Genomic DNA, 115,343 nt, shown 5'->3' with positions numbered 1-115,343 from the left:
TTCTTTAAGAATGGAAAAAGTAATATTTAAAGCGCCTGGACTATGATCTATTGTAAATGGATATAGTTGACGAGGAGGAGGTTTATCGAAATTTCGGCGGATGCCTCCCGGTTGAGAAGTACAACCGCAAGTCTTTCTCTAAATCATTAGGGTAACTTAATGGACAAAAGGAAAGATTTACTTCTATTTTATAAAAATAAGAGATAAGGGGACAAGATTGTCCTCAAACAGAAAACTGGATTACGATGCCTACCAATTGTCTAACTATCGACCGATCGATACGACGATTGTTAGCCAGAGTGAAACAGGTTTTGATGTCTTCTTGTCCCCTTTACAGGGAGGAAAAGAAGTATGTGTGGTATTGTTGGTTATATTGGAAATGAAGACGCTAAAGAGATTTTATTAAAAGGGTTAGAAAAACTTGAATATCGTGGCTATGATTCAGCTGGGATTGCAGTTATGGGTCAAGACGATGTTCACGTTTTTAAAGAAAAAGGTCGAATTGCGGATTTACGCGAAATCGTAGACGTTACTCTTTCAGCAACAACTGGAATTGGTCATACTCGTTGGGCAACACATGGCGTACCAAGCAAATCAAATGCACATCCTCACCAAAGTGCATCAGGTCGCTTCACGCTTGTTCATAATGGAGTAATTGAAAATTATGAACTTCTTAAACAGCAATATCTTATGGATATTCCAATGAAAAGTGATACAGATACAGAAGTGGTTGTTCAATTGATTGAAGTGAATGTGAACAAAGGACTTTCTGTTGAGGAAGCATTTTCCCAAACACTTAAAGTACTAAAAGGTTCTTATGCGATTGGATTGCTTGATAATGAAAATCCAGATGTCATTTATGTGGCTAAAAATAAAAGTCCACTATTAGTTGGAATTGGCGAGGACTTTAATGTAATTGCAAGTGATGCCATGGCGATGCTTCAAGTAACAGACCAATTTGTTGAACTAATGGACCAAGAAATTGTACTTGTGAAAAAAGAAGGTGTAACAATCAAGAACCTTCAAGGTGATGTGATTGAACGCGCACCATATACAGCACAATTAGATGCCAGCGATATTGAAAAGGGTACGTACCCACACTTTATGTTAAAAGAAATCGATGAGCAGCCACTTGTGATTCGTAAAATTATTCAACAATATCAAAATGACAATGGAGAGCTAACCATTGATCCTGAAATTGTGGATGCTGTGAATGAATCAGATCGCATCTATATCATCGCGGCAGGTACTTCTTATCATGCAGGTCTTGTTGGAAAACAATTTATTGAGAAATTAGCGGAAGTTCCGGTTGAAGTTCATATCGCAAGTGAGTTCGGCTATAACATCCCATTACTTTCAGCAAAACCGTTATTTATTTTCATCTCTCAAAGTGGGGAAACAGCTGATAGCCGTGCGGTATTAGTTCAAATTAAAAAACTTGGCCATAAATCATTAACAATTACAAACGTCCCAGGATCAACTTTATCAAGAGAAGCGGACTATACTTTACTCTTACATGCTGGTCCAGAAATTGCGGTTGCATCAACAAAAGCTTATACAGCGCAATTAGCGGTTTTAGCGATTCTTGCTGAAGTGACTGCAAAGAGCACTGGTAAAGACGTAAGCTTAGATTTAATTCGTGAACTAGGTATTGCAGCGAATGCAATGGAAACCCTTTGTGATGAAAAAGAACAAATTGAGCAAATGGCTTCAGAATACGTTCAAACGACAAGAAATGCTTTCTTTATCGGTCGTGGCATTGACTATTACGTATGTCTAGAAGGTGCATTAAAATTAAAAGAGATTTCCTATATCCAAGCAGAAGGCTTTGCTGGTGGGGAATTAAAGCACGGTACAATTGCATTAATTGAAGAAGGAACACCAATCATTGCGCTAGCGACACAAGAAAGTGTGAACTTAAGCATTCGTGGAAATGTGAAAGAGGTTGTTGCACGTGGTGCCAATCCATTAATCATCTCGATGAAGGGCTTAGAGATGGAAGGTGACCGTTTTGTCATTCCAGAAGTGCATGAATTATTAACACCCCTTATCTCAGTAGTACCATTACAACTATTCGCTTACTATGCTGCACTACACCGTGACTGCGACGTGGATAAACCAAGAAACTTGGCTAAGTCTGTTACAGTTGAATAATGCAGTGAACATCGTATGTCGCTGTTATTTTCCTCTTCCTCATGCTAAAAAAGTCGATACCTACTGCTTAATCGTACGTATCCAAACTAAAGCAATCAGGGGAAGGTAGCGGGCAATACAATATATATTCAGTTGGTTTCAACTATCAAACAACCGTTTGTTTAACTAAAAACCAATACAAAATCGGGCTGGATCCAATACGGATTCAGTCCTTTTTGGTTTGTACAATATCCCTTTAAACCTTTGTCCAGTAGCGATTTCAATTCTTCCTCAATCTTAAAAAGGAAATGGGGGAGAGCTAAAAGCGGCAAGGGTTAGAGGGAAATTTGGTTGGGAACCTACATTTTGTAGGGATATAATTGATTACACTTATTATTATAATAGGAAATTTATACTCTTTAAATATCTGCATATTTCTTCTTATAGTGAAATATGAAAAACAATGACATTTAGTGGGAAGGTAATATATGATTAGTAGAAATAAGTACTAATAATAAATAAAATGGAAAGGGGAGCATTAAAATGACATCAAACAGTATAAATCAATTACAATCTATTAGAACTGAACTGTTGTCCCACTCTATCTATAAAGAGATCACAACTCCTGAAAGAGTAAAAGTTTTTATGAAGCATCATGTTTTTGCTGTGTGGGATTTCATGAGTTTGTTAAAGCGGTTACAAAGGTCGGTAACCAGTGTTGAAATTCCGTGGTTCCCACATGAAAAACCTTTATTTTCTCGACTCATCAATGAAATCGTCATTGCAGAAGAATCAGATATTGATGGAAGGGGTGGATATAGTAGTCATTTCTCATTATATGTAGAGGCCATGAATCAGTGTGGCGCTGATTTTGAACCATTCGATTCTTTTGCAAGAAATATAAAAGATGGACTGGATTATCAAACAGCGCTGGCCGAAAATCCGTTAATTAGAAATAGTATACGTGAATTTGTTACTTTTAATCTGGATTTAGCATTGAATGGGGAAATTTTTGAAGTAGCAGCAGCCTTTTTCTACGGGCGAGAAGGACTAATTCCTGACATGTTTAAACCACTACTAGATTCTTTAATGGAGAATGGTGAATCGAGTGATCGATTGGTTTTTTATTTAAATCGACACATTGAAGTAGATGAAGACCATCATGGTCCACTGGCAGAACAACTCTTGCTTGAATTATGTGAAAACGACCCAGAAAAATTAAATCGGGCAAATGAAATCGGAAAAATATGTTTACAAACCCGAATGAAACTCTGGGACGGTGTCTTAGAAGAAATTAAAGAAAAAGGTCTATAGTAGGATTATAGGTCGGGACAAAGGGGCATGTCCCTTGATCCAGATTTAGTAAAACTAATTCTGCTTATTAGTTAAATTGAGTATGAACGATGGGTCAGGGGACCTGTTCCGCTGACCCACCCTATACCCATTAAAAGGAAATGGTTAATGAAAAACAGTTAATGTTCTTGAAATCTATTCTTTAACTCGTAATAGCCTTAAACTGTTTAGCGTTACTAATAAGGTTGCTCCCATATCAGCAAAAATGGCAATCCATAATGTTAACCATCCTGGTATAACCAAAAGCAAAGCAAGTGCTTTAACAGCTAAAGAGAAGGTGATATTTTGCTTAATCGTTCTTAGTGCTCTTCGACTTAATTTGATCGTAAAGGGCAGTTTACTTAAATCATCAGACATTAAAGCAATATCAGCTGTTTCAAGAGCTGTGTCCGTTCCAGCACCACCCATTGCAACGCCAACAGTGGATGCTGCAAGAGCTGGAGCGTCATTTACACCATCTCCTACCATGGCTACACTATGATACTTTTCACGAAGTTTTTTAATAAAGTTTAATTTGTCCTCTGGAAGTAAATCTGCTTTAATGTCGGAAACACCAACTTCTCTTCCGATCGCCTCGGCAGTCCTTTGATTATCTCCCGTAAGCATAACCGTTTTTTCTATACCAAGTTGATGAAGTTTTTGAATCACCTCTTTGGATGTTTTTCTCATTTGGTCAGCAACAGCGATTAAACAGAGGATTGAATGTGCTGTCCCAAGTATCATAACCGTTTTCCCTTGTGTTTGAAGGGTTGATATTTGTTGTTTTATGGGTACCTCAATGCCATTCGGAAGAATTTCCTCAATCCATTTAGGGCTTCCGACATAATACTGTTCATTATTTATCTTTGCCTTTATTCCTTTACCTGTAATGGATTGGAATTCTTCGACAGCTACTGTATTAAAATCTAAGCCAGTTGCCTCCGCCTTTTTCATGATTGCTGAGGCGAGAGGGTGTTGTGAACCTTTCTCTAATGCTGCTGTTATAGTTAACCATTCATTTTCATTTCCACCATAGGTTATAACATCTGTTACCGCCGGAATTCCTTTTGTTAATGTTCCTGTTTTGTCAAAAGCCATGACTTTCAAAGAACCAGCTTCTTCTAAATGAATTCCACCTTTAATTAACACACCATTTTTTGCAGCGTTTCCTATTGCAGTTACAACAGAAACAGGAGTAGAAATGACTAAGGCACAAGGACAACCAACCACTAATACAGATAATCCTTGGTAAATCCAGACGCTCCAATCCCCGCCAAATAATGGTGGGAGAACCGCGATCAATAAGGCTAAAATAACGATTGCTGGCGTATAGTATTTAGCAAATTTATCAACAAAAGCCTGGGAAGGAGCACGTTCTGCTTGGGCTTCTTCAACCAAATGGATAATCTTAGACAGTGTAGAATCTTCCACTAATTTTGTTACTTTAATTTCGAGTAGACCTTCTTCGTTTAAGGTTCCAGCAAACACTTCATCATCTTTGGTTTTTGTTACTGGCACAGACTCTCCCGTTATGGCAGCTTGGTTTAAAGTCGAAGTCCCTTTAACCACGATCCCATCCATCGCTATTTTTTGACCAGGCTTTACAATCATAATGTCTCCTACTTGGATATCATCGACACTAATCATGATCTCTTGATTGTTACGCCTAATTAAAGCTTCTTTTGGCGCTATATCCATTAGAGACTCGATGGATTTACGGGCTTTATCCATTGAATAGCGCTCTAATGCTTCGCTTATGGCAAAGAGAATCACAACCGTTGCCCCTTCTCCCCATTCACCAATTAATGCTGCTCCTATTATTGCAATGGTCATAAGGGTACTCATATCGAAGTTAAAACGGCTTAAATTTTTAAACCCTTTGATAAATAATGAATAACCGCCGATCAGAATGGATGATGCATAACCAATCGTTGGAATCATATGTCCTTCTTCGTATTGCTCACCTAAAAACCAACTAACCATTAGTAATAGTGCGGAAATGTATACTTTATAGTTTTCCTTTTGTTTCCAAAATGGTTCGTGTTCAATCCTTTGTTCCTTCTCATCCCGTACTTTTAAGTTTTCAAAAGCCCCTGCCTTTTCAAGTGCTTCAATGGTTGTATGACCATAAATCGTAATCTTTGAGGCACCAAAATTTACTTGCGCATCTGATACACCATCCAGGTGTTTTACATTCTTTTCGAATGTTTTGGCACAGCCTGCTCAGGAAAAACCTTGAACACGGTATGTTTTTGCTTCTTGGTTCTCTAATTTAGTAGCTTCAGACATGTTTTCAACTCCTTTTTATGGGTTAATGCAATGATAATGAGGGACAGATTCATTGTTCTAGTTTTTTTAATATGAACAAAATGAAATACTAGGAATTTGGGACAGTGTACGATCCCTCCGTCTCATCACCATGGACCTCGTCTCCTAAACGATGTGGTTTTCACAACACGCTACATCATTTTGAACATCCTCAAGAACGGTATCAAACATGGTGAAAAGATCACGAATATGCTGATTTCGTAAGCTATAATAGATGTATTTTCCTTCATTTCTTCCTACAATAATCCCGCAACCTTTTAAACAAGCAAGGTGTTGAGAGATATTAGATTGATTTCCATTAATCTCTTCTACAATTTGAGATACTGTTTTTTCTTTATCTTTTATGCTTTCGAGAATCTGAATTCTTGTTTTATTAGAAAACCCATGAATTAATTTAACTTTCATATCTAAATCGATATTTTTCAAATACACTCCTCCTAACATATTAGAAAAAATGAATGTGTTTTGTTGTTATCATATTAGCAATCTCTAATATGAGTGTCAATTTTTAGAATATATTTTTCCAAAAATAAAATTTGTTTGAATTGGGTGAAAATCTTTCAAATGATGTAAGGTTTGATGCTATTATTGGTTGGATAAGAGTTTACTCTATGAAGGAGTTGTATATGTGATAAAAAAAATTCTAGTTATTGCTGTCATTATATTATCTTTAATGTGTGATCAAGTATTTGCTCATACTGCTTTGAAAGAATCCTCACCAGAAGACGGTGAAGTATTGACTGAGACGATCCAGCAAATGACATTACGTTTTACTACTAAAATTGAACAGACAAGCACGATTGAGGTCACAGATACGAACGGACAAAGAGTGGGTCTAGGAAATCTGATTATTGAAGGGAATGAAATAGGGGCAACACTTCTTCAACCTTTAGGAAATGGGGTTTATAACGTTACTTGGAAAATAATCGGGGCAGATGGGCATCCAATTGAAGGTGAATTTACATTTACTGTAGATGCATCAGTTGCCGAAACTCCTACTGAAGATAAAGTGGAGGAACCTGTTAAAGACAAAGAGGAAGTTGTCGAAACAGAAAATAAAACAAAACAAGTTGATCAATGGAATGGTTTACCATCCCATATCATGCCTTCCATTACAGGTGTTTTACTCTTAATTCTTATCGGTAGCTTGGTATGGCTAATGAGGAGGGAAAAATAAAATATGATACTTGTAGGTGCGATCAGTGAATCATTGCTGTATTTCTGTTTTTCTATTCTCGTAGGAAGTTTTCTCTTATATCTTGTACCAAGTCCCTACCGTCCGGATATCCATGTACCAAAAGGCGCTTTAATGCTGGCGACTGGTGGGATTGCCATTCTATCATTTTTCCCAGTTTTGCAATTGATTCTATATCTCTATCAAGATATTGGATTTTCACAAACCTTTCAATCTGTCCTTTTTACCTTTGAAGTGGGAAAGGCATGGATTTTAACGTATCTGATTTCCAATTTTTTATTTATTTTTATCGTATGGTTTGATGTTCGAAAGAAACGGATAAACGCTTTAGTTGGAATGGGGCTCACGTTTATATTAATCCTAGCCCTAGGTTGGGCAAGCCATGCCAGTTCACTCTACCCATGGAAAGGATTCTTGACCCACACTATCCATTTTGTTGCTGTAACCGTATGGGTAGGAATTTTATTTGCAATTAGTTGGTTTTCTAAGAGTCATTCCAATTGGCTTCCATTTTTAAAATGGTTTACACCAGTAGCCATCGCATGTTTTCTAGTAACGGCTCTATCAGGACTTGTCTTAATGAATTTTGTGATTGACTTTACTGATTATGCAAAAGCTTGGATGCTGCCTTATGGACAAGCGTTGCTCATTAAACATTTGTTTATCATTCCTTTACTAGCTTACGCATTTATAAATAGTATTTTAATCAGAAAGAAAATAAAGAACGATAAAAGCTTTAACCCGATCCCATGGACGAAAGCTGAGAGTATCATCGTTTATTTGATTTTTTCTGCAACGGCTGTTTTAGGTCAACAATCACCACCGCACGAGATTGAAATATCGTTAGCGACCGGTCCTTCTAAATTGTTTGATCTGTTCTATCAAGGAGTCATAACCCGTGATATGGATGTTGTTATCCATTTTGGTTTCAATAGCTTAATATTATTGGTATTTGGGCTATTGTTCATAGGTTTAATCCTTTTGTCATTCGTAAAAAAGGCACCCCCTTTATTTTCTTTTATCATGGGTGTGTTGTGTGTTCTATCGTTATATTTATCACTGATGGTAAGCGTTCAATAAGATAAGTATTTTCAATGTCCTCCTTGAAGAGGTGGGGGAGGAGACTGTTTTGGGTTAATCTCAAAATAAGATGTGAAAACAAGAGAATCCGCACTCATGCAAGGTGTTGGAGCGGATGCGGAGTATTTGGTTCAAGACATTTTGAAGCGAAATGATAGAGATAAATGAGTTTATGAAGGCATCATACATCTAAGGGCGAGATACGTTTATGGTTGGGGTATTTCTTTTACGATCTTTTCTTAGATACGATATTCAGTCATTACCCGTTCTGAATTAAAAATGTGAGGCTGGGTCCAATAGACGATCCAGTCATTTTCTTTTGTTCATCTCCTAATAGAAGACATGCTCATAAAAAGGTAACGAACGTATATTGTTAATAATAACTTCTATAGGAGAGATGCGTTTTGTACTACTACCGTAATCCGTATTTGAGCCACAACTATGGTACGCAATATCAATATCCAACCATTGAGAATCAAAACAGGTATAGAAATAATCGTTCTGCAACTAGGGCTAAATCTTTTTCCAAAGAAGAAGCAGCAGCAATCGCTTTATTGTTAGGAGTTGATTTTCATAAAAGTAAGTTTGATTTAGAGGAGTTTTGGATGGGAGTCAATACAGAGCTCGAACATGGAAAAATATCCAGCCAAACGAATGTGACAGGAGATGATCCTATTCTTACGGGAAAGATTGCACTGGCTCATCTTAATGAATTTCCTGACTACTACAAAAGATTAAAGGTACTTGAGAAAGAGGCAAAGGATTATTGGAACAAATGAAATTATAGCTAATTGGTTACAATTCTTGAAAAAACCATTCATTAAAGGCTTCTTATAGATTTTGATTTCGTTAATAACGAAATCAAAATCTATTTATCTCATCCATAAAGCAGAAACGCATTGTCTCTAGGTAAATGAAAGAAAACAGTGCTATAATCATGGGGGAAATAGATTATAAATAAGGGGATTTTTGCGTGATTATGGGTACTTTAATCATTATGATCGGTCTCATGCCGATTATGTTTGCATTACATATTAAAAGCAGCTATAAAGGAGCAGAGAGCAATAAAGCATTATTTCTTTATATTTTTATTGTTACTTCTTGGCAATTAAATGTTGGAGTTCTTTATTTTACGAACCTCGATCAAGAATGGGTTCTCTTTCTATTCCGGTTGTCGCGCATTGCCCAAACCTTTTCTTTACCCGTTGCCTTTTATATTGCTTACTATATTATTCGTAATCACCCTACTACGATCACTTGCACGAGTTGGTTGGATCGGGTATTAAGAATGATTTTTTCTCAAATCGGACTATATCTTTCAATTAGCTGGAGTGTATTCGTTTATATTCTTAATATGACTGAATTCGGAGTAAAAGGCTTAACTTTGGTAGGTTCTCAACATGCCGATCATCATTTTTATTTTCCCGAATACGGTTCTTTATCCTGGGTGATGACCTTACATATGGTTATTTTTATGTTGTTTTTACTATTGTTTTATTTTATTTCCTTCAAGGTCATCAATCGGAATATAGGAGTTTTTCTGAAAAAGTTTTCTTTATATTCGTTCATTCTTTTTCTTATTGGTTCTTTTAACTTTTTACCAGAAAGTGAATTACTTCCAAGTAGCATGGGGGTTATTGTCATTTCGACGTTTATGTTAATGGAATTCACTCGGGTGAATCAAGCGATTCAAAATAATTATTATCAATTATTAGAAAGACAGAAGAAATTGGATTATACGGGAAATTTGGTTGGAAGTTTGATACATGAAGTAAAAAACACCAATCAAATCATTGCTGGTTTTTCTAAAATACTGAGTAAAAGTGAAGCGCTAACGGAAAATGAAAAAAGTGCTTTAGATATGACCATTCGAGCATCTGAACATTTAAGAGAACTAGCAAATAGTTATAAAGAATACATGAAGTCCTCTAAAATGGAATTCAACATAGAGGACCTTGAATCCATTATTCGTGAATCGATTGATTTCTCAAAGGAAATCGTAAAAGTACATGAAGTAAGTATCGAATTTGTGAATGACTATAAGCCATTAAAAGCATATGTGAACAAAATCTACCTTCAACAGGTTTTTATCAATTTGATTAAAAATAGTGCTGAAGCAATGCCAAAAGATCGAGAAAAGAAAGAAATTATAATTGAAACAGAAATGAAGGATAATAGTATTTTGATTCATTTCAAAGATACGGGAAAAGGAATCCCTCCTGAAAATTGGGAGAGTGTGTTTGACCCATTCATTTCCTTTAAAGAAAGGGGAATGGGACTAGGACTTCCGTTTGTTAAAAAAATTATCATTGAGCATTTAGGAGACATTCACATTGTTCAAAGTACATCTGAAGGAACTCATTTTCAAATAGAAATCCCTCAACATGGAGCCATGTAATGGAGCGTGGCTAGTATGAACGTATGAATGAACATATATTGTGGTTCTTAACTTAATAAGCGTTAGGGGTATAGAAATATTCTTCTTCTCATTTTCTAATTAATTTGCCTTCCTGTATATATTCTTCTTTCTTATGGTAAATAGTCGATACCTAAAGTGAGTTAGTTACTATTGAAGATACAAGGAATGAGGGCAAATGCAAATAGCTAGTAAACGATAAGTATTTAATCGTTATTCAACTGATTTTTCTAATCAAAAATCTATTTAAATTCAAGACTGGATCTCATAGAGATCCAGTCTTTTGTGAGTTTGGCGGCATTTGGACTAACGGATAAAAGTCCCAAATACACCGTGGTGGCGGGAGTATATAGCTGACAAGTAGTGCACTGACCGTGAGGAAGGTGTGCAAAGGAGCCGAGGGCAAAATCTTCCTAGGATATGAATGTAAACAAGGTTATTGGTCAGGATTATTTAAAATTACTATTTTTTAGTAGTAGAAGACATGCTTATAAATATATGAAGATATCCGCTGGGGGATATGACAGCATATTATAGATTAATTTGATATATTGTATTTCCATTACCAAGTGCAGTTCTTTTGAATATACAGAATTTCTTGTTTTTCAATGCTGTAAATTGAACACGAAGTATTTCATCGCTGGTAAGGGAGATATATCGGAATGTCCATTTCTGTGATCTTAAAAAGATCTTAAGAAAGTTCTTACAAGGTGTTAAGATTTGCTCGTTAGAATAAAGGCAGTGATTGAAAGGAAAGAGAGAAAAGGTAGGATACATAATTTATGCATTTTTTCCATATGTTGTTCAATACAAAGTAGTGTAGTGAGGTATCTTACTTAATCAAAATGATACAAATTCAAGATCAGTTGCAATTTTCGTTGAATTTTTCTGTTTCAACTAAAGGAGAAGAGGCAAATATTATTTAGAGGTAGGAGGGAATGAAATGGAAGTCGATTTTGTTTATATATCTTCAATCATTGTGACAATCATATTTGTATCTATTGCAGCTTTTCAGGTGTTACTTTCACTAGGTTATCCATTAGGCGAATTTGCTTTGGGTGGATTTTATAAGGTTTTACCAAAAAAGTTACGTATGGTGAGTTCAATAAATTCTATTATTCTCTTACTTATGGGTTTAGTTTTTCTTCAACATACAAATGTCATAAAGGGTTTTCATTTTTTACCTACAAACATATTGGTCTGGGTTATTACCATTTTCCTGGGTTTAAATACCATAGCAAATCTATTCTCTCGGAGTAAGAAAGAAAGATATACGATGACACCCTTGTCAGGTTTTACTTTCGTATTATGTTTATTTATTGCTTTATCATAGGAATTTATCGTTAGTTTTAATCAACTAAAGGAAACGATTATCAAGAAGGATTATCGCTATTTTTGTTCATGTTATTAAGCTAACGCAGAAGAGTTCAAGAGTAAAAACTAAAAGCCAATTAAATTATGTGAAAAACTCGAAAAAGATTTAATGGAAGAAGGCTAAAAATCATGAAGAAAATGATGGTTGTTGGGGCATCGGGTGTACTTGGTAAATTGGTTTGCACTGAACTTTTAAGGATATTTGAAAATCAAATAAATTTAATCGTTACAGATTATAAGGCTGAAAGAGGAAACGAGTTAGCAAATTCTTTTGATAGAAATGTTAATTTTCAATTTTTAAATATTCATGATGAAGAAAATATAAAACAAGTTATAAAGAACGTGGATATTGTAGTGGTTGTTGTAAAACAGCGGATTCCATATATTCAAAAAGCATGTATTCAAAATAAAATATTATGTATAGATGTTACACCTTTTTATGACTTTGTGGAGAAAGTAATTGTACTAAATCAATCTGCAGAAAAAAATGAGGTAGGCTCTGTAATCATGTCAGGCTTTTTCCCTGGATTGTCAGGATTGATGATCAAAAAGGCTATTTCAGATTTTCAAGAAGTAAAAGAGATAAATGTAGCATTATTACAAAATACAAATGCCAAAGCAGGGGTTTCCGGAATTTTAGATATGTTAAATATCATTGCTCAACCAGTTAAGCTTCAGAATAAGGTTCTATCAGGCTTTACAAAAAAGAGAAAAATGTACTTTTTAAATCACCCTAAAGATGAAAATGTAAGACTCATTGATCATTCAGAGAAGATATTGTTAAAGGAAAAGTTAACAACTGCACCGATCAGCTATTGGACGTCTTGGAACTCTAATGGTTTCAATAAACTTGTATCTTTATTAAGAAAAATGGATTAGCTACGATAAACATAAAAATAATCAGGTAACGGTGGGAGATATATCATAGCGTTTATAATAAGTTATTCTTAAAAAAGAAGCAGAAAATAACTCTGCTCCTTTTGTTAGATAGCTTTCGAGGTAAAGGGGATATATTCTCTATTCATTTTTGGCAAGTATTCTTATAAGTTGTGATAAACAAAGTAGCCCTTTTTCGATTTCGTCTAATGAGGCGTAGGAGTAAGAGATACGAAGATGCTGTTGATCATGCCTATCATACACAACTCCAGGATTTATTAAGATCTTTTCTTGAAGGGCTGATTCAAATAAGGTACGAATGGAAATGTTCGCCCTAATGCATAGCCAAATGTAAAACCCTCCTTTAGGAATATTCCATGATGCTAAATCTGAAAAATGATTTTTCAAAATATGGAGGGTAAAGTCTCTTCTAACTTTTAATTCTTTTCTCACTTGTTCGATATAGTCATGATAGATCCCGGTGCTAAGCCATTTCTCCACAACATATTGAGATAATGAACTTGAACCGTAGTCTGTTTGCATTTTGATATCAGCTAAACGATCCACGACTGGCTCTGGTCCTACGATCCATCCTATGCGCAAACCAGGGCTTAACGTTTTGGAGATACTTCCGATATAAAGGACATTTCCAAGTGTATCATGAGCCTTTAATGGTTTCGGTGGTGGATCTTCAAACCATAAGTCACCGTATACATCATCCTCAATCATCGGAAGGGATTCCTTTTTAGAAACCTCAAGCAATTTCTTTCGGCGTTTTTCCGTCATTAACCCCCCAGTCGGATTATGAAAAGAAGGAATGGTATAGAGTAAGGCACCATTATGTTGTCTTTTTAATCGTCCAATGGAATCACATTGAATCCCTTCGTCATCCATTGGAATGCCAAATAAATTCATACCAGCTGACTGAAAAACATGGACGGAATGAAGGTATGAAGGACTTTCGTGAAGAATGGTGGAACCTCGTTTTAATAGCCCCATAGAAATTAATTGCAATGTCTGAAGTCCCCCAGATACGATTAAAATAGATTGGGGTGATGCTTCGATTCCTTTTGATTTTATATATTCACTAACGGCTTGTCTGAGTGATGGACTGCCTTTAGGCTCAATGTAACTTAGCGTAAAGTTTTGATCCAGTTGCTCCTGTAATAGATTTTTCATCTGTTCACTTGGCAATAAGTTTGGGGAAAGTTCCCCGGTTCCTAGCCGAATCATATTAGGGTTTGACTCGGCCTGATTAATTTTTTGAATGATTGATAGATTGGGCTCATGAATGCCCGCTTGAACATAGGAAATCCAGTCAGGAGGCGGGCTGGAAGCAAGAAGATTCCATGTATTATTAACGACTCTTGTACCACTCCCAACTTTTGACTCTATCAAACCATCCGCAATCAATTCATCGATTGCCTGGATTATGGTGCTCCGATTTACCTCAAATACTTTTGCTAATTCTCTTTGTGGTGGAACTTTTGTTCCAATCACCCATTCCCCGTTCATAATTTTCTTTTTCAAATAGTCATAAATTTGAATATGTAAAGATACTGAAGATTTTTTAGTTGGTTTCCAATCTATTTTAAGCATACAATCCTCCTTTCCTTTATTATAATCAATTGGTACGGTTCATTACCATCCAATTGGTTGGCGACAACGATCGTTTCTTTTGCTAATCTATATGAAAATAGGAGGGATTGGTATAGAAGCTTTATTTCATGGAATCATCTTAGCCTTTGGACTCATTCTACCGTTAGGTGTTCAAAATGTATTTGTCTTTAATCAAGGGGCCACACACAAAAGATTTTCCGGTGCATTACCGGCTATTATGACTGCGGGTGTTTGTGATACACTTCTCATTTATTTGGCTGTTGCGGGTGTTTCTATCCTCGTTTTTAGTTTTGAATGGATAAAAATGATCCTTTTTATGGTAGGATTTTTATTCTTGACCTACATGGGGTGGGTGATGTGGAAAAATTCAAATGACGTTGGAAATCAAGAAAGAGGAACCTCCATGTCAGCCAAACGACAGGTGATGTTCGCGGCTTCCGTATCGTTACTGAATCCGCATGCGATCATGGATACCATTGGGGTGATTGGAACTTCTTCGCTTGTATATGAGGGTTACGAAAAGTGGGTATTTACAATATCTTGTATATGTGTTTCGTGGGTGTGGTTTTTTACCTTAGCCATGATAGGGAGAAGGATTGGAAAACTTGATAGCCAAGGATCGTTCCTGAAACGATTGAATCAGGTGTCAGCCATCATTGTTTGGGCGATGGCTTTTTACATGGGTTATCAAATCTTTTCCTTAATATAAAATGGTACGAGGAAATAGTTTCGATAATGTGGGGGAAATATAAAAATCACAGCAAAAAGGTAATAGCAAAAGCAATCAAAAAACGCATGGGCAGTGAAATCCATGCGTTTCAACATTTTATGGACATTGAGTACGTTATTATTATACATAATGCTGTTATGAAGAATTTTCGGACACTGAGTACGTTATTTGCTAAAATAATGGGAAAACAACAGCCTTTCGGATAGATAACGGAATGGATGTCCGATAAAATGAGAAATCACTATTATTCTTGGGTAATAACGGAATATATGTCCTCTTGATACAACATAACATAACAGTTTCTCATACAAGATAATCAATAACATATCAATTTACGAGATTTGCAATGGTATTTTATATGCTTCTTTACAAAAACTGAACCACTTATTCTTCTAGGTCTATTTATATATCTACGTTCAAAACGATTACCCTTTAACAGGTACACAAATTTCACAAAAAGGATGACTAACTCTATCACCCATGTATTTTTCGATAATGGGTTTGTCATCCATTTGAAATCCATTGCTCTGTAGGAATGGAAAGAGGTAAGAATAGGCTTTTTGAATATCTTCTGCAGTATGTTTGACTTGGAAGATCAGGTATTTCCCACCGGAAATTTTACCTTCGAAGACAGAATCATCCTCTCCATAATCATTTGAGATCACAATGCAAGCATCAAATCTACAGTTATCAGGAAGTGTGGTTTCTGGGTTATCTTGTGGAATGGCAAGTAGAATTGCAGATTGGAGTAGATTTCTCTCCTCAGCCCATTTTTTCAGCCTCTCCATGACTTCAATATTGGCTGAACCATACGGACCTACTCGTCGCATAAAAGCAATACGATAGTCTGGTAATGTTTCGACTTTAACCTTCATGATTGATCTTCCTTTCTTCTCTTTATTTGATCGATTTCGAATGTAACACGCTATAAAAATAGATACACTTTAATTTTTAAAATTTAGATAACTGCATTGACATATACAGTTAAACTGCATATTATAAATATATAGTTTAACTGTATATAGTTTAACTTTATAATAACTTTCGGAGGATAGGATGAATAGAAATAAAGATTTACCTTTAACAGAAACAACTTACTATATCCTTTTAGCCTTATTACAACCCGCACATGGGTACCTCATTATGCAAAAGGTGGAAGAATTAAGCGGACAACAAGTGAAGATTGCAGCAGGGACCCTATATGGTGCAATTGAAAATTTAGTAAAGGGACAATTGATCCAATCTGTAAAAAGTGAAGATAAGAGAAGAAAAACATATGTGATAACGGACAAAGGAAAAGAGGTTTTACAACTAGATTTCGACCGAATGAAGCATATGATATCCATTACAGAAGAGTTATTAAACGGATAAGGAGGCGGTTAAAATGAGAAAGTTCAAGTACTTTATTGACTTTGAAAAAGAGGAAAAATGGTTGAGTGACATGGCGAAACAGGGTTATCAATTAGTGAACACCTCTTTTGGATATAAATTTCGTGCGGTCGAACCGGAAGAAACGATGATCAAGGTTGATTATCGAAAATTTAAGAAGCAGGAAGATTTTATCGATTATCTCACGTTATTCGAAGACAGCGGCTGGAAGCATGTAGCGGGGACAAAGAGCTCAGGAACTCAATATTTCAAAAAAATGAATAAGAGTCATGATGACATTTTCTCGGACACTATTTCAAAAGCAGGAAGGTATAAAAGACTGTCCAACATGTTTATTGAACTGGCAATCTTGTATTTTCCGATATTAATTGCCTTAATCACAACGGATATCATAGACATAAACGCTTTAGTAAATCCAAAACATTTATATTTAACGCCCGGCTTGTGGGAAATGAATGGGTATTCGTTTTGGTTCTCGTTCTTATTTGAAACTCCATTTGCTCTAATGAGAGGTTTCGCATGGTATTTTTTCCCTGTATTATTCCTTTTATATCTGGTCTTTGGCTATAAAGCCAATAAGCTGTATAAAGATAGTATGGTTAATGAATTATGATTCCGGGATTAGTGCTAGCGGCGACAATGAGTCAATCTCGAAATTTGTTCGAAATCGAATATCTTATAACATGGTGAAATTAATGCGCTTTGTCAATGACTATGACAGGCGTTTTCTTTTTATTTTAAAAAGATACCATCATGCTATTTTAAATGATCTTTTTGAATCACTTGTTAAAAAATATTGTTATATAACAATCGAATAAAAACTTTAGGTGTAACAGTATTTTTAGTGAATGATAGACATAATTAATAAATTTTGTTCACAACTTAGACACATATCTATTGACGAATAAAAAAATTGGGTTTATTATAAGGTCACAAAGTTATTCTATTTGATAATTATTACCATTTTAGAACTATTATAGAAAGGAAGAGGGGGATTGTATAAGTGCTAGATAAGAAAGCTTATAGATATAATACCTCGAATTCAAGAATATCTAATTAAATTATTATTTTTAACAAATATCTTTAATTCAAGAATGTAATCTTAAACGTAGTTTTGTTTATTATAAACACAATTGAATTGAAGAATGAAAATGAATTTTTTTATATCAAATATCTCGAATTCGAGAATATATAATTATATATAGTGTAAATAAAGGATCCTTAAAAGGGAATGATAGAAAGGGGAAGAAAAACATGATTGAAGTAATCGTTAATGTTGAATATAAAGGTTTGAACTATCAAACTAATGTGATTGCCTATAAAGGAATGCAAGAGGATGAAATCAACCGTTTAGCTAAAAAACAAGTGATCCAACAATGGGGAAATAAAATATTACATTGATAAAAATAGCTTTACCAAAGGAGAGAATCGATGGTGGTAAAAGAAGAAGGTCAATTCTTGAATAAAAAGAAAATCGTGGGTGAAAAAGCTGCAGAATTTATTAAAGATGGAATGATCGTGGGACTTGGTACAGGTTCAACCGTCTATTATACAATTCTTAAACTTGGTCAACTTGTCAAAGCTGGACTTTCCATTCAAGGAATTCCATCATCGATTCAAACAAGGGAATTAGCTGAAAAATTAGAGATACCATTGGTAAGTTTTAAGGAAATTGAACAAATTGATGTGGCGATTGACGGAGCAGATGAAGTTGATTCAGATCTTAATTTAATTAAAGGTGGGGGAGGGGCTCTTCTAAGGGAAAAAATCATTGCCAGAGCTGCCAAAAAGTTTATTGTAGTGGCTACTCCTTCGAAAATGTCTAAAACATTAGGGGCATTTCCCTTACCTGTGGAGGTTGTTCCTTTTGGTTACGAAATGACAGCCAAACTTATTAAAGATTTGGGCGGTGAACCTAACTTGAGGAAAATCAAAGGTACACCTTTTCGAACAGACAATGGTCATTATATTTTAGACTGTATCTTCCCCAATTTATCACAGCCAAACGAATTAGAACAAAGTCTTAACCATATTCCAGGGGTAGTCGAAAATGGCTTATTTACTAAAATGGCTGACCTTGTCATTACATTAGATCGTGAGAATCAAACTGTTTTATTAGAAAGAGGGGAATAAAAATGGACGCAATGACATTTGTCTTATTTGGATCAACTGGGGATTTAGCTAAAAGAAAAATTTACCCGGCTTTATATAATCTATATCTTGATCGAAAGCTGCCTGAAACGATTTCGATCATTGGAATGGGTAGAAATCAAATGTCCCATGAAGAATTTCAACATACGGTTAAACAATCGATAAAAACTTTTTCAAGAAGGTTGGACGATGACAAGAGCAAGATGGATACATTCCTTGAGTCCTTTCGATACCATGTTCTTGATGCAACAAAAGTGGAAGATTATCGAAAACTACTAAAACTTGTAAGTGAACGTGAAAAAGAACTAAATATACCTGAGAATCGAATGTTTTACCTATCCGTTGGACCTGAATTATTTGGCACGATCGCTTTGAATATAAAAGAAAGTGGTTTAGGATCTACAACAGGTTGGAAACGATTAATTATTGAAAAACCATTTGGACGAGATTTACAGTCGGCACGTGAACTAAATTCCAACTTAAGCAAAGCTTTTGAGGAAGAGGAAATCTATCGAATCGATCATTATTTAGGTAAATCGATGATCCAAAATTTGGAGTTACTCAAATTTTCGAATCCAATCTTGCAAACTTTATTGAACAATCAACATATTGCAAATGTACAAATTACAGCTAGTGAAACGGTTGGGGTTGAGACTCGTGCAGGGTATTATGATAAATCAGGGGCGATTCGTGATATGTTTCAAAATCATATGATGCAAGTCTTGATGATGACAGCCATGCAATTAACAAAAAGTACCAGTCCCGATGAAGTCCGTAATGAAAAGCGAAAAGTGATGGAATCTGTTCGTCCTTTAAAGAAAGAATCAATCAGTTCAGATGTCATCAGAGGTCAATATTGTGCGGGAGAAATAGGGGGTAAACCAGTAGTTGGCTATACCAATGAACCTGGAATAGAGGCTTCTTCTAAAAATGATACCTTTGTAGCAGCAAGGCTTTGGGTTGATAATCCTTATTGGCAAGGAGTGCCTTTCTATATTCGCACAGGAAAAAGAATGGCTGAAAAATCGACCCGTATTGTTGTAGAATTCAAGAACTCGCTTAAAAATGGAAAGACTAGTCATGCTGCTCCAAATCTATTAATCATTGAGATTAATCCTAATGAAAAAGTATCTTTACAAATAAATAGTAGGAATCCAATTAGTAGAGAAATTGAACCAGTAGAAATAAGTTTTTCAACCGAATATGAGGATATACCAGAAGCATATGAACGATTAATTTTTGATGCTTTTCGCGGAGAATCCACATTTTTTGCTCATTGGAAAGAAGTTGAGTTGTCATGGGAATGGGTGCAGCCTATTCTTGACGGTTTTAGCGAAAATAAAATTCCACTTTATCACTACCAGGCGGGTTCTAATGGTCCTGACGCAGCTAATCTCCTGCTTCAAAAAGATGGATTTAAATGGTGGTTGGATGAGAGTGAAACAGAAAATGAGAATTCGGATAAAGGAATCAATGACTTAGTAGCGCTATAAGAGCGGTATTTTAGTTGTTAAATTTTAGCATGAAATTCTTAGTTCGGGTTAATGAACGAACACTGGAGCTATAAAAATGAAGTATACTCGCCAGTTTCGTTTATAAACCCGATTATATATATATGTTTAATTAGTTATAATTAGAAAATAAATAGATTTATTAATACATCTTAAAGGAGATTTACACATGAATTCAACAATAGAAACATTAGCAGTAAATACAATTCGCACATTATCGATTGATGCCATTAATAGAGCAAATTCAGGTCATCCTGGTCTGCCGATGGGAGCTGCACCTATGGCTTATGCCTTATGGGCCAACCATTTAAAATATAATCCTAATAACTCCAAGTGGTTTGATCGAGATCGTTTTGTACTTTCTGCTGGTCATGGTTCCAGTATGCTATATAGTTTACTTCATCTTGCAGGATTTGATGTGACAATCGATGATTTAAAAAATTTCCGTCAACTAAATAGTAAAACCCCAGGACATCCTGAGTTTGGTCATACGGATGGTGTAGACGCGACAACTGGACCATTAGGACAGGGAATAGCCAATGCAGTAGGGATGGCGATGGCAGAGACCCATCTAGCGGCTAAGTTTAATAAAGAAGAATTTCCAATTATTAACCACTATACGTATGCCATTGTTGGAGATGGTGATTTATCTGAAGGAATCTCCTATGAAGCGATGTCAATGGCGGGTCATATGAAACTTGGAAAGCTAATTGTTTTATACGATTCTAATGATATTTCTTTAGATGGGAAATTAAACCTTTCATTCTCTGAAGATATCAAGAAAAGAGCCGAATCGGTCCATTGGCAATACCTACGTGTTGAAGATGGAAATAACGTAGATGAGATCGTAAAGGCGATTGCAGAAGCGAAAATGGACCAAGAGCATCCAACTTTAATTGAAGTTAGAACCATTATTGGTTATGGAAGTCCAAAAGTGGCGGGCACCAGTAAAGCTCATGGTGCTCCACTAGGGTTGGAAGAAGCAAAAGCAACGAAGAAGGCATATGGTTGGGATTATGAAGAAGAGTTTTATGTTCCTGGGGAAGTGAAAGTACACTTTGATGAATTAAAACAGTTTGGGATTCAAGATGAAAAGAATTGGAATGAATTGTTAGAAGCCTATGAAAAGGTCTATCCTCAATTGGGAAATGAATTAAGAGCGGCTATAAAAGGAAACGTGTTAATTGATGGAAACGATATTTTAACATTCAATCCTGAAAAAGCTGTTTCTACACGTGTAGCGAGTGGGAATGCGATCAATCATTTTGTTAAAATGGTCCCTTCGATCTTTGGCGGTAGTGCAGACCTTTCTCAATCTACGATGACAGATATTACAGGAGAAGAAGCCTTTGCTGTACAGTCTTATTCTGGTCGAAATGTATATTTCGGTATTCGCGAGCATGCAATGGGGGCAGCGGCGAACGGAATGGCCCTACATGGTGGTGTGAAACCATTTGTCAGTACTTTCTTTGTTTTTAATGATTACTTACGACCATCGATTCGTTTAGCCGCTTTACAAAAATTGCCTGTAACCTATGTGTTTACCCATGATTCGATTGCAGTTGGTGAAGATGGTCCAACCCATGAACCGGTTGAACAATTAGTTGCGCTTCGTGCAATTCCAGGTCTAACAGTCATTCGTCCATCTGATGCGAATGAAACAGCTAGTGCTTGGGCTTATGCTCTACAACATACAGAAGGTCCAGTAGCCTTAATATTAAGCCGTCAAAACTTACCGGTGTTTGAAGGAACGAAAGCCAATATCGATCAGCTCTCTAAAGGAGCTTATATTTTCACACAAACAGATGAAAATCCAGAGGTTATTCTTATTGGGACGGGTTCAGAGGTAAGCTTAGCTGTAAACGCAAAAGCTGAACTTGAAAAAGATGGGGTATCCGTTCGGGTTGTGGCGATGCCAAGTTGGGAACTATTTGATGCTCAAGAGGAAAGCTATAAGGAGTTTGTTCTACCTTCTACAGTGACGAACCGTGTTTCTCTTGAAATGGGGATTTCTCTTGGTTGGGATCGTTATGTTGGACCTCAAGGAAAGATACTGTCAGTTGATACATTTGGAGCTTCGGGTTCAGGACAGTCAGTAATGGAGTTATTTGGATTTACAGCTGAAAATGTGGTTGAAACAGTGAAAAGTCTAGTAAAAAAGTAAAACCGAAATAAGAGTAACTTGAATCACGATATAAGAGGTGGTAACCAACTTTCTTCTATCGATATAAAAGGTCAGACAAAATTAGGAGGGATCACATGAGAGTAGGATTAATTGGATTAGGAAAAATGGGATTTAATTTAGGACAAAATTTATTGGATCATGGACACCAAGTTAATGCATATGATTTGAATCCAAAAGCGGTTGAAGACATGAATGCATTAGGTGCTAAAGCTACATCTAATCTAGCAGAATTAGTACAAAGTTTAGAAACTCCTAGAGTATTGTGGATCATGGTTCCACACACAGTGGTAGATTCTGTTCTAAATGAATTGAAACCACTGTTAGAAAAAGGGGATATTGTCATTGAAGCAGGTAATTCCCATTATAAAGAATCGATTCGCCGTTACGATGAATTCAAAGAGTTGGGAATTTACTATATGGACGTAGGAACTTCTGGAGGAACATCAGGGGCGCGAAATGGCGCTTGTTATATGATTGGCGGGGATCAAAAAGCATGGAACGTAGTGGAACCTCTTTTCCGTGATACAGCAGTAGAAAACGGCTATTTCTATGCGGGAAAAAGAGGGGTCGGACATTTCCTGAAAATGATCCATAACGGTATTGAATATGGCATGATGGCGGCAATTGGTGAAGGCTTTGAAGTGTTAGAAAAAAGTGAATTTGACTTAGATTATGAGAAAGTAGCAAAGGTTTGGAACAATGGATCGGTTATCCGCTCATGGTTAATGGAATTAACTGAACATGCATTTTCGAAAGATCCTAAGCTAGATGCGATTAAAGGGGTTATGCATTCATCTGGTGAAGCAAAATGGACCCTTGAGACAGCTCTGGAACTTCAAACAGCAACACCAATTATTGCGATGTCCTTACTATCCCGTTATCGCTCTTTAGAAAATGATACCTTTAACGGAAAGGTCGTTGCTGCCTTGCGTAATGAATTTGGTGGACATGCGGTAGAAAAAGCATAATAAACATTTGATTCTAGAGTTATATTAATGTTGAAAAATTAAAAAATTATTAAAAAGAAATGGGAGGAAAATGATCATGAAATTTTTTATTGATACAGCAAATCTCGAGGAAATTAATAAAGCATACAAAATTGGAATCCTATCCGGTGTAACTACGAACCCATCTTTAGTAGCAAAAGAAGGAGTTAAATTTGAAGACAGAATCGCGGAAATTTTACAAGCCGTGCCAAAAGTAGAATCCGTATCTGCGGAAGTTACACCACATGCCATAACAGCAGAACAAATGATAGCTGAAGCAGATGAATTAATCAAAATCAATGGTGGAGATCAAAACATTACCATTAAAGTACCTATGACATTAGATGGTTTAGAAACGACTCGTTACCTGGCTGATAAAGGGGTAAAAGTAAATGTGACCCTTATTTTTACAGTGAACCAAGCACTACTAGCAGCTCGTGCAGGAGCAACCTATGTTTCTCCATTCTTAGGTCGTTTAGATGACATCTCAGAAGATGGAGTGCAATTGGTAACAAAAATCGCAGAACTCTTCCGTGTTCATAACCTTGATACTCAAATCATTGCTGCTTCTGTACGTCACCCAGACCATGTAACAAGAGTTGCAATGGCGGGTGCCCATATTGCAACCGTTCCTTACAAAGTAATTGAGCAACTTGCAAAACATCCATTAACGGATCAAGGGATTGAAAAATTTGCAGCGGATTGGGTAGAACCTAAAAAATAAGTCTTAGTTTATAGCGTTAGCAGATTAACTGCTTTGCTAACGCTCCTCTTTATAAAATGAAATATAAATGATGATTAAAGGAGTTTGTAAAAATGACATTATCTTTCGACTATAAAAATGTACGACCGTTTATGAATCAAAATGAAGTGGACAATCTGGCACCCTTTGTAGAAGTAGCACACGATATGCTCCATAACCAAAAAGGACCGGGATCTGACTACTTAGGATGGGTAACACTTCCACACGACTATGATAAAGAAGAATTTTCAAGGATCAAGCAAGCGGCCGATCGAATCCGCAAGACCTCTGATGCGTTGATTGTGATTGGGATAGGAGGATCTTATTTAGGTGCAAGAGCAGCCATTGAAGCACTTTCTCACTCCTTCCATAATCAAATGAAGGGGAATACACAAGTCTATTTTGCAGGTCAAAATATTAGTTCTACCTACGTTTCTCATTTATTACAACTGTTGGAAGGCAAAGATATTTCAATTAACGTCATTTCAAAATCAGGAACCACAACAGAACCGGCGATTGCTTTCCGCATTTTCCGTGACTATTTAGAAAAGAAATATGGAAAAGAAGAAGCGAAAAAACGAATGTATATTACAACAGACAAAGAAAAAGGGGCATTAAAACAACTTGCTACTGAAGAGGGTCTTGAAACATTTGTCATTCCTGATGATGTTGGTGGAAGATACTCGGTATTAACAGCTGTTGGATTATTGCCAATTGCTACAGCAGGACTGGATATTGATCAAATGATGGCAGGGGCTGCCGCTGCTGCTGATAAATACAATAATCCTGATCTTGCTACAAATGAAAGCTACCAATATGCAGCTGTTCGTAATGCACTATATCGTAAAGGGAAATCGATCGAACTACTCGTTAACTATGAACCTGCTCTTCATTATGTGTCTGAATGGTGGAAACAGTTATTTGGGGAAAGTGAAGGAAAAGATCATAAAGGGTTATTCCCAGCTTCAGTTGATTTTTCAACAGACTTGCATTCAATGGGACAATATGTTCAAGAAGGTCGTAGAAATTTAATTGAAACAGTGGTCCAAGTAGCAAAACCAAAAATAGAAGTAACGATTCAAGAAGACGCTGCTAACCTTGACGGATTAAACTTCTTATCTGGAAAGACAATGGATGAAGTCAATAAGAATGCGTTCCAAGGAACCGTATTAGCTCATGTTGATGGTGGAGTGCCAAACATGGTAGTCGAGCTAAATGAATTAAATGAATATACATTCGGCGAAATGGTCTATTTCTTTGAAAAGGCATGTGGAATAAGTGGCTTGTTGATGGGGGTAAATCCATTTGATCAGCCTGGTGTTGAAGCCTATAAGAAAAACATGTTTGCTCTACTAGGCAAGCCAGGATATGAAGCGGAGAAAGAGGCTTTGTTAAAACGTTTGAATAAATAATACTACATCCAAATATCAAAGGTTTTCGAAAAAAAAACTTTGATATTTGGATGATTATAAGAGTAATAGATAAATGGATACGACTTAAGGGGTTTTTATAAAAAAGGGGGAAATAGAATGTCACTAGTATCAATGAAAGATATGCTTAATAAAGCGAAAAATGAAGGGTACGCAGTAGGTCAATTTAACATTAATAATTTGGAATATACACAAGCGATTTTACAAGGTGCAGAGGAAGAAAAATCACCTGTGATTCTTGGAGTTTCCGAAGGTGCAGCAAAGTATATGGGTGGATATATAGCGGTCGTAAAAATGATTGAAGGTCTTCTCGAATCGTACAAAATAACGGTTCCAGTCGCAATTCATTTAGATCATGGATCGACTTTTGAAAATTGTAAAAGTGCGATTGACGCTGGTTTTACTTCCGTGATGATTGATGCTTCTCAACATCCATTTGAAGAAAACGTAGCGATCACTTCAAGAGTAGTCGAATATGCACATTCAAGAGGTGTATCCGTTGAAGCTGAATTAGGTACGGTAGGCGGACAAGAGGATGATGTTGTGGCAGAGGGTGTTATTTATGCAGACGCGAAAGAATGCGAGGAGCTTGTAAAATGGACGGGGATTGACTGTTTAGCGCCTGCTTTAGGATCTGTTCATGGCCCATATAAAGGGGAACCAAACTTAGGTTTTATGGAAATGAAGGAAATTAGTCATCTTACAGGAATACCGCTCGTTCTTCACGGAGGAACTGGAATTCCTACAAAAGATATCCAAAGGGCTATTTCGTTAGGAACCGCAAAAATTAACGTAAACACAGAAAACCAAATGGCTTCAGCTAAAAAAGTACGAGAAGTATTAGCTGCAAATCCAGAAATGTACGATCCACGTAAATATTTAGGACCGGCTCGAGATGCAATTAAAGAAACCGTGATAGGCAAAATACGAGAATTTGGTTCTGCAAATAAAGCATAATGGACCATTCTTTTAGATAAGAAAAGGCGTACAAAAAAGGAGACATGATAATGACAAAATTACCGTTTCATATTGATTTATCAGAAAAAGTTGTAGTTGTAACAGGAGGAACGGGTGTCCTTGCAGGTCATTTCGTAGATGCACTAGCAGCTTGTGGAGCGAAAGTGGCGATTTTGGCCAGAAGGCTTGAAAATGCTGAGGAGAAAGCATTAGAAGTACAAAAAAATGGCGGTATAGCAATTGGTGTAAAAGGGGATGTCGTAAATAAAGAAAGCTTAAAGGCAGCACATGATGTCATTCGTGAAAAGCTAGGTCCTGTTGATATTTTAATCAATGCTGCAGGGGGCAATCATCCTAAAGGTCAAACAACAAAAGAATATCTATTTGAAGAAGATTTAACAGATAAGCAGGATGACATGATTACATTTTTTGATTTGGACCCTGAAGGAGTACAATTTGTCTTTAACCTAAATTTCTTAGGGACATTACTCCCTTCCCAAGAATTTGCTACCGATATGGTCAATCGCCCAGGTGCAACCATTATTAACATCTCATCCATGAATGCTTTTACTCCTTTAACAAAAATACCGGCCTATAGCGGGGCAAAAGCCGCGGTGAGCAATTTCACTCAGTGGCTGGCTGTGCATATGTCAAAAGTAGGGATTCGTGTAAATGCAATTGCACCGGGTTTCTTCATCACAGGTCAAAATGAAAAATTATTAAAAAACGAAGATGGGTCCTATACAGAACGCTCTGAAAAAATTATTCGTGAAACTCCTATGGATCGATTTGGTGAGTCCCAGGAGCTAATCGGTACTTTGTTGTATTTAGTAAGCCCTGAAGCTTCTGGTTTTGTAAATGGAGTAGTCATACCAGTCGATGGAGCATTTAATGCTTATTCTGGGGTCTGATATCAGTTTTTTAATGTATACTAGTATTCAAGTTTCAATGTTTTACCCTGTTAATCTTGACTTCAAGAATTTTTAATAGCTAGTAAAACAATAGAGTAAGTAAATAAAACATCCTCATTTGAGAGTTAGGAAGGTGAAAAAAATGAATAATAATTTATCCATTGAATTTGTGAAAGTAACGGAAGCCGCAGCTTTAGCCGCTGGAAGATGGACCGGAAGAAAAAAGAAAGAAGAAGCGGATGAAGCCGCAACCGAAGCAATGAGGAATACATTTAATGCCATCCAGATGTCAGGAACCGTTGTGATTGGGGAGGGTGAAATGGATGAGGCACCGATGTTATATATTGGAGAACAATTAGGAACAGGTAATGGTCCTAAATTGGATATCGCGGTAGATCCTTTAGAAGGAACAAACATTGTTGCTGCTGGAACAGCAAATGCACTCACGACCATCGCAGTCGCAGAGCAAGGTACTTTATTACATGCACCGGATATGTACATGAAAAAAATAGCTGTTGGTCCTGAAGCTTCTGGAAAAATTGATATAGATGCTCCTGTTATTGAAAATCTAAAGGCTGTAGCAAAAGCAAAAAATAAAAATGTCGAAGACCTTGTTGTAGCCATCTTAGATCGTGAAAGACATGAAACAATTATTCAGGAGATACTAGCTGCAGGAGCTAGAGTTAAACTCGTTCAAGACGGTGATGTATTGGCTGCTATCCATACGGCTTTTGAACATTCTGGTATAGATATGATGCTTGGTTCTGGCGGTGCGCCAGAGGGTGTACTGGCTGCAGCCGCATTGAAAAGCTTAGGCGGAGATTTTCAATGTAAATTACTTCCACAAACAGATGAAGAAAAAAACCGCTTAAAGGAAATGGGACTGAATGATTTTACTAAAACTTTATTTATAGATGATATTGTAAAAAGTGATGATACCTATTTTGTTGCAACAGGTGTAACAGACGGTGAGCTTTTACGAGGTGTTCAGTATAAAGGTAATTTGGGCATCACCCATTCGATTGTTATTCACGGAAAGTCACGGTCTGTTCGTTTTATTGAAGGACAGCATCACTTAGTGAATTAATAAATAACATAAATTGGAAGAGGAATATCTTCATCTCTCTTTCAACATTTATTAAGAGTCTGGTGAGGGTTGATCACCTACCAGACTTTTTGATTTTATTTGACTTTAAAGGAATTGGTCACCCGATTTACTATGTTAAGAAACTTCATTATTAGTGATAGTTCAGCATGAAATAAATAGATGTACAAAAAATATCTCGAATTCAAGATATTTTCCTTGCGTTTTAATCACTTGAGGTGTAAAGTGATAGTAACGAAAGGAAATGAGTCAAATGAAAAAAAATACACTTGGTTCACTTATATGGTTGCGTATTGCTCGATTTACCCATCAAAGTAATGTATTGTCCAATGATTTCTTAAAACAGTTTGGGATTACAACGGCACAGTTTGATGTATTAAACCAGGTTTCGACTTATCAGCCGATCACACAAAGTCAACTGGCCACGAAGGTAACAGTCTCAGAGGGTGGAATTTCACGGATGCTCGCTCGACTTGAACAAGAGGGATATATACAGCGTAAGCAGGATTGGAAAACGAAATGGATTACCCTGACTTTAAAAGGGGAAGCTAAAATGCAGGAAGTGTTTGAACACCAGCTGACTTTTCAAACATCCATTCTTAATGAGTGCTTAACAGAGGAAGAGCAAAAGAGCCTATACAAGTTGATGACAAAACTACAAAAACATACAGAGAGTAAATTAGAACATTAAGGCCCGTTCAATTGTAGAAATATCATGCTTTTATTTTTTTGAACTATCACTTGATTAGTTAACTGAAATTGGAGGGATGATCAATGTATAAAATTCCAGGACATCATCACATTTCAATGATTACAAAAAATGCAAGTCAAAATAATCATTTTTATAAACAAGTGCTTGGTTTACGTCGCGTGAAAATAACAGTGAACCAAGACGACCCATCCATGTATCACTTATTTTACGGAGATAAAACAGGGAGCCCAGGTACTGAACTATCCTTTTTTGAAATGCCACTAGTGGGTCGTACACATCGTGGGACCAATGCCATCACAAAAATTGGTTTACTTGTCCCATCAGAGGCAAGTTTAACCTATTGGAAAGCGCGTTTTGAGGAATATGGTGTTGAGCATAGTGATATCACCACGTATGCTAATCATCCTGCTCTACACTTTGAGGATCCTGAAGGACTTCGTTTGGTACTGATTGTGTCAAACGGAGAGAAAGTGAAACACTGGGAAACATGGGAAAAGTCCGAGGTTCCTGTCGAGCATCAAATCCAGGGAATGGGTTCTGTGGAAATGACGGTACGAAGACTTGATAAACTAGCAAGCACCCTCACAGACATGTTTCGCTATACAGAAATAAGTCGTAGTGAGGACGAAGCGGTTTTTCAATCCATCAAAGGAGAGGTTTTTGGCGAAATCGTTGTGAAATATTTAGACGGTCCAACGGAAAGACCTGGTCGTGGAAGTATTCATCACTTAGCGATTCGTGTCAAAAACGATACAGAGCTCAGCTATTGGCTAGAACAAGTACGAGCACGAGGCTTCCAAACAACTGGTATCGTGGATCGGTTCTACTTTAAGAGCCTATATTTCCGTGAATCAAACGGGATTTTGTTTGAAATCGCAACAGATGGACCAGGATTTATGGTTGATGGTGATGATATTGAAACATTGGGAGAAAAATTAGTATTACCGCCATTTTTAGAAGACCGTAGAGCAGAAATTGAAAAAATTCTAAAACCGATTGAGGAATGAACTAAAACATTTCTAGGAGGAAAATAAAATGAACGAATTAAAAGGAATCCATCACGTAACCGCCATAACAAGTAGTGCAGAAAAGAACTATGAATTTTTTACCTATGTGTTAGGGATGCGTTTAGTGAAAAAAACAGTCAATCAAGATGATATTCAAACCTATCATTTATTCTTTGCGGATGACAAAGGGAGCGCCGGAACAGACATGACCTTCTTTGACTTCCCAGGCGTTCCAAAAGGTGTACATGGAACAAACGAGATTTCAAAGACCTCTTTCCGTGTACCGAGTGATGCCGCATTAGACTATTGGGTAAAACGTTTTGATCGTTTAGAAGTCAAGCACACGGGAATTAAAGAGCAATTTGGCAAGAAAACTCTCTCTTTCGTTGATTTTGATGATCAACACTATCAATTGATTTCAGATGAATTCAATAGAGGCGTAGAATCTGGTACACCTTGGCAAAAGGGACCCATTCCATTGGAATATGCGATTACTGGTTTAGGACCTGTATTTGTTCGTATTGCGCAATTTGATTATTTTAAAGAAGTGCTGGAGAAAGTCCTATTATTTAAAGAAACGGCTAAAGAAGGATCCTTCCATTTGTTTGAAGTAGGGGAAGGCGGCAATGGAGCCTCAGTCATTGTTGAATATAATACGATTCTTCCACAAGCCCGACAAGGTTATGGAACGGTACACCATGCGGCATTCCGTGTAGAAGATCGTTCTGTTTTAGAAGAATGGATCGAGCGTATGGGTAGTTTTGGCTTCCAGACCTCTGGTTATGTCAATCGTCACTTTTTTGAATCCTTGTACGCAAGAGTGGCGCCACAAATTTTATTTGAGTTTGCTACAGATGGTCCTGGTTTTATGGGTGACGAACCATATGAAACACTTGGAGAAAAATTATCTTTACCACCATTCTTAGAGCCTAAACGTGCAGAAATAGAGAAATTAGTACGTCCAATTGATACAGTAAGAAGCACGAAGGAATTCATTAAAGAATAAACGGAATGAATAGATTATATGCAGAAAAGACTTACGGAGGCGATAATGAATGAAACATGTATTCAATAAAGGTCAAGATCCAACTAAACCAACGTTGCTATTGCTTCATGGTACAGGCGGCAATGAATTAGATCTGCTGCCGCTTGCTGGAGTAGTCGATAATGAGGCTAATGTATTAAGTGTTCGTGGAAATGTATTAGAAAATGGGATGCCTCGATTCTTCAGAAGATTAGCGGAAGGTGTTTTTGATGAAGAAGATCTTATATTCCGAACGAAAGAATTAAATCAATTTCTAGATGAGACTGCCGAAAAATATGGCTTTGACCGACATCATATTATCGCAATTGGTTATTCAAATGGAGCCAATATAGCTGCTAGTTTATTATTTCATTATCAAAACGCATTAAAGGGTGCGATCCTTCATCATCCGATGGTGCCAAGACGTGGAGTAGAGTTGCCTGATTTGACGGGAAGATCAGTATTTATAGCAGCTGGAACGAACGATCCGATTTGTTCCTCTTCAGAGTCCATAGAACTACAATCCTTATTGGAAAAGGCTAAAGCAGAAGTAACCCTGCATTGGGAAAATAGAGGTCATCAATTAACAGCTACAGAAGTTGACGCTGCTAGAAAATGGTATGAGTCTAATTTTTGAGATTTCAATCATAAATTGACTGACTAAATTCCATAAAGTCTTGTGTTTTTTATCAAGACAATTATTTTAAAAAAAGCCAATTCATTATCCTTTCATATATTTAAAAACAAGGTTATCGAGCGAATTCGATAGCCTTGTTTTTATGAACGAGGTATTATAAAAGATCTGTGCTGGTTGAAGTTACCTATTAAATATCCCATTAGTAACGTTTTTTTCATGATATCATTAAAACATATTAAAAATGTGAAACTCAAAATCAAATAGCTCAATTATATTGAATGACAAAAGGGAGTTTGAGAGAATGGTTAATTCGACAGATGATTCATCTAGAACGAGTACAATCGTTGATTCAGATCTGTTTTATCGTTCATTATTTGAATATAACCCTGACATGGTCGTTTTTTTGGATATGAATGGAATCATTGCGAATACAAATGAGGGATTTTCTGAAAAACTTGGTTATACACGAAAGGAAATGGAATTAAAACCTTTTGAAGAATTATTGCTACCAAGTGAGATTGCGATTTATAAAGAACTTTTTAAAAAGGCTATGACCGGGGAAAGACAATATAGTTATACAACATTCTTACACAAAAGTGGAAGCAACGTGGATATTAGTCTGGATTTGATCCCTGCAATAACCGAAGACAAAGTGATTGGCATGTTTGGAATCGCAAAAGATATTACAAAAATGACGCAGTCTGTACTGGAGTTGGCTGAGTCTGAATTGAAATTCAGTAGTATTGTAGAAGAAGCGCTGATTGGCGTTTATATGGTAGAAGAAGATGGAAAAGTCTCATACGGAAATCAGAAATTCCATGAGATATTGGGAGAGGATGACTATACAACTAAAATAAATTTCTTCGATTATACTCATCCAGAAGACATGTCTCATTTGGATTCTATTGGTAAAGTGTTAATGGATGGAGAAAAAGGGATCATTCATACTTACAGAATGATCAAGAAAGACGGCACGATCTTAGATATTGAGTCCCATTCAAAGAAGGTTTTCTTGCAAAATAAACCATATATAGTTGGGACCCTTCAAGACATAACAGAACGCAAAAAGGCAGCAGAATTAAATGAATATATGGCCTATCACGACTTTTTAACTGGTCTTCCAAACCAAAGGTTATTTTACAAAAAGTTAGAACAAGAACTAATCATCAGTAAAACATTACAACAACCGTTAACAGTTATGATGTTAGACTTGGACCGTTTTAAGTATGTGAACGATACACTCGGTCATTCTATAGGCAACCAGTTACTTCAACAAGCTTCTAAAAGGTTTGAAAGGTGTATTAGGGACGATGATGTACTTTCACGGGATGGTGGAGATGAATTTGCTATTTTGTTACCAAACACATATACACATCGGGTTGCAGAATATGCAAAAAAACTAATTAAATCATTAAAGGATCCCTTTCATATTGATAAATACGAACTATTCATTACCGCAAGCATTGGGATCAGTATTTTTCCTAATGATGGAGAAGACGCTGAGACCCTCTTAAAGCATGCCGATTCGGCTCTTAATAAAGCAAAAGCGAAGGGGAAGAACACGTATCAAATTTACACTTCTTCTATTGATACCGAAGCCTATAAACGATTTGCGTTAGAGTCCGATCTTCGAAAAGCATTGGAAATGAATCAATTGGAATTATATTATCAACCCCAGATCTGTGCGACTACTTTTCAAATGATCGGTGCTGAGGCGCTTATTCGCTGGAATCATCCAGAATGGGGAATCGTTTCTCCAGGTGAATTTATTCCGATCGCAGAGGAAATAGGAATGACGATCGAAATTGGGAGATGGATTAAAGAATCAGTATGCATTCAAAATAAAGCTTGGCAGGATGCTGGTTTACCAGCCATTCCAGTATCCATCAATCTTTCAGCTCAACGTTTCTTAGAAAAAGACTTAGTTGTCAATCTTAAGAAGATCCTGTCAGAAATAAATCTAGACCCAAAATACCTTCAAGTAGAAATAGTCGAAACCTATCTTCTAGAAAATGAGACAGTGGTTATCTCGATATTGGATGAATTAAAGAAGCTAGGAATTAAGGTTTTTCTTGATGATTTTGGTACAGGCTACTCATCCCTTTCGTACCTTAAACGATTTAAAGGAAAGATCGATACTTTAAAAATTGATCGTTCATTTATTAATGATTTAAGTCGAACGGATGCGGAAAACTCTAATTTTATTACAAAGACGATAATTGATTTGGCCCATCATTTAGAAATGGATGTAGTCGCTGAAGGTGTAGAAACAGTAGAACAACTAGAACTATTAAAAGAGTACAACTGCAACATGATTCAAGGGTATTTATTTTCTAAACCAATCCCAGCGGATGAGTTTGCTATTCACTTAAAGAAGGGGAAAATAGAACTGCCCAATGACAATAATGAAAATATCGTCATAGAGGAGAGGCGAAAGTTCTTTAGGATGAATTTTGACGTTCCTTTATGTGCATCCATGACTCTTACAAGAATCCATGGTAAAGACGTAAACCTTGGAAAAACAGAGGTACTGGTCGAAGATATTGGATTAGGTGGTTTGCGTTTTTTATCGGATATTCGTTTGCCTATTCATCGTGATATCCTATTGGAATTCAAAACAGAAATACTGGGCAAAACGATTACCATGTATGGCTCCATTGTATGGATGAAGGAATTAAAATCCAACATCTATCAGTATGGGGTAGAGTTCGCGATAGACGAACAGGAACGTTCTCATTTATCTAAATTGCTTAATAAGCTAGCGATTCTTATTCGAAAAAATCCACTTGTTCCAGAATGTAGTTTTGTGAATGTGGATCGATACCAGTTCTTTCAGGATAAAGAGCGAAATAACGAATAAAGATTGGCACACAAGGATCTCCTTCATCTTGATCCAATCATAAAATCAATCGCAATCCAGGCTGGATCCAATGGGGGTCCAGTCTTTTCTTTTTGCCCAAGCCTTTACCCATCTTTAACGGTTTATAGTGTGTCTGTTGTTACTGGATAGTTCGGTAGAACAAAAAGTAACCTAACAACATCCCCTTTAAACCTTATATCGAATACATTTCCTCGAAAATTCCATAGATCGTTGCCATCTCCAATTTGGCTTGGAGTAGATTTTTTTCGTCAATGGCTGTACGTAGTCGGTTAATACTTTCATGCAGCTGTTCGTATTCATCTTCAGCGCCAATCATCTGTAATCTCCATTTGTTTGTTTTGTACATGTCGAGGAGCTCATTGGCATGTTTCTTTCCCTCATCCCAATTTCCTGCATGTAAAGGTTCTTCCACTTTGGAGAGAGATTCCCTAAACTCCTTTTCGCCAGTTAGATTCGAACAGCCTGTAAGAGTAGATATCATAATGAGTACCAATAAGAGCTTTTGGATCAATTGCCCATTCCTCCTTATAAATCGAATAGTTATATTTATGTTTCTCCATAATACTAAAGATTACCCAAATAAAAACTGGAGGTTTTGGGATGCCTGAAATTATTGTTATTATCATTCGTGCTGTCTTATCCTTTATTTTGCTGCTCTTTTTGACTCGTATTATGGGAAAAAGGCAGATATCGCATTTAACTTTTTTTGATTACTGTGTCGGGATTACAATCGGTTCAATAGCAGCCGAAATGTCAGTTGACCAAAATGTTAAAATTCTTAATGGATTAGTTTCACTAGCCATTTGGGGTCTTTTTCCCATCATTTTGGCTTGGTTGGGTTTAAAGTCGAGGAAATTTCAACAATTCACTGACGGGAGACCAACGATCATTATTAAAAACGGGGAAGTTTTTGAGGATAGTATGAAAAAAGTTCAGTTAACGATCGATGAACTCATGTTGCTTTTAAGGGAAAAAAGCATCTTTAAAATCGCGGATGTTGAAATGGCGGTACTGGAAACCAATGGAGAATTGAGTGTGATGAAAAAAACTTCTCAACAACCAATCACGCCACAAATGTTACATATGGCATTAAAACAAGAACATGCCCCAACTCTCTTAATCCTAGATGGACAAATTTTACTGAAAAATCTATCAGTATCAGGTTATTCTGAAAAATGGCTCTTAAGTGAAAGTAAAAAACAAGGGGCAAGTAATATTAGCGATGTATTTCTTGCTCAACTTGATTCGAGCGGTAATCTATTTATTGATCTGTATGATGAAAAATCAAAGAAATAGTGAGAGGAAAAGATAAGTCTGCCAGTCCTTTTTGACTAAAATACTAAGCCATCCGAAAATGGATGGATAGGAAGGATAGCCAATCATTTGTACCGCTTTTACCGCTGAAGCAATGCACATTATTGTTTGGAAAGTTTTGTGAAAGTGATAGAAAAAGAGATTATTTTTGATATCATTGAAATAGATATAGAAGGTGTTACATAAACTTTTTTTGAAAAAGGGAGAGATCGTTATGTTGAAGAAATTTGCCTCAGATGCGTTAGGATTATCGGATATTGGAAAGATTATTGAACCACATGATTATGAAAAAACACAATCGGATGACTTCGTAAGACATGAGGATGATGAAAAGATTTATTTTTTAATCATGACAAAGAGCGATGAGTATTGCTTTACCAATTTAGCTCTTATTCACATTGACGGTGAAAATGCAGTTTCTTCTAAACGGGTAATGAAACGTTATCCATACAGCCAGCACAGAATGTCAAATGTTCTTTTAGAAACAGCGGGAAAAATTGACTTAGATGTAGAAATTAAATTCCACTTAGGTGACTTACGGTTTTCGATTGATGTCGATAAAAAAGAGATTGAAAAACTAAAAGACCTATACAAGGCTCTCCTATACATTTCAGAAAAAATGCACGAGAATACTGCTTACCTGCAAATGTCACACGACAGTCTCAACAAAGCGGTAGAGGTATTGCGTGACTCCCGATTAGAAGGATATGACTTATCGAAGGAGTATACAGAACTCACTGAGTATTCATTTGATTGGTTAAAATCGAGCTATGATAAGTATCATGAAAAAGACTTCGGTTATGTTTTTGAGAAATATATTCTTAACTAGAATAATGTTACCTTTAAACAAGGCTATCGAGCAGTCGGTAGCCTTGTTTTTTGTCAAATTTTTGATCAGGAAAAAGGGGTGGAATATTATCAATATGAAAGGACTTTACACATAAAAAGGATTTTCGTGCTTTATCTCGAAAATATGTTGAGATAAGTATTATATAAAAGTGAAAACGCGATTAGTTATTTTTTCATTTTTTCTACCACTGACGGATTAGTTCTAAACAGGACGTGATATAGATGAAATATGATGTAATCATTATTGGCGCAGGTCAAGCAGGTCTTTCCATGGGGTACTATTTAAAAAAGACGAACGTATCTTTTCTAATTCTTGATCAGGCAAATGAAATTGGAGAAACATGGAGAAATAGGTATGATTCATTAACTTTATTTACCCCTCGTACGTATAGTTCTTTACCAGGGTTAAAGATGGAGGGAGATCCAAACGGCTATCCAACAAAGGATGAAGTAGCCCAATACCTAGAACAGTATGGAAATATGTTCTCTCTACCCATTCAACTTAAAACAACAGTCACAAGATTATCCCAAACAGACAATGGCTTTCATGTGATGACTGATAATGGAGAATTCATAGCGAAGAAGGTTGTTGTTGCAACGGGTCCGTTTCAACATCCATCCCTTCCGCCATTTTCAAAGGAACTTTCGAATCAGGTATATCAAGTTCATTCTTCACAATATAAGAATCCAAATCAATTAAATGAAGGCTCTGTATTAGTAGTTGGAGGAGGAAACTCTGGCGCACAAATTGCAGTAGAGGTTTCTAAAAAGAGGGACACTTATTTTTCGGTAAGTCATAAAATGAAATTCTTGCCACAAGACGTTGGTAGCAAGAGCATCTTTTGGTATTTCGATAAGTTAGGTGTGTACAGAGCCAATGTTCATTCAACGGTAGGTCAATTTCTTAAAAAACAGCATGATCCGATCTTTGGATTCCAACTAAAATCACAACTTAAGAGTGGGAGAATCACGTTAAAACCAAGAACGACATCGTTTTTGGACGATAGGTTTATTTTTGATGATGGAAGTGAAGTCAAAGTCAATAATGTAATTTGGGCTACAGGATTCCAGTCAGATTATCGTTGGATTGATATCCCTAGTTTCATGATTGAGAATGGTTTTCCTCATCATGAAAGAGGGATTACAAGGATTGATGGTTTATACTTTTTGGGGCTAGCGTGGCAATCTAGTAGAGAATCCGCACTGATTCAAGGAGTTGGAGCTGATGCGCGGTATTTGCTTCAAGACATGGTGAAAGAGAGAGTCTAAAAAGGATGAGAAAACCGTTTGAATGGATGAATTAGGGTCATACTATTGTGGGAAGTAGATCAGTATTGTTTTTATGTATAGTTAATAGGACACACATTCCGTTATTTACAGCCATAATAGTGACTTCACCTTTTTGCCGGACATATGGTTCGCTATTTATCTGAAAGGTTGTTATTTTTTCGTCATTACTAGCAAATAACGTACTTAATGTCCGAAGACGCTCGATAATAGAACAAATTACGATAATTACGTACTCAATGTCCATAAAAAATTTGGAGCGAATGGAAATCGTATGATCAGAACAACTTACTATTATCGGTGTTTTCAAACTTAATGAAAAAACGCTGTATTCTAGGTACATATCAAAATTTTAAAAAAGAGGTGCGTTTGATGATTTTAGGTGTTCATCCTTATTTAGTAACCAATGGCAACGGAAGAGAGGCTGTAAAATTTTATGAAGATGCATTAGATGCAGAGGTTCTTGGTGTTCAAACGTTTGGAGAATACCCTCATGAACCAGGATCTACTCTTCCAGAAGAAGCAAAAGATCTTATCATACATGCAAATTTAAGAATTGGAAATACCCACCTAATGATATCAGATAACTTTCCAGGTCAACCCTATCAGATAGGAGAAAATGTAACTATTGCGGTTCTTATGAATGATAGTGAAAAAACAAAAGAAGTGTACGGGAAACTAAAGGAAGGTGGCGAAGAAATCATGCCGCTCCAAGAAACTCCTTGGAGTCCATTATATGGACAAGTGAAAGATAAATATGGAGTCTTCTGGCAGGTTTCAACAGTAGTGGAATAACTTGAATATTTAACCTTCAAACAGGGCGATCGAGCGGAATCGGTAGCCTTGTTTTTTTGTCTACAAACTAGACAGAAAGATGGCATATGTGGCTTGTCCTTTTAGGGGGAAAATAAGTTTAGACTAATAGGAGATTAGTCTATTATGGTAACATGATAGATAAGATAATCAATTTTATGGGGGGAATAAATTGAAAGTATTCATTTACATTCTTTATTTTTTGTTTTTGATATCATTAATAACAATAATGTACTCGATTAATGATCATTCGTTTGATTGGAAGAGTGTAATTTATACATTTGTATTTTTATTTACTGCGATTACTTTGCAAAAACAATTGAAGAAGGAAAACAATTAAGACATTTAGCGGGGGCATTACTGGAGAAACGGTAATGCTGTTTTCTTCCTTGATTATTAGTTAAAAAAATCGGAATTGTATGTAGTGAATTTTAAAAAATAAGGTGATGATATGAAGAAGGCAATCGCTATTCTTATTTTTCTTTTCGTTAGTACCTTCCTATTCGGGCTTTCCCTTCGATGACAAGCGCTTGTTCGTGTGCGGAGTTACCAACTGTGGAGGAGGAATTCGAACGTTCGCAGGTCATATTTAGTGGAAAGGTTGTTGAAGTAAAAGAAAAACGAAGTCTCAAAGGATATGTAACGAAGTCAGTCCTCTTTGAAGTAACGAAGACATGGAAAGATGCAAGTCAATCCCAAATCATCATTACAACCGGTCAAGGGGATGGAGATTGCGGCATTGATTTTAAAGAGGGAGAAGACTATTTGGTTTACGCTAATGAATCAACGATGTATGGAGCGGAATCACTTGTGTCAAATATTTGTAGTCGGACCAATGAATTAAGTGCCTCACAGGAAGATTTAGTGATACTCGGTGAGGGAAATGAACCGGTTGAAAAGATTGATTTAACGAGTAAAGATAATCAATTTTATATTTGGGTGATTGTAGTTGCTGTCATAATAGGATTTCTTTTTTGGTACAAAAAGCATGGCACATATTAAAGAAGGTCTGTCGACTGTTAATAAAAAATTTACAAAAAAATGCTTGTGCTCACTATATAAGCGTATTATTATATAAGCGAATGGTTATATAAATACTTAAAGTGTTCAGGGGGTGTATTTGTGCAAGAATTAATGATAGAAGTAGAGAAAGCAGCAGTCATTCTAAAGCTATTAGGAGATAAAACAAGATTAACCATGGTTAAAATGTTAGACACAAATGATTATTGTGTGTGTGAATTTGTTGAGATTTTCAAAATGAGTCAACCTGCAATTAGTCAACATCTTCGCAAGTTAAAAGATGCCGGATTGGTTCAAGAAACAAAAAGAGGACAATGGGTGATCTATTCCTTAAATAGAGAGAATGAATATTATCCTCTCGTTCATAGCTTGCTGGAATATATCCCAAATCAAGACTTTAGACTAAAAGAATTAGAAGAACAGGGATTACGTATCTCTTGTGATTAATGGAGGTTAAAACAGTGACAACGGCAATATTAGCGTCGGTTATCTTTTTAGCAACACTGATCTTAGTGATCTGGCAGCCAAAGGGTTTAAATATTGGCTGGTCCGCCTGCGGTGGAGCGATTCTCGCTCTTTTAGTAGGGGTTGTTGGATTCAGTGATGTGATCGAAGTGATCGATATTACATGGAATGCAACCTTATCGTTTGTTGCGATCATCCTCATTTCCTTGATTTTGGATGAGATTGGATTATTTGAATGGGCTGCTCTGCATATGGCTCGAGCTGCTAAGGGAAATGGGATTAGAATGTTTGTTTATGTGAGTATTTTAGGGGCCATCGTTGCGGCGTTATTTGCCAATGACGGAGCAGCACTTATTTTAACACCTATCGTACTCGCCATGGTTCGCAACTTGAATTTTAAGGAAAAAATGATCTTTCCTTTTATTATGGCAAGTGGATTTATTGCAGATACGACGTCCTTACCATTCGTTGTAAGTAACTTGGTTAACATTGTTTCTGCTGATTTCTTCGGAATTGGATTTGTAGAATATGCATCTAGAATGATTATTCCTAACCTATTTTCATTAATAGCAACCATTACGGTCTTATTAATCTATTTTAATAAAAATATCCCGAGGTCGTACGATTTATCCAAATTGAAGAAACCATCAGAAGCCATCCGGGATTTAAAAATGTTCCGACTTTCATGGGTTGTGCTTGGAATCCTGTTAATTGGTTATTTTACTAGTGAGTTCATGAATCTTCCGGTTTCAATTGTTGCCGGAACAGTAGCGATTTTCTTTTTAATCATGGCACAAAGAAGTCATGCCGTTAATACAAAAGCAGTGATTAAAGGGGCACCATGGAATATCGTATTTTTCTCAATTGGAATGTACGTAATTGTATATGGATTAGGTAATGCGTGGCTGACAGGATCGTTAGCGAGTGTTATCCAAGCGGCTGCCGAACAAGGTTTATTCATTGCTACGATATCAATGGGCTTTATTGCGGCTTTCTTGTCATCTTTGATGAATAATATGCCTACGGTCATGATTGATGCATTAGCCATTGCAGAAACAAGTACTACCGGTACGATTCGAGAGGCTCTTATTTATGCCAACGTGATTGGATCCGACTTAGGTCCAAAAATCACACCAATCGGTTCATTAGCAACGTTAGTATGGCTCCATGTTTTATCTCAAAAAGGGGTTAAAATATCATGGGGAACGTATTTTAAAACAGGGATTGTCTTAACGATTCCGATTCTATTTATCACGTTAATAGGTCTATTCATAACTTTATTACTTTATTAAAAGGAGCAATTACTCATGTCTAAAAATACAATCTATTTCTTATGTACAGGAAACTCTTGCAGAAGCCAAATGGCTGAAGGGTGGGCAAAGCAATATTTAGGAGATGAATGGGAAGTCAAAAGTGCCGGTATCGAAGCACATGGTTTAAATCCAAATGCGGTAAAGGCCATGAAGGAAGCAGGAGTAGATATTTCCAATCAAACATCCGATATCATTGATCCTGAAATTTTGAACAATGCCACTTTAGTTGTTACCTTGTGTGGGGATGCTGCTGATAAATGTCCAATGACACCCCCTCATGTGAAACGTGAACACTGGGGATTTGATGATCCAGCAAAGGCCCAAGGAACTGACGAAGAAAAGTGGGCATTCTTCCAACGTGTTCGTGATGAGATTGGTGAAAGAATCCAACGTTTTGCTGAAACAGGAAAGTAATATAATAACCAGGGGAATACTCCTGGTTTTATCTAAACTAGTAAATAAGTATATGCTTATTTAATAATATATAGGAGGTTTTCATGATGAATAAAGTAGAAATTTTTGACCCTGCGATGTGTTGTTCCTCTGGTGTATGTGGTCCTAGTGTTGATCCGGAATTAGTTAGAGTCGCATCTGCTGTCTATTCTTTAGAGCAAAAGGGATTCCAGATTAAACGATATCAACTAACAAATGACCCTGATAAATTTGCTGAAAACGATGAAATTACTCGTGTTTTTCAGGAAAAGGGACCCGAAGCATTACCTGTGATTTTACTAAATGACAAAACCGTAAAAGTAGGGAGCTATCCGACGAATGAGGAATTCGCTGAATGGTTTGGCGTAAAAGAAGAGGAATTAAATGAAAAGCCAAAAGCACGGGTATCATTCAATTTAGGTGATCTTAAATAGTTTGGAAAGAAGGAAAAAACATGTATCCAACATTCAATCCAAATCATATTCATACTTCATTTTTATTTTTAACAGGAAAAGGTGGAGTGGGGAAAACATCAACGGCTTGTGCAACCGCAGTGGCATTAGCAGATCGTGGCAAAAAGGTTTTGCTGATTAGTACGGATCCAGCATCCAACCTACAGGATGTATTTGGAATGGAATTAACTAGTGAACCGAAAGCTGTTCCGACTGTCGAGCATTTATTTGTAAGTAATATTGATCCTGAAGCTTCTGCAAAGGCTTATCGTGAAAGGGTGGTAGGTCCCTATCGTGAAAAATTCCCAGAAGCCGTTTTAGCGACAATGGAAGAACAATTATCGGGTGCTTGTACGGTAGAAATAGCAGCATTCGATGAATTTACAGGGTTTCTCACGAATCGTGAAATCGTTAATCAATACGACCATATCATCTTTGATACAGCCCCAACTGGGCATACGCTAAGACTTTTACAACTTCCAACTGCTTGGAATGGATTTTTAGAAGAAAGTACGCATGGTGCATCTTGTTTAGGACCTTTATCCGGACTAGGGGATAAAAAAGAGCTTTATTCAAATGCCGTATCAGCCCTATCGGATCGGGAAAAAACGACACTGATCTTGGTTACAAGACCAGATGTTTCCTCTCTTTTGGAAGCAGATCGTGCTTCAAGGGAGTTAAAGGAAATTGGAATGGAAAATCAAAATCTCATTATTAACGGTCTTCTTCAAGATTACAATGAAGAGGATGACATTTCCTCTGCTTTTTATCGTCGGCAAATGGATGCATTAAAGAGAATGCCTAATTCTTTAAAAGAAACGGATACGTACTCATTACCGTATGTTTCTTATTCTTTAACGGGTGTGGAAAATCTTCGAAATTTATTTAAACCATATGAGGCTTCAGTGGTTTTTGATGGGGAAAATCCATCTGTAGATCTTCCAGGGTTAAAAGCAATGATTGATGATTTTTCAGCGAATGGTACAAAATTGATTTTTACCATGGGTAAAGGCGGCGTGGGAAAAACAACCGTTGCGTCAGCCATCGCTGTAGGGCTTGTTGAAAAAGGACATCGTGTCCATTTAACTACTACAGATCCTGCGGCACATTTAGATTATCAATTCCAAAGCGATCATCATAATCAGAATTTAACGATTAGCAGCATTAATCCTAAAGTAGAAGTTGAAAAATATAAAGCTGATGTGATCGCGAAATCGAGCAAAGACTTAGATGAGGCGGGTTTAGCCTACTTAAAAGAGGATTTGGAATCACCATGTACAGAGGAAATTGCCGTTTTTCAAGCTTTTGCTGAAGTAGTAGCGAAATCAGAAAATGAAATTGTCGTGATTGATACTGCACCGACAGGACATACTCTCCTATTATTAGATGCATCAGAGTCTTATAGTAAAGAAATTGAAAGGTCATCAGGAGAAGTACCGGAGAGTGCAAAAAAACTGTTGCCGCAACTTCGAAATCCAAAGGAAACCTCTGTCGTCATCGTTACACTTGCAGAAGCGACACCTGTTTTGGAAGCATCACGATTACAGGATGATTTAAGACGGGCAGGGATCCATCCAACATGGTGGGTGATTAATCAAAGTTTATCCGCTACAAATACGAACGATCCGATCTTAAAAGGAAAAGCGATGGCGGAAAAGAAATGGATTCAAGAAGTGAATGAAAACAAGGCTGAGCAATGTGCGATCATTCCTTGGTTACCAGAAGAAAAGGTAGGATATGACAAGCTGAAAGACTATATTCGTTAATGTGTAGGAGGATAAAACATGACAACAAAGAATTATCAGGAATTAGTCAATGATCGTATTTACATCGGTGGTGCAGATGATGTAGAGGATATGATGAAAAATGAAAAAGTAGATGTTATTTTTGATTTAAGAGCGGAGTCACCAACAGAAGAATCGAAATATAACCGTGTTCATAGTCCTATCGTGGATGATGCAGAACATCAAGATGAATCGATTAAGAGCTCTATTCACCATGTTGTAAATGCGTACAACGAAGGGAAAAACATTTACTTTCACTGTCAAGGGGGAAGCAATCGCACAGGAACGGTTGCGATTGGAAGCCTTTTGGCTTTAGGGAAAGCAAGTACAATGGAAGAAGCAGAAGAAATAGCTAAGACAGTACGACCAAAAATTAATGTGAAACCAGAAATGAAAGAAGCATTAAAAAGAATCTATCCTAACGCATAGGAAACAAAAATAAGGGAGAGAATCCAATGAAAATTACAGACAGCGCGAAACAACTATTAGAAAACTTTTTACAAGAAAAAGGGGCAGAGGGAATTCGCCTAACTGCAACAGAAGGATGTTGCGGACCGCAATTTGCCATCACTTTAGATGCACCCCAGGAAAATGATCAAGTTGAAACGATTAATGGAATTAAAGTAGCAATCGATTCACAAGTGACAGGAACTGAGGAATTAACATTAGACAAAGAAGAAAGTCAAAATGGCGAAGGATTAGTATTAATTGGTGCTAGTAGCTGTTGCTAATGAAACCTGTCACCCTTAATAGTAAGATTAATTATTTAGCAGTTAAAAATAAAGTTCTGAAAAGGATTATAAAAAGATTTCGGTTATTACGTCGAGAGTTATATTTAAATTTCCAGCACGGCTATCAAGATGATTTGATAGCCGTGTTTTTCTATGTTCAAACTTAAGGGGAACAAGAATATTTCCTGTTTGAAGTGACTGTCTTGTAAGTCTAAATTTATTTTCCTTGCCCCCATCTCATCACTTTTTCACGAAGCTGTGATTGTTGTTGCTGGAATTGATGGATCCGATGTCCATTTGCGCCGGATGGATGTGGAAATCCGAATAAATAGGTATGATCCAATTGTTTCTGTTCTTCCAGAAGCCTTAGTATGACCTGTTCAACGGTTTTTCCGAGAGGGATTACGAGCGCAGGAGTAGCCATTTGTGCTAACTCATTTGGAAACTCACGATAAGCGTAATGTTGTAATAAAGAGGAGCGGTTTATCGTCGGTTGATGCCCGGTGTAGTTTTTTCCTTTAATAAATACTGGATGCTTGATGATCGATGTTGTATGTAGCAAAGATCTACTTTTCCCGAACAAATCAGATGATTTCGAGATTCCGAGTATACGGGGGAGGTCACATTGATCAAGCATGTGGACGAGATTTGTTCTCATCGATCCAGCAAATCCGGCAGCCTGTTTTGTTTCTTTCAAGCATGTTTCCAAATCCTCGCCAGATACCATGCTTTTTAGGAATTGCTCATAAGCCGTTTTCATTTGCTTCCATCCAGGGGTAATTCCAACGATCATGACTTTCGCTTCAAGGTTAATGTACTCGTTATGTGGAGCATAGTATATTTCCATACTTTCTTCTTTATCCACTAAAAATTCCTCTCTTAATAAATCCTGTTTGGTTAGCGGTCTGTTGGTAGGCAATGTTTGAATTGCCGGAAAAAATGACATTAATGCTGTATGCAACATATTACTCCTTCCAATGCAAAGACAAATACCCCTTTTATGAATTAAATATAAATCGGTTTTTTAGATATGCAAATCAAGTCAGATGTTCCCGTCAAAGAGGGATACAGTTTCAGAAATCCTTTTCAAAGGATCACTTTAACATGAACAAAAATGATAAAACTTGATCTTTATCAATTAAAAATGAGAATCATTCTCATATAATGAGAGTAAGACATATCAATCAAAGATAATTTTTCGAGGTGACTTTGGGATGGGAAAAGAGTGGAAACGGTTAAACATCCAAATTCAACATTTGAAAAATGAATTAAAGCTGACGGTTTCAGCAACAGGATTAGACAGTCAGGAAACGCTGAAGTGTAGTCAAAAGTTAGATAAACTCATCATAAATTATCAAATGCATGAAAGACCTTATGTATCGAAATAAATGTAAGAAAAGGGTGAGGTAGCGATGTATCAAATTACGTTATATGTACTTGGAATATCATGTCTTGAAAACTATCAGGTAGTTGAAAAAGAAATAAAGGGATTGTGTGGAATCATTTCTTGCAAAGGATCCTTGCCTAAAGGAAAAATAGTGATCGAATTCAAACCTGGTGATGTGAATGCAAAAGAAATTATTAATAGACTTGAACGTCAAGGATTATCCGTTTGGAAAAAGGTTCAAAGAGAATTTTGCTATCAAGTGTTTAATTAGTAAAGTGAGTTTTTAAAGGAGACAAGCTTTTATTTGTGGATGAAGCCTTTTGATTATCGTTGCCATTAAGTAATTCTTATTAAAATAAAGGTAAACAAAAAACCAACCCATTTTTCTTTTGAAAATTTGGTTGGTTTCTATTTTATGAAATGGAATAGTTTATATATAGGTACGATGTTCATTCCCCCTTATGATGTAGTAGTTGCAATCAATGTGATTGGTAACTTATTTGTGTCGATTATTAAGTGAATTATAATACACTTCGTTAATGTATCTTGTATTTTCCATGATTAGACTGAAAAATTTTATAATTGGTTTCATAGTTATGACTCCTTTCACCTAATATACTCATTATATTATGCTTTGGTTCCCATATTTTAGCAAAGACTGTGAAAACGGTAACAATTAACAAGAAAACGATTACATTCCATTTTATCTTCGGAAATCTTTGTTTTTTATAAATTGTATGATTTTCCATAAATAAAACAGTAGGGAAGGTAGTAAGGCAGCATGTGGGATATTAAAAGCATTAGGTCACAAAGTAGAGAATATGGTAGGTCGCATGAATGCTTGGAATGGAAAAGTTGAATAATAAATAGTTGACTATATACCCTTTGGGGTATAAAATAAGTTTGTAAGTAAAATAAATCGATTTCAATTTGACGAAGGAGGAGGATTTTTAAATGAGTGGAAGAGTAGCAATTATTGCAAGTAATGGCGGATTATTTGATGCATATAAAGTATTTAATATCGCAACAGCAGCAGCTTCAATGGATCAGGAGGTGGCTATTTTCTTTACATTTGAAGGTCTGAACTTAATTCATAAAGAAGCCAATAAACAATTGCCTATGCCGGTAGGGAAAGAGCATTTTGCAGAAGGGTTTGCAAAAGCAAATGTACCCCCTATTCCAGAAATGGTTGCGATGGCAATCGAACTAGGCGTGAAATTAATTGGCTGCCAAATGACAATGGATGTAATGGGGCTTGAAAAAGAAGTATTTGTTGATGGTATTGAAGTTGGTGGAGCGGTAACATTCTTAGAATTTGCTAAAGATGCTGATGTAACTTTAACGTTTTAATTATATATTGAGCTTACAAAATAGGCTTTTGATATGTGGTATATTTTTTTTATGATAAAAAATACGGTACGGGGTAGGGTGTTAAAAATAATTAGGAGGACATTCCATGACACAAAAGGTAATCATCGTAGGTGGAGTTGCCGGTGGAGCTACAGCTGCAGCTAAATTAAGAAGAATAAGCGAAGACGTGGAAATTATACTTGTTGAACGAGGAGAATATATTTCTTTTGCAAACTGTGGTCTACCCTATTATATTGGCGAAACGATCACAGATAGAAGCAAATTATTGGTCCAAACCGTAGAGGGAATGTCAGAGCGATTCAACATGGATATCCGTAATTTGAGTGAAGTGGTGGGCATTGATCCCGCGAACCATACGGTAAAAATTAAAGATTTACGAGATGGCGAAGAGTATAACGAAACATATGACAAACTATTGTTATCACCAGGGGCAAGCCCGATTGTACCTCCAATCCCTGGATTAAAAGAAAATAAAGCATTGTTTACACTAAGAAATATCCCAGATACAGATCGAATCAAAGAATATGTAGACAATCAAAAGCCAAAAAGAGCAGTTGTTGTCGGGGGCGGATTTATTGGGATTGAAATGGCAGAAAACTTGGTGGACCGTGGAATCGAAGTAACGATTGTTGAAATGGCGAACCAAGTGATGGCACCGATTGACTTTGAAATGGCAAGTATTTTACACAGCCATATTCAAGAAAAAGGGGCAAAACTAATTTTAGAAAATGGCGTTCAATCTTTTGCGGATAACGGCAAAAAGATCATTCTATCTGATGGAACAGAGGTCGAAACCGATATGACCATTCTTTCCATTGGGGTAAGACCAGAAAATGAAGTAGCGAAAAGCGCTGGTCTAGAATTAGGGGCACGAGGTCACATTATTGTGAATGAATATCTACAAACATCGCAAGAGGATATTTATGCTGTTGGGGATGCGATTGAAGTCGTTGATTATGTAAATGGCAATAAAACAGCGATTCCACTTGCAGGACCAGCAAACAGACAGGGACGAATCGTAGCAAAAAATATGATGGGACTAAATGAGAAATATCAAGGAACATTAGGAACATCCGTGGCAAAAGTATTTGATTTAACGGTGGCTTCCACAGGGAATAATGAAAAAACGTTAAAACGTTTGGGAACTCCATACGAAGTTCTTCATATTCACCCAAGTTCCCATGCTGGGTATTATCCAGGAGCTGCACAAATTTCATTAAAATTGATTTTTGACAAAGAAACCGGGAAAATCTTTGGTGCCCAAGCTGTTGGAGCAGATGGTGTTGATAAACGAATGGATGTCATTGCTACAGCCATCAAAGGTAAATTAACGGTAGAAGAATTAACAAACCTTGAATTGTCTTACGCACCACCATTTTCTTCAGCCAAAGACCCAGTGAATATGGCGGGATATGTGGCTACGAACATAATGAAAGGCGAGTCCGATCATATTCAATGGCATGAAGTGGATGGAGTGGTTGCGGATGGCGGATTGTTAATTGATGTCCGTGAACCAATGGAACGTGAATTTGGTTATATTAAAGGTTCTGTGAACATCCCATTGAATGATCTGCGCAATCGATTAGACGAGATTCCAAAGGACAAAACCGTTTATGTGAGCTGTCAAGTTGGATTAAGAGGATATTTAGCAGCACGAATCTTGAAGAATAACGGATACGATGTGAAAAATGTGGACGGTGGTTGGAAAACATACTCCTCTGTCTTCGGAAGCATTATTGAAGTTGAGGTAGAAACCACAACAAACGATTTAGGGGAAACCGTTATTGAGGAAACCGACGATATCAAAGTTGATGAAGTAGTGGATGTAACAGGGTTAACATGCCCAATGCCAATTGTAAAACTGAAAAAAGGCATCGAAACGATGGATAGTAATCTAATCCTAGAACTTCACGCAACAGACAGAGGAACACTAAGTGATTTACCAGCATGGTCCAAAAACGCCGGACACACCATCCTAAAAACCGAACAAGACGGACCCGTAATTAAATTCTGGATTAAGAAGAAATGAGTCAGAGGGACAGCGTATAATGGGAGAGTCAGCGGGACAGGTACCTCGACTCACATTAGGTATATTTAAGTTAGATTGAGGATTGACGCTGAGACATGTGGCTTGTCCCTCTGTCTCATAGAAATATTAAAAATCATGGAGGGTTGCAAAATGAATGATATTACCGTTTTTACAACAAATACTTGACCTTATTGTACAATGATGAAACAATTCCTTGAGTCTCAAGGAATCTCATACAAAGAAGTAAATGTACAGACAGATCCGATCGCTGCACAAAGGCTTGTTCAGGAAACCGGACAAATGGGAGTACCACAGACTAAGGTTAATGGTCATTGGGTCCTTGGATTCGATCCGGAATCATTGATGAAGCATATTAAAGAATAGAAAATCGAGTAAAAGAGGAGCAAATCGCACAGATTTGTTCCTTTTTATGTCTGTTTTTTTTAGAAAGGAACAGGTTCATAGGATTGGAAGCGTTAAAAAAAGTAGGTGTAGGTTAGGAGTCGTAAATGTTACTATTTACTAGAGAGTGTTAGAGGAGGTGTCATATTGATAGATGTTGATTTTACTATAAATGCCGTAGCTTTCGTAACGAGCATGTTAGCATGGGTCTTTATGATTTTTTTAGCTTATCGTATATATAAGAAACAAACTGTAAAGCCAAAAATATGGAAAATTCTATTGGTCATGTTTGTTGGGTTATTCTCTTTTTCTATTAATTGGACGATGTTTGACGAGATGGTAAAGTTTCCAATTTTACCTCTTGGTGTATGGATTTTATATTTTATTTTTAATAGAAAAGAAGAACGTTGGCAGATGTATCGTCCTTTTGCTTGGTTAGGATTTTGGGCGAATTTTATTTTTTTAGCGTCTACTTTAATCGCCATACCTGTCCATCATGTCGTGTACCCTAAGGATGAACCGACCACTTATCTTTCAAGGGTTGAGAATTCATCCATGATACATATTCATCCATCAGCAAAGGATTTGTCACTGAACAAAGAAATCCTATTACAACAACTCCCTACATTGAAACAAGAAACGTTTTTTCTTGACCAATGGTATGAGGATACCTATATGGATACGGAGCCGAATGATAGAAATGAACGATTTCCCTATCAACTCATAGGAACGTCTCCTAAATGGGGAAGCGGTATTGATGCCATCATTTATATGGAAGACGATGGCAAAGGATTGTTAATCTCGACACCGCAAAAGCAACTTTATTTTCGCTCTGAAAAATCGTTTCTAGAGGGGGTGGAATAAGAGCATGACCAGGAAAAAGTTATGGATCGTGATAGGGATCTTCATTGTACTGTTATCCGCGATAATCTATTGGTCTTATTTTTCAAAACAGGCTACTTTCCCAACAAATGAGCAATTAGTAGAAGAGATGAATCGTGTTTTTCCAGAAGCGAGATCCAGTGAAATTCAAGACCGTATTTTTGTGGACGAACAACATGTAGTGGTCCCGTTCATTTCGGAAAAGAATGATTATGGTTTAAGCTACTGGGTTTGGCAAAAACGCAAATGGAGGGTTGCATCGATTGATACAAAGGGGCGTCCAATGGTGTGGAAGGTGAATCAGAGGGACCCTTCAACGTTTCATTTCGTGTGGAATATTGATCCAGATGATAAACTAGATTCTATTCAAATTTTTCTCATTCGCGACAGAGGATATGGGATCACAGAAGGAAAAGAGTACTATGATCCGAGAGTACAGATGGATACGAAGATTTCTCTTCAAGATAAAACGTATGGTGCGCTGGGGTTACCTGAAAATTGGGTAGCGTTTCTGGACGCATTCGGGAAAGTAGAAACAGCAGAACAGCCTGATTTGTTTTTTAGTTTTCCTGAACCAGCTATGACCTTTGGTTGGATTCCTTATGATCAAGAAGGTAAAGAGACTTTCCCAGAGCATTCTGTGAATGGAAGTGGATTTTCCAATGGTGATGGGGATTTAGAACATGTCATGATAATGGATAAAGGGGAACTTGAACGTCCATAAATGTTGAGGATGAGGTGAATGATTTAAAAAATCGTTTTGGTTTATTTTTCATTTATGCCATTTTTAAAGCGGTACAACGAATGTTTGACAGGACATCGATAAAAGTGATGATGTATCTGTTTAGGTTGGCGGTTTTAGTTGGAGTTGGTTATATTTCACTTTTCATATTTACCTTGATTTTTTATGGATTTGCTCCTTAATTTGTATAGCTCTAACAGTAGTGGGGGATTAATAAATCGAGTAATTTGGAAGCTATTAAATGAATCAAATATGTTTTAATAATGGTCCTATCAAAACGGGGTCATTTTTTTATGGTAAAATAATTAATTATTATAAGAAAGCGTGAAATATGAAGCAGGTGAAAACATTTGAATAGAAATGAAAAAATCAAAAGACGCTATAATCGAATCTCAAGGATATATGAAGTGATGGATAAGATGATTAAAGCAGAATGGAGATTGAATTTACTATCCAATGTCTCTGGCGATGTTCTCGAAGTGGGGATTGGAACGGGGACGAATTTGCACTTTTACCCCAATCACACGAAATCCCTAACAGGTGTTGATTTTAGTAAAGGAATGTTAAAGCAAGCTCGCCAGAAGGTAACAAAAGGGAGATATCCATTTCCAATTGAATTAATAGAAGCGGATATACAGAAGATGCCGTTTCCAGACAATACGTTTGATACAGTTGTGTCAACATGTGTATTTTGTTCAGTTCCAGACCCGCTATCAGGTTTAGAAGAATTGAAACGAGTTTGTAAACCAGGGGGTCAAATCCTAATGTTGGAGCATATGAGAAGTGAGCAAAAGTGGGTGGGTATGGTAATGGATGTGTTAAATCCTTTAACGGTTAAATTATGGGGCGCCAATATTAATCGGGAAACGATCCACACAATCGAACGATCAGGACTCAAAATAGAAAAAAATAAAAATTTAAGGGGAACTATTTTTAGAGAGTTATCCGTTAGCCCCAATAAGTGAAACAAGGGGACGGTTCTCCTGTTTCATGTGATGTAGTGCACTTGAATTAGGGATCTTTTCAGTTAAGAGAGGATAAGGTCATTAGAAACAGAGTCGGGCATTTCACCAGTTCTCCCAATCTTTCCATATTTATTGTAAAAAAAAGAAACAGGGAGAACCGTCCCCCTGTTTCTATCTAGCTTCTGCTATTTTTGTAACGTACTGATGTGCCAAATCAGTAAGCTTGTCCCATTCATTATTGGCTATTAGGTCTTTCCTTAAGAGTGAACCGCCGATACCGGCAGCGACTGCACCAGCCTTGATATAATCACCAATGTTATCAAGATTGACACCACCAGTAGGCATCATTGGGATATGACCAAGTGGACCTCTTACGTCCTTAATAAATTGGCTCCCTAATACGCTAGCAGGGAATACCTTGACAATATCTGCTCCCCATTCATAAGCCTGTAAAATTTCAGTAGGGGTGAATACGCCTGGAATGGCAATTTTACCGTAACGGTTTGCAACTTCAATGGTTTCTTGTTTATATGTAGGTGCAAAGATGAAATCTGCACCATACTGAATTGCAAGAGTTGCAGCATTTCCATCTAGAACCGTTCCTGCACCGATAGCGGCTTTGTCTCCAAATAATTGCTTTGCCTCCTTGATAACTTCAAGTGCATTAGGAGAATCCATCGTTACCTCTATACCTGTAATCCCCCCTTTAACAAGGGATGAGATGACATCTATGACTTTTTCAGCTTCGATTCGACGTACAACCGCGACGACACCGGATTTCAGTGTTTTATTAAGTAATTCCTGTTTCACCATAAACAACTCCTATCTTAGTACATCTGAACAATTCTTTTGGAAGTTTTCTAGTTCGTTTTTGTCTGGTAATCCCTCAATATCTCCTCTTATGGTAACGACCATTGCTCCAACCTTTGCTCCCATTTCAACAGATTCTCGCAATGATTTATTTTCTAATAAACCTGCTAATAAGCCCGCAGCAAAACCATCTCCTGCCCCGACGGGATCAGCAACATGCTCAACCTTAAAGCTTGGAACAGCACCGGTCTCTCCAGCTTTAGAAGCATAATACGTCTCATTTGCTCCATTTTTTATAACGATCTTCGAAACTCCCTCGTTTAAGAAATAATCAGCAATCTCTTCATAATTTCTCGAACCGATTAGATATTCTGCTTCATCCAGACCTGGCATGAAAAGATCAGATTGTTTAGCTAATTGTAATAAGATTTCTTTCGCGTTATCTTTTTTATCCATTAATTTAAAACGAAGATTCGGATCAAATGAAAGAAATATATTATTTTCTTTAGCAAAAGCTACAACAGCTTGAGTGACTTCCAGACAGCTATCACTTAAGAAAGGCGTAATTCCTGATATATGGATTATTTTAGCTTCCTTCAAATAATTCCAATCTATATCTTCCTTTGTCAGTTGGCTTGCAGCTGAATTGCTGCGATAGTAATACACTTGCGTTTTTCCTGGATTTACTCTTTCTTTAATATAAAGTCCTGTCGGATATTCTTTGTTATACAAAACACGAGAGGTGTCAACACCCTCTCCACGTATAGAGGATACTAAATACTTGCCAAACTCATCATCACCTACTTTACTAATCCATCCAGCAGAATGACCAAGTCGTGCTACACCGATAGCAACATTCGACTCTGCTCCTCCTTGTCTTTTATTAAAACTAGGAATATATCTTAATGGACCTTCGTCTGCTGCTTCTAATATAATCATTGTTTCTCCAATGGTAACGAGTTCAGGAAACACGATGAATAACCTCCAAATAAATACTAATTAACTGTTGCTTTTTTCTTTTTAATTTGACCCATGATTAATGGTAAAACTAATGAAACAATCGCTAAAATAATAAATGCTAAAGAAATAGGTCTTTGTAAGAAGATCATAAAACTTCCTTCTGACATAACAAGTGCACGTCTCATTTCACTTTCTGCCATTGGACCAAGGATTAGCGCAAGAACAATTGGTGATGCAGGGAAATCGAATTTTTTCATGAAGTAACCGATAATACCAGCACCAAGCATTGTAAATACATCAAAGTAATTGTTAGCGATTGCAAACGAACCAACAGTTGATAATACAATGATTACTGCTGCGATAATATTTTTAGGTATTTTTAAGATTGTTGTAAAAAGGCGGATACCACTTAACCCGAAAATTAGCATTAAAACATTGGCAGCTAACATACCGGCAAAAAGTGTAAATACTAAATCACCACTAGTTTGGAACAATTGTGGTCCAGGTTGAATCCCTTGTACAACTAATGCTCCTAACATAATTGCAGTAACAGCATCTCCAGGGATACCAAGTGTTAATAATGGAACAAAGGCACCACCTGTTACACCGTTACCAGCTGCTTCAGGAGCTGCAATACCCTTTGGATTACCTTTTCCAAATGTTTCTTTTTCTTCTTTTTTCGAAAAGCGTCTAGCTTCATTGTAAGCAACGAAAGCGGCTATATCAGCTCCGGCACCAGGAATAATTCCGATGAATGTTCCGATAAAACCTGAACGGAAAATGGTACCCCAAAGCCTCTTTAACTCATTCCATTTTGGAAGTGCGTAGCCAACGATTACTTTTTTGATTCCTTTTCCACCAGTTAACTCTTCTTCCATAATTACTAATGCTTCTGAGATTGCAAATAAACCAATCATAACTGGAATAAAGTTTAATCCGTTTAAAAGTGAAAGGTTTCCATAAGTAAAGCGTGGGTAGCTTGTCATTGGATCCATACCAATTGTACTAATTACAAGACCAAACACCCCAGCAATTAATCCTTTAAGTACGGAACCGCCAGAAATACTCGATATAATACTTAAACCGAATAACGCTAGTCCAAACATTTCGGGTGCACTGAAACCTAATGCAATTTGTGCAAGCTGTGGAGCTATAAAAATTAACATCAATGTACTAATTAATCCACCACTGGTTGCAGATATAACTGAAATTCCTAATGCCTTTCCAGCTTTACCTTGTTTTGTAAAAGGATAACCATCAAGTGCGGTAGCTGCTGATGCAGGTGTACCCGGTGTATTCAGCAAAATGGATGCGACTGAACCACCATACACACCACCAAAATAAACGCCAATTAAAAGTAAAATGCCAGTAATGGCATCCATACCAAATGTTATAGGTAAGAAGAGAGCTACACCCATTGTTGCCGTCAAACCTGGTAAGGCACCAATGATGATACCAGCGATAACTCCCCCTATAAGTAAGATGAAAACACTAGGTTGTAATATTTGGGTAAATCCATTTAGGAGTAATTCCATTTTCTAGCCTCCTTAATATAAAATTCCGTGTGGAATTGGTACATTCATTAGGTATTCAAAAAGAAGCACAACTCCCGCACTAACTAGTATTGATACAGAAATTAATACAGCCCATTTACGGATACCCATCAGCAGCATCCATACCAATGTTATTAATATCGTAGAAATAAGGAATCCTATAGTTGGAATTAAAATAACGTAAATAATTAATGAGATAAATCCCCCGATAAAATGAGGAATGTTTTTACGATGTAAGGTGAAAATGTTCCCAGTCGTTTCCTCTTTTTTAAATACTAATAAGACAGATAAGATACCAAGAATAAGCGCTGTTGCCTTAGGGAAAAAGTCAGCTCCAGGACCGATTGTATTGGATGTTTGAAATGCATCTGCAGAAATCCAAATAAAAATGGAAAATAGAGTTAAAACGATACCAATAATCCGATTCGCCAAAGTCATAATTGACACCTCCGATAATAAAAAGTTTGTGGTTTTGAAGACATCCCTCGTAATCTAATACTCTCTTAAAATGACATACAGTATTAACCTATCTTAAACTAGGAAAAGGCTAAACACAGTTAGCCTTTTTCCAACTCAACTTTTAATAACACTTCGCTTATTTATTATTGCGGTGCTAAACCAATTGCTGGAATTAATTCAGCAAATAATGCATCTTGTTCTTTAATTAAATTTGAGAAACCTTCACCATTTTCATAACGGTAGCCTAGGTTTAAGTTGTTAAGGACGCCCTTGAATTTTTCACTTTCAATGGTTGTAGCAAATGAATCTTCGAGTACTTTTACCACATCTTCAGGAGTATCTTTTGGTACAGCTAATCCTCTCCATGTTCCGATGGATAAATCGATTCCTCTTTCTTTAAGTGTTGGAACCTCAGGCAATTTTTCTACTTTCTCGTCTGCCATTACAGCTAGAACCTTTAATTCGCCAGCTTCTACTTGAGTAATAACTTCAGCAGGACTTACAGATACAGCATCAATATGTCCGCCTAATAGAGCTGTTACTGCAGGGGCTGCCCCCTCAAATGGTACGTGATTTAGAGTAGTGTCCGTTTCTTTTTCAAAAGCAGCTGCAGCTAAGTGCCAAATAGCACCAGTTCCTGAATTACCAACTTTTAAATTTTCGGTTTTTGCAGCTTCTACAAATTCTTCGATTGTATTCCAAGGAGCATCAGCGCGAACTGTGATTGCAGCTGGATCCTCATTTAAAAGTGCAACTGGTCTAAAGTCTTCGTATGTGAATTGCGCTAAACCGGTATGTGGTAAAGTAAGTAATTCAACTGTTATCATTGTTACCGAATATCCATCTGGCTTCGCAGAAGCACCATTTTGCATACCAACTGCACCACCACCACCTTCACGGTTAACAACACCGAAGGGTTGGCCTAAATCATTTTTTGCTAAGTCTGCAAAGGCACGAGCAACCGTATCAGTACCACCACCTGCTGAATAAGGAACAGTTAACTCAAGAGGTTTTTCAGGAAAATCAGAAGCTTTTCCATTACCTCCCTCTGTTGAAGTAGATTCATTACCTCCACCACAGGCAGCTAGTAATAAAACTAAAATAGATAAAATGGATAATAATTTTAATTTCTTCATAAAAATGCCCCTCTATTTATATAATTTTTTTTGAAAACCCATTTTCATAGAGATTTCTTCAACAGTTTCTAATAGCTTAGGAATTGTATGGTCCAATATTTCATCAGTCATTCTATGTAACTGACCTGTAACGCTGACTGCGTATCGAACCTCTCCTTTATAGTCAAAAATGGGTGCTGCAACGCAACGAATTCCTAATTCATGTTCCTCGTTATCATAGGAAAATCCATTTATTTTAACCATATGAAGTTCTTTCACTAATTCCTCAGCTCTTACGAAAGTGTGTTCAGTAAAACGTTTGAATTGAACCTGATTTAAATATCTGAGAATCTCTTCTTCATTTCTATAAGCTAAAATGCATTTTCCTACTCCTGTACAATACAATGGAGCCCTTCTGCCAACTTGGGAATAAATTCGAATGGTTGATTGGTTGTCCACTTTGTCAATATAGACAACCTCTTGATCATCTAGCATGACTAAATGAACAATTTCTTCAGTTTCTCTACCAAGTTTTTCAAGAAGTGGTCTAGCAGCCTCAATAATATTTAAATATTTGACTACAAAATAGTTCATTTCAATAAACTTTAGGCCTAAGTGATAAGTACTTTCTTTACCTACTTTTTGAACGTATCCGTGTCTTTCAAGAGATATCAGGAGCCGATGAGCAGTGCTTTTTGCCACCTGTAAAGAATTTGCAACTTCAGTAACTCCCTGGCCCCTAGGATGTTCCTTAAGTAGTTCAAGTATGCGTAAAGCACGGTCAACGGACTGAACCACTTGATTTATTCCTCCTTTCAGACTGTTCCGTAATATGGAACCGCTTTCCTTATTGTGATAATATAATCTTAAGTTCTATTGAAAACGTTGTCAACATAAATTTTTTAATTTTATGAACTTAATATTTTAATAGGTTTTAAAAAAAAGATTAATAATCCATAACTTGATTATGCAGAAGATTCATTGTTATTATGAGGCTGATAAGTAATGAATAAGAATGAACTTTTTTTGCACTATATATATTGAAAAGTTTGTAAATTATATCGGTGTAACTTAACGCTTATTCTTTGAACAAAAATACTTTACTTATTAGTAGGTAGAAGGAAGGTGTATGGGATGAATGTAAGTTTTGAAAATAAAGTGGTTGTCATTACAGGAGGAAGTACGGGAATAGGGGCAGAAGCTGCTAAAGCTTTTGCGGACGCAGGTGCTAAAGTAGTAGTTAATTATTTACATAGTGAACAGAGAGCAATGGATGTTGTCAAATCCATTGAGGAAAAGGGGGGAGAAGCGATTGCTGTTAAGGCAGATGTAACTTCTTCAACTGATGTAGAGAAACTTTTTGAAAAAACAATAGAGAATTATAATCGTGTAGATGTATTGGTAAATAACGCTGGCGGTCTATTAGTGAGATGTCCATTTGAGGAATTAACAGAAGAAGATTGGGACCGTGTATATGATTTAAATGTTAAATCTGTCTTTCTTTGCTCAAAGGAAGCGGTTCGTTTCATGAAAGAAAACGAGAATGGAGCTATTATTAATCTTACTTCAGTTGCGGCTCGCAATGGTGGAGGTGCAGGTGCTCTTCACTATGCTTCAGCTAAAGGAGCCGTTTTGACGCTGACAAAAGGCATGGCAAAAGAGCTTTTACAATACAATATTCGCGTAAATGCCATTAGTCCTGGGGTAATTTCAACTCCATTCCATGACAAGTATACTCCTGAAAATATAAGAAGTGGTTTTTTAAAGGGAATACCAATGGGAAGAGAAGGCAGATCAGATGAATGTGTAGGGGCTATACTATTTTTAGCGTCAGAATATGCAAGTTATATTTGCGGTGAAACGATAGAAATCAATGGTGGACAAATGATGGATTAATAAAATATAAAATGCGAGGTGCTTTTTAAGTTTGTCTACTTAGAGAGTGCCTTTTTTAGTTAAAAGATAAGTAGAAATCATACCTCTAATAAAAGCAAAAATCTCAACGACCAGCACATTTTTAAAGGTTGAGCATTTGATTTGATAATGAAAATGGTTAAAAGGAGTGCAAGGTTTTAAGTAAATGAATCAATGGGAGTTCCTTTTTGAGAAACAGAGGAAAGTAGTTCACTGGTTTTTATCTTATATATGGATCATTAAAAATGAAACAGGGAGAACCGTCCCCCTGTTACAAGAGGACGGTTGTTCCGTTATTTGAGTTAAGATTGGTGATTTCACATTTTATTGGACATACATTCCGCTATTTAATTGAATGATTGTTATTTTATTGTAATGAATAGCAAATAACGTACTCAGTGTCCGAAAATCTTTAAAATTAGTGTTTTTTTTGATAATAACGTACTCAATGTCCGCAGAATGTAGAACCGAAAGAACTCGTGTAATGTTAATATGGAATCTATCCAAAGAATGAACAGTGTCATCCCCTTTATTCTACACGTGACTTTTTTAATACTTCAACGGAGTTAGCGAGTAACTGATCTTCGTTGTCATCTAGATCAACTTCAATGACTTCTTGAACGCCTTGTCTGTTTACGATAGCTGGAACACTCAAATAAATATCATTTTGTCCATATTGACCTTCTAACAAGCACGATACAGTTAAAATGGAATGTTCATTATTGAAAATAGCCTTTGTGATTCTCGTTAAACACATACCAATTCCAAAGTTCGTGACACCTTTACGATTAATGACTTCGTAAGCAGCATTACGTACTTGTGAAAAAATGTTCTCTAAGTTCTTTTTATCCTCTGGGTTGTTTCTTCTTTCAAGAACTTTAGAAAGGGATTCAATCCCAATACTTGCTTGACTCCAGACGGGGAACTCACTATCTCCATGTTCGCCCATAATGGATGCATGAATGTTGCGAGGGTCCACTTTAAAATAATCACCTAGCAACACTTTGAAACGCGCTGAATCTAAAGTTGTACCTGAACCGAGCACCTTATGTGCAGGGAAACCACTTTCCTTTTGTGCAACGTGCGACATAAGATCAACGGGGTTAGAAGCAACTAAGATGATGTCATTAAAGCCACTATCCACAACACTACGCACAATGGACTTCATAATCTTTGTGTTCTTCTCAACTAAATCAAGTCGCGTTTCTCCGGGCTTTTGATTGGCTCCAGCCGTAATCACCACTAATTGAGCATCAGAACATTCTTCATACCCTCCATGCTTTACAACCATGTTAGAACTAGCAAAAGCCATTCCATGGACTAAATCCATTGCTTCCCCTTTTGCTTTTTCTTCATTCGCGTCAATAATCACTAACTCGCTAATAAAACCTTGATTTACTAAACTATAAGCATAAGCTGTACCAACAGCACCAGCACCAACTAAAACAACTTTTCTCAACTTACACACTCCTCAATTAATCATCAAATTTATAATTCCCACAAATGAAAGGAATATAAAACTAATTTTAATGGTGAATAAAGGTTTTATTTTCACGACGGGCACGCTATTAATGGTGGATCCTTTGATTTTGAAAATGACGATTGTTAAAATCGGTGTAAACACTAGCAGGTCTAGTGGATGAAAATAAATCTAAATTAACCAATCTGCAAGATATAGACATTTCGTGAGTGGCAAATAACCACTTAAAGAGATTACATTGTATGTTACAAAAAATAAGGCGATTGTTCAACAGTTTGAGGGAGAACTTTTACTAAGACTTGAAGAGAGGGACAAAGGTGACAGATTTTAAAGATGATCACGCTATTAATTCTAATGATAGGGAGAACTCTTTGAGGGGAATGGACGAACAGGGTAGATCTACTAGATTTGCAGATTTAGTGATGACTATTTTTATTAATGAAATGAATAAAAAAGCGAAAGAAATTGGATTGACCCATACTCATTTTATAGAACCTGCAGGATTTCCAAGTACAATCGAACACACGATGTCAACGAGAGATATGGTTAAAGTGGTCATATACGCTTCTAGATATAAAGAACTCGCAAGTATTTGGAATAAAAAATCGTACACGTTTCATATAGAAGGGGATACCCCTAGGGAATTAACGATAAACACAACGGTTTCATTTCCAATCATAGAAAACGAATATGATCTATTTGGCGGAAAAACAGGCTGTATTTGGGGCACAAATGAAATAGATGGATACCATGTCGTGTTAATAACAAGCGCACCGAATAACAGACAGTTTGTTGTAGCCCTTAGAGGGGCTTCAACAGAAGAAGAAAGATGTAGGGATGTAAAAACTTCTTTAGACAATGCAAAAAAGTTGCTTGAAAACCCAAGCGAAACGATAGAAGAGATTACATCTGAGAGTGTCTCCATTTGTTATATGCCTTCTTCACATGGACCATACGATCCACCGTTAATCTATTCGAAAAACCCTGATATCGCAGGCCATCCTGCATCCGTAACGAAGGTAATGTCGGCTATCATTGCTTTAGATTATATGACCAATTTAGATGAAAAAATCGTAATCCAAGAGACAGATATTACATATGGAACGGGTAGCTTTTTTAGCGCAGGGGATATTATTACATTTAGAGATGCCTTATACAGCATGATGTTGCCATCTTCTAATACATGTGCAAACGCTGTAGCAAGGATCGTCGGAGAAAAGATTTATCAAAAAACAAAAGGATAGCATCACAATCAAGTTCAACTACGTCTTTCAAACAGAGGCGTTGGTAAATCGCTCCCAGTTTTACAAAACATCGTTTGAATTTTGACTGCACCTACTCACAGATGCAGTCTTTTTATTTAACAACATACAGTACACCTCAAATTTACTTAATATTTATAAAAATTAAACAAGACCTTTACAATCATTTCATACAATTTAATTGGTCAACCAACCAAAAAGGAGAGATAGCATGAGTGCTACTGATAAACGTCAACGATTAATAGAAGCAGCTTATAGAGTGTTTAGTCGGAAGGGATTTTATCATGCCTCGATCAAGGACGTTGCAAATGAAGCGGGTATTACACCTGGACTTGTTCATTATTATTTTAAGAATAAAGATGAGTTATTGTTCTCTGTCCAAAGGGAGATTCAACAACAATACCATCGTCAGTATGATGGCAAGACGGAATCCGATATGAATCTATCGGATGTTCTGAATGAAATTAAATCAAGAGTAGAAAAGGATCCGGATTGGTATCGTTGGAGATATGAGCTCTATTCGTTAGGCTTAAAAAGTGGTCCATATGAGGATGAAGTAGCAAACATATTGAAAAACGGCAGAGAGAGTCTTTCGAACCCACTGAAAAGTCTGATCCCTGAAGCAATGGAAGCGGATGCCATAGCGAGTATTTTGCTGGCTTGCTTTGATGGACTAGCGCTGCAAAAAATGTTTGATGACGAATTTGATCTGGATCAAACGTACCAGGTATTAATCGATGTAATGCAAAGCTACTTAAAAGGAGAAAATTCATGAGAAAAGCCATTCTATTTCTAGTAAGTCTACTATTAATCCCTTTCTCTACTTTTGCAAAAACCGAAGACAGAGAAGCAATCATAACGAAATTTATGGAAAAGTCATTAGATCAGTATCAAATTCCGGGTGCATCGCTGGCGATCGTAGAAAAGGGGGAAAACGTTTATCACCAGCAATGGGGAACTTTAAGTGACGGATCAAAGGTAACCGCCGACACCCCCTTTCTGATCGGTTCTTTAAGCAAGCCCATTACTTCTCTAGCAATTATGATGTTAGTGGAAGAAGGCAAAATAAAGCTAGATGAACCCATCCAAACCTATCTTCCATCGTTTACATATCAAACCGACAGCTTAAAACCGATTACCGTTTTTCATTTATTGGAGCAAACCAGCGGGATTAGTCAATTTGATGGTCTTCAAGTGACAGACAAGGAGTGGGCGATAGAGGGAGCGATTCATCAGGCTGTAGAAGAACTAAGTGGTGTTATGTTGTCTCACGAGCCTGGAGAAGTCTATGAATATAACTCTGCCAACTATTTACTTTTAGGCGCTATTATTGAAAAGGTATCAGAGCAATCTTTTGCTGATTTTGTAAATACAAATATTTTCATTCCGCTTGGGATGGAACACTCTGCTGCTGATTATGATCGTGCGGTCGAAAAAGGATATGTCCCAGGTTTTGAATCTTGGTTTGGTCAGCCTGTTGCAAGTGGTGGATTCTATGATCATGCGGGAGCTCCTTACGGATATATCGCTTCAAGTACAAACGATTTAGCGAGATTTTTAACCTTCATGTTAGAGGGCGGAGATTTATTATCAGAACAAAACTTGGCATTGTTAAAAACTCCTCCAGAAGAAGGGAAAACATACGGTTTGGGGTGGCATTTTGATAAAACAGAGCATTTCCCTTATCATGGCGGGGGCAACTCTGATTTTAGAGCGCAAATGTTTTTACTACCGGACGAAAATAAGGCTGCCGTGCTTTTAACCAATAAATACCATATTATGGAAGATGCTCATGTTACCTATATTATGAATGGAATCCGATCTATCATGAGTGGAGAAGAGACAGAGGAATTGCCTAAACCAAGCTATATGATTCAATGGAGTTTATTGGTGATTACCGTATTGTTGGGGATTTTAACAATACTTCATTTCTTCCGTCTGAGAAGAAAAAGTAGAAACAGAAAGGGTTCGTTCATCCTTGGAACCCTCTCGCTTCTACTAGCTGTTGGATTAATTCCGTTATTTGTGAAAATGGTTGGTACTCCATGGGAGAGTATCGTTTTCTTCGCACCTGACATCGCATTCTTAACCTATTGTCTGGTTGGGATATTGGCTCTCAATGGAATGATGGCTTTATGGATGACGATACTTAAAAAGCGAGCTGTTTAATGAAACACGGGGACGGTTCTGGTGTTTCAAACAGCACGGTTGCAATGAAACACTCAGAACCGTCCCCGTGTTTCATTGCCGCTTGGTTCGTAAAAAGTAGATGTAAAGAGCAGGAGCTAGAAAGCATAGAAATAAGATTCCACCAATCATGATTCCATTCACTAGACCAAATCCATCCGTCATGGAAACAAGAAATCCAACAACAATAGAAATAAGAGCAGTGACAACAAAGGAAATTACCAATCCCTTTTTGGGAGATTTTCCACTCGGTTCATGATCAACACTGATGCTCATGGATAGAAAGGAAGAGATAACCGTGGTGGCGATAAATACAAACCATAGCGGGTTTTGCATCATACCATCCATTCCCTTTGTTACAAGGTCATAACCTAAGATCCCGAGAATTCCAAGGGTTTGAACCACATAGGCAATTCGAAGGTTTTGTAAATTTTTCAGAACTAAACGCTCGTCCTTAATCTTTTTCACCTTTCTCACTCCTTTTCCTTCCAAAATAATTCATCTAATGTTTTATTCACGGCATAACAGATTTCAAGACATAATTTTAAAGACGGATTGTATTTTCCTTTTTCTATTAAACTAATGGTTTGTCGGGTGATCCCGACTTGATCCGCTAACTGTTGCTGAGTTAAATCCGCTTGAACACGAGCTAGCTTTACTTTATTATCCACCTACTAGGATCCCCTCCTTAAACAGATTGTAACATATATATTGCATATTTCAATATATATATTACATTTGATGCGAATGTTATTAAACAACTTTCATCTCCTTAATAGATGGGGTGAGAATAAATAGCACCCACTTTTGGGAATATATGATAAATGATATTCCTAAAGGTGGATTAGATGGATAACTACACGAATAATAATACGGCAAGAAGGTACATCGCTCATGTTAGTTCTCTCGGAACGACACAACTTCATTTACGGAATCCTTATATCATTGCATGGTGGTCAGCAGCATTTCCCGGTTTCGGTCATTTGCTTTTATCAAAATACCTTCGAGGCTATGCTTTATTTATTTGGGAAGTATTTGTAAATGTGAAGGCTCATGTGAATCTTGCGATGATTTACTCCTTTCAAGGGAATATCGACTTAGCTAAAGAGATCTTGGACACGAGATGGCTTCTCATGTATATCCCTGTTTATCTTTTTGCGATATGGGATAGCTATCGAACAACGATAGACATGAATAAGGTTTATCTTTTGGCTGATCACGAAAACCATCGTTTTAATTCATTTACTTTAGGGTCCTTGGAGGTCAATTATTTAGATAAAAGAAATCCTGCTGTGTCCGTCATGTGGTCATTCTTTATACCAGGTCTTGGTCAACTCTACATTCATAGGATCATAACAGCAGTATTTCTTATCATTGGCTTAGTCATTTTTTATTACTTTTCCCATGTTCAAGAAGCTGTTCATTTATTGTTCTTAGGAAAAGTGAAAGAAGCTACGTCCGTAATAAAACCAGAGTGGCTGTTATTTCTCCCTTCTCAGTATGGTTTTGCGATCTATGATTCTTATATTAATACAGTTGAAAATAATAAACTTTACGAAAAGGAACAAAGAAGCTATTTAATTGAAAATTATCAAGCGAAACATTTTAAAATTCGAAAAGGACAAAAAGTAAAATGATGAATGTGCAAATATTTTCAACGTTTGAGAGCAATATCCATTTAGAAATGGCTATTTCGACACTTGAGAAGAAAAGGATAAAAAAAGATCATATATTTGCCGTTCCCTTAGATAATCGAACAGATGAAAGAAAAGTGTTCGATACCCTTCATCGCTCAGACGGGACTTCACTCATTGATATAGGGGTGGCACTTGCCACCGCTTTTTCTGTTATTGGTGCAAGTATCGGTTTTGAATTAGCCTGGGGGCCTATTTACTGGGGACTCATCGGTGCGGCAATTGGGTTTGTTGTGGGATTCACTATTAGACTTTTTACGGAATTAGTGATAAAGAAAAGAAAACGAGTATTAAAAGGTAAACATTCAGAAGTCATCCTTATTATAGATTGTGAAGAAACACAAGTGGAGATAATTGAAAATATTTTATGGAATCATTTTGCGTTAGGTGTTGCAAAAGTCATGCAAAAACCATGATGAGGTGTTAAAAGCTTGTGAAAAGTTGTCGTACTTATATTCATTTTATTCAACATCCAATCAATTGTAGTTCGCAAGTGTTAACCGAAATAAGGAATTTCGTGTAAAATGATTTTATAAATATAGGTCTATGGGGTGGGAGAGACAATGAAAATAGTTCAAGCTACAATTGAGGATTTAGAAGGAGTATCAAATCTATTTAATTCGTATCGGATGTTTTATCAACAAGAATCTGATTTAGAAGGTGCAAAGTCTTACATAAAAGAACGTATAGAAAGGAAAGAGTCGGTTATCTTTGTCGTGAAAGACAGACAAAACTACGTCGGCTTTACACAACTTTATCCAACCTTTTCATCCATATCTATGAAGCGTGCATGGATTTTAAATGATTTGTATGTGGATGAGGAAGCAAGAAACAAAGGAGTAGGCCAAATGCTCCTACAAAAAGCAAAAGAATACGCAATGGAGGAAACAGGTGCAAAAAGCCTTAGCCTCAGTACAGCACCAGATAATGATACGGCTCAAAGATTATATGAGAAAAATGGATACAAAAGAGATACTCAATTTTTTCATTATGAATTAGATTTGACTGAATGACTCTATTAAAGGGCAGAAAACATATTTCCATGTGATGAATGGTGAATCTGGTATACTTTAATGGGGGAAAAGGGGAAAATGGTAAGGGTTAGAATGAAAAGGAGTGTGTATTCACGATGATCGTTGGAGTCGAATTTGATTTTGTTGTAAAAGATAGCTTACAAGCTTTGGAATTATACGAAAAGATATTTGAGATTGAACGTGTGGAAGTGTCAAACTTTCCTCGTGGTCAAAATGAGGCGGTTTTTACTCTGTACGGAGTCCGTTTTCATATGTTAGATGAAAATCCAGAATTTCAATTAATCGCCCCAACTCCTGAAAATCCGAAAACCAGTTGGATGAATATAGCGGTCCCAGACATTAAGAAGACCTACGAGAAGGCTATGGAATTAGGGTGTACAGAGGTGCAACCGGTGACGGAGCTGGGTAACTACGGTGTATCGAACGCTATCTTCATGGATCCATTCGGTTATATTTGGATGCTGCATCAAATACATAAAGTTGTAAGTCATGAGGAACGACTAAAGATGTTTGAGGAAAAAAAGGAAGAGTAACATTGTGTTTGTCTAAGAAAGAAACAGTAAAAATGCAATAATAGTATCTTGTGCCATACTTCAAGAAGGAAGTATGGTTATTTTTATTGAAGAATAGAAAAATGCATTCCAATGAATGTTCTAACCTTAAAATATTGCTCTTTTATATCTTGGTAGTTTTTATGTTTCATAATCGTCAATAAATAGTGATTGATCTACTAAATACATTGGGTGTCTTCAACGATGATCTTTTCTATGGGAGAACCGATACAAAAATCCTCTAAATCGCATCAGAAGTCAATAGAAATGTTACTCGATTCTCTCTATTAATGAGAAAGAATATTAAAATATAGTTATATTGATTTATTTCATAAAGGGTAGAAAACGTTGATATATCAACGATGACAAGATTCTTGTCATTGGAAAATAGAGATGTGAAAAAGCTTATCTAGTCATTACAGCGAATCTTACCTATCCTGATTTTAGAAAGGGGACAAAGGAATGAATTTATCTGAAAAAATGAAAAAGCTAAGGGCGGAAAATCATTTAACCCAAGAACAATTAGCTGAAGAATTGCAGGTGTCAAGATCAACCATTTCAAGTTGGGAAACGGGAAGGAGTTATCCTGATTTAGAAATGGTCATTGAAATTTGTGATCGTTTTAATGTTTCGTTAGATTTTCTGTTAAGAGAGGATGAAAAAATGGTGCGGAAATTAAATTTTGGAATCAAGCAGAAGCGAATGTTGGTAGTACTAGTAACGATATTGCTCGTATTGTTAGTCAATACAGTGGTAAGTGCAACACCATTTAAGGCAAATCCGGAAAGTTTGGAGATTAGTCATGTTAAACTGCAACGTGATTTAAGTTATAACGGGGAGGATCCAAACAGAGATTGGAATACAACCATTGATTTAACTGTAAAATCGAATAACGTATTCTTTAAACCAATTGGAGACGATCTGTTAGTTTCAAATGAAAATGGGAATCTATCATTACAAATAAATTGGAGTTTTAGTATTTTTCATATTTTTGATACTCATCGATTTGTTAAGGCTGACCAGTCTGTTCTACTTGATGAAAATGTCGCAAATGAAGAGATTACCTTGAAATGGGATGGAGACAAATCAAATCATTTGATTCCTTTTGACATATCTACTATAAATAAATAAATTCAAGTGGAGCTTCCAAAATTGGAAGCTCCACCTGAATTTATTACCGTAATCGTTATTCTGTAATCGTAAAATAAGATTCTCCTAGAATTTCTTTTTTCTGATAACGATCGGATGGAAGTTCTCTTTCCATAAAACCGTTTAACTCCGATTTTTCAACATCATACATCACTTCAATTTCTTTTGAGAAAAGGAGTTTTTCCTCTTCAAGTAAAGCGGATAGAGCTGGTTGTTTTGTTGGATTAGGCTCTTCGCCGAGAACTTGCGTCAATCCAGAAACATAATATTCGAAAGGACGACCGCCTACGATTTTAACCCCTTTATTTTCTTCATTTACCATGATAATCGTAGGGAAGCCTCTAGCACCTAGATTTCTCGTTAAGGCGAAGTCTTCATGTAATAAGTCGTGCCCAGTTTGTTCGTCGGCTTCTTTTACAATTCCTTCTCCATCTAATCCCATTCCATTCACGATTTCGATTAGGACCGATGCTTCACCAATGTTTTGATTGAAAGCAAATAGCTCTTCTCTTGCACGACGTAAGTATTGGAATGCCTTTTCCTCACCGTGATGCTGTTGAATAATTTTAAACACGCGAGATGGTGGGAAAGAGGACTGAACAGGATTGTCAACCATAAGTGAACCATCAATCGGCATACGAGAATGTTCACCGACTTCTCTCCAGTGACCGGCAACATCAGCAGGTCCATAAATGCCGTTCGCAGGATCGATAGGACCGCCATGCCATTTTTCTAATAAGCCACCCATGACCGTTTTGACGTTGAAATAGTGTCCATACTGCTTCATAAAACGACGAAGGGTAGGTTCGATTGCCCAGCAATGGGAGCAAATGGGATCCGTTACATAATATAAATTTATTTTTTTAGTAGGTTGGCTGAAATCGATCATTTCCATTTCTTCTTCACCAGCCACTCCACATACACCTGTTTCTAAATCACACATCATGTTATTGTTTGTCATACTAATTCCTCACTCTTTTCTGTACGGATTGTTTTTAAAGCGGTCGACCATGCGATGACCTCATCGAATAATGTATTTAACGTGTCTTTATGGAATGGAGCTGGATTGAATTTACTCATATCCTCAAAATCAGTAAATAGGTTCATGCCTACTTGTGTGCCAACGGTTGCTACCTTTGGTACGGATAAGATAAGACGTAATTCGTTTGCTGCTGAAACGCCAAGTGTTGAACCGTAGCTAACGATACCCGCTGCTTTGTTGTTCCATTCTTGATACAAGTAATCGATGGCATCTTTAAGGCCAGATGTAATTCCTTTGTTGTATTCAGCTAGCACAAACACAAATCCATCTAGAGAATCGATTTTTTCAGACCAAGGTTTCGCTTCTGGCGTTTGATAGTCTTTTGACATAATTGCTGGAATCGACTCGTTGTATCTTGGAAGGTGATAGTCTTTAATATCAACTAGCTCAAATGTGGCATCTGTTCTTTCGTCGGCGATCGATTTTACCCATTCTGCAACCTGTGTATTAACTCTAGAATCTCTCGTACTCCCTGTGATAATTCCGATTTTAACCATGTAAATTCCTCCTCTTATTTTGAAAGTTTGATGTGTTATGTTTGCTTCTTAATGCTAGTTTAGTCAATAATTAATGTTAAGAACACCGATACTTTCTTGGATGTGTTGGATATCCGACATAATTCAAAAATTGTTGAAAAAGTAGGAGGGTGATGATGGTGACGGAAACGAAAACAGATCCCCGAATTCAACGTACTCGTAAATTAATCATGGATTCCTTCATCGAATTATCGAGTAAAAAGGAATTCAAGGATATTACAGTTAAGGATATAACTACAGAGGCGATGATTAATCGTGCGACTTTTTATTACCATTTTGAAGATATTTACGACTTGTTGGAGAAGGTTTTGTCAGAAGTGTTACTCGTTAATTTGAATGGTGACTTTTATCAAAATCGTCATCTAGATGAAGAAGCCTTCATTCATATTTTTACAGCGATCACGGATTTTCAACAGTCCTTATCCAATCGTTGTCATAGAGGATACGAAGATACCATTGGGCGGATAATTAGGGAGCAGCTCGAAGTTATTTATTATAAAATGCTCTTAAAGCAAAATGGCTCTGAAAAGGATGAGGCTCTAAAAACGCTGGCGGTCATCTTAAGCTGGGGCATTTATGGAGCTTCTGTTGAGTGGAGAAGACAGGGGATGGAGGTACCGCAGGAAGAGTTTATCAAATCGGCTATTCCTTATATTATGTCTGGCACGAATTTGGGTTTTAAAATCTAATAGTGAGAACCAGGAAATGTTCCGTTTGTGTATATCCTGGTTCTTTTTTCTTTAAACAAACGTTTGATTAGAGGTAGGAGAGAATTAAAAACAGACAGAGATATCTCCCCTCTGTCTGTTTTCAGTATATGAAGTCAACGTATTGCTTGGGTCAGGTGGACAGACCCCTGACTCACTCTAACTCAGTGATGATGGTGATGGTGGTGGTGTCCGGATGAATCAGCTTCGGCTTTACACAAAATGGAATTGTCGTGCAGATGTGCCGATGTTTCTAGTTGAATCGTCATATGGTGAATGTTTTGGTGTTCTAGATCATGCTCGATTTGATGAAGTAATTTTTCACTTTCAGCGATAGTCATATGATCATTTACCACCACATGGCAGGAAAGGGCATTTAGCCCGCTTGTAATCGACCAAACGTGCAAGTCGTGAACACCTAAAATATCATCTGTACTTTGAATGGTTTGTACGACTTTGTCCATATCCACATTTTGTGGGGTTCCTTCCATCAAAACATGAAGGCCGGATTTCGTTACATAGTACCCGCTTCGTAAGACAAGAGCCGCGACAATTACGCTTGCGAGTGGATCAGCCCAGCCCCACCCAAAGAAAATAATCAGTAGTGCCGCAATAATCGCACCAATAGAACCGAGCATATCACTCATTACATGCAAGTAAGCTCCGCGCATATTCAAGTTCTCTTCGACATCCCCGCCGCGCATCATAATCCATGCAACAATAATATTGACGACTAGCCCAATAATAGCAATGATTAACATTCCAGTTGATGCCACTTCAGGTGGATGTTGAAAACGCTGAATCGCTTCATAAAAAATGTAAATCGCAATGAGTACAAGCGTGATCCCGTTTAGAACAGCCGCTAATATTTCAAAGCGTTTATAGCCGTACGTTTTACTATAGTTCGCCGCTTTTTCCCCAAGCGTAAAAGCTAACAAGGCAATTCCAAGTGATATGGAGTCACTCAACATATGGCCTGCATCAGATAATAACGCAAGGCTGTTGGTCATGAATCCACCAATTGCCTCGATAATCATATATCCTGTTATAATGATAAAACTAATCATTAAGGTTTTTTTATTTGCACCGTGTGTATGGTCATGTCCATGATCATGTCCCATTGGAAGTCCCCCTTGAATTAATGATGTCCAGCATGCTCTATGGCCTGTTTCAGTAAATTCATAATGTGCTCATCATCTTCCGAATAATACATCGTTGTTCCAGATCTTCTATATTTGACTAATCGTAAATTTTTTAAAAAGCGTAGTTGATGGGAGACACTGGATTGGCTTAAATTGAGTGTTTCAGCTATATCAGTGACAGAATGTTCCCCTGTACATAATAAATTCAGAATGCGAATTCTAGTTGGATCGCTCAACGCCTTGAATGTTTGTGACACGACAAACAGTGTTTCTTCATCCAAGTGCTTGGCTTCGTCATTAAAAACCTCATCCTGTTTCTCTTCACTCATTCTTTTTACCCCTTTATTCCCTATATTATTGTTTATATGAGCATATGTTCATATATAGAGTATGCTGATTTTTATAGGATGTCAATGAAATTGGTGAATTTTTATCAAAATAAAAGGAGTGTGATTTAATGTAGTTGCTTTCTAGAATGTTGCCCTTGAACAAGTGCTTGTAACAAAGAGGTTACATATGGAAAAAAAGGATAGATGGAAGCAGGAACTAGATCCTGTTCATCTACCCTTATTTAAGCTCGTTGCTAATTTAATTCAATTGTCACTTCAAGCTCCTTTAAGTAATTCGCTGGATCCATCGTTTCGGTTGTAATAAATAGATCATCCAAAGCAGGCGTTTCTGTAAAAGTTGTTTGATAGTGATTAATAGATCCGTCAACTCGTACCGCAGGTTGTTCAGAATAGTACCGAGTTCCACTTGAATTTTCCAGCCAAATGGCGTTGGCTTGACCATATAAATCTTCACCATCCACTGCATACGTTAAAGTCGTGAAACCATTCTCCACTTTCAATTCTAAAATGGTTAAATCTCCAATTTCTCCTTGAGAAAGAGTGATATTCTCTCCTTCCCATTTGGACCTTTTGATTTTAGGTGGGGATTGATTGGGATCAATCAAATAGGGTTTAATGGTTAAAGAACCTGGAATCTCCTGCAACGGTTCATAATATTGTTCAAAACGGTGAAGAATTACACCGTTTACAGGCCCACCACCGCCTCCACCACCACTTAATGGTTGTAAAACACGACCTTTGTCATCAATGACTTGATAATCGATCATCGCATACTTATCATCATGGTAGACTTTCTCATCTATCATTAAGCGAAGGGAAATCTCGGTTGACGTAGGAAAGAAAGTGATTTTATCATACAGAATCGAAAGATCGTCTTTTTTCGCTATCTGATTAACTAGAAAAGCTTGATGATTTCCTTTCTTTTCAACAGGTAACTCAACAGACCACAATTTCCCCTCACGTGATCGAATCCCAAGTACAAACGAATCGGGAATTTCTTCGTCACGAACATGGATGCTGAGGGTTCCCGCATGCAGTCCTTCTTCAACTTCTGATTCATTTCCACCCATTCCATAACCAATCGGTTTCCCATCAATGAACAACTGGAGATTGTTCATAAAATGGTTTTCATGGTTAATTGCATTTCCTTGCATCATATAGCCAATATGAAGTTCGCCGCCATCATAAAGGGTTTCCGTAAAGGTGATGATCTGTCCGTTCACTTCGATTTGTTCTCCCAGTTCCGTCGTTAATCCTTCGTCCTTTCCTTTTTTTACGCCAATATTTCCAATAAATTCAAAGGCGGATCCAATGACAGGGATCTCTTTCATGGTGTTCGCAAAGGTAGGGGAGATGATCGATAAGCCAAATATCATTGAAAGGGTAACGATTGCAGCAGAAAGACCCATATAGATTTTCTTTTTCTTATTTTTTCTTGTAAGACTTTTAAGTGTTTCTTCCACTCGCATATCGATCATGCTTGGTAGTGACCGATTTACATCATCTTTTAGTTGTTTTTCCCATTTTTCCATGTTAGAACCTCCTTGTCTTGGGCATATTTCTTCTGAATTTTTTCACGAGCACGCCGTAATTTGGTCTTCACGGTATTTTCAGGTATGTCTAAAATAAGGGCTATATCATGAATCGAGAGGTCTTCCATATAAAATAGTTTTAACAATTGTTGATCATCGGTTGGGAGGACATCAAGTAATTGTTGTATCTCAATTTTCTCGTAGCCATTCTCAATGGATGATGGTTCGGCTAATTCCTCGATGGGAATAAGATTCTTCCTTTTTCGATGAAGTTGATAGCATTCATTGAGGAGAATTCGAATCAACCATGTTTTAAAATAACGTGGTTCTCGTAGGGTATGAATGTTTTGAAAGGCCTTCATGATGGCCTCTTGCATCGCATCAGCGCAATCCTCATCCCGGGTGAGAATCGTTCGACTGACTCGATACATGATTAATTTATGTGCAAGAATAAGCTTTTCAAAGGAGGAATGGTTTCCTTTCATGGCTTTCTTCACTTCTTTTATCAGGTTCACGATGCGCACTCCTTTCTTTGTTTTCTATTTATTAGATACATAAGTATGGTGTTGGGTTTCATTTATTTTAAAAGATAGGAAGATCGATAGTTTCACTATACTATTGATTTCAAATAATTGGGAAGGTTGCGGAATAATTATAATTATTCATGTAAAATAGAGGTGTGGAAAGGGAGTAGCTTTAAGAAATATGGATAGGGGGTATTTATGTGCAGACCTTCAAAAAATACTCATATGGAATTTATTTTATTGTTCTATATGCAACCCTAAGCGCATTCGATTATATTAGCCATCATGACTTCAATTGGTTTGAAAATCTAATTCAATCCATTTTTTATATGTTGGGTCTTATGTTTTTTAATTGGGTATTCCATGATAAAGATCATAAGGAAAAAATAAAGAAATGAGCAATGCCAGTTAGGGGAGGTAGTGTGTTGGAAGATCAACGAGTGGACCAACTTATAGCCATGCTTCAAGATTTTAAAGAGACGGTTGATGAAAAAGTTGCACCAAAACTTGAATTAGATAAGTGCAATCGAATGATTCAAAAGTTGAGCTCTTTTTCACCACATTGTGCCGTATGTGAGCAACACTTTCTTGATTTGGAGGAGCAGATCATCCGGCTAACCGATCGGTCAAAACAACTTAAAAAACAGGATTATATACATCATAAACAAATAATGAATTACATTACTTCGCATCTAATGAAACAACACAAGCTAGTGACAAGCGGGTATTATACTAGTATCTATATGTCCATTGGTACTGGTTTAGGTGTAGCATTTGGGCAACTACTATTTGAAAACATGGCACTTGGTCTATCGCTGGGGATTGGAATCGGCGTAGCCATTGGTGCGGGATTGGATGGGGATGCTAAGAAAAAAGGATTGGTTTTGTAACGGTGTAGGAAATGCGGTTGTCTGTGAAAAATAGAGGATATTAATAATTAATAAACGTATTAGATTTGGATATAACGAATGTAATTCTTGAATAAGCAGGGATTGCCTTTTTTACGGACTTAATAGTTAATAAAATTGGGAAATATTGGGTGGATATATATGTTAAAATAGAGTTATATACAAGGAGGGTTCCCATGGACAAAAAAACCAAAAGGTTGATCGGTCTAATTGGCAGTCTTATCGTTTGTTTATTTGGTGTATATCGTTTAGTGGTTGAAGTTCCGGCTCCTGAGAATTCGTTGATTATTCCCATTGTATTTGCTATCACTGGATTGATTGGTGTTATCGCAAATGTGTTTGAGCTGAGAAAGTCTTATAAATAGGTGCGATTGCTAAGAAGGGCAGTCGTTTTTTTACTATGGAGGTAAATGGTGAAATTTGATCCGAGCTTGTTTTGGCAATTGCTAAAAATGTTCTTTGGTTTATATTTATGTCTGTATCTAGCATACATATTATATATCTATGTTTTTCATATTTCCTACAGTGTCGTTAGTGTTTCCGCTATTTTATTGCCGGCTATTTTTTTGTTAATCATGCTGGTTGCTTTTCGGAAAAATAAAAAGATGCAAAAAGAGTATAAAACGATAAGAAACCTCGGGATTATGGCACCCATATTATGTATGGGGATTTTAGGCTTTTATGAGTACCAAACCACTTTTACTACTGAAAAATGGTTAAATAGTGATAAAGAAAAGGTATACATGGTCGATGATTTGTTAGAAAATTATACGTTAAAAGACATGACAAAAGATGAATTAACTTCGTTATTAGGAGCACCCATCGAAACCGAATATTTTAAAAGCGATAATAATGTCGTTTATTATCTTGGAGATGAAAGAGGACTGATTTCGATTGATAGTGAATGGCTGGTTATTGACTTTGACAGTAGGGGGAGAGTAGCTAACTATCAGGTTCTTACAGATTAGCTAAAAAAACGTAACTAGAAAGCGAGGATTTAAGTTTGAGCAAACAAAAGACTTCAAAACTTGAAAAATGGCGGGAAAAATATGCAGCACTGGCTGTTGCAATCGGCTGTTCTTATAGTGTTATTTCTAGTTGGGGAGAAAATTGGACGATGACAGTCTTGTTATCAGCAGGTGTGATCATTTGTGGTACCATTGGCTTTTTTGATATAAAGCGTTTTGTTAAAAATAGATAGTTAATCTAACAACAGACTCAATCCTAATAAAGGATGGAGTTTTTTTGCATGGTAGGTGAAATTGTAACAAAAATTGGATTTCGTCCATATTCCAAAAATCATGATAAGATATGATAATGGAAAACGACTACCGTCCACAATGACTCGGACAGGTAAGCGAAGAATTCATTTTTTTTACACGAGGAGGAGCTATGAAAGTACCTGTCGGATTATTATTAACCATCTCTATGATCGCCATCTCCTTTTCAGCTATTTTTGTAAAATGGTCAGATGCACCATCTACGATCATCAGTATGAATCGAATGTATTTAGCGAGCCTCTTATTGTTACCAATCGTATGGGTGAACAGAAAAGAGTTTAAGAAACTATCGAAAAAGGATTGGTTGTTCTTATGTATGGCCGGAGTTTTTCTAGCCATGCATTTTGCTTTGTGGTTTGAATCCTTGAAGCTCACAACCGTAGCCAGTTCCACGATTATTCTTTCTCTACAGCCGATTGTTGCAATGGTAGGGGGATTTTTCATTTATAAAGAAAGAACGGACCTTTCCACATTCATGGCGATTGGCTTATCGATTATCGGAGTTGTCATGGTTGGATGGGGAGATTTTGGATTAAGTAGTCAATCCGCGATTATGGGGGATATTTTATCGTTTTTAAGTGTAATCGCCGTTGTGACTTATTTATTAATCGGGCAAAACAATGTAAAAAAGATCTCGCATTGGATTTATAGTTTTTGCGTATTCTTTTTTGCCGGGCTTTCTTTAAATATTTATAACTTGATGACTGGTGTTCAGATTAGCGGATATCCTGCGCGGGAATGGGGAATTTTTCTGTTGTTAGCGATCTTCCCAACTCTGGCTCACGTCATTTTCAATTTCCTATTAAACCATGTCAACACCACCACGATTTCGATGAGTGTATTAGGCGAACCAGTTGGTGCCACCATTTTAGCGATTCTCTTGTTAGGCGAACCGGTATTGCCATTACAGCTTATCGGCGGATTCATCGCCTTACTAGGTGTATTTATCTTTTTAATGCAACAGAAGAAAGTAGCGTTGAAAGAAAAGGAAAAACCGATAGCCAGCTGAGTCATGAGTCATGGGGACAGGTTCCTTGACTCAGACTATAGTAAATTTGCTAAATGTAAGTTAGTTTGATTTCTACGATATCAATCATTTTGAATACTATGAGACAAGGGACATGTCCCTTGTCTCAAAAATGACTAGCTTGGGTTGAATAAATCATTGGTATTGATCTTAAATTCTTTAAACAGGTTTGAAGTAACAACTTCCCCTAATTTAATTAGATTGAATTGAATGTCTAAATTTCCATTTAAAAAATAAACCATGATATGATTTTCCATTGGGTCCACGATCCAGTATTCTTTAACACCGTGATTCATATATAAATTTAGTTTTGTAATCATATCATATGATTTGTTTGAAGGACTCAATATTTCAATGATAAAATCTGGAGCGCCAACGTATTCATTTTCAGTGAAGTTATCCAGGTTGCAGGCTACAAATAAGTCAGGAATAACCCTCTTTTTATCTTCTTGATTTTCATTAATAAAAACGACGTCAGTTGGTGCTGTAAATACTTTACACTTACTACCTTTTAAAAAATTATATAATTGAGCGTGTAAGTATGACGATATCTCTTGGTGTTTGATATTTGGTGATGGAGACATATATATGACGCCATCGATAAATTCTAAACGATTCTCTGTTTTTTTGCGCTCTGATTCAAATTCTTCATAGGTGCTATATCTCTCATTTAATAAACTCAACATAATCACCACCTTAAGTTAATTATATTCGAATGAAAACTAAAAAGAAAACAATGAGTCATGGGACCTGTCCCTCTGACTCATGGAGGTTGGAGAATAGGATGGCAAAACAAGTGGCGAAAACAAATGCTGTTCGGTTGATCGAGCAACAGAAAATTCCTTATGAGTTATTAAGTTACCAAGTAGAAGAGGGACAACCGGTTGATGGAATTTCAGCTTCTGAAAAAATAGGATATTCTTATGAGTATGTGTATAAAACGTTGGTAACGACAGTAGGGAAAAGTCAATATTATGTCTTTGTTGTTCCTGTTGCAAAGGAATTAGACTTAAAAAAAGCCGCAAAGGTCGTGGGTCAGAAGAAAATTGAAATGATTGCGGTAAAGGAATTACTGGGTGTAACGGGTTATGTTCGGGGTGGCTGCTCACCAATAGGAATGAAAAAGTTGTTTCCAACCTATATTGATGAGAGCGCGGAAACACTTGATTTTATGATTTTCAGTGCAGGGAAAGTCGGAATGTCTTTAAAGTTGGCACCGCACGATTTAGTTAAAGCCTGTAAGGGAAATTTTGCAGATATTGTATCATAATAGAGGGCCGGATCTAGTGATCGGGTCCTTTTAATATGTTATACGATAGGGAACCATAATCTCAAACATGAAGATAGTGGGGATTATGGATGAAAAAAATCTTATTATTTTTTGTATTGGTAACCATTCTTTTAAACTTTTTTTCAATAGTTACGGAGGCGGAAGAAAAAGATCTGTTTAAATTTTTACCACCCAATGCAACATTGGTAAGTCCTGAAGGGGTGAAGCCCTACCTCCTTTATGATTTTAATCAAGACGGACAAGAAGAAATGATCATTAATTTTAAATTAAAAGCCAACGTACAACCCAACCCTTCGCAATATGGCGTAATCGTATTGAGAAAAGACCATGATGGATGGGAAAAGATTTGGGAAACTCAAACTCAGGGAGTAGGATTAGATTACTCAGGGGTTACAGATATTACAGGTGATGGGATTTCAGAATATCTCTTTGGTGTCACGATCGGAGCTTCAGCAGGAAATATCCTCGAAATTTTTAAATGGGATCAGCATTCTTTAAAGAAGATTGCAGAAGTTCCCTATCATAGGCTGGAGCTATTAAAGAATGAAAAGGTTAGTTTAGCTGTTTGGCAAAGGTATATTGCAGATACCTATTTTGTGGATGTTTTAACATGGAATGGTGAAAAGCTAGTCTTAGATGAAGAACGATATGCCAGCTACTATCCTCAAATTGAAAAGTTTTTTTACGATAAACTAGCAAAAATGGATGCGTGGTTCTATTGGTATACTCTAGCGGATGCACAAATTAAAGCCAATCAATTTGAAAAGGCAAAAGAATCCATTCAGAAAGGAACTGCATTAGCTAAGAAGTTGTCATTATCTGATGTAGTGGAGAATTTTGGAGAATTAAAGGATAAGCTTAGAAAAAAGGAAAAAGCGTTTCTGTAAAAATACAGGACGCTTTTTTTAAAGATATAATGATGGATGGTCTTCGAATAAAATTTTCTAAGTGAAGATACGTTTCTATTATAAGCAACAACGGTTAAAATAATTGTAGTAGATGAGTGGTTCAATATTTTAGGAGAGATGCTTATGAAATATTTTATGCTGGCGCTTATCGGGGTATTTTTTGTAACAGGCTGTCAAGGTCCAGGAAATACAATGGTTCTTTTAGATGAGAAGGTCAAAGTAATGAATGTGTCCGAATCAAATGGATTTGGCGACATGAATCAAAACATCCTTTTTTCCTTTAACGATCAACAATCCATTAAGGTGTTTGAAAAGGCGATAAGAACCGCGGTGCAAAGCCAAACAACGATCGATGAAACGAAGCCCGACTATGATGTAATGGTTGAATATGTAGGCGGGTTTCCGACGCATGCCATTCATTTATGGCTGGGAGAGGAAAATGAAAAAAGCACCTTCATGTATATGATAGGAGAAGGTGAAACGTATGTAACTTCTGCAAAGACTACGAATCAATTAAGAGAATTACTATTGAGGGAAGAATGAATCATTCTATTAAATAACATGGGTCTTCAAACTTACATAACTTTTGAAAGCCTTTGTGAAAATCAAGAATGGTATTTTCTATATTCGGTGTTTCCGATCGCTTCTTGATTTAGATGTTATAATTTCTATTAAACCTCTAATCATTAAAGGAGTGTATTTTTTGAAGAAAAAAAGACATGTATGGATTGCAACCATTTTGAGCATCGCTATTGTAACATTTGGTGGTATACGGATTTTCCAAATTGAAAGGAACTACGAAGCAAACCAATCGATATTAGAGACATGTGTAGAAAATGGCGGCACTGTGGTGATCGGACAGAAGTATTTCTGGTCACTAACTTCAGCTACTTGTGAGGAAAGGTAAAGGACATGAGGCTGGCGAGAATTCGTCATCTTTATTTGAAAAATACAGATGATTCCGTTAAAGATAACCGTTTCGGTAGAGATGAAGCATATACTCTGTTAAACTCTTACATAAGATAAAAAGATGGGAGAGTGAGAGAAATGCTTATCGGCCGTATCAATGAAATTGTACGTCATCCGGTAAAGTCCCTTCGTGGAGAAAGCGTTCAGAAAACGAAAATCATGGATTATGGTTTATACGGAGACCGCAGTCATGCGTATATCGATGAGACAAAGGATGGGGATTTCTTAACGATCACCCATTTTCAAGAAATGGTTCAATATCAAGCAAGATTTGTCGGTGAAGAATCCGTGAACGAGTATCCGAAAGTTGAAGTCATCACCCCAGAGGGAAAGGCTTTGAATTGGGATGACGAAGAATTACTAAAGGAATTGGAAACCAAGTCGAATCGAAAAGTCTCAACTAAAAAATATACCCCCACACATGTGCCAATTGGTCCCATCGCGGTCGAGCACATTCTGCTTACGACTGATGCTTCTTTAGAGAAGGTGGAAGAATTATGGGGGAAGGACGAAGTGGATGCAAGACGTTTTCGTCCGAATATCATGATTGCTTTAGAAGATAAAAAACCTTTTGTGGAAGAAGATTGGGTTGGACGGCGGATCAGAATCGGATCGGAAGTTGAATTAGAATTCGTCGGACATTGTGTAAGATGTATGATTATAACGGTGGACCCGGATAACGCTGAAAGAGATCCAAGTTTACATAAAACGGTGATCAAAGAAAACAACAATCACTTTGGTATTTATGCTTCAGTCATTAAAACAGGCAACATCCAGGTTAATGATGAGATTTATTTTATTGATTAAATTCAACGAAAAGCTAGCAATTTAGTATTACTTTAAACTAAACATGCAGTGGCAAGCGGGGGATTAGATGCCTGTCTATCAAATGTCGTTATATTGTGTTGGATTCAATTTGATACTAAGTGTACTGAGCTTTTTTGCTGTCTATTTTGATGGTGTTCTTGCCCGAACTGTAAGTATGGGGATTTGGTTTTTGCCACCAATGGTGACTTTCAGTGGAGTACTTTTAGGAATCGGTGCTTTGGTGTTAAAAGAACCTTTTATTAGATCAATTTTGGCAATCGCATTAAATATCGCTTATATTCTAGTCTATTACACTATCTTTTTGAGTTAATCTCGTTATTAAAAAAGCATTCCTATTACTAGGAGTGCTTTTTTATTTTGCTGAAAATGAGTCGAGGGAGCTGTTCCCTCTGACTCAAAAAACAGGACAAACAATAAAAAATAAACAAATTTCAATAATATTTTATTGAAAAACAATAAATTATGTGGTAAATTCTTTTTGACAATAAATAAATGAGGTGTAGTTTTATGGAACGAGGTTCAACACTTTTTTTAAAGTTAGCCCTGATTATCATCGGTATTCCGATTTTGGGTTTATGTGTGATTGGATTGCCAAAAATAGCGGTTGTTGCATTTGAAGAGCTAGCAAACGGGGCAACAACATTACCTTATATGGTTATTGGCATTTTGGCGGTTATGTATATATCAGCCGTACCGTTTTACATTGCCCTGTATCAAGCATTTTTATTATTAAATTATATTGACACGAATCAAGCATTCTCACAAATTTCCGTAAATGCATTAAGGAAAATCAAAAATTGTGCCAAAACAATTTGTGTCTTGTATGCAGTGGTATTGCCATTCGTCTTTATCATAGCGCAGTGGGATGACGCGCCAGGTCTAGTTTTAATCGGAATGGTAGTCGTAGGAGCTTCATTGGTTATCGCAGTCTTTGCTGCTGTTCTCCAAAGACTTTTACAAGAAGCGATTGATATCAAAACAGAAAATGATTTAACGGTCTGAGGTGAAAAGAATGGCAATTGTCGTCAATATTGATGTAATGCTCGCAAAAAGGAAAATGAGCGTAACCGAACTTTCAGAAAGAGTCGGAGTTACAATGGCAAATATCTCGATTTTAAAAAATGGGAAGGCGAAGGCGATTCGCTTTTCAACATTAGAAGCAATCTGTGAGGCACTGGATTGTCAGCCAGGGGATATTTTAGAATACAAAAAAGATGAAGGTTAAAAGGGGAGTTATCCATGAATGTAACCCTTCAAAGTGAGAAAAAGACTTCACAGTCCCAAATGCTGAAATCTTTCAAACAACTACTGCATTTTGGTTGGGAGCAGGCTCTGTCTTGCCTATTCCCAGTAGTGATTTTTGGATCCTTAGCGATTACGAAAATCCTGCCGCTTCCTTTCTTGCCGCGCTATGATTGGCTGCTGATCCTCTTCCTGTTGATGCAATGGTGGATGGTTCGTTCAGGGCTTGAAACAAAGGATGAACTGAAGGTGATCACCCTTTTTCACTTGATTGGGTTAGCGCTTGAAATTTTCAAGGTCCATATGGGCTCTTGGTCGTATCCAGAGGAAGGGTATGTTAAAATCCTTGGGGTGCCTTTGTATAGCGGGTTTATGTATGCAAGTGTCGCAAGCTATCTGTGCCAAGCGTGGAGGAGGATGGATGTTGATCTGATTAAGTGGCCGCCGTTTTGGCTAGTCGTCCCTTTGGCTGCTGCGATATATTTGAACTTTTTCACTCACCATTTTTGGATAGATATTCGCTGGTGGTTGGCGGGACTTGTGATACTCGTGTTTTGGCGGTCATGGGTCAGCTATGAGGTAAATGGAACTCGTTATCGAATGCCACTCGCGCTTTCGTTTGTCCTCATTGGATTTTTTATTTGGATCGCTGAGAATATCGCAACGTTCTTTGGTGCTTGGGAATATCCTAACCAAACCGATGCATGGAGTCTGGTTCATCTAGGAAAAGTGAGTTCATGGGTATTATTAGTAATCGTGAGTTTTCTAATCGTTGCGACCTTAAAGCTTATTAAGAAAAGAATGTGAGTCAGAGGGATATATACCCCTGGTCCAAGACTGAACAGTTGGTGGATGGTAGTTTAATAATTTTTCATGGAGGAACAAACTATGGCAATGAAACTTCCTTTTTTTAAATATAAAGAAGATGATGAGACCGTCCAATATGGGGATGGGAATACGCCTGAGCATATTGCCATCATTATGGATGGGAACGGACGCTGGGCGCAGAGACGTGGCATGCCACGATTTGCCGGTCATAAAGAAGGATTATCGACCGTTGTAAAAATCGTGAAGGCAGCCGTCAAATGTAAGGTAAAGGCTTTAACCCTTTATACGTTTTCAACAGAGAATTGGAAACGTCCTAAGTCTGAGGTTGATTTTATCTTACGGCTTCCTAAGGAATTTCTACACGTTTATTTGCCGGATCTTATGGCCAATAATGTACGTATTAAAACAATCGGGGATATCGAAAAACTTCCACTCCATACACGTGAAGCGGTCCAATATGCCATGGACCGAACCCGGGATAATGATGGACTTCAGTTGAATTTCGCCCTTAATTATGGAAGCAGACATGAGCTACTGAATGCCATGAAAGCCATGTATACGGATCTAAATGATGGAAAATTATCATGGGATGATGTGGATGAACAGCATTTTTCATGTTACTTGGATACAGCCGATCTTCCGGATCCAGATTTGCTGATTCGTACAGGCGGGGAAAAACGTTTGAGCAACTATTTGCTTTGGCAGCTGGCTTATACGGAGTTTTGGTTTACGGATGTATTGTGGCCAGATTTTACGGAGAAGGACTTTTTCCAAGCGCTTGAGGAATACAGGCAGCGGAAGAGAAGGTTTGGTGGGTTGTAAGAGGTATTGGCTCTGATGGGGAATATTGTAATGCAGTGAATTTATGAGTATGATTGTAGGGAACCAGATTACCTATTTAAAGGAGAAAAAACGATGAAAGTCATTGTTACTAGTATATTTGTTGATGATCAAGACAATGCCCTAGAGTTTTACACGAACACGTTAGGTTTTGTAAAAAAACACGATGTTCCTCAAGGAGAATTTAGGTGGCTCACAGTGGTTTCGCCGGAGGATCCAGAAGGCACTGAGATCGTATTAGAGCCGAATAACCATCAGGCTGCCAAACAGTATCAAGAAAGACTGCGTCAAGACGGTATCCCTGTTACCATGTTTGGTGTGGACAATATTCAACAAGAGTACGAACGTTTAAAGGGTCAGGGTGTAAAGTTTACGATGGATCCAACCAATGCAGGACCTGTCACCATTGCGATCTTTGACGATACATGTGGAAATCTGATTCAGATTGCACAGCCAAACAGGTAGATGATTAATCTTATTGCTACGATGTTTCTAGAATAAATAATGTTTCCGATCCGAAAGGTTCCCAGCGTTTTCCCTTGTGAACTTTTCGGATTATTTTTTTTGGTGAAAGCTTTTAATGGATGAAAAAAAGGTTTCATGTCATGATGGGTAATAGAACTTGAATAAAGGGATATTACTGCGAGCACAAAGAAAAAGACAGATATTCAAATCAGGGAGGAAAAGGGATTTGAGAGACACACCGGTTGTATTTTTTGACCTTGATGGAACTTTATTGACCAATGATCATCGTGTTGCTGAAAGCTCGGTTCAGGCCATAAAAAGAATGACAGAAAAGGGAATTTTGTCAGTCCTTGCGACGGGTCGAACGCTATTTGAAGTTGACTATATATTAGAAGAGACAGGGATTCGTTCGTGTGTGCTAATGAATGGACAATATGTTACACATGAGGGAGAAGTGGTTTATCGGAATCCACTTGATACAGATGAATTAATGAAATTGCATGAGGCTGCGGACAAAAAAGGGTTTGCGCTTGTTTATCATACACCTGAAAAAATTGTGGCTTCGACGGATGAATCAGAGCTATTGAAGAAGGACTTACACTATTGTGGTAGGGACTTTCCACGTGTGGATAGCAAATTATACATGAAAGAACCCGTTTACCAAGCTGAGATTTACCTTGAAAAAGGGGAAGAGGCTTATTTTCAGGAGCAATTTCCTTATTTACAATTTGTTCGCAATTCTCCATTTGGATGTGACGTGTATCCTGCTACCATCACGAAAGCGAGCGGGATACAAAAATTTTTAGAAATCACAGGGATTTCAAAGGAGAATACCTATGCCTTTGGTGATGGATTCAATGATTTAGAGATGTTCCAACTAGTAGGAACATCAATAGCCATGGAAAATGCAGTGGATGCCATCAAAGAAAAAGCAACACACATTACAAAATCCAACGAAGAAGATGGAATTTACCATGGTCTAAAAAAGTGTGGACTAATCTAATTTTTGGGGTGACAATTTTTGGGGTGACTGGCACCTTCCATAAAGTGGAAGGTGCCTGTCACCCTATTTTGGAATATATGATAAACTAATATCGTTATTAACATTTATATGAAGGAATGGTGAATGATTATGGCAATTGTCGACGTAACGGTTATTCCAGTTGGAACGGAAACTCCTAGTGTGAGTCATTATGTAGCGGATATCCACAAGGTGTTGCAAAAATATGAAGAGCAAGGGGACATTCGTTTCCAATTAACTCCGATGAACACAATTATTGAAGGGGATCTACCTAAACTATTTGAAGTCATCCAAGCGATGCATGAAGTTCCTTTTGAAAAAGGACTTGCGCGAGTGTGCACAAACATCCGTATCGATGATCGACGTGATAAAGAACGGAAAATGGAAGATAAAGTAGCAAGAGTCAAAAGTCTTTTGGAGGAGTGATCCTTTACAACTTTAAATCGACCTACTAGGAGGAATCCATACAACATGAGACTTTATATTGATTCTGCGAATATCGAAAGTATCAAAATGTTAAATGACTATTTTCCAATTGCAGGAGTGACAACAAATCCGAGCATTCTTGTGAAAGAGGAAAAGCCATATTTAGATACTTTGAAAGAAATTCGTGCGATCATCGGTACGGATAAAGAATTATTTGTCCAAGCCATTGGGGATAGGGCAGAGGAAATCGTTGAGGAAGCCCGATTTATTTCACAACAAATATCAGGGAACGTTATTGTGAAAGTTCCTGTTACCGAAGAGGGAATTAAAGCCATTAAGCTTCTTGCAGCAGAAAACATTCCAACACTGGCGACAACGGTCTATACAGCATTCCAAGCGCTGATGGCTGCAATGGCAGGAGCTAAATATGTGGCACCCTATGTGAATCGAATTGATAATCTGGCTGGTAATGGAGTTAAGGTAGTAACGGAAATTGCCCAGTTATTTAAGACCTATGAGCTAGGCTGTGAGATACTAGCGGCAAGCTTTAAAAACCTACAACAAGTATTTGAGGTATGTCTTGCAGGTGCCGAGACCGTCACCGTTTCCCCAGATATCATTGAAAAAATGATCGCCTTTCCATCCACAGGAACAGACGTAGCAACATTCAAACAACAATGGCAAGACTTTTACGGTGAAAAAGCAACAACCTTAATCAATACATAAGTGATTCCAAAAAATGGGAGGTGCCTGGCACCTTCCATTTTTTAGGGAACCTTATTTTTCCTACAAGCCATTTATAAAATAGTGACCTGATTTTTGCCTCCGCTTTTGCTTGCATATAGCGCTTGATCCACTCGTTTAAACAAAGAATTCATATCATCCTCGTCTTTTAGTTCAGTTACCCCGAAACTGGATGTGACAGAGCCGACGTATGGAAAGAGATGATTTTCGATTGTCTGCCTCAAACGATTCGCAAGCTGAACGGCTTGTGATCTATTCTGGTTTGGAGTCATGATGACAAACTCTTCGCCACCCCATCTCCCGATATAATCTGTATCCCTAATACATTTTTTGAGAAGGTCTGATAACTCAATTAGAATGGAATCTCCTACATCATGACCGAATGTATCGTTTATTTTTTTAAAATCATCAATATCTAAAATGATCACAGATAAGGGGATTTTAGAGTTTTTCGCCTTATTAAATTCTCTCAGCAGCTCGCCCTCTATTGTTCTCCGATTCGGCAAGTTTGTTAAAAAATCGGTATATGCCAATTCTCTTAGTGTTTCACTTTCCATATAGACTGCAACAAGATGGTTAAGAAAATAAAGTCCAACGATATATACAATACTTGAAAGATAAAATTGGGTGAGCGTGTCGAGTGCAGAAATATGTTTTTGAAAGTGATGGAATAGCTCATAAATTCCCATCAGTAAGGTTAATGAATAAATGACTAAAGAAAAATAAAGACCGATCTTCCTCCTAAAGATTAAATAAATATAAATATAAAATAAAGGCATCCAGAACATATACTCATCTAAACCCTGTTCCGCGCCTCCTAAGCCATCAGTAATGACAAAATAAAATCGGTAAAGGTGAAATACACTTAGGAAAATGAATGTCAGAACTTCTATCACCATCATATTTTTTCGTAACCCAACATGGATTAAAAAAATACAAAGCCATACGATTAAGATGGGCAAACTAATCTTATTGACTATGTCTAGACTTTTACCGATACTTTCTACATATAAAGAGATAATCGAAGCAATAATCAATAAAGGCAATGCAGTCAAATAAAGGTTTCTCTTTAACACTTGAAAAGAATAGTGAGTGTGTGTGTTTTCCATAAAGCACCCGTTCTTACTTTTTTCATATAGTTTAACCAGATTTTGCTTCTTGATAGGTGGTGTGAGTGTTCCATTTTATGGAAGGTGCCTGGCACCTTCCAATTTTTAGTGGATAGATGTTCGTTTAGGCGGTAAAATGTTTATATAATTAGGAACTGGCAGGTAGGGGGGGAATCAAGGTGAAAATCGCAATAGCGGGTGGTTCAGGATTTATTGGAGAGAAACTAACGAGTCTTCTCCTAGATGAAGGTCATGAAGTAGTAATCCTCACCAGAAAGAATCAAACTTCCTCATCAACAAACATATCGTATGTAAGCTGGCTTAAAGAAGGTACATCTCCAGAAAACGAACTCGAAAATATAGACGTTTTTATTAACCTAGCAGGGGTTTCAATAAATGCAGGCAGATGGACAGCAAAACATCAAAAGCAAATCTATAACAGCAGAATGGAGGCAACGGATGAGCTATTAAGAATCATAGAGGCTTTGCCGCAAAAGCCTTCCCTATTTATCAATGCAAGCGCCATCGGCATTTACCCTGCATCCATCAACGCAACCTACACGGAAGACTCAGTAGAAACATCAAATGATTTTCTCGGAATAACCGTATCAGATTGGGAAAAGAAAGCGAAACAAGTGGAAAAGCATGGAACTCGTACAGCCTTTATGAGATTCGGAGTAGTCCTTGGAAAAGAGGGTGGAGCCCTTCCTTTAATGACGCTTCCTTATAAACTATTTGTAGGTGGTACAGTAGGATCGGGTAAACAGTGGGTGTCTTGGATTCATGTTATGGATGTCATTAGAGCGATTTCGTTTGTGATCCAAAATGATCATCTGTCAGGCCCTATCAATGTAACGGCTCCTTCACCTCTAAAAATGAGGGATTTTGGTAAAACCATAAGCACCGTACTCAAACGACCACATTGGCTTCCTGTCCCTTCGCTAGCAATGAAACTAGTGCTAGGACAGAAAAGTAAACTCGTTCTTGAAGGGCAAAAGGTTTTACCAGAAGTACTAACAAATGCGGGGTTTGAATTTTTATATCCGACACTTGATGTAGCTTTAATGGAGTTATATAAAAAGTAATTAAAAATTTAGTGGTCATCTAATGAATATTTAATCTTTAAAACCTCCATTGCAACGTAAAATGGAGGTTTTTTATCTATCACTCAATACATAGGACCATTGGCACCTTCCAGAAACTGCTAGGATCCAGGAACTGCGTATAGATAACTCTTACGTTAGAACAATAACCTTAGCTCATTTGGAGTTTTATTTGAGCATTTAGTTGAAATGTAAACGTTAAAAACGTATTATCTATATGGATGGTTAATTCTTATATCCATATACCTTTGCAGAAAATAAATTTTAGAGATGAGAGAGGGTACAGACTATGGCAGAAAAAACATATACAATTGTTGATGAAGCAGGTATTCATGCACGTCCAGCTACATTGTTAGTAAACACAGCAACTAAATTTAGCTCTGAAGTGAAGATGGAGTATAATGGCAAATCAGTTAATCTTAAATCCATCATGGGAGTTATGTCTTTAGGAGTGGCTAAGGGCGCTGAAGTAAAAATCATTGCAACAGGTGATGATGCAGAGGACGCTATTGAAGCAATCACTGCTGCTATGCAGGAAAATAAATTAATCTAAAATATGAGGCGTCAATCCCCTCCAGTTTATGGAAGTTATTGACGTCTTTTTTTATCCAGTTTTTTGTATAAAAAATAAAAAAAATATACTACTAAACTTCTAAATTGAAAAATTGTACATTATGTTATAGTAAATAATGTACAATTTTGTGATTAATGAACAATTTAGTTGGATGAACACAGTAAAACGCATAATTGTACAACAAATGTCCAATTCTTTTAGATGGAAACGCATACAATTTTTGAAAGATTAGCTATATACTTTAATTGTAGGAGGGAGGCAATCAATTGGATCTTAATAATAGAGATAAATTCATTTTAAGTGAGTTGATTGGTAATCCTAGTATTACAAGTAAGGAACTTGAAGAAACACATCAATTAACCCGAAGGCAACTTGGATATAGCATCAATAAAATTAACGAATATCTTTTGCTCAACAACCTTCCTGTAATCGAGAGAACAAGACAGGGACATTTTATTATTAATCAGGCTGTTTTTGAGAAATATAATGTGGTGTCTGATGGCTTTGAAATGTCGGAAGAACAAGTTGTTTTCACTGAAGAGCAGCGAATAAATCTTATTCTTTCAATTATCTTATTCTCCCAGGAGGAATTGTCATTAAATCATTTTACCTCCTATTTTAAGGTTAGTAAAAATACCATACTTAGTGATCTAAAGCATGCACAAATCTTATTAAATGATTACGGGTTAATTATTCGTTATTCAAGAAAGAACGGATATTTAATAGAAGGTAAAGAATTACAAATTAGGAAACTACTAATTAGTTTAATTAATACGATGCTCCAAGAAAACGCAGGTGAAAAAAGACTTATTGCAATTGCCGGTATTCAAGAACAAGAACTAAAAGAATTCTCAAAGCGAGTAGAAAAGGTTGAAGATAAGTTAAGTCTTAAATTTATTGATGAAAAGTTAGCTGTGATGCCTTTCATATTAATTTTGATTTTAAGGCGAATTAAAAGAGGCAATGTCATAGATTCTTTCCCGATTGAATATGAGGTACTTTCTGATACGAATGAATATCAGGCAACTGAAGAGATTTTATATGATCTCGAGGATATTCCAGAAACAGAGCGTTTATTTATCACCTTACACCTTTTAACAACGAATGTATTTTCATCTGTTTTTATGTCAGAAGAAGAAGCGATTCCTAATCTAGTACCTGCTATAGATAAAATGCTACGGCAATTTGAAAAAAGCGCATGTATCTATTTTGATAATCGAGAACAACTGTTAGACAAATTGTTGCAACATATTAAGCCAGCCTATTATCGAATTAAATATCAGTTGACTGATAAAATTTATTTACAAGGTGTCCTTAGTGAGGATATGAAGGCGATCCATCATCTTGTTAAACAGTCATCCTCACCTTTGGAAAAGGTAATTGGAAGAGAAATACCTGATAATGAACTGATGTTTATAACGATGCTCATTGGTGGCTGGATGAAAAAACAGGGTGAAAGTATTATTCGGAAGGTAAAAGCGGTGGTGGTTTGTCCACAAGGCGTTTCGGTATCCAAACTCATGTTCAATGAATTAAGTGAATTATTTCCAGAGTTTGTATTTCTTGATTCCTTATCCGTCCGTGAATTTATCAACTATCCATTAGATTATGATATCGTTTTCTCCCCAACTTATATTGAAACCGATAAAAAACTATTTGTTACGAAGGTTTTTCTAGGTAGAGAAGAAAAGGTTCGATTAAGAAAACAGGTTATGTTGGCGGTACATGGCTATGTACCGAATGATATTGATGAGCAGCAACTCATTCGAATCATTTCAAACTTTGCTGACATTAAAGATGAAAGGGCTTTATCAAAAGAGTTAATGAAATACTTAAATCGAGATGATAATAAAGCCGTTGCTCATCAACGCAATAAAGATCAAAAAATTCCACTAAATGAATTGTTGACTCCTGAAAATATCAAACTAGTTAATCGGATAGAATCTTGGGAAGAAGCAGTTAGAATTTGTGCTCAGCCTTTAGTTCATAGTAAAAAGGTAGAACCAAGATATATAGACGCTATGGTTCAATATAGTTTGCAGGACTCATACATTGTCATTGGTCCAAATGTTGCTATTCCACATGCAGCACCAGAAGACGGGGTAAACGAGGTTGGAATGAGTTTACTACGAATAAAAGAAGGTGTTTCATATGGTGGGGACCATAGAATAAATATAATCGTCGTCATTGCAACAAAAGACAAACATGAGCATATACACGCCTTAATGCAATTAATGAAATTAGCGGGATCTGGTGAGGATCTAAATAAATTAGTTAAAGCTAATTCCATAAAAGAAGTTAGTAAAATTATTAATTTATATTCGATTGATTAGACAATAATATTCTAAATGTAAAAAATTGAGAGGGGGTGAATCAACATTGAAAACCGTTTTCCATCTTGGTTTAAAAGCAACTCATTATCAAGAAGTTATTGAAACATTAGGAAATCAATTGAATGAAGCTGGTTATGTTAAGGATTCTTATGTTGATGCTGTATTAGAAAGAGAAAGTGTATTACCTACAGGTTTAAAGACAGGAAGTCTGAATGTAGCCATTCCACATACAGATATGCAGCACGTGAACGAAACCGTAATGGCCGTTGCCACTTTAGATCAACCAGTTAAATTCAATTTAATGGAAGATCCGTCTCAAGAAGCAGATGTGGATATTGTCTTTCTTCTGGGTGTAACAAAACCAAAAGAGCAGACTGAACTATTAAGTGCCTTAATGTCCATTTTCAAGGATAAAGAACGCTTGGAAAAGATTAAAGAAGCTAAAACTGAAAGCGATTGCGAACGCATTCTTAACCTTGTTATGGCTTAAAAAATAATATTCATTATAGGAGGAAATTTAACATGAAATCATTTAAAGTATTATCGATTTGTGGCTCAGGTACTGTAACATCGACAATGGTAGCTGGAAAGGTAAAAGAGGAAATGGCTGACAGAGGGATTACGATTACAACAAATACAGGAAAACCTACTGAAGCTTTAAGCCTTATTCAAGGTGGAGGATACGATTTAGTTGTTCACACGAGTCCACTTCCAGCAGGTGATTACGGAATTCCTAAAATCAGCTCAATCAGTTGCTTAACAGGTATTGGCGAAGAAGAATTTTTTGATGAAGTAGAAGAAACATTAAAATCTTTAGCATAAAAAAATAAAATAACTCGGGGGGACCCATTATGTTAGAAACACTTCAATCCATATTCAATGCGTTTGGAGCAGCAATATTAGTTCCAGTTATCATTATTGTAATTGCAATGATTTTAAAAGTACCTTTTAAAAAGGCGTTGATGTCTGGTTTAACAGCTGGTATTGGTTTACAGGGTTTTACATTAGTTATTAACTCCTTTACACCAATTATTTCTCCAGTTATTCAAAGTATGGTAGACAATACAGGCATCAATCTACCTGCCTTTGACGTAGGTTGGCAGGCAACATCGATTGTTGGATACTCTACTCAACCGGGTATGCTTTTCCTAGCAGTAGGGATTATCTTACAAACTGTACTATTCTTAGTAAAATGGACAGATGTATTCCAACCATCTGATCTATGGAATAACTATTCATACTGTGTATGGGGTTCAATGGTGTATGTAGTAACGGGTAATATGGCTTTAGCTCTTGGCTGTATGATTCTATTAAATATGTATTCTCTTTTAAACTCCGAAATTATTGCAAGAAGATGGTCAACTTATTATGGATATCCAAATACTACGATCGTAGGTATGCATAATATTGAGCCAGCTATGTTCGGTCTAATTATGGATCCGGTGTTAAATGCAATCGGTTTCAACAAAATTAAATTAAACCCAGAAACATTACAAAAGAAACTAGGGTTATTCGGTGAACCTACCGTTCTAGGATTCTTTATTGGATCACTTATCGGCTTAATCGGTAATATTACAAATTTAGGCGCGATATCATCATGGGGCTCTATCTTAACCGTTGGTATCGCAACTGCCGCTGTTATGGCGATTTTCCCTAAAATTGCTGGGCTTTTTGCTAATGCCTTTACTCCTATCACAGATGCGGCAAGAAAATCGACTGCAAAAAGAGAGAAAGGTTCAGGTCGTGAATGGTTCTTAGGAATCAACGATGCTGCAGGTTTCGGTGAACCGGCAACATTAACAGCAGGTCTTTTATTAATCCCAATCATGGTATTAATGGCATTCATCTTACCAGGAAATGAAGTAATCCCGGTTATAGACTTAGTTGCACTTCCATTCATGATACAAGGTCTTGTTGCTTTAACAAATGGAAATATGGCGAAAGTAATTGTAAACGGTGTTATTTGGTTCAGTATCGGTTTATATGTATGTACAGCTACAGCTCCATTATTCACGGAAGTGGCAATGGATGTAGGGATTGCACTACCAGCTGGCGCACTATTAATCACTAGCTTCAACATCTTATCTAAACCATTAGCATCATTAATTTTCTTTGCATTCTTAACAGCAAGTCCACTTTGGATTACAGTTGCAATTGTTGCTTACTTAGTAATGTGGTTCTTATTCAGAAAGAACAAAAAGGCGTTCTACGATTACCTTGATCGTCAAGCAGCAAAGAACAACTCATTAGAAACTGGGCAACAAGTAGCCTAAAAAAATGGCGGTTCGAATGAATTCGATTCCGCCACTGATCCAAACGATCATTTAAAAAAATAAAAGACATTGTTAGTATACCAAAAATAAAAAGATAACCATATAAAAAAGTATTAAAAAGAGGCGAAAATAATGGAAGGAAAAATGAAAGCAGCGGTTTTGCACTCACTAGGTAATGTAACTCAAGAAATAGTTGATATTCCTCAAATTAATGAAGATGAAGTTCTTATTAAAGTAAAGTTTGCAGGAATTTGTGGTTCGGACGTACCTCGTTCTATGATTAGCGGTGCTCGTTTATATCCTCTTATTCTGGGTCATGAATTTTCAGGAGAAGTAGCTGAAGTTGGGGCAAACGTAACCGAATTTCAACGAAAAGATCGTGTTTGTGTAGCACCATTAGTACCATGTGGAGAATGTCAATATTGTAAAGCAGGAAATTATGGTTTATGTGATGATTATAACATTATTGGTACAGGTAGCAACGGAGCGTTTGCGGAATACGTAAAAGTACCAAAAAATCACGTATTAAAAATAGCTGATAGCTTAGATTTTGAAACAGCGGCTGGAATTGAGCCTGCAGCAATCGGTTACCATGGTTTGCAAAAAGCGAACATTCAACCTGGTGAAACAGTAGTTGTAATGGGTTGTGGTGCAATCGGACAATTAACATTACAATGGGCAAAAATCTTTGGAGCATCTACTGTCATTGCCGTAGACATTTTTGATGACAAGTTAGAATTGGCAAAAGAACTTGGTGCTGATATTACGATCAATTCTAAAAATGTTGATCCCGTTGCAACCATTAGAGAAATTACCAACGGTGGTGCAGATGTAGTTGCCGAAACTGCAGGTAACGTGTTTACCCAACAACAATCTATTTTAGCAGCAAAGAAAAGAGGACGCGTTGTTTTTATTGGAATCACTCATAAAGGGTTGGATTTAAAAGAAGAAACCATGGACCACCTAATGCGTGGAGAAATTTCAGTTGTAGGTTCTTGGAATTCATACACACCTCCTTATCCTGGTTTGGCTTGGAAGGCTACTCTTGATTACATGACTAGTGGACAGATTAAATTTAAAGAAATGCTTTCTCATAAAATTACACTTGAAGAGGTTGGCGAATATCTAAAAGGGATGGCTGACCGAACATTGAAATTCAATAAAGTTCTAGTTTCTCCGGAGGAATAATTGGTTTATAGACTGTTATTTTATGATAAGGATAGGATAGGAGTGATATCATGCTAGAAAAATTGAAAGAAGAAGTATTAGAAGCAAACCTTGGTTTACCAAAATATGACTTAGTTACTTTTACTTGGGGAAATGTTAGTGGTATTGATCGTGAAAGTGGTTTAGTGGTTATTAAACCAAGTGGAATCGAATACGATAAACTTACTGCTAAAGACTTAGTGGTAGTCGACTTAGATGGAAATATTGTAGAAGGTGATTTAAACCCGTCTTCAGATACAAAAACTCATCTTGTATTATATAAAAATTTCCCTGATATTGGTGGTGTTGTTCACACCCATTCAACTTGGGCAACGAGCTGGTCACAAGCAACTAGAGATTTACCAGCACTAGGAACAACACATGCTGATACATTTTATGGTACGGTTCCATGTACTCGTAACTTAACGAAAGAAGAAATTGAATCCGATTATGAATTAGAAACAGGAAATCTCATTGTGGAGACCTTTAAAGAACGTGGGATTGATCCGAATGCAGTTCCAGCTGCTCTTGTATACAGTCATGGTCCATTTGTATGGGGGAAAAATGCAAAGAAGGCACTTGAAAACGCGGTTGTCTTAGAAGAAGTTTGTAAAATGAACTTTAATACCCTTCATTTGTCACCAAAAATTCCTTCAATGGATCAGAACTTACTAGATAAACACTATTTAAGAAAGCATGGAAAAAATGCTTATTACGGACAAAAAGTATTAGTTAAATAATGAATGTGATTAAGGCAGGGGATACTATAACGATTAAACTCATTTTTTAGTTATCTCGTAAGTTCATGAGTTTATGGCTTTCTTACGAAATGAAAATGAGTAAACTTGAAAAACATCATTTGTTTTCTCTGTTTTAATCCAGATCTGAAGAACCTTTTTCCATGTTATACAAGGTATATCTGGAAAAAGTTCTTCTTTTTTTATATCTTTCAAATGCTAGATTGTAACCACTGTTTACAAGAAGGAGTGTTCCAAAATGGCTAAGGTTGTAGTAATTGGAGATGGCTTGGTAAGTAGTGACACTCTTGAGGACGCTGCTTATGGGCTCGATATTGAAGAACCTATTGAAGTAAAGAAGTTTGAATGGTACTCCCATTTAGAGAAAAATGAGTTTCAAGAGTGTATAAAAATTATTGAAACGCAGGGACCTGAAAACGTTGAAATTCCTGAAGGAATCTTTGAGGAACTAGAAACGGCTGATTATCTATTACTCCACTACGCTCCTGTTTCAAGAAAGATGGTTGAATGTGCAAACAACCTTAAATTAATCGGTACTTGCCGGGGCGGAATGGAAAATGTGAATATTCCAGCATGTGATGAAAAAAGAATTCCGGTGCTTCATGTTTTTCGTAATGTAGAACCTGTAGCGGATTTTACGATTGGCTTAATGTTCGCTGAAACAAGAAATATTGCCCGTGCCCATCATGCCATTTTAGAAGGAAACTGGAGGAAGACTTTTGTTAATGACCCTTATAAAACTACTCTAAGTCAGTTGAAAGTAGGTATATACGGATTGGGGAATATCTCAAAAGCGGTGATTAGACGCTTAAATGCCCTAGGTGTAGAAGTACTGGCAAATAGCAACCATGCCAATCTAGAAAGTTTAGAAAAAGAAGGATTAAAGCTACAGTTAGTAGATGTGGAGACTCTTTTTTCCGAATCGGATATTGTATCATTACACGCTCGAGTAACATTGGAAAATAAAAATGTAGTAAATAAGAGGTTACTAGATCTAATGAAACCAAGCGGCTACCTTATAAATACAGCTAGACCGGATTTAGTAAACAAAGAAGATTTAATCGATGCTTTGAAACATCATCGAATTGCAGGGGCCGCATTAGATGTTTTTTGGACCGAACCGATCGATACAAATGATGAAATACTGCAGTTGGATAACGTAACATTCACCACCCATATTGCGGGAGACACGGTAGATGCGATTCCAAAATCTCCTTATTTATTACGTGATGTATTGAATGATTATTTTAAAAATAAGAAAAGTAGTTTTCAAGTGAATTTGAAATAACGTTTTAATTAGCATAGCAAAAAAAATCCTGAGAAATAAGAGGTGATGTTGTGCAAACCGTTGCAGCCTCGATTATGTGCGCAGACCAATTGGATTTGAATCAAGAACTGCGGAAGTTAGAAGCCGCGGGGGTTGAGTTGCTTCATTGTGATGTAATGGATGGGGTTTATGTCAATAATTTGGCGATGGGACCCTATGTGCTTGAACAAATCAAAGCAAGTACAAGCATTCCGTTGGATATTCATTTAGCGACAGTGCGGCCTTCAAAATATATTGATATGTTTGCTAGTATTCAACCCAAGTATATATCTTTTCATGTTGAAGCAAGCGATGATGTTGAGAGAGATATTCGTAAAATTAAAGATTACGGGATTGAACCAGTTATCGCATTAAATCCAGAAAGTCCCATTGATTTGATTAAACCTTATTTATCTATGGTTTCGATGATCTTAATGATGACGGTAAATCCAGGATTTGCTGGGCAAAAGTTTAATTACAATGTGCTAGAAAAAATAGATGAACTGAATCATTTATTTGAAACGCTGGAAACCAGACCGTTAATAGAGGTGGATGGAAACATCAATCAAGAAACCATTCCTGCACTTGTGGAAAGAGGAACGAATGTGTATGTATTGGGCACATCCTCTCTTTTTAATCAAAAAGAAGGAACTTATCTTGATAAAATTCAGTCGGTTAAAGAATTGTTTTTGAATCGTCTAGAGTACGGTAACCAGAAATGAGAGATGAAATAAATGAAAATAGGATTATTAAGCTTTAGTTCATTTACAACGTTAGTAGATTTAATTTTAAAAGAATTATTGCCTGATTTATTGGATAAACATTCAGTAACAGGGATAAAGTTCAATCAAGAAGGTGTATTGTCGCTAGTTGAATTTCATTCAGAAGATTTAAGGTATGCGAATCCAGGTGGACAACCGTATAAATTACAACCTTCATCTGGAGTAGTCAACAAAGAATGGATGAAGCACCTTCAAGGCTTTGATAAATTGATCTTGTTTGGTACAGGAAAAAGCTATGATATTAAGAAAACCTTACAACAGGAGATAGATGCGGAAATTCTATTCATTCCTGTATCGATTCATAATGATGTAGAAGGCTCTGATATAACCGCTGGATACGATACCGTTATGAAATGCGATAGCAGAAATGGTGTTTAAAATACAGGATACCATTGTTTCTTTAAGATATCCGAACCCAAGATTATTTGGAATTCAAGTTTCTGGAAGTACACCGATTGAAATGTTAGAAGAAGTGGCTCGTATTACAAATGGACACTATCTTCCACCACGATTCGCTAAGAAGGATGTTGAACGTTTAATACGTGAATGGGAGAAAACTTTTTCAAGCGGTCAAACGTATTCTTTCTTAATTTTTAATGAAGATGTAAAAGAAGAAAAAATTAATAAAGAGGTATTGCCATATATTGATGTAAACTGGAAAATGGTCACAATAGACGAAGCTCTCTGTATGGGTCCTAATCCAACGGCTTTTGACAGGTTATTAGCTTCAAAATTAGCACAGCAGGTATTTCCGTGGATTCAAGAGAATTCTCCTACAGGAGATTTACTAATAAAAAGCAGAAATGTTATTTTTCTTGAAAAATAAAACATAGGAAGTGTTACATATGACATCACAACAAACGAAACAAAGTATCGAGCAAATAGCGATTAATACCATTCGTACATTATCCATTGATCAAATTGAAAAAGCAAATTCTGGTCATCCAGGGATTACAATGGGTGCTGCACCTATGGCTTATACCTTATGGGCAAAGGAAATGAATCATAATCCCAAAAATCCAACATGGTTCAACCGCGACCGTTTTGTCCTTTCAGCTGGACATGGTTCTGCACTTTTATACAGTCTTCTTCATTTATTTGACTATGACTTAGCAATTGAGGATTTAAAGAATTTCCGTCAATGGGGGAGTAAGACACCAGGACACCCAGAATATGGCCATACAGCAGGAGTCGATGCAACAACCGGTCCTCTAGGTCAAGGAATTGCAATGGCAGTTGGGATGGCTATGGCTGAACGCCATTTAGCCGGAATCTATAATAAAGATGAATATCAAGTCGTCGACCACTACACTTTCAGTCTTTGTGGTGATGGAGATTTAATGGAAGGTGTTTCAGCGGAAGCAGCTTCACTTGCAGGGCACCTTAAATTAGGACGTTTAGTTGTTCTTTACGATTCAAATGATATTTCCCTAGATGGGGATTTGCATTTTTCCTTCTCAGAAAGTGTACAAGACCGCTACAAAGCTTATGGCTGGCAGGTGCTTCGGGTAGAAGATGGAAATGACGTTGATGAGATTCAAAAAGCGATACAAGAAGCAAAAGCAGATGTAAGTCGTCCAACTTTAATTGAAATTAAAACAACAATTGGGTATGGTTCCCCTAATAAATCGGGTTCTGCATCTTCACATGGTGCACCATTAGGTATAGAAGAAACGAAATTAACGAAAGCTAATTATGAATGGGAATATGAAAAAGACTTCTATGTTCCAGAAGAGGTTTCAACGCATTATGCCCAATTTACTAAAGCAGGAGAAGAAAAGGAACAAGCTTGGAATCAACTTTTTGCATCTTATCGTAAGGCGTATCCAGAACTTGCAAAGCAATTAGAGGATGCAATCCAAGGTGTTCTTCCTGAAAAATGGATAGAAGAGATTCCACAATTTTCAGCAGGAGAAAAAGTGGCAACTCGTGCATCTTCAGGAAAAGTACTAAATGCTGTTGCAAAAGCAGTTCCTCAATTCATCGGTGGTTCAGCTGACCTTGCAGGTTCTAATAAAACCTTAATCTCTGGAGAAGGGAACTACCATCTAGATAGCTATGCCGATAGAAATATTTGGTTTGGTGTGCGTGAATTTGCCATGGGTGCTGCGCTTAATGGAATGGCCCTTCATGGAGGTGTAAAAGTATTCGGTGCAACATTCTTTGTATTCTCTGATTACTTACGCCCTGCGATACGTCTAGCATCCTTAATGAAATTACCAGTCACTTATGTATTCACGCATGATAGTATTGCTGTAGGGGAAGATGGACCAACACACCAACCGATTGAGCACTTAGCGGCTTTACGAGCAATGCCAGGTCTTTCAGTCATTAGACCAGCCGATGCAAAAGAAACAGCTGCTGCATGGCGCTTAGCTGTTGAAAGTGAAGACCATCCTACTGTTTTAGTATTAACTCGTCAAGACTTACCAACTCTTGAAATGGATCAAAATGAAGTGCTTAAAGGTGTGAAAAAAGGTGCTTATGTCCTTTCTAAAGCAAACGGTGAGGAAGCGGGAATATTGCTTGCAACCGGCTCTGAAATTTCATTAGCACTAGAGGCGCAAAAGGAATTAGAAAAAGAAGGAATCTATGTTTCTGTAGTAAGTATGCCGAGTTGGGATCGATTTGAACAACAATCGAAAGAATATAAAGAAAGTGTTCTTCCTTCTGCTGTAACCGCGCGTCTGGCTATTGAGATGGGCTCACCATTTGGCTGGAGAGAATATGTTGGTGCAGACGGAGATATGCTAACTATTAATCAATTCGGTGCTTCCGCTCCAGCTAATAAAATCATGGAAGAATACGGTTTTACTGTTGAACATGTAGTATCACGATTCAAACTATTAATAGGATAAGCCAAACATTACTTTTTATGGATAAGGAGATATAAAAATGGCAGAAAAAACATATACGATTGTTGATGAAGCAGGTATTCATGCGCGTCCCGCAACATTATTAGTAAACACAGCAACTAAGTTTAGCTCTGATGTGAAAATGGAGTATAATGGCAAATCAGTCAATCTTAAATCCATTATGGGCGTTATGTCGTTAGGTGTTACAAAAGGCGCTGAAGTAAAAATCACTGCAACCGGTGACGATGAAGAGGATGCAATTGCAGCGATTACATCTACTATGCAGGAAAATAAATTAATCTAGTAGTAAATGACAGGAAGTTTTATTTCCTGTCATTTTTATTAGTTAAGATTAAATGATAATATAGAGTTACGATATAATCCTGAAAAAAGGTGCGGATATGAAAAGTTAAGGTTGAATCTGATTGATTCTTTATGTATTGTCATTCATTATTTTAGTATAGATAGATGGTGAATTCGGAAATATTTTATGATGAAACATACCTCTAATGTAATCGTAATCCTTACATTTTAAAAATGTGCAATTTGACTACTCCTCACATGGAGCCTATAAAAGGATTTGTCGTATAAAAAATGGTAGGTGAGCGTCGATGTTATTTGTTGATAATAAAGGAATAACCAATCCGCAAATTAATTTAGCGATTGAAGAATACATATTAAAACACTTGGATATTAACGAATCGTATTTACTTTTTTACATAAATGGACCGTCCATTATCATTGGACGTAATCAAAATACCATTGAGGAAATTAATACGCAGTATGTGGAAGAGAATAATGTAATTGTCGTACGCCGAATGTCTGGTGGGGGCGCGGTGTATCATGATTTAGGTAACTTAAATTACAGTTTTATCACGAAGGATGAAGGGAATAGCCTTCAGGATAACTTTAAAAATTTTACGAAACCGGTAATTGATGCGCTGCGTAAGCTAGGAGCCAATGCAGATTTGATGGGGCGCAACGATATTGAGATTGATGGAAAGAAAGTATCGGGAACGGCCCAATATGCAACAGGAGGGCGCATGTATACACATGGAACGTTAATGTTGAATTCCGATCTGGACAATGTCGGCAAAGCATTAAGGCCGAAAAAGGAAAAAATCGAATCAAAAGGAGTCAAATCCGTCCGTGCTCGGGTCGGGAATATTTCTGATTTCATTAATGAATCGATGACGATTGAAGAATTCCGCCAATTTATCTTGAAAAGTGTTTTTGATCAAGAGGGTGGAGAAGTGAAGGAATATGTGCTAACCGAAGAGGATTGGGAAAAAATCCATGAGATTTCGAAAAATAAATATCAAACCTGGGAATGGAACTACGGAAAATCACCAAAGTTTGATATTCAAAATTCTAAACGCTTCCCAGTTGGAACCATCGATGTCCGACTTAATGTAGCGAAAGGGATCATTACAAATGCAAAAATATACGGTGATTTCTTCGGCTGGGGCGAAGTAGCTGATATCGAGGAAAAGCTAAAAGGCACTCGCTACGAAAAAGCGGCACTGGAAGAAGTTTTAAAAGACATCGACATCCCGCATTATTTTGGAAAAATCGAGAAGGACGAGTTTATTGGGGTGATTTATTAGAATATAAAATTGTTGACGGTGCTTATGTTGGGAAACATGGGGGCCGTTATTTTGTATGTTACTTGATAATGGATGGTGTCTGTTGCTCCTGTTGGCCTCAAGAAATTATTAGTGGTATTAGCTAGGAATAGGACCATTTTTTCAGACTGTAGGAGAATTTTGGTAGAATTAACCTGAAATACAACCGTTTTCCCGAGTTATAAGAGAATTTTGGTAGTATTACCCCGGAATACAACCATATCCTCAAGCTGTAAAAGTTTATTGGTAGTATTACCCCGGAATACAACCATATCCTCAAGCTGTAAAAGTTTATTGGTAGTATTTGTACAATCACCTCACCTATCCAACTTCCAAATTCTGTAAGGTGCCTGGCACCCTGTTCAAATTCCACACCCTTGCGCATATTAAAGAGGACATTCAAAAAAGGAGATGAACTACATGACAAATCAAGGTAGACAAAATAAGGACCAAACAAGGGCGCAAATTGAGAAGCAAGATAAGAGGAATGATGTGGAGTTAGGCAGTGAATTCCAAATCGGTAATTCAGGACCTCAAAGTCAGAAAAAGAGCGGTCGTCAAGTCAACAAAAAACCAAGGGGATAAATGCCCCTTGGTTTTTTGTTGACTTGCCTATTGGGATTATCTAACAAATTCCCAGAAAATGTAAGGTGCCTGGCACCTTCCTACCATTGCGGGTTGGTGGCGAATCTTACGTAGAAGGTGGTGCCTTCTGGACTGGTTTCGATGTCGATTTTGGCTTTGTGACGGGCGGCGATGCCGTAGCAGACGCCGAGTCCGAGTCCGGTTCCGTTGTCTTTGGTGGAGAAGAAGGGGGTTCCTAGCTTTTCCAATACCTCGGGTTCAATTCCTTTTCCTTCATCCTCGATTGCCAGAACGACTTCATCCTGTTCCATATACGTTCGAATCGTTAATGTTTTTCCAGGCTCCATCGCTTCTAGGCCATTACGATGCAGGTTTAAAACTAACTGGCGGATTTCATTCCGGTTCAATCGTAAATTCGAAATCTCCGACATGTCCATTTGAATTTGTTTATTTTGATTAAAGGCATCGCCCTGAAGTAAGGGAATGATGTCCGTTAGAATTGAATTTAAATTTAAATCCTGTAGATCAATTGACCGAGTATTCCCCATCGACAGGAACTCCGTAATGATGGAATTGGCTCGATCCAATTCATCAATCATGAGCATGAAGAAGTCATGATATTGCTGGCAATCATCTTTTGTACTTAAAAGCTGTAAAAAGCCCCGTACCGTTGTCATCGGATTGCGAATTTCATGACTAATCCCTGCCGCCATTTGACCAATTAAGTCAAGACCAGATAATCGTTTCATTTCCTTTTCATAATTCTTGGCTTCTGTAATATCACGATAAACGGAAAAGATTCCTTCTTCAAATGGATAGACATTTACTTCTAACCATCTGCCATCTCTATAAATAGAGGGCGCCTCGAAATTAATTTTAACTCGATCCGACATGGCCCGATGAAGCTCCGTATAATAAACGGAGCCGACCATTTCCGGAAAGGCCTCCCAAATACTTTTTCCTAATAAATCTTTGGCATTGTTATTCGGTGGCAAGTATGGATTGTCATTAAGGTAACTGACCGTCCAATTCGCATCAACCGCTAGAAATCCATCCGTAATTGCCTCAATGATCTTCGTGATTTTATTGTTTGCTGTTGCCAGTTCCTCCGTGCGTTCTTTTACCTTTTTTTCCAACAGGTCATGATGCTGAAGGATTTGCTGCGTGAGGCGATCCTTTTCAATCTCTAGTTTTCGTTGAACTAGTAAAGCCTCTTCCAGTTCTTGATTCTTTTTGGAAAGAGCATCGCGGGAATACTCCAACTCCGCATTCTTGATCGCTAACTCATCTCTTGAACGTTTTAACGAAATATGGGTCCGCACCCTTGAAATGAGTTCCTTTCGATTAAAAGGTTTGGTAATATAGTCAACCGCTCCAAGCTCAAATCCCTTCACAATGTCATCCATTTCGCTTTTAACCGTTAGAAAAATAACAGGAATGTCCTCGAATCGAGGGTCTGCTTTAATCGTTGCGCAGACCTCATACCCATCAATATCAGGCATTTCAACATCTAATAAAATCAATTCGGGGGAATTTACCTCTAGAAATTGATAGACCTCATGAGCATTTTGGGCAATCCCAAGATCGTACCCACAATCTGCCATAATGGTCGCAAGTACTTGGATATTATTCGGATTATCATCAACCATTAATACTAAATTATTTTCCATTTGGATGACCCTCTACTAAAATATTTTTCACTTTCCTTAATTTTACTTTGATGTTCACGATATCGTAGCAATTAGCATACCCTAACAATTGTTCACCATCTGCAGCCATCTCTTCTAGTTGATGCTGTTCACCCAATAAGATTAAGGTTTGGGCTAATTGTTTAACCTGGCTAATGATCAAGGATGACTCTAAGTTGGACACGAGCGGAATCAACATTTCCTTGATTTCCGGAATCATCCTACATTTAGGCTCACCTGACTGTTCTACATCTTCTAAAGCCTTTTCGATTTCAGTTTCCATATAAAGATGTTTGGCTAGTTTCTTTAACAATTTCCCGATATGAACAGGCTTGAGTAAATAATCATCAAAATGTCCTTCAGGCTTCTCTGATAGAGTGGAAGCACTTAAGGCAATGATTGGAATATCTTGTGTCCTCGGATTCGCTTTTAATTTTTCGGCTAATTCAAACCCATCCATAACAGGCATTACTAAATCGGTCAGGATCAGATGAGGTTTTTCCCTTTCGCAGATCTTTAATGCCTCTGCCCCATTTCCTGCCAACAATACATGGATACCAAAGGAAGAGAGCCACTCCTTTAATAAATAACGATTGGTTTCAATATCATCGACGATCAGAATGGTCTCATATGAAAATTTATTTTTCCAATAGTCATAGATATCGGTTTTCTCAGGTAAAGATTGCGTAGCAGCCACTTGGATATTGGAAAATTGAACAATAAAGGTACTGCCTTTCCCAACCTCGCTTTCAACCGAGATGGTTCCATTCATCATGTCCACTAATTTCTTTGTAATCGATAATCCAAGCCCCGTACCACCGTATTTTTTGATGCTTTGTCCTGAAATTTGGGTGAACGATTCAAAGATTCTTTCTTTCTCATGCTCAGGAATCCCAATTCCAGTATCCTCAACCAAAATTTGAAGATCGATGGAGCTTGTATCATTCGATTGAGCGGGCTTCGCTTTTACAGTCAGTTTGACATGACCTTTTTCCGTAAATTTAATCGCATTATTGAGTAGATTCAAGAAGATTTGTCTCATTCTCACTTCGTCCAGCAAAATGGTATCAGGGATCTGATCTTGTACATCTACGATTAATTCAATCCCCGTGCTATGAGCTCGATAGCGAAGCATGTTTTCAACTTCTGTTGTAATGAGACTTAAACTCATTGGTTTATAATGCAACTCGATTTTTCCAGCCTCGATTTTGGAAAGATCGAGAATATCGTTAATAATCGTAAGCAGGTTATTACCGGCCACGTTAATCGTGTGGATATAGTTTTTATGTTTATCATCTTCCATCGAATTGGTGAGAAGTTCACTAAAACCAATGATCGCATTAAGTGGAGTCCGGATTTCATGACTCATATTGGCAAGAAATTCACTTTTCGCTTGATTCGCTTTATCGGCCTCAGCTTTCGCACATTTTAACTCGACATTGGTTTGTTCGATTTCAGCTGTGCGCTCATTGACCTTTTCCTCGAGATGATTGATATGTTTGTCTAATTCATCAGCCATATGATTGAAAGCATTCGTCAACTGCCCAATTTCATCATTTTTGTAGACTTCTGCTCGTTTGCGAAGATCTCCTTTTGAAAATCGCTTAGAGATTTCAATTAACTCATTGATTGGTTTTAGAATCACATCCGTGCTTTTTCGATAGATGAAAATCGATAGAATTAGGGCGGCAGCGGATAAAAATAGAGCTGTTTGGATGTTGTCGTAAATTTCATCTGTAAACAGACTTTCAGGAATCCCTGTAATAATCAGCCAGTCCACACCGTTATGTTTGTACTCGGTTAATTTAACATGAGTCTTTCCGTCCGCTGATTCTTGAATCAGCTTGTTATTCGCTACATTTTTCTGATATGCCTGATAGGCAAAGCGGATGGTCTCATCTTCTACAGCATCAATGGTCGTTCTTTCATAACGTCCGTTTGCAAAAGGTTTGAAATTTGGAATTCCAACTGAATTCGCGACTAATTCACCTGTGACTCGATCAATCACATAGGAAGTCGTATTTCCTTCGGGCGTGACAGATTCTAAAAACTGATTCAATTTTGTCAATAAAATCCGAGAACCTAAAACCCCCTGAAGAATGCCCTCTTCATCATAGATAGGATGGGCGGCTGTAATCACGAGATCATTTTTAATAAAATGTTTGTAAGGTGGTGAAAAAATGGGTCTCCCAGCCGTTTTCGCTAGCTGGTACCAATCTCTTGTTCGTGGATCAAATAGACCGAAGTCTTCAATAAATGTGATGTCGGATAAATCATCACTTACCGCATAATAAAAAGAATGACCATTTGTATCAGCGGTACTTTTATAGATTTCAATGCGATCGGTCGCGTTTCGACGTGCACCATAATAATCTCCGTTTTCCGAAGCGTAGCTGAAACTATAAATTTCAGAGTTACTTGATCTCATGGTGTTGACAAAAAAGGCAATGCGTTTTTCTTGGTCCTGCATATCGAGAATATCGTGCGCGATAATATGTTGGTTGAGATCATTCATATGAATAGGAATTTGCAGAAGTGTATCGATCTCTTTGACGATGTCTTTCGCTGCATCATTTTCCATTTTTTTAATAATTTCGTCAGAAGACTGTTTCCAATTTGTAAAAATAACCATGTTGATTGTAATCAATGTGATTACCATCAAAATAGTAAAGGACGCACTGATTAAGAACCGAATTGATAATGATTTTTTACCCATGATATACTGCTCCATTTCGATTTATATCGGGATAACAAGAATAATAGAGTGAAAGATATTTAATGGGATAATTTTCCAATATGAATACTGTGATATATCTTTATTCTAATTACCTACATATTCTTCCTAATAATGACACATTCCTGCAAAAACTGCAGTTATTAAATAGTATATAATAGAATTAAAAATGTTTGTGTCGAAATTTGTAGAAAAAGAGAGGTGTCAGGCACCTTCCAGTTTCTGGAAGGTGCCTGACACCTCTTAATAATGGGTAATCTCATTTTGATTATTCACGTTAATAATATAGGCACCTGGTTTAATTTTTTGCATGAATTGAACCATGGAGCTCTTTGGTACGGCGACACACCCTAATGTTGGTCTGCCGGTAGATACATGCAAGAAGAACGCGGAACCTCCACCAACGCCATTATTGTAATTGATGACAATTGCATATTGGTAGGCTGTAGTGTAGTTCTGCAAATGTTCGTCGGCTGGGTCAGAGGATTCTCTTTCCTGCCATGTGTTGTATTGCGGATCATTCACATTGGAAATCCAATAGCTATTCGGTGTGATTTTTCTAAAAGGAAGTTGGGTACCCGGATTGCTTGTCCCAAAGGCAAATCCTAAACTATAGCTGCCTTTCGGTGTTCTCCTTGAACCTTCGTGCGCTTTTCCGATTCCTTTTTGACCAACAAAACCATTCGAAGAAATAACTGATTTCCACGTATCCCCACTTTTTTCAAATAAAGTTACTTTGGCGCTCGTGCCACTGGCAACAACCGTCACAATTTGATTCGTCTTTTTCGCAGTAGAACTGCTCGCGACAAGATCGGCTAATGTCGGTTGTGCTGTATTTTTTGGTGTTGCTTGTGATGGGGAGGATGGAGCTGGTGCAGCTGCTGTCTGTGAAGTCTGCGGTGATGTTGCTGCTTGTTCCTCTTGTTTTTTCTTTTCCTCCGCTTTAGCCTTTTCTGCGGCCATTGCCTCAGCCTTGGCTTTTTCCTCTTTTTCCGTTAAGGCGCTGTCCACTTTTGATAAAAGGGTTGTCAGAGTTTCTTTTGTTTGTGCATTTTTAATCGAATCAACACTCGTTTTCGCTTCGACATATTGATTTCTAGTAACATCCTCTTTTACAGTCGTCCCATCAGCGTCCGAAAATAGAGAGGAGACCTTTTGATGTGCCGTTTTCATTGCATCCATTTGTGAATTAATTTCATCCACGGTGGGGGCAAAGGTGAGGGCAATCGTTTCATTAAGTTCTTTCGCGGCAGTATAGGCCTGATTCATCGATTCTACGTTCGCTTCATTGATATGATCTATTAAAATATAATTTTCTAATAGTTCATCGATTAATAGTTTTGTATCAAGAAGAGCAGAAACTTGATGAATCTCTTCTAGTAGGGAGGATTTGAGCTCTTCGTCCTTCACTTTTTTCGCCTGCTCTTCTGCATCCGTAATTTTCTCCTTTGATAGAGAGTCTGATAGAGCTTCTTTCTTTTCGCTAGCATATAATCCAGCTACTAAAGTCTGAGTTTCTTGAACAATGGTCTCATTTTCCTGCACGATCCTCATTCTTTCTTCTTCCGCTTTTACCTTCTGGTTCTGAACAGTAAAAGCAACCACAATCCCAACCAGAAATAAAACAACTAAACTACCAATAAACACCTTTCGATTCTTCGTCATATAGTCCCCCTGAATATGAATAAATGATACCTACTATTTTACTATAATTAATGGGTTAAAAGTTGTGAATAAAAAAAGAGTGCCAGGCATCTCCCAAAAACTGGAAGGTGCCAGGCACCCCTATTATTCGACAATCGCAAATTCTTTTAGCATCGCATCCATTCGCGCTCCATGTCCTTCTTCGGCTTCTAAGAAGAATTTTTGGGTAAAGAGAAAGCTACCTTCTCGTCCATTACTTATAACATAGTACCGGGTAATCGAAGAATCCCATTCATGACCGCTTAATCCACGCACCATCCAGCCCTTCACAGGGGATTCGACTTCCACAATCTCAGAAACATCGACGCCTGTTTCTTTCAACTTCTCCTCATACTCACGGATCAGCTCCTGGGGACCTTGATCCAACACTTCCTGAATGGACATCGATACTTCAGGATAGGATTCCCCTAATGGTTCTTTGGGTACAATCACATCCATATTTTCTCCTTTTTCCATCTTGTAACGAGATTCATCTATATAAATGATATAGTTCGATTTAGTGCCTTCCTGCAAATTCACCTTCGTATCCTCAACATTTCCTTCTAATTGCTGTGGAATTTCCTTTTCCGGAGCAAACATCGTTTTTATTTTATCTATCACCGCAAAACCCGTATCCGTCTGTAATCCAATCAGAAGTAGGACAGTCGCCGCAACCGTAACGAATAGAGGAACCCAACGCTTTTTCTTTTTCCGAACTACTGGCCTCTTCCGTTCAGGCTCTTTTTGAAAAAGCTCTGTTTCAATATTGGCCCAAATCTCGTCTTTATCATCAGGCGTGATCGTGATATTTTTGTTTAATTCATTTTCAATGATTCTATCCAATCGATCAGACATGGTTTTCCCTCCTTTTCATAAGATCCAGAATCCTTCTCAGCTTTTCCCGTCCTTGAAAAAGTCGTGATTTAACGGTGTTTTGCTTTAATTCCAACACCTGCGCAATCTCCTTTTCGCTAAAACCTTTTATATATTTTAAAAGGATTGGAATCCGATACATATCGTGTAAAGATTGAATCGCTTGATACAAATGACTAAAATCCTCGCTTTCTTTTTCCTCATAGTTGGCTTCATATTCAAGCTCAGACGGGTCAAAAGTCGAGGTACGAGCCTCTTTTTGTAAAAGTCGCATGCATTCATTCGTAAGTATTCGGTAGAACCAAGGTTCAAATGGTTTGGACAAATCGTATTGGTCGATATATCGATATACACGAATAAAGGTTTCCTGCACCGCATCTTTCGCTTGTTCCTTATTTCGTGTAATTCCCGTTGCTACTCGCAGTGCTTTATCCACATGCTGAATATAAAGTTCTTTGAAGGCGGCTTGATCGCCTTCCCTAATCCGCAGGAACAACTCCCAATCCATTCGGAAAACCCCCTTTCAATTAATTCTTTCACTATTAATACCTACTAAAGGGAGAAAAGGTTTTAAGGTTTTCATAAAAGTTTAGAAAAATCGAGAGGGGAGAAGGTTAGTGGGACACGTGTTCCGTTATTTGTATCAAAAATGGTGATTTCACATTTTATCGGACATATGTTCCACTATTTATCTGGAAGGTTATTGTTTTTTCGCACTTTTTGGCAAATAACGTACTCAGTGTCCGAAGGCGCTCCCAAATACAATGATTTATGAGAATAACGTACCCAATGTCCTAAAAAAGTTGAAACGAATGGAAATAGAATATTAATATAGGATGGAATCATACAATTAATAATAAAAACACATGGGTTTGCACTCCATGTGTTTTTGCTTGGTATTTCTATTGATTTTTTGCTCCAATTCATTTTTATCCACATTATCAGAACTTAAGTTCTCCAAGTTTTCCGTTACTCTACATTCGAATAGTTATTAGCAACCGTTTCGGCCTCTTGCAATTGTTGCTGCGCTTGCAGAACATCTTCTTGTTCCTTTTTCACTTGTCCTTGTGCTTGAATGAGTTGTTGAGAGAGAGATTGAACTTGGAGCTTGGCGTTTAACAATTCCTGTTCTTCTCTCTGAAGTTGATGATGGGCTGCTTGGACATCGGATTGAGCCTGCTGTAAAGCTTTTTCTTTTTCATGTGATTTTGTCATAAAAAAAGCCTCCATTTATAGAAATAATACACATGTTTAGTGTGTTCAACTTAAAATGTTCTATACGATAAGTTGAAAAAGGTGGAGATAAGTAATTATAATTGTGAAAAAATAATAATTATATTATGATGAACTAACAAATATCTAAATATTTAAATTTTTTCTAATGAAAAGGGAAGATCATAATGGAAAGTACAAATCTTGTAAAACCGACCAAGTGGGTTAATTGGAATTTGATGACATTCATCATGTTTTGGACCGGAATGGTTGTGTTGTGTTCGTTATATGTAACCATCCCATTGTTAACAATCTTTGAAAAGGAGTTTGCCGTTACACCAAACCAAGCGGCTTGGGTAGGTAGTATCTTTTCAATATTTTTCGCAATCGGATGCGTCTTTTTTGGAATCATGTCTGAAAGGTTTGGACTAAAACGAGTAATGGTAGTGGGACTCTCCGTTTTAGCTCTTATCACATTTATTGTCGGGGCAGCAGACAGCTTTCACCAGTTGCTCTTATTTCGCGCTTTGCAAGGGTTAATATGCGCAACTTTTTCACCCGTTGCCATCACCTACATTAATACAATTTTTCCAGAAAAGAAGCGAGGAACCACACTTGGCTTTTTGAGCACCGGCTTTCTTTTAGCTGGCATTGTCGGGCAACTAGTCGGTAGCTACATAGAGCCTCGGATGAGTTGGCATGCCGTTTTTACCTTTTTTGCCATTGTCTACATGATCACGGCACTTCTATTAATGCAGTTACCCATGGATAGTAAAAAGAAAAATAAAAATGTCTTATCGATCGTGAAAAAATTCAAAATTCCATTTCAACAAAAACCAATTGTAATCACTTATTTTATTTCAATCACCATCCTTCTTACGTTTGTCGGCATGTACACAGCTTTAGGTGGATATCTATCACAAAACTTTCACTTTACGTTCGAACAAATTTTCTTCGTGAGGGCCATTGGTGGAATCGCCGTTATCATCTCTCTATTTACAGGAAAACTAGCTAATAATTTTGGGGTTTATCGGGTTGTTTATGCGGGTTTCATTTTAACGATTATGGGACTATTTACGATGGGCTTCAGTCAAAGTCTAATATTAACTATAACGATGAGTGTGGTTTTTGTGGCTGGAATCGCCACAGTCGTCCCAACACTATTATCGATTGTGGGTCAACTCGATAAAGAAAACAAAGGAATTGTAACGTCACTATATACCTTCATTCTTTTCATTGGTGCAAGTCTGGGACCGATCTTATCGACAAGCATGATGAAATTCTCAGTGAACATGCCTTTTATCATCTTTGCAGTGATCCTATGTATTTCGCTTATGCTAACATGGACACTTCATATGTTAGTAGTAAAAAAAGAGCAGGTTGAGCAGGGCGCTATTTCTAACTCTTTATAAACGATAGGGATTTAAATTCAGTATGTATCGGATGGTGAAAATAGAGTGAAACTTCCGAATGGAGTAACTGGTTTTTATGATTCAGATGCCAATTCCCCTCCAAGAGTAGATGGAAAGCAATTCAAACATTTATGCTTTGACTTTGCCTCTCGTAATTGCGGAAAAGTACTTGATTTCATGGCTCCACAGTACCCATCGAATTTCTATCAGGCGAAGGTTGAAATACTTAGCAGCCGATTTCATATTTTGTTGAATGAGCATTATCCTTATTTGGCATTTGCCTCCGTACTTAAATTTAGAAAGATTAAATTCATCGATCGACCTCCGCTTAACGAGCGATTTTCATCTTTCTATAAAATAATGGGGAAAGCTGAATTAAACGCTCCTTTTAAGCAACGACATATAAAGGATGCAAAATTAAATCGTGCAGAGTTAGAACAAATTGCTTATTGGCTGCCAGAAACGATCGGGCAAATCATTTTTAATTATTGGGATTAGAAAATGGGAACTCCACAATCTATATAGGAGTTCCGTTTTTGTTTTGAAATTTAACAAACCAATCATATAAGGTAGGCATATGTATATAGAAGGGAATCAACGCGGGATTATTTCTATAAAAAGTAGATATTGATTTTCTAACGGACAAAATGATACTATGAATTTCCGTCACTTAAAATGTTAAAAAAAATTTCAAAAAGGAAGTTGACTTCTCTGATTCAAGATGATATATTAATAAACGTCGCTGATGCGAAACGAAATCAACTTTCAACTTTATAAGTTTTTAAAAATATAGTTGCTTTCCAAAAACGTTAGTGATATAATAATTTTTGTCCTTGAGAGAAGGACAAATAAAAGATTGTTCTTTGAAAACTAAACAAAGCAGATAACGTCAACGTTAATTCTAGTTACTATATGTAACAAAACTAGTTGCTTAATTGCAACAAACTTTATGAGCTTTATCAAACACTTTATTGGAGAGTTTGATCCTGGCTCAGGACGAACGCTGGCGGCGTGCCTAATACATGCAAGTCGAGCGAATCTGAGGGAGCTTGCTCCCAAAGATTAGCGGCGGACGGGTGAGTAACACGTGGGCAACCTGCCTGTAAGACTGGGATAACTTCGGGAAACCGGAGCTAATACCGGATAATTCTTACCAACTCATGCTGGTAAGCTAAAAGACGGTTTCGGCTGTCACTTACAGATGGGCCCGCGGCGCATTAGCTAGTTGGTGAGGTAACGGCTCACCAAGGCAACGATGCGTAGCCGACCTGAGAGGGTGATCGGCCACACTGGGACTGAGACACGGCCCAGACTCCTACGGGAGGCAGCAGTAGGGAATCTTCCGCAATGGACGAAAGTCTGACGGAGCAACGCCGCGTGAGTGATGAAGGTTTTCGGATCGTAAAACTCTGTTGTTAGGGAAGAACAAGTACGAGAGTAACTGCTCGTACCTTGACGGTACCTAACCAGAAAGCCACGGCTAACTACGTGCCAGCAGCCGCGG

The 115,343-nt window shown here is 37.2% G+C and carries 121 protein-coding genes, 1 rRNA gene and 1 pseudogene (1 of these 123 running past the window's edge); 94 read left to right on the top strand and 29 right to left on the bottom strand.

The annotated features are described in order from the left end of the window. Positions 1 to 351 precede the first annotated feature (351 nt). Positions 352 to 2,154: a glutamine--fructose-6-phosphate transaminase (isomerizing) gene (gene glmS / locus Q5760_RS23885; protein WP_428910016.1), complete on the top strand. Its 1,803-nt coding sequence runs from the start codon at positions 352 to 354 to the stop codon at positions 2,152 to 2,154. Between the two features lie 522 nt (positions 2,155 to 2,676). Beyond that, the gene (locus tag Q5760_RS23880) at positions 2,677 to 3,447 is read left to right on the top strand and encodes a DUF3050 domain-containing protein (protein ID WP_428910015.1); all 771 of its coding nucleotides are present in this window, start codon (positions 2,677 to 2,679) and stop codon (positions 3,445 to 3,447) included. Between the two features lie 174 nt (positions 3,448 to 3,621). Here the strand turns inward: Q5760_RS23880 and Q5760_RS23875 are convergent, their stop codons facing one another. Together Q5760_RS23875 and Q5760_RS23870 are read right to left on the bottom strand one after the other, a co-directional pair. Further along, complete coding sequence (locus Q5760_RS23875; protein WP_428910014.1) at positions 3,622 to 5,754, bottom strand: heavy metal translocating P-type ATPase; 2,133 nt, start codon at positions 5,752 to 5,754, stop codon at positions 3,622 to 3,624. A gap of 144 nt (positions 5,755 to 5,898) precedes the next feature. Further along, on the bottom strand, positions 5,899 to 6,219 hold the full coding sequence (locus Q5760_RS23870; RefSeq protein ID WP_428910013.1) for an ArsR/SmtB family transcription factor: 321 nt from the start codon (positions 6,217 to 6,219) through the stop codon (positions 5,899 to 5,901). Between the two features lie 202 nt (positions 6,220 to 6,421). On the opposite strand from Q5760_RS23870, the gene Q5760_RS23865 reads away from it, so the two are divergent. From Q5760_RS23865 to Q5760_RS23840, 6 genes are all read left to right on the top strand, one after another. Further along, positions 6,422 to 6,970, top strand: a complete 549-nt coding sequence (locus Q5760_RS23865) for a copper resistance CopC family protein (RefSeq protein ID WP_428910012.1) — start codon at positions 6,422 to 6,424, stop codon at positions 6,968 to 6,970. Between the two features lie 3 nt (positions 6,971 to 6,973). Continuing rightward, entirely contained in the window at positions 6,974 to 8,068 is a 1,095-nt protein-coding gene (locus tag Q5760_RS23860) for a copper resistance D family protein (RefSeq protein WP_428910011.1), read from the top strand. Positions 8,069 to 8,472: 404 nt separating this feature from the next. Next, positions 8,473 to 8,847, top strand: a complete 375-nt coding sequence (locus Q5760_RS23855) for a DUF5661 family protein (protein WP_428910010.1) — start codon at positions 8,473 to 8,475, stop codon at positions 8,845 to 8,847. A gap of 200 nt (positions 8,848 to 9,047) precedes the next feature. Continuing rightward, the gene (locus tag Q5760_RS23850; protein ID WP_428912675.1) at positions 9,048 to 10,466 is read left to right on the top strand and encodes a sensor histidine kinase; all 1,419 of its coding nucleotides are present in this window, start codon (positions 9,048 to 9,050) and stop codon (positions 10,464 to 10,466) included. A 961-nt stretch (positions 10,467 to 11,427) separates the two neighbouring features. Continuing rightward, positions 11,428 to 11,817 (top strand): hypothetical protein, encoded by a 390-nt coding sequence (locus Q5760_RS23845; protein ID WP_428910009.1) that lies wholly within the window; start codon positions 11,428 to 11,430, stop codon positions 11,815 to 11,817. A 170-nt stretch (positions 11,818 to 11,987) separates the two neighbouring features. Beyond that, a complete protein-coding gene (locus tag Q5760_RS23840) occupies positions 11,988 to 12,737 on the top strand; it encodes a saccharopine dehydrogenase NADP-binding domain-containing protein (protein ID WP_428910008.1) in 750 nt (249 codons plus the stop codon). A gap of 138 nt (positions 12,738 to 12,875) precedes the next feature. Here Q5760_RS23840 and Q5760_RS23835 read toward each other — a convergent pair whose 3' ends face one another. Then, a complete protein-coding gene (locus tag Q5760_RS23835) occupies positions 12,876 to 14,333 on the bottom strand; it encodes a PLP-dependent aminotransferase family protein (RefSeq protein ID WP_428910007.1) in 1,458 nt (485 codons plus the stop codon). A 112-nt stretch (positions 14,334 to 14,445) separates the two neighbouring features. Here Q5760_RS23835 and Q5760_RS23830 point away from each other — a divergent pair, with 112 nt between their 5' ends. Further along, the gene (locus Q5760_RS23830) at positions 14,446 to 15,063 is read left to right on the top strand and encodes a LysE/ArgO family amino acid transporter (protein ID WP_428912674.1); all 618 of its coding nucleotides are present in this window, start codon (positions 14,446 to 14,448) and stop codon (positions 15,061 to 15,063) included. A 446-nt stretch (positions 15,064 to 15,509) separates the two neighbouring features. Here the strand turns inward: Q5760_RS23830 and Q5760_RS23825 are convergent, their stop codons facing one another. Next, positions 15,510 to 15,959 carry an AraC family transcriptional regulator gene (locus Q5760_RS23825; RefSeq protein WP_428910006.1) on the bottom strand — a complete coding sequence of 150 codons (450 nt, stop codon included), beginning with the start codon at positions 15,957 to 15,959 and terminating at the stop codon, positions 15,510 to 15,512. A gap of 181 nt (positions 15,960 to 16,140) precedes the next feature. Here Q5760_RS23825 and Q5760_RS23820 point away from each other — a divergent pair, with 181 nt between their 5' ends. The 17 genes from Q5760_RS23820 to Q5760_RS23740 all read left to right on the top strand — a co-directional run bounded on the left by Q5760_RS23820 (position 16,141) and on the right by Q5760_RS23740 (position 34,691). Beyond that, on the top strand, positions 16,141 to 16,455 hold the full coding sequence (locus tag Q5760_RS23820) for a PadR family transcriptional regulator (RefSeq protein ID WP_428910005.1): 315 nt from the start codon (positions 16,141 to 16,143) through the stop codon (positions 16,453 to 16,455). A 13-nt stretch (positions 16,456 to 16,468) separates the two neighbouring features. Then, positions 16,469 to 17,086, top strand: a complete 618-nt coding sequence (locus Q5760_RS23815; protein WP_428910004.1) for a DUF2812 domain-containing protein — start codon at positions 16,469 to 16,471, stop codon at positions 17,084 to 17,086. A gap of 641 nt (positions 17,087 to 17,727) precedes the next feature. After that, a complete protein-coding gene (locus Q5760_RS23810; protein ID WP_428910003.1) occupies positions 17,728 to 17,874 on the top strand; it encodes a BA3454 family stress response protein in 147 nt (48 codons plus the stop codon). A gap of 57 nt (positions 17,875 to 17,931) precedes the next feature. Next, positions 17,932 to 18,606, top strand: coding sequence for a ribose-5-phosphate isomerase RpiA (rpiA, locus tag Q5760_RS23805; protein WP_428912673.1), 675 nt, complete (start codon positions 17,932 to 17,934; stop codon positions 18,604 to 18,606). 2 nt (positions 18,607 to 18,608) lie between these two features. Next, on the top strand, positions 18,609 to 20,117 hold the full coding sequence (zwf, locus tag Q5760_RS23800; protein WP_428910002.1) for a glucose-6-phosphate dehydrogenase: 1,509 nt from the start codon (positions 18,609 to 18,611) through the stop codon (positions 20,115 to 20,117). A gap of 187 nt (positions 20,118 to 20,304) precedes the next feature. Next, entirely contained in the window at positions 20,305 to 22,299 is a 1,995-nt protein-coding gene (tkt, locus tag Q5760_RS23795) for a transketolase (RefSeq protein ID WP_428910001.1), read from the top strand. A gap of 95 nt (positions 22,300 to 22,394) precedes the next feature. Next, the gene (gene gnd / locus Q5760_RS23790; protein WP_428910000.1) at positions 22,395 to 23,288 is read left to right on the top strand and encodes a phosphogluconate dehydrogenase (NAD(+)-dependent, decarboxylating); all 894 of its coding nucleotides are present in this window, start codon (positions 22,395 to 22,397) and stop codon (positions 23,286 to 23,288) included. 76 nt (positions 23,289 to 23,364) lie between these two features. Beyond that, a complete protein-coding gene (gene fsa, locus Q5760_RS23785) occupies positions 23,365 to 24,030 on the top strand; it encodes a fructose-6-phosphate aldolase (protein WP_428909999.1) in 666 nt (221 codons plus the stop codon). Positions 24,031 to 24,122: 92 nt separating this feature from the next. Continuing rightward, positions 24,123 to 25,460 carry a glucose-6-phosphate isomerase gene (locus tag Q5760_RS23780; RefSeq protein ID WP_428909998.1) on the top strand — a complete coding sequence of 446 codons (1,338 nt, stop codon included), beginning with the start codon at positions 24,123 to 24,125 and terminating at the stop codon, positions 25,458 to 25,460. 117 nt (positions 25,461 to 25,577) lie between these two features. Next, entirely contained in the window at positions 25,578 to 26,435 is an 858-nt protein-coding gene (locus Q5760_RS23775; protein WP_428909997.1) for a class II fructose-bisphosphate aldolase, read from the top strand. A gap of 50 nt (positions 26,436 to 26,485) precedes the next feature. Beyond that, the gene (locus Q5760_RS23770; RefSeq protein WP_428909996.1) at positions 26,486 to 27,346 is read left to right on the top strand and encodes an SDR family oxidoreductase; all 861 of its coding nucleotides are present in this window, start codon (positions 26,486 to 26,488) and stop codon (positions 27,344 to 27,346) included. A gap of 142 nt (positions 27,347 to 27,488) precedes the next feature. Next, entirely contained in the window at positions 27,489 to 28,433 is a 945-nt protein-coding gene (gene glpX / locus Q5760_RS23765) for a class II fructose-bisphosphatase (RefSeq protein ID WP_428909995.1), read from the top strand. A gap of 271 nt (positions 28,434 to 28,704) precedes the next feature. Continuing rightward, positions 28,705 to 29,142: a MarR family winged helix-turn-helix transcriptional regulator gene (locus tag Q5760_RS23760; RefSeq protein WP_428909994.1), complete on the top strand. Its 438-nt coding sequence runs from the start codon at positions 28,705 to 28,707 to the stop codon at positions 29,140 to 29,142. A gap of 83 nt (positions 29,143 to 29,225) precedes the next feature. After that, entirely contained in the window at positions 29,226 to 30,170 is a 945-nt protein-coding gene (locus tag Q5760_RS23755) for a ring-cleaving dioxygenase (RefSeq protein WP_428909993.1), read from the top strand. A gap of 28 nt (positions 30,171 to 30,198) precedes the next feature. Continuing rightward, the gene (locus tag Q5760_RS23750; RefSeq protein ID WP_428909992.1) at positions 30,199 to 31,176 is read left to right on the top strand and encodes a ring-cleaving dioxygenase; all 978 of its coding nucleotides are present in this window, start codon (positions 30,199 to 30,201) and stop codon (positions 31,174 to 31,176) included. A gap of 49 nt (positions 31,177 to 31,225) precedes the next feature. Then, positions 31,226 to 31,831 (top strand): alpha/beta hydrolase, encoded by a 606-nt coding sequence (locus Q5760_RS23745; protein ID WP_428909991.1) that lies wholly within the window; start codon positions 31,226 to 31,228, stop codon positions 31,829 to 31,831. Positions 31,832 to 32,132: 301 nt separating this feature from the next. Beyond that, positions 32,133 to 34,691, top strand: a complete 2,559-nt coding sequence (locus tag Q5760_RS23740) for an EAL domain-containing protein (RefSeq protein WP_428909990.1) — start codon at positions 32,133 to 32,135, stop codon at positions 34,689 to 34,691. Between the two features lie 193 nt (positions 34,692 to 34,884). Here the strand turns inward: Q5760_RS23740 and Q5760_RS23735 are convergent, their stop codons facing one another. After that, positions 34,885 to 35,223 (bottom strand): DUF4363 family protein, encoded by a 339-nt coding sequence (locus Q5760_RS23735; RefSeq protein ID WP_428909989.1) that lies wholly within the window; start codon positions 35,221 to 35,223, stop codon positions 34,885 to 34,887. A gap of 89 nt (positions 35,224 to 35,312) precedes the next feature. Between Q5760_RS23735 and Q5760_RS23730 the strand changes: the two genes are divergently transcribed. From Q5760_RS23730 to Q5760_RS23675, 12 genes are all read left to right on the top strand, one after another. Continuing rightward, a complete protein-coding gene (locus tag Q5760_RS23730; RefSeq protein ID WP_428909988.1) occupies positions 35,313 to 36,008 on the top strand; it encodes a DUF421 domain-containing protein in 696 nt (231 codons plus the stop codon). Between the two features lie 232 nt (positions 36,009 to 36,240). Beyond that, positions 36,241 to 36,855, top strand: coding sequence for a PH domain-containing protein (locus tag Q5760_RS23725; RefSeq protein WP_428909987.1), 615 nt, complete (start codon positions 36,241 to 36,243; stop codon positions 36,853 to 36,855). A gap of 242 nt (positions 36,856 to 37,097) precedes the next feature. Beyond that, positions 37,098 to 38,144: a flavin-containing monooxygenase gene (locus Q5760_RS23720; protein ID WP_428909986.1), complete on the top strand. Its 1,047-nt coding sequence runs from the start codon at positions 37,098 to 37,100 to the stop codon at positions 38,142 to 38,144. A 390-nt stretch (positions 38,145 to 38,534) separates the two neighbouring features. Continuing rightward, positions 38,535 to 38,957, top strand: coding sequence for a VOC family protein (locus Q5760_RS23715; RefSeq protein ID WP_428909985.1), 423 nt, complete (start codon positions 38,535 to 38,537; stop codon positions 38,955 to 38,957). Between the two features lie 573 nt (positions 38,958 to 39,530). Beyond that, a complete protein-coding gene (locus Q5760_RS23710; RefSeq protein ID WP_428909984.1) occupies positions 39,531 to 39,977 on the top strand; it encodes a hypothetical protein in 447 nt (148 codons plus the stop codon). 132 nt (positions 39,978 to 40,109) lie between these two features. Continuing rightward, positions 40,110 to 40,442: an ArsR/SmtB family transcription factor gene (locus Q5760_RS23705; protein ID WP_428912672.1), complete on the top strand. Its 333-nt coding sequence runs from the start codon at positions 40,110 to 40,112 to the stop codon at positions 40,440 to 40,442. A 14-nt stretch (positions 40,443 to 40,456) separates the two neighbouring features. Further along, positions 40,457 to 41,752, top strand: coding sequence for an arsenic transporter (locus Q5760_RS23700; protein WP_428909983.1), 1,296 nt, complete (start codon positions 40,457 to 40,459; stop codon positions 41,750 to 41,752). 15 nt (positions 41,753 to 41,767) lie between these two features. Next, a complete protein-coding gene (gene arsC, locus Q5760_RS23695; RefSeq protein WP_428909982.1) occupies positions 41,768 to 42,187 on the top strand; it encodes an arsenate reductase (thioredoxin) in 420 nt (139 codons plus the stop codon). A gap of 86 nt (positions 42,188 to 42,273) precedes the next feature. Then, entirely contained in the window at positions 42,274 to 42,639 is a 366-nt protein-coding gene (arsD, locus tag Q5760_RS23690; protein ID WP_428909981.1) for an arsenite efflux transporter metallochaperone ArsD, read from the top strand. 20 nt (positions 42,640 to 42,659) lie between these two features. Next, positions 42,660 to 44,423: an arsenical pump-driving ATPase gene (gene arsA / locus Q5760_RS23685; RefSeq protein ID WP_428909980.1), complete on the top strand. Its 1,764-nt coding sequence runs from the start codon at positions 42,660 to 42,662 to the stop codon at positions 44,421 to 44,423. Positions 44,424 to 44,441: 18 nt separating this feature from the next. Further along, entirely contained in the window at positions 44,442 to 44,870 is a 429-nt protein-coding gene (locus Q5760_RS23680; RefSeq protein WP_428909979.1) for a protein-tyrosine phosphatase family protein, read from the top strand. Positions 44,871 to 44,896: 26 nt separating this feature from the next. Further along, complete coding sequence (locus Q5760_RS23675; RefSeq protein WP_428909978.1) at positions 44,897 to 45,172, top strand: iron-sulfur cluster biosynthesis family protein; 276 nt, start codon at positions 44,897 to 44,899, stop codon at positions 45,170 to 45,172. 217 nt (positions 45,173 to 45,389) lie between these two features. Here the strand turns inward: Q5760_RS23675 and Q5760_RS23670 are convergent, their stop codons facing one another. Then, on the bottom strand, positions 45,390 to 46,136 hold the full coding sequence (locus Q5760_RS23670; RefSeq protein ID WP_428909977.1) for a uracil-DNA glycosylase family protein: 747 nt from the start codon (positions 46,134 to 46,136) through the stop codon (positions 45,390 to 45,392). Positions 46,137 to 46,386: 250 nt separating this feature from the next. Here Q5760_RS23670 and Q5760_RS23665 point away from each other — a divergent pair, with 250 nt between their 5' ends. The 8 genes from Q5760_RS23665 to Q5760_RS23630 all read left to right on the top strand — a co-directional run bounded on the left by Q5760_RS23665 (position 46,387) and on the right by Q5760_RS23630 (position 52,950). After that, entirely contained in the window at positions 46,387 to 46,560 is a 174-nt protein-coding gene (locus Q5760_RS23665; protein WP_428909976.1) for a Spo0E family sporulation regulatory protein-aspartic acid phosphatase, read from the top strand. A gap of 24 nt (positions 46,561 to 46,584) precedes the next feature. Further along, positions 46,585 to 46,830 carry a hypothetical protein gene (locus Q5760_RS23660; RefSeq protein ID WP_428909975.1) on the top strand — a complete coding sequence of 82 codons (246 nt, stop codon included), beginning with the start codon at positions 46,585 to 46,587 and terminating at the stop codon, positions 46,828 to 46,830. Between the two features lie 683 nt (positions 46,831 to 47,513). Continuing rightward, complete coding sequence (locus Q5760_RS23655) at positions 47,514 to 47,909, top strand: DsrE/DsrF/DrsH-like family protein (protein ID WP_428909974.1); 396 nt, start codon at positions 47,514 to 47,516, stop codon at positions 47,907 to 47,909. Positions 47,910 to 48,015: 106 nt separating this feature from the next. After that, complete coding sequence (locus Q5760_RS23650) at positions 48,016 to 49,959, top strand: CoA-disulfide reductase (RefSeq protein WP_428909973.1); 1,944 nt, start codon at positions 48,016 to 48,018, stop codon at positions 49,957 to 49,959. 150 nt (positions 49,960 to 50,109) lie between these two features. Continuing rightward, positions 50,110 to 50,343, top strand: a complete 234-nt coding sequence (locus tag Q5760_RS23645; protein ID WP_428909972.1) for a glutaredoxin family protein — start codon at positions 50,110 to 50,112, stop codon at positions 50,341 to 50,343. Between the two features lie 165 nt (positions 50,344 to 50,508). Continuing rightward, entirely contained in the window at positions 50,509 to 51,225 is a 717-nt protein-coding gene (locus Q5760_RS23640) for a hypothetical protein (RefSeq protein ID WP_428909971.1), read from the top strand. A gap of 4 nt (positions 51,226 to 51,229) precedes the next feature. Next, positions 51,230 to 51,967 (top strand): hypothetical protein, encoded by a 738-nt coding sequence (locus Q5760_RS23635; RefSeq protein WP_428909970.1) that lies wholly within the window; start codon positions 51,230 to 51,232, stop codon positions 51,965 to 51,967. Between the two features lie 368 nt (positions 51,968 to 52,335). Next, a complete protein-coding gene (locus Q5760_RS23630) occupies positions 52,336 to 52,950 on the top strand; it encodes a class I SAM-dependent methyltransferase (RefSeq protein WP_428909969.1) in 615 nt (204 codons plus the stop codon). Between the two features lie 171 nt (positions 52,951 to 53,121). On the opposite strand, the gene Q5760_RS23625 is transcribed toward Q5760_RS23630, so the two are convergent. The 6 genes from Q5760_RS23625 to Q5760_RS23600 form a co-directional block, all read right to left on the bottom strand. Beyond that, positions 53,122 to 53,763 carry a bifunctional 4-hydroxy-2-oxoglutarate aldolase/2-dehydro-3-deoxy-phosphogluconate aldolase gene (locus Q5760_RS23625; RefSeq protein WP_428909968.1) on the bottom strand — a complete coding sequence of 214 codons (642 nt, stop codon included), beginning with the start codon at positions 53,761 to 53,763 and terminating at the stop codon, positions 53,122 to 53,124. 9 nt (positions 53,764 to 53,772) lie between these two features. Continuing rightward, positions 53,773 to 54,732, bottom strand: a complete 960-nt coding sequence (locus Q5760_RS23620; RefSeq protein ID WP_428909967.1) for a sugar kinase — start codon at positions 54,730 to 54,732, stop codon at positions 53,773 to 53,775. A 23-nt stretch (positions 54,733 to 54,755) separates the two neighbouring features. Then, positions 54,756 to 56,255, bottom strand: a complete 1,500-nt coding sequence (locus Q5760_RS23615; protein WP_428909966.1) for a tripartite tricarboxylate transporter permease — start codon at positions 56,253 to 56,255, stop codon at positions 54,756 to 54,758. Between the two features lie 12 nt (positions 56,256 to 56,267). Beyond that, positions 56,268 to 56,711, bottom strand: a complete 444-nt coding sequence (locus Q5760_RS23610) for a tripartite tricarboxylate transporter TctB family protein (RefSeq protein ID WP_428909965.1) — start codon at positions 56,709 to 56,711, stop codon at positions 56,268 to 56,270. A gap of 164 nt (positions 56,712 to 56,875) precedes the next feature. Further along, positions 56,876 to 57,868: a tripartite tricarboxylate transporter substrate binding protein gene (locus Q5760_RS23605; protein WP_428909964.1), complete on the bottom strand. Its 993-nt coding sequence runs from the start codon at positions 57,866 to 57,868 to the stop codon at positions 56,876 to 56,878. Positions 57,869 to 57,880: 12 nt separating this feature from the next. Continuing rightward, positions 57,881 to 58,645 (bottom strand): IclR family transcriptional regulator, encoded by a 765-nt coding sequence (locus Q5760_RS23600; protein ID WP_428909963.1) that lies wholly within the window; start codon positions 58,643 to 58,645, stop codon positions 57,881 to 57,883. 336 nt (positions 58,646 to 58,981) lie between these two features. Between Q5760_RS23600 and Q5760_RS23595 the strand changes: the two genes are divergently transcribed. Beyond that, complete coding sequence (locus Q5760_RS23595; RefSeq protein ID WP_428909962.1) at positions 58,982 to 59,743, top strand: SDR family NAD(P)-dependent oxidoreductase; 762 nt, start codon at positions 58,982 to 58,984, stop codon at positions 59,741 to 59,743. A 547-nt stretch (positions 59,744 to 60,290) separates the two neighbouring features. On the opposite strand, the gene Q5760_RS23590 is transcribed toward Q5760_RS23595, so the two are convergent. Continuing rightward, positions 60,291 to 61,229 (bottom strand): L-lactate dehydrogenase, encoded by a 939-nt coding sequence (locus tag Q5760_RS23590; RefSeq protein ID WP_428909961.1) that lies wholly within the window; start codon positions 61,227 to 61,229, stop codon positions 60,291 to 60,293. A gap of 329 nt (positions 61,230 to 61,558) precedes the next feature. On the opposite strand from Q5760_RS23590, the gene Q5760_RS23585 reads away from it, so the two are divergent. From Q5760_RS23585 to Q5760_RS23575, 3 genes are all read left to right on the top strand, one after another. Next, positions 61,559 to 62,485 carry a serine hydrolase gene (locus Q5760_RS23585; RefSeq protein WP_428909960.1) on the top strand — a complete coding sequence of 309 codons (927 nt, stop codon included), beginning with the start codon at positions 61,559 to 61,561 and terminating at the stop codon, positions 62,483 to 62,485. Between the two features lie 229 nt (positions 62,486 to 62,714). Beyond that, complete coding sequence (locus Q5760_RS23580) at positions 62,715 to 63,278, top strand: TetR/AcrR family transcriptional regulator (RefSeq protein WP_428909959.1); 564 nt, start codon at positions 62,715 to 62,717, stop codon at positions 63,276 to 63,278. Next, the gene (locus tag Q5760_RS23575) at positions 63,275 to 64,672 is read left to right on the top strand and encodes a serine hydrolase domain-containing protein (RefSeq protein ID WP_428909958.1); all 1,398 of its coding nucleotides are present in this window, start codon (positions 63,275 to 63,277) and stop codon (positions 64,670 to 64,672) included. The genes Q5760_RS23580 and Q5760_RS23575 overlap by 4 nt, the downstream gene beginning before the upstream one ends. 72 nt (positions 64,673 to 64,744) lie before the next feature. Here Q5760_RS23575 and Q5760_RS23570 read toward each other — a convergent pair whose 3' ends face one another. Both Q5760_RS23570 and Q5760_RS23565 read right to left on the bottom strand, forming a co-directional pair. Next, positions 64,745 to 65,158: a hypothetical protein gene (locus Q5760_RS23570; protein WP_428909957.1), complete on the bottom strand. Its 414-nt coding sequence runs from the start codon at positions 65,156 to 65,158 to the stop codon at positions 64,745 to 64,747. Positions 65,159 to 65,163: 5 nt separating this feature from the next. After that, the gene (locus Q5760_RS23565) at positions 65,164 to 65,361 is read right to left on the bottom strand and encodes a helix-turn-helix transcriptional regulator (protein WP_428909956.1); all 198 of its coding nucleotides are present in this window, start codon (positions 65,359 to 65,361) and stop codon (positions 65,164 to 65,166) included. A gap of 177 nt (positions 65,362 to 65,538) precedes the next feature. Here Q5760_RS23565 and Q5760_RS23560 point away from each other — a divergent pair, with 177 nt between their 5' ends. The 5 genes from Q5760_RS23560 to Q5760_RS23540 all read left to right on the top strand — a co-directional run bounded on the left by Q5760_RS23560 (position 65,539) and on the right by Q5760_RS23540 (position 69,100). After that, complete coding sequence (locus Q5760_RS23560; RefSeq protein ID WP_428909955.1) at positions 65,539 to 66,327, top strand: hypothetical protein; 789 nt, start codon at positions 65,539 to 65,541, stop codon at positions 66,325 to 66,327. 5 nt (positions 66,328 to 66,332) lie between these two features. Further along, a complete protein-coding gene (locus tag Q5760_RS23555; RefSeq protein ID WP_428912671.1) occupies positions 66,333 to 66,800 on the top strand; it encodes a hypothetical protein in 468 nt (155 codons plus the stop codon). A gap of 147 nt (positions 66,801 to 66,947) precedes the next feature. Next, positions 66,948 to 67,397: an N-acetyltransferase family protein gene (locus Q5760_RS23550; RefSeq protein WP_428909954.1), complete on the top strand. Its 450-nt coding sequence runs from the start codon at positions 66,948 to 66,950 to the stop codon at positions 67,395 to 67,397. 119 nt (positions 67,398 to 67,516) lie between these two features. Continuing rightward, positions 67,517 to 67,951, top strand: a complete 435-nt coding sequence (locus Q5760_RS23545) for a VOC family protein (protein WP_428912670.1) — start codon at positions 67,517 to 67,519, stop codon at positions 67,949 to 67,951. A 480-nt stretch (positions 67,952 to 68,431) separates the two neighbouring features. After that, entirely contained in the window at positions 68,432 to 69,100 is a 669-nt protein-coding gene (locus Q5760_RS23540) for a helix-turn-helix transcriptional regulator (RefSeq protein ID WP_428909953.1), read from the top strand. Between the two features lie 55 nt (positions 69,101 to 69,155). Here Q5760_RS23540 and Q5760_RS23535 read toward each other — a convergent pair whose 3' ends face one another. Beyond that, positions 69,156 to 70,079: a DsbA family protein gene (locus tag Q5760_RS23535; protein WP_428909952.1), complete on the bottom strand. Its 924-nt coding sequence runs from the start codon at positions 70,077 to 70,079 to the stop codon at positions 69,156 to 69,158. Further along, the gene (locus Q5760_RS23530; protein WP_428909951.1) at positions 70,076 to 70,657 is read right to left on the bottom strand and encodes an NADPH-dependent FMN reductase; all 582 of its coding nucleotides are present in this window, start codon (positions 70,655 to 70,657) and stop codon (positions 70,076 to 70,078) included. The genes Q5760_RS23535 and Q5760_RS23530 overlap by 4 nt, the downstream gene beginning before the upstream one ends. 158 nt (positions 70,658 to 70,815) lie before the next feature. Between Q5760_RS23530 and Q5760_RS23525 the strand changes: the two genes are divergently transcribed. Next, positions 70,816 to 71,385 (top strand): TetR/AcrR family transcriptional regulator, encoded by a 570-nt coding sequence (locus Q5760_RS23525; RefSeq protein WP_428909950.1) that lies wholly within the window; start codon positions 70,816 to 70,818, stop codon positions 71,383 to 71,385. Positions 71,386 to 71,567: 182 nt separating this feature from the next. On the opposite strand, the gene Q5760_RS23520 is transcribed toward Q5760_RS23525, so the two are convergent. From Q5760_RS23520 to Q5760_RS23505, 4 genes are all read right to left on the bottom strand, one after another. Further along, positions 71,568 to 72,524 (bottom strand): cation diffusion facilitator family transporter, encoded by a 957-nt coding sequence (locus tag Q5760_RS23520; protein ID WP_428909949.1) that lies wholly within the window; start codon positions 72,522 to 72,524, stop codon positions 71,568 to 71,570. Between the two features lie 17 nt (positions 72,525 to 72,541). After that, positions 72,542 to 72,874: an ArsR/SmtB family transcription factor gene (locus tag Q5760_RS23515; protein ID WP_428909948.1), complete on the bottom strand. Its 333-nt coding sequence runs from the start codon at positions 72,872 to 72,874 to the stop codon at positions 72,542 to 72,544. Positions 72,875 to 73,128: 254 nt separating this feature from the next. Then, entirely contained in the window at positions 73,129 to 74,427 is a 1,299-nt protein-coding gene (locus tag Q5760_RS23510; protein WP_428909947.1) for a DUF4179 domain-containing protein, read from the bottom strand. Continuing rightward, positions 74,403 to 74,942: a sigma-70 family RNA polymerase sigma factor gene (locus Q5760_RS23505; RefSeq protein WP_428909946.1), complete on the bottom strand. Its 540-nt coding sequence runs from the start codon at positions 74,940 to 74,942 to the stop codon at positions 74,403 to 74,405. The genes Q5760_RS23510 and Q5760_RS23505 overlap by 25 nt, the downstream gene beginning before the upstream one ends. A gap of 434 nt (positions 74,943 to 75,376) precedes the next feature. On the opposite strand from Q5760_RS23505, the gene Q5760_RS23500 reads away from it, so the two are divergent. The 5 genes from Q5760_RS23500 (at position 75,377) to Q5760_RS23480 (ending at position 78,148) form a co-directional block, all read left to right on the top strand. Then, a complete protein-coding gene (locus Q5760_RS23500) occupies positions 75,377 to 75,841 on the top strand; it encodes a hypothetical protein (protein WP_428909945.1) in 465 nt (154 codons plus the stop codon). Between the two features lie 194 nt (positions 75,842 to 76,035). Further along, on the top strand, positions 76,036 to 76,224 hold the full coding sequence (locus tag Q5760_RS23495) for a hypothetical protein (RefSeq protein ID WP_428909944.1): 189 nt from the start codon (positions 76,036 to 76,038) through the stop codon (positions 76,222 to 76,224). A 48-nt stretch (positions 76,225 to 76,272) separates the two neighbouring features. Beyond that, positions 76,273 to 76,827, top strand: coding sequence for a hypothetical protein (locus Q5760_RS23490; protein WP_428909943.1), 555 nt, complete (start codon positions 76,273 to 76,275; stop codon positions 76,825 to 76,827). Between the two features lie 35 nt (positions 76,828 to 76,862). Next, on the top strand, positions 76,863 to 77,060 hold the full coding sequence (locus Q5760_RS23485; RefSeq protein WP_428909942.1) for a hypothetical protein: 198 nt from the start codon (positions 76,863 to 76,865) through the stop codon (positions 77,058 to 77,060). A gap of 191 nt (positions 77,061 to 77,251) precedes the next feature. Beyond that, the gene (locus Q5760_RS23480) at positions 77,252 to 78,148 is read left to right on the top strand and encodes a DMT family transporter (protein WP_428909941.1); all 897 of its coding nucleotides are present in this window, start codon (positions 77,252 to 77,254) and stop codon (positions 78,146 to 78,148) included. A 134-nt stretch (positions 78,149 to 78,282) separates the two neighbouring features. Here Q5760_RS23480 and Q5760_RS23475 read toward each other — a convergent pair whose 3' ends face one another. Beyond that, positions 78,283 to 78,849 (bottom strand): Uma2 family endonuclease, encoded by a 567-nt coding sequence (locus tag Q5760_RS23475; RefSeq protein WP_428909940.1) that lies wholly within the window; start codon positions 78,847 to 78,849, stop codon positions 78,283 to 78,285. Between the two features lie 101 nt (positions 78,850 to 78,950). On the opposite strand from Q5760_RS23475, the gene ybaK reads away from it, so the two are divergent. The 14 genes from ybaK to Q5760_RS23405 all read left to right on the top strand — a co-directional run bounded on the left by ybaK (position 78,951) and on the right by Q5760_RS23405 (position 87,710). Beyond that, positions 78,951 to 79,436: a Cys-tRNA(Pro) deacylase gene (ybaK, locus tag Q5760_RS23470; RefSeq protein ID WP_428909939.1), complete on the top strand. Its 486-nt coding sequence runs from the start codon at positions 78,951 to 78,953 to the stop codon at positions 79,434 to 79,436. 89 nt (positions 79,437 to 79,525) lie between these two features. Next, on the top strand, positions 79,526 to 80,344 hold the full coding sequence (locus tag Q5760_RS23465; protein WP_428909938.1) for a hypothetical protein: 819 nt from the start codon (positions 79,526 to 79,528) through the stop codon (positions 80,342 to 80,344). Positions 80,345 to 80,488: 144 nt separating this feature from the next. Continuing rightward, complete coding sequence (locus Q5760_RS23460) at positions 80,489 to 80,908, top strand: hypothetical protein (protein WP_428909937.1); 420 nt, start codon at positions 80,489 to 80,491, stop codon at positions 80,906 to 80,908. Between the two features lie 160 nt (positions 80,909 to 81,068). After that, entirely contained in the window at positions 81,069 to 81,272 is a 204-nt protein-coding gene (locus Q5760_RS23455) for a hypothetical protein (RefSeq protein WP_428909936.1), read from the top strand. Positions 81,273 to 81,412: 140 nt separating this feature from the next. Continuing rightward, a complete protein-coding gene (locus Q5760_RS23450) occupies positions 81,413 to 82,141 on the top strand; it encodes an MOSC domain-containing protein (RefSeq protein WP_428909935.1) in 729 nt (242 codons plus the stop codon). A gap of 67 nt (positions 82,142 to 82,208) precedes the next feature. Continuing rightward, a complete protein-coding gene (locus Q5760_RS23445) occupies positions 82,209 to 82,472 on the top strand; it encodes a hypothetical protein (RefSeq protein WP_428909934.1) in 264 nt (87 codons plus the stop codon). A 197-nt stretch (positions 82,473 to 82,669) separates the two neighbouring features. Next, the gene (locus Q5760_RS23440; protein ID WP_428909933.1) at positions 82,670 to 83,164 is read left to right on the top strand and encodes a DUF2975 domain-containing protein; all 495 of its coding nucleotides are present in this window, start codon (positions 82,670 to 82,672) and stop codon (positions 83,162 to 83,164) included. Between the two features lie 10 nt (positions 83,165 to 83,174). Next, a complete protein-coding gene (locus Q5760_RS23435) occupies positions 83,175 to 83,387 on the top strand; it encodes a helix-turn-helix domain-containing protein (protein WP_428909932.1) in 213 nt (70 codons plus the stop codon). A 62-nt stretch (positions 83,388 to 83,449) separates the two neighbouring features. Beyond that, a complete protein-coding gene (locus Q5760_RS23430) occupies positions 83,450 to 84,211 on the top strand; it encodes a DUF817 domain-containing protein (RefSeq protein ID WP_428912669.1) in 762 nt (253 codons plus the stop codon). Between the two features lie 81 nt (positions 84,212 to 84,292). Continuing rightward, a complete protein-coding gene (locus tag Q5760_RS23425; RefSeq protein WP_428909931.1) occupies positions 84,293 to 85,054 on the top strand; it encodes an isoprenyl transferase in 762 nt (253 codons plus the stop codon). A gap of 93 nt (positions 85,055 to 85,147) precedes the next feature. Next, entirely contained in the window at positions 85,148 to 85,537 is a 390-nt protein-coding gene (locus tag Q5760_RS23420) for a VOC family protein (RefSeq protein WP_428909930.1), read from the top strand. A 226-nt stretch (positions 85,538 to 85,763) separates the two neighbouring features. Continuing rightward, positions 85,764 to 86,540, top strand: a complete 777-nt coding sequence (locus tag Q5760_RS23415; RefSeq protein ID WP_428909929.1) for a Cof-type HAD-IIB family hydrolase — start codon at positions 85,764 to 85,766, stop codon at positions 86,538 to 86,540. 129 nt (positions 86,541 to 86,669) lie between these two features. Further along, a complete protein-coding gene (locus Q5760_RS23410; protein WP_428912668.1) occupies positions 86,670 to 86,984 on the top strand; it encodes an MTH1187 family thiamine-binding protein in 315 nt (104 codons plus the stop codon). A gap of 45 nt (positions 86,985 to 87,029) precedes the next feature. Continuing rightward, positions 87,030 to 87,710, top strand: coding sequence for a transaldolase family protein (locus Q5760_RS23405; RefSeq protein WP_428909928.1), 681 nt, complete (start codon positions 87,030 to 87,032; stop codon positions 87,708 to 87,710). A gap of 71 nt (positions 87,711 to 87,781) precedes the next feature. Here the strand turns inward: Q5760_RS23405 and Q5760_RS23400 are convergent, their stop codons facing one another. Further along, positions 87,782 to 88,804 carry a GGDEF domain-containing protein gene (locus tag Q5760_RS23400; protein ID WP_428909927.1) on the bottom strand — a complete coding sequence of 341 codons (1,023 nt, stop codon included), beginning with the start codon at positions 88,802 to 88,804 and terminating at the stop codon, positions 87,782 to 87,784. 212 nt (positions 88,805 to 89,016) lie between these two features. Here Q5760_RS23400 and Q5760_RS23395 point away from each other — a divergent pair, with 212 nt between their 5' ends. From Q5760_RS23395 to Q5760_RS23320, 16 genes are all read left to right on the top strand, one after another. Continuing rightward, positions 89,017 to 89,922, top strand: a complete 906-nt coding sequence (locus tag Q5760_RS23395; RefSeq protein WP_428909926.1) for a TIGR01777 family oxidoreductase — start codon at positions 89,017 to 89,019, stop codon at positions 89,920 to 89,922. 307 nt (positions 89,923 to 90,229) lie between these two features. Continuing rightward, positions 90,230 to 90,493, top strand: a complete 264-nt coding sequence (locus Q5760_RS23390) for a phosphocarrier protein HPr (protein ID WP_428909925.1) — start codon at positions 90,230 to 90,232, stop codon at positions 90,491 to 90,493. A 287-nt stretch (positions 90,494 to 90,780) separates the two neighbouring features. Next, positions 90,781 to 92,847 (top strand): BglG family transcription antiterminator, encoded by a 2,067-nt coding sequence (locus Q5760_RS23385; protein ID WP_428909924.1) that lies wholly within the window; start codon positions 90,781 to 90,783, stop codon positions 92,845 to 92,847. Positions 92,848 to 92,893: 46 nt separating this feature from the next. Beyond that, positions 92,894 to 93,337 (top strand): PTS sugar transporter subunit IIA, encoded by a 444-nt coding sequence (locus Q5760_RS23380; protein ID WP_428909923.1) that lies wholly within the window; start codon positions 92,894 to 92,896, stop codon positions 93,335 to 93,337. Positions 93,338 to 93,369: 32 nt separating this feature from the next. After that, positions 93,370 to 93,669, top strand: coding sequence for a PTS fructose transporter subunit IIB (locus Q5760_RS23375; protein ID WP_428909922.1), 300 nt, complete (start codon positions 93,370 to 93,372; stop codon positions 93,667 to 93,669). A 29-nt stretch (positions 93,670 to 93,698) separates the two neighbouring features. Then, entirely contained in the window at positions 93,699 to 95,120 is a 1,422-nt protein-coding gene (locus tag Q5760_RS23370) for a PTS galactitol transporter subunit IIC (RefSeq protein ID WP_428909921.1), read from the top strand. Positions 95,121 to 95,252: 132 nt separating this feature from the next. After that, positions 95,253 to 96,308, top strand: coding sequence for a galactitol-1-phosphate 5-dehydrogenase (locus Q5760_RS23365; RefSeq protein WP_428909920.1), 1,056 nt, complete (start codon positions 95,253 to 95,255; stop codon positions 96,306 to 96,308). 50 nt (positions 96,309 to 96,358) lie between these two features. After that, entirely contained in the window at positions 96,359 to 97,066 is a 708-nt protein-coding gene (gene araD, locus Q5760_RS23360) for an L-ribulose-5-phosphate 4-epimerase (protein WP_428909919.1), read from the top strand. 256 nt (positions 97,067 to 97,322) lie between these two features. Next, positions 97,323 to 98,372, top strand: coding sequence for a 2-hydroxyacid dehydrogenase (locus tag Q5760_RS23355; protein WP_428909918.1), 1,050 nt, complete (start codon positions 97,323 to 97,325; stop codon positions 98,370 to 98,372). A gap of 50 nt (positions 98,373 to 98,422) precedes the next feature. Further along, the gene (gene rpe, locus Q5760_RS23350; protein ID WP_428909917.1) at positions 98,423 to 99,112 is read left to right on the top strand and encodes a ribulose-phosphate 3-epimerase; all 690 of its coding nucleotides are present in this window, start codon (positions 98,423 to 98,425) and stop codon (positions 99,110 to 99,112) included. Positions 99,113 to 99,124: 12 nt separating this feature from the next. Continuing rightward, a complete protein-coding gene (locus Q5760_RS23345; RefSeq protein WP_428909916.1) occupies positions 99,125 to 99,550 on the top strand; it encodes a 6-phosphofructokinase in 426 nt (141 codons plus the stop codon). Continuing rightward, the gene (locus Q5760_RS23340; protein ID WP_428909915.1) at positions 99,540 to 99,998 is read left to right on the top strand and encodes a hypothetical protein; all 459 of its coding nucleotides are present in this window, start codon (positions 99,540 to 99,542) and stop codon (positions 99,996 to 99,998) included. The genes Q5760_RS23345 and Q5760_RS23340 overlap by 11 nt, the downstream gene beginning before the upstream one ends. 19 nt (positions 99,999 to 100,017) lie before the next feature. Continuing rightward, positions 100,018 to 102,030, top strand: a complete 2,013-nt coding sequence (gene tkt / locus Q5760_RS23335) for a transketolase (protein WP_428909914.1) — start codon at positions 100,018 to 100,020, stop codon at positions 102,028 to 102,030. Between the two features lie 37 nt (positions 102,031 to 102,067). Next, positions 102,068 to 102,331, top strand: coding sequence for a phosphocarrier protein HPr (locus Q5760_RS23330; protein WP_428909913.1), 264 nt, complete (start codon positions 102,068 to 102,070; stop codon positions 102,329 to 102,331). A gap of 307 nt (positions 102,332 to 102,638) precedes the next feature. Next, a complete protein-coding gene (locus Q5760_RS23325; RefSeq protein ID WP_428909912.1) occupies positions 102,639 to 103,634 on the top strand; it encodes a lipoate--protein ligase in 996 nt (331 codons plus the stop codon). Positions 103,635 to 104,072: 438 nt separating this feature from the next. Further along, positions 104,073 to 104,237 carry a hypothetical protein gene (locus tag Q5760_RS23320; RefSeq protein WP_428909911.1) on the top strand — a complete coding sequence of 55 codons (165 nt, stop codon included), beginning with the start codon at positions 104,073 to 104,075 and terminating at the stop codon, positions 104,235 to 104,237. A gap of 80 nt (positions 104,238 to 104,317) precedes the next feature. On the opposite strand, the pseudogene Q5760_RS23315 reads toward Q5760_RS23320, so the two are convergent. The 6 genes and pseudogenes from Q5760_RS23315 to Q5760_RS23290 form a co-directional block, all read right to left on the bottom strand. Further along, a pseudogene (locus tag Q5760_RS23315) lies at positions 104,318 to 105,880 on the bottom strand (response regulator); the annotation flags it as partial. Between the two features lie 16 nt (positions 105,881 to 105,896). After that, positions 105,897 to 108,641, bottom strand: a complete 2,745-nt coding sequence (locus Q5760_RS23310; RefSeq protein ID WP_428909910.1) for an ATP-binding protein — start codon at positions 108,639 to 108,641, stop codon at positions 105,897 to 105,899. A 261-nt stretch (positions 108,642 to 108,902) separates the two neighbouring features. Continuing rightward, positions 108,903 to 110,324: a toxin Cry1Ac domain D-VI-related protein gene (locus Q5760_RS23305; RefSeq protein WP_428909909.1), complete on the bottom strand. Its 1,422-nt coding sequence runs from the start codon at positions 110,322 to 110,324 to the stop codon at positions 108,903 to 108,905. 123 nt (positions 110,325 to 110,447) lie between these two features. Next, positions 110,448 to 111,197, bottom strand: coding sequence for a hypothetical protein (locus tag Q5760_RS23300; protein ID WP_428909908.1), 750 nt, complete (start codon positions 111,195 to 111,197; stop codon positions 110,448 to 110,450). Further along, entirely contained in the window at positions 111,190 to 111,723 is a 534-nt protein-coding gene (locus tag Q5760_RS23295) for an RNA polymerase sigma factor (RefSeq protein ID WP_428909907.1), read from the bottom strand. The genes Q5760_RS23300 and Q5760_RS23295 overlap by 8 nt, the downstream gene beginning before the upstream one ends. Positions 111,724 to 112,184: 461 nt before the next feature. After that, positions 112,185 to 112,430 carry a hypothetical protein gene (locus Q5760_RS23290; protein WP_428909906.1) on the bottom strand — a complete coding sequence of 82 codons (246 nt, stop codon included), beginning with the start codon at positions 112,428 to 112,430 and terminating at the stop codon, positions 112,185 to 112,187. Positions 112,431 to 112,615: 185 nt separating this feature from the next. Here Q5760_RS23290 and Q5760_RS23285 point away from each other — a divergent pair, with 185 nt between their 5' ends. The 3 genes from Q5760_RS23285 to Q5760_RS23275 all read left to right on the top strand — a co-directional run. Beyond that, complete coding sequence (locus tag Q5760_RS23285; protein ID WP_428909905.1) at positions 112,616 to 113,839, top strand: MFS transporter; 1,224 nt, start codon at positions 112,616 to 112,618, stop codon at positions 113,837 to 113,839. Between the two features lie 45 nt (positions 113,840 to 113,884). Continuing rightward, the gene (locus tag Q5760_RS23280; protein WP_428909904.1) at positions 113,885 to 114,337 is read left to right on the top strand and encodes a hypothetical protein; all 453 of its coding nucleotides are present in this window, start codon (positions 113,885 to 113,887) and stop codon (positions 114,335 to 114,337) included. A 470-nt stretch (positions 114,338 to 114,807) separates the two neighbouring features. After that, a 16S ribosomal RNA gene (locus Q5760_RS23275) occupies positions 114,808 to 115,343 on the top strand (it continues 1,014 nt past the right edge of the window).

It is taken from the genome of Niallia sp. Kr1 (genome assembly GCF_050389805.1).
In the GTDB taxonomy this organism is placed as follows: Bacteria; Bacillota; Bacilli; order Bacillales; family Cytobacillaceae; genus Bacillus_BD.
The sequence above is the reverse complement of the archived record's forward strand: the minus strand, read 5'-3'. Positions and strand labels throughout refer to the sequence as shown.

Bases quoted from the DNA above. Each gene is read 5' to 3' on its own strand.
- Q5760_RS23660 (WP_428909975.1), top strand. From the start codon at position 46,585: ATGTATCAAATTACGTTATATGTACTTGGAATATCATGTCTTGAAAAC.
- Q5760_RS23285 (WP_428909905.1), top strand. From the start codon at position 112,616: ATGGAAAGTACAAATCTTGTAAAACCGACCAAGTGGGTTAATTGGAAT.
- Q5760_RS23770 (WP_428909996.1), top strand. From the start codon at position 26,486: ATGACAAAATTACCGTTTCATATTGATTTATCAGAAAAAGTTGTAGTT.
- Q5760_RS23365 (WP_428909920.1), top strand. From the start codon at position 95,253: ATGGAAGGAAAAATGAAAGCAGCGGTTTTGCACTCACTAGGTAATGTA.
- Q5760_RS23755 (WP_428909993.1), top strand. From the start codon at position 29,226: ATGTATAAAATTCCAGGACATCATCACATTTCAATGATTACAAAAAAT.
- Q5760_RS23880 (WP_428910015.1), top strand. From the start codon at position 2,677: ATGACATCAAACAGTATAAATCAATTACAATCTATTAGAACTGAACTG.
- Q5760_RS23595 (WP_428909962.1), top strand. From the start codon at position 58,982: ATGAATGTAAGTTTTGAAAATAAAGTGGTTGTCATTACAGGAGGAAGT.
- Q5760_RS23780 (WP_428909998.1), top strand. From the start codon at position 24,123: ATGACATTATCTTTCGACTATAAAAATGTACGACCGTTTATGAATCAA.
- Q5760_RS23370 (WP_428909921.1), top strand. From the start codon at position 93,699: ATGTTAGAAACACTTCAATCCATATTCAATGCGTTTGGAGCAGCAATA.
- Q5760_RS23680 (WP_428909979.1), top strand. From the start codon at position 44,442: ATGACAACAAAGAATTATCAGGAATTAGTCAATGATCGTATTTACATC.
- Q5760_RS23745 (WP_428909991.1), top strand. From the start codon at position 31,226: ATGAAACATGTATTCAATAAAGGTCAAGATCCAACTAAACCAACGTTG.
- Q5760_RS23540 (WP_428909953.1), top strand. From the start codon at position 68,432: ATGAATTTATCTGAAAAAATGAAAAAGCTAAGGGCGGAAAATCATTTA.
- Q5760_RS23530 (WP_428909951.1), bottom strand. From the start codon at position 70,657: ATGGTTAAAATCGGAATTATCACAGGGAGTACGAGAGATTCTAGAGTT.
- Q5760_RS23575 (WP_428909958.1), top strand. From the start codon at position 63,275: ATGAGAAAAGCCATTCTATTTCTAGTAAGTCTACTATTAATCCCTTTC.
- Q5760_RS23550 (WP_428909954.1), top strand. From the start codon at position 66,948: ATGAAAATAGTTCAAGCTACAATTGAGGATTTAGAAGGAGTATCAAAT.
- Q5760_RS23610 (WP_428909965.1), bottom strand. From the start codon at position 56,711: ATGACTTTGGCGAATCGGATTATTGGTATCGTTTTAACTCTATTTTCC.
- tkt (WP_428910001.1), top strand. From the start codon at position 20,305: ATGAATTCAACAATAGAAACATTAGCAGTAAATACAATTCGCACATTA.
- Q5760_RS23440 (WP_428909933.1), top strand. From the start codon at position 82,670: ATGGAACGAGGTTCAACACTTTTTTTAAAGTTAGCCCTGATTATCATC.
- Q5760_RS23750 (WP_428909992.1), top strand. From the start codon at position 30,199: ATGAACGAATTAAAAGGAATCCATCACGTAACCGCCATAACAAGTAGT.
- Q5760_RS23320 (WP_428909911.1), top strand. From the start codon at position 104,073: ATGACAAATCAAGGTAGACAAAATAAGGACCAAACAAGGGCGCAAATT.
- gnd (WP_428910000.1), top strand. From the start codon at position 22,395: ATGAGAGTAGGATTAATTGGATTAGGAAAAATGGGATTTAATTTAGGA.
- arsA (WP_428909980.1), top strand. From the start codon at position 42,660: ATGTATCCAACATTCAATCCAAATCATATTCATACTTCATTTTTATTT.
- Q5760_RS23725 (WP_428909987.1), top strand. From the start codon at position 36,241: ATGTTGAAGAAATTTGCCTCAGATGCGTTAGGATTATCGGATATTGGA.
- Q5760_RS23715 (WP_428909985.1), top strand. From the start codon at position 38,535: ATGATTTTAGGTGTTCATCCTTATTTAGTAACCAATGGCAACGGAAGA.
- Q5760_RS23420 (WP_428909930.1), top strand. From the start codon at position 85,148: ATGAAAGTCATTGTTACTAGTATATTTGTTGATGATCAAGACAATGCC.
- arsC (WP_428909982.1), top strand. From the start codon at position 41,768: ATGTCTAAAAATACAATCTATTTCTTATGTACAGGAAACTCTTGCAGA.
- araD (WP_428909919.1), top strand. From the start codon at position 96,359: ATGCTAGAAAAATTGAAAGAAGAAGTATTAGAAGCAAACCTTGGTTTA.
- Q5760_RS23330 (WP_428909913.1), top strand. From the start codon at position 102,068: ATGGCAGAAAAAACATATACGATTGTTGATGAAGCAGGTATTCATGCG.
- Q5760_RS23300 (WP_428909908.1), bottom strand. From the start codon at position 111,197: ATGTCTGATCGATTGGATAGAATCATTGAAAATGAATTAAACAAAAAT.
- Q5760_RS23345 (WP_428909916.1), top strand. From the start codon at position 99,125: ATGAAAATAGGATTATTAAGCTTTAGTTCATTTACAACGTTAGTAGAT.
- tkt (WP_428909914.1), top strand. From the start codon at position 100,018: ATGACATCACAACAAACGAAACAAAGTATCGAGCAAATAGCGATTAAT.
- Q5760_RS23675 (WP_428909978.1), top strand. From the start codon at position 44,897: ATGAAAATTACAGACAGCGCGAAACAACTATTAGAAAACTTTTTACAA.
- Q5760_RS23425 (WP_428909931.1), top strand. From the start codon at position 84,293: ATGGCAATGAAACTTCCTTTTTTTAAATATAAAGAAGATGATGAGACC.
- zwf (WP_428910002.1), top strand. From the start codon at position 18,609: ATGGACGCAATGACATTTGTCTTATTTGGATCAACTGGGGATTTAGCT.
- Q5760_RS23775 (WP_428909997.1), top strand. From the start codon at position 25,578: ATGTCACTAGTATCAATGAAAGATATGCTTAATAAAGCGAAAAATGAA.
- Q5760_RS23635 (WP_428909970.1), top strand. From the start codon at position 51,230: ATGACCAGGAAAAAGTTATGGATCGTGATAGGGATCTTCATTGTACTG.
- Q5760_RS23655 (WP_428909974.1), top strand. From the start codon at position 47,514: ATGAGTGGAAGAGTAGCAATTATTGCAAGTAATGGCGGATTATTTGAT.
- Q5760_RS23295 (WP_428909907.1), bottom strand. From the start codon at position 111,723: ATGGATTGGGAGTTGTTCCTGCGGATTAGGGAAGGCGATCAAGCCGCC.
- Q5760_RS23520 (WP_428909949.1), bottom strand. From the start codon at position 72,524: ATGGGACATGATCATGGACATGACCATACACACGGTGCAAATAAAAAA.
- Q5760_RS23615 (WP_428909966.1), bottom strand. From the start codon at position 56,255: ATGGAATTACTCCTAAATGGATTTACCCAAATATTACAACCTAGTGTT.
- Q5760_RS23560 (WP_428909955.1), top strand. From the start codon at position 65,539: ATGGATAACTACACGAATAATAATACGGCAAGAAGGTACATCGCTCAT.
- Q5760_RS23410 (WP_428912668.1), top strand. From the start codon at position 86,670: ATGGCAATTGTCGACGTAACGGTTATTCCAGTTGGAACGGAAACTCCT.
- Q5760_RS23720 (WP_428909986.1), top strand. From the start codon at position 37,098: ATGAAATATGATGTAATCATTATTGGCGCAGGTCAAGCAGGTCTTTCC.
- Q5760_RS23325 (WP_428909912.1), top strand. From the start codon at position 102,639: ATGTTATTTGTTGATAATAAAGGAATAACCAATCCGCAAATTAATTTA.
- Q5760_RS23850 (WP_428912675.1), top strand. From the start codon at position 9,048: ATGGGTACTTTAATCATTATGATCGGTCTCATGCCGATTATGTTTGCA.
- Q5760_RS23825 (WP_428910006.1), bottom strand. From the start codon at position 15,959: ATGAAGGTTAAAGTCGAAACATTACCAGACTATCGTATTGCTTTTATG.
- Q5760_RS23740 (WP_428909990.1), top strand. From the start codon at position 32,133: ATGGTTAATTCGACAGATGATTCATCTAGAACGAGTACAATCGTTGAT.
- Q5760_RS23465 (WP_428909938.1), top strand. From the start codon at position 79,526: ATGAAAAAAATCTTATTATTTTTTGTATTGGTAACCATTCTTTTAAAC.
- Q5760_RS23495 (WP_428909944.1), top strand. From the start codon at position 76,036: ATGGACAAAAAAACCAAAAGGTTGATCGGTCTAATTGGCAGTCTTATC.
- Q5760_RS23535 (WP_428909952.1), bottom strand. From the start codon at position 70,079: ATGACAAACAATAACATGATGTGTGATTTAGAAACAGGTGTATGTGGA.
- Q5760_RS23310 (WP_428909910.1), bottom strand. From the start codon at position 108,641: ATGGGTAAAAAATCATTATCAATTCGGTTCTTAATCAGTGCGTCCTTT.
- Q5760_RS23515 (WP_428909948.1), bottom strand. From the start codon at position 72,874: ATGAGTGAAGAGAAACAGGATGAGGTTTTTAATGACGAAGCCAAGCAC.
- ybaK (WP_428909939.1), top strand. From the start codon at position 78,951: ATGGCAAAACAAGTGGCGAAAACAAATGCTGTTCGGTTGATCGAGCAA.
- Q5760_RS23450 (WP_428909935.1), top strand. From the start codon at position 81,413: ATGCTTATCGGCCGTATCAATGAAATTGTACGTCATCCGGTAAAGTCC.
- Q5760_RS23580 (WP_428909959.1), top strand. From the start codon at position 62,715: ATGAGTGCTACTGATAAACGTCAACGATTAATAGAAGCAGCTTATAGA.
- Q5760_RS23390 (WP_428909925.1), top strand. From the start codon at position 90,230: ATGGCAGAAAAAACATATACAATTGTTGATGAAGCAGGTATTCATGCA.
- Q5760_RS23460 (WP_428909937.1), top strand. From the start codon at position 80,489: ATGAAATATTTTATGCTGGCGCTTATCGGGGTATTTTTTGTAACAGGC.
- Q5760_RS23840 (WP_428910008.1), top strand. From the start codon at position 11,988: ATGAAGAAAATGATGGTTGTTGGGGCATCGGGTGTACTTGGTAAATTG.
- Q5760_RS23815 (WP_428910004.1), top strand. From the start codon at position 16,469: ATGAGAAAGTTCAAGTACTTTATTGACTTTGAAAAAGAGGAAAAATGG.
- Q5760_RS23730 (WP_428909988.1), top strand. From the start codon at position 35,313: ATGCCTGAAATTATTGTTATTATCATTCGTGCTGTCTTATCCTTTATT.
- Q5760_RS23820 (WP_428910005.1), top strand. From the start codon at position 16,141: ATGAATAGAAATAAAGATTTACCTTTAACAGAAACAACTTACTATATC.
- Q5760_RS23480 (WP_428909941.1), top strand. From the start codon at position 77,252: ATGAAAGTACCTGTCGGATTATTATTAACCATCTCTATGATCGCCATC.
- Q5760_RS23810 (WP_428910003.1), top strand. From the start codon at position 17,728: ATGATTGAAGTAATCGTTAATGTTGAATATAAAGGTTTGAACTATCAA.
- Q5760_RS23705 (WP_428912672.1), top strand. From the start codon at position 40,110: ATGATAGAAGTAGAGAAAGCAGCAGTCATTCTAAAGCTATTAGGAGAT.
- Q5760_RS23355 (WP_428909918.1), top strand. From the start codon at position 97,323: ATGGCTAAGGTTGTAGTAATTGGAGATGGCTTGGTAAGTAGTGACACT.
- Q5760_RS23340 (WP_428909915.1), top strand. From the start codon at position 99,540: ATGGTGTTTAAAATACAGGATACCATTGTTTCTTTAAGATATCCGAAC.
- Q5760_RS23605 (WP_428909964.1), bottom strand. From the start codon at position 57,868: ATGAAGAAATTAAAATTATTATCCATTTTATCTATTTTAGTTTTATTA.
- Q5760_RS23375 (WP_428909922.1), top strand. From the start codon at position 93,370: ATGAAATCATTTAAAGTATTATCGATTTGTGGCTCAGGTACTGTAACA.
- Q5760_RS23665 (WP_428909976.1), top strand. From the start codon at position 46,387: ATGGGAAAAGAGTGGAAACGGTTAAACATCCAAATTCAACATTTGAAA.
- glmS (WP_428910016.1), top strand. From the start codon at position 352: ATGTGTGGTATTGTTGGTTATATTGGAAATGAAGACGCTAAAGAGATT.
- Q5760_RS23625 (WP_428909968.1), bottom strand. From the start codon at position 53,763: ATGGTGAAACAGGAATTACTTAATAAAACACTGAAATCCGGTGTCGTC.
- Q5760_RS23305 (WP_428909909.1), bottom strand. From the start codon at position 110,324: ATGACGAAGAATCGAAAGGTGTTTATTGGTAGTTTAGTTGTTTTATTT.
- arsD (WP_428909981.1), top strand. From the start codon at position 42,274: ATGAATAAAGTAGAAATTTTTGACCCTGCGATGTGTTGTTCCTCTGGT.
- glpX (WP_428909995.1), top strand. From the start codon at position 27,489: ATGAATAATAATTTATCCATTGAATTTGTGAAAGTAACGGAAGCCGCA.
- Q5760_RS23760 (WP_428909994.1), top strand. From the start codon at position 28,705: ATGAAAAAAAATACACTTGGTTCACTTATATGGTTGCGTATTGCTCGA.
- Q5760_RS23860 (WP_428910011.1), top strand. From the start codon at position 6,974: ATGATACTTGTAGGTGCGATCAGTGAATCATTGCTGTATTTCTGTTTT.
- Q5760_RS23405 (WP_428909928.1), top strand. From the start codon at position 87,030: ATGAGACTTTATATTGATTCTGCGAATATCGAAAGTATCAAAATGTTA.
- Q5760_RS23835 (WP_428910007.1), bottom strand. From the start codon at position 14,333: ATGCTTAAAATAGATTGGAAACCAACTAAAAAATCTTCAGTATCTTTA.
- Q5760_RS23650 (WP_428909973.1), top strand. From the start codon at position 48,016: ATGACACAAAAGGTAATCATCGTAGGTGGAGTTGCCGGTGGAGCTACA.
- Q5760_RS23670 (WP_428909977.1), bottom strand. From the start codon at position 46,136: ATGTTGCATACAGCATTAATGTCATTTTTTCCGGCAATTCAAACATTG.
- Q5760_RS23435 (WP_428909932.1), top strand. From the start codon at position 83,175: ATGGCAATTGTCGTCAATATTGATGTAATGCTCGCAAAAAGGAAAATG.
- Q5760_RS23510 (WP_428909947.1), bottom strand. From the start codon at position 74,427: ATGGAAAAATGGGAAAAACAACTAAAAGATGATGTAAATCGGTCACTA.
- Q5760_RS23445 (WP_428909934.1), top strand. From the start codon at position 82,209: ATGCCTGTCTATCAAATGTCGTTATATTGTGTTGGATTCAATTTGATA.
- Q5760_RS23290 (WP_428909906.1), bottom strand. From the start codon at position 112,430: ATGACAAAATCACATGAAAAAGAAAAAGCTTTACAGCAGGCTCAATCC.
- fsa (WP_428909999.1), top strand. From the start codon at position 23,365: ATGAAATTTTTTATTGATACAGCAAATCTCGAGGAAATTAATAAAGCA.
- Q5760_RS23845 (WP_428910009.1), top strand. From the start codon at position 11,428: ATGGAAGTCGATTTTGTTTATATATCTTCAATCATTGTGACAATCATA.